Annotated in this window: 100 protein-coding genes, 1 tRNA gene and 2 pseudogenes (2 of these 103 running past the window's edge); 31 read left to right on the plus strand and 72 right to left on the minus strand. The window is 61.8% G+C overall.

Annotated elements, in window-relative coordinates; translation table 11 throughout:
* Positions 1–272: the 3' portion of a 4a-hydroxytetrahydrobiopterin dehydratase gene (locus ERD78_RS13385; RefSeq protein WP_129969825.1), read on the plus strand. Its footprint begins 16 nt before the window's first position; 272 of the gene's 288 nt are visible here — the last part of the coding sequence; its start codon lies beyond the left edge, outside the window; its stop codon occupies positions 270–272.
* Between the two features lie 287 nt (positions 273–559).
* On the opposite strand, the gene ERD78_RS13395 is transcribed toward ERD78_RS13385, so the two are convergent.
* On the minus strand, positions 560–1,531 hold the full coding sequence (locus ERD78_RS13395) for an AEC family transporter (protein ID WP_129969827.1): 972 nt from the start codon (positions 1,529–1,531) through the stop codon (positions 560–562).
* 143 nt (positions 1,532–1,674) lie between these two features.
* On the opposite strand from ERD78_RS13395, the gene ERD78_RS13400 reads away from it, so the two are divergent.
* Both ERD78_RS13400 and ERD78_RS13405 read left to right on the plus strand, forming a co-directional pair.
* On the plus strand, positions 1,675–3,174 hold the full coding sequence (locus ERD78_RS13400; RefSeq protein WP_129969828.1) for an AMP nucleosidase: 1,500 nt from the start codon (positions 1,675–1,677) through the stop codon (positions 3,172–3,174).
* An 84-nt stretch (positions 3,175–3,258) separates the two neighbouring features.
* Positions 3,259–3,759: a nucleoside 2-deoxyribosyltransferase gene (locus ERD78_RS13405; protein ID WP_129969829.1), complete on the plus strand. Its 501-nt coding sequence runs from the start codon at positions 3,259–3,261 to the stop codon at positions 3,757–3,759.
* Here the strand turns inward: ERD78_RS13405 and ERD78_RS13410 are convergent.
* The 4 genes from ERD78_RS13410 to ilvB all read right to left on the minus strand — a co-directional run bounded on the left by ERD78_RS13410 (position 3,756) and on the right by ilvB (position 8,455).
* The gene (locus ERD78_RS13410; RefSeq protein WP_129969830.1) at positions 3,756–5,033 is read right to left on the minus strand and encodes a TRAP transporter large permease; all 1,278 of its coding nucleotides are present in this window, start codon (positions 5,031–5,033) and stop codon (positions 3,756–3,758) included. The genes ERD78_RS13405 and ERD78_RS13410 overlap by 4 nt on opposite strands.
* A gap of 79 nt (positions 5,034–5,112) precedes the next feature.
* Positions 5,113–5,607 (minus strand): TRAP transporter small permease, encoded by a 495-nt coding sequence (locus tag ERD78_RS13415; protein WP_245152471.1) that lies wholly within the window; start codon positions 5,605–5,607, stop codon positions 5,113–5,115.
* Positions 5,608–5,638: 31 nt separating this feature from the next.
* Positions 5,639–6,619: a TRAP transporter substrate-binding protein gene (locus tag ERD78_RS13420; RefSeq protein WP_129969832.1), complete on the minus strand. Its 981-nt coding sequence runs from the start codon at positions 6,617–6,619 to the stop codon at positions 5,639–5,641.
* 84 nt (positions 6,620–6,703) lie between these two features.
* A complete protein-coding gene (gene ilvB / locus ERD78_RS13425; RefSeq protein WP_129969833.1) occupies positions 6,704–8,455 on the minus strand; it encodes a biosynthetic-type acetolactate synthase large subunit in 1,752 nt (583 codons plus the stop codon).
* An 81-nt stretch (positions 8,456–8,536) separates the two neighbouring features.
* Between ilvB and ERD78_RS20040 the strand changes: the two are divergent.
* Positions 8,537–9,001, plus strand: a pseudogene (locus tag ERD78_RS20040) (SET domain-containing protein); the annotation flags it as partial.
* A gap of 317 nt (positions 9,002–9,318) precedes the next feature.
* Here ERD78_RS20040 and ERD78_RS13435 read toward each other — a convergent pair.
* From ERD78_RS13435 to ERD78_RS13460, 6 genes are all read right to left on the minus strand, one after another.
* Positions 9,319–10,113, minus strand: a complete 795-nt coding sequence (locus ERD78_RS13435) for an SDR family NAD(P)-dependent oxidoreductase (RefSeq protein WP_129969835.1) — start codon at positions 10,111–10,113, stop codon at positions 9,319–9,321.
* A 58-nt stretch (positions 10,114–10,171) separates the two neighbouring features.
* Positions 10,172–10,570 carry a PPC domain-containing DNA-binding protein gene (locus tag ERD78_RS13440; RefSeq protein WP_129969836.1) on the minus strand — a complete coding sequence of 133 codons (399 nt, stop codon included), beginning with the start codon at positions 10,568–10,570 and terminating at the stop codon, positions 10,172–10,174.
* Between the two features lie 2 nt (positions 10,571–10,572).
* Positions 10,573–11,106 carry a PPC domain-containing DNA-binding protein gene (locus ERD78_RS13445; RefSeq protein WP_129969837.1) on the minus strand — a complete coding sequence of 178 codons (534 nt, stop codon included), beginning with the start codon at positions 11,104–11,106 and terminating at the stop codon, positions 10,573–10,575.
* Between the two features lie 126 nt (positions 11,107–11,232).
* Positions 11,233–12,861 carry an acyl-CoA synthetase gene (locus ERD78_RS13450; protein WP_129969838.1) on the minus strand — a complete coding sequence of 543 codons (1,629 nt, stop codon included), beginning with the start codon at positions 12,859–12,861 and terminating at the stop codon, positions 11,233–11,235.
* A complete protein-coding gene (locus ERD78_RS13455; protein ID WP_129969839.1) occupies positions 12,858–14,027 on the minus strand; it encodes an acetyl-CoA acetyltransferase in 1,170 nt (389 codons plus the stop codon). Before ERD78_RS13455 ends, ERD78_RS13450 begins: the two co-directional genes overlap by 4 nt.
* 43 nt (positions 14,028–14,070) lie before the next feature.
* Positions 14,071–14,931 carry an IclR family transcriptional regulator gene (locus ERD78_RS13460; RefSeq protein WP_245152472.1) on the minus strand — a complete coding sequence of 287 codons (861 nt, stop codon included), beginning with the start codon at positions 14,929–14,931 and terminating at the stop codon, positions 14,071–14,073.
* A gap of 200 nt (positions 14,932–15,131) precedes the next feature.
* Here ERD78_RS13460 and ERD78_RS13465 point away from each other — a divergent pair, with 200 nt between their 5' ends.
* From ERD78_RS13465 to ERD78_RS13475, 3 genes are read left to right on the plus strand one after another with little or no spacing between them, the layout of a single operon-like run.
* Complete coding sequence (locus tag ERD78_RS13465) at positions 15,132–16,151, plus strand: TRAP transporter substrate-binding protein (RefSeq protein WP_129969840.1); 1,020 nt, start codon at positions 15,132–15,134, stop codon at positions 16,149–16,151.
* A gap of 9 nt (positions 16,152–16,160) precedes the next feature.
* Positions 16,161–18,050, plus strand: a complete 1,890-nt coding sequence (locus ERD78_RS13470; protein WP_129969841.1) for a TRAP transporter large permease — start codon at positions 16,161–16,163, stop codon at positions 18,048–18,050.
* 3 nt (positions 18,051–18,053) lie between these two features.
* The gene (locus ERD78_RS13475) at positions 18,054–18,851 is read left to right on the plus strand and encodes an SDR family NAD(P)-dependent oxidoreductase (RefSeq protein ID WP_129969842.1); all 798 of its coding nucleotides are present in this window, start codon (positions 18,054–18,056) and stop codon (positions 18,849–18,851) included.
* 53 nt (positions 18,852–18,904) lie between these two features.
* Here the strand turns inward: ERD78_RS13475 and ERD78_RS13480 are convergent, their stop codons facing one another.
* Positions 18,905–21,592 (minus strand): DNA topoisomerase III, encoded by a 2,688-nt coding sequence (locus tag ERD78_RS13480; RefSeq protein WP_129969843.1) that lies wholly within the window; start codon positions 21,590–21,592, stop codon positions 18,905–18,907.
* 65 nt (positions 21,593–21,657) lie between these two features.
* On the opposite strand from ERD78_RS13480, the gene ERD78_RS13485 reads away from it, so the two are divergent.
* Complete coding sequence (locus tag ERD78_RS13485) at positions 21,658–24,318, plus strand: GDYXXLXY domain-containing protein (protein WP_129969844.1); 2,661 nt, start codon at positions 21,658–21,660, stop codon at positions 24,316–24,318.
* Positions 24,319–24,338: 20 nt separating this feature from the next.
* Here ERD78_RS13485 and ERD78_RS13490 read toward each other — a convergent pair whose 3' ends face one another.
* The 5 genes from ERD78_RS13490 to ERD78_RS13510 all read right to left on the minus strand — a co-directional run bounded on the left by ERD78_RS13490 (position 24,339) and on the right by ERD78_RS13510 (position 28,734).
* Positions 24,339–25,328 carry a 2-hydroxyacid dehydrogenase gene (locus tag ERD78_RS13490; protein WP_129969845.1) on the minus strand — a complete coding sequence of 330 codons (990 nt, stop codon included), beginning with the start codon at positions 25,326–25,328 and terminating at the stop codon, positions 24,339–24,341.
* A 213-nt stretch (positions 25,329–25,541) separates the two neighbouring features.
* Positions 25,542–26,447 (minus strand): 5-dehydro-4-deoxyglucarate dehydratase, encoded by a 906-nt coding sequence (kdgD, locus tag ERD78_RS13495; RefSeq protein ID WP_129969846.1) that lies wholly within the window; start codon positions 26,445–26,447, stop codon positions 25,542–25,544.
* A gap of 108 nt (positions 26,448–26,555) precedes the next feature.
* The gene (locus ERD78_RS13500; RefSeq protein WP_129969847.1) at positions 26,556–27,293 is read right to left on the minus strand and encodes a FadR/GntR family transcriptional regulator; all 738 of its coding nucleotides are present in this window, start codon (positions 27,291–27,293) and stop codon (positions 26,556–26,558) included.
* 85 nt (positions 27,294–27,378) lie between these two features.
* Positions 27,379–28,254: a tRNA glutamyl-Q(34) synthetase GluQRS gene (gene gluQRS / locus ERD78_RS13505; protein ID WP_129969848.1), complete on the minus strand. Its 876-nt coding sequence runs from the start codon at positions 28,252–28,254 to the stop codon at positions 27,379–27,381.
* A gap of 18 nt (positions 28,255–28,272) precedes the next feature.
* Positions 28,273–28,734, minus strand: coding sequence for a Smg family protein (locus ERD78_RS13510; RefSeq protein WP_129969849.1), 462 nt, complete (start codon positions 28,732–28,734; stop codon positions 28,273–28,275).
* A 182-nt stretch (positions 28,735–28,916) separates the two neighbouring features.
* On the opposite strand from ERD78_RS13510, the gene ERD78_RS13515 reads away from it, so the two are divergent.
* Positions 28,917–30,080 (plus strand): DSD1 family PLP-dependent enzyme, encoded by a 1,164-nt coding sequence (locus tag ERD78_RS13515; RefSeq protein WP_245152473.1) that lies wholly within the window; start codon positions 28,917–28,919, stop codon positions 30,078–30,080.
* Between the two features lie 13 nt (positions 30,081–30,093).
* On the opposite strand, the gene ERD78_RS13520 is transcribed toward ERD78_RS13515, so the two are convergent.
* The 6 genes from ERD78_RS13520 to ERD78_RS13545 all read right to left on the minus strand — a co-directional run bounded on the left by ERD78_RS13520 (position 30,094) and on the right by ERD78_RS13545 (position 38,587).
* Positions 30,094–32,115 (minus strand): acetyl/propionyl/methylcrotonyl-CoA carboxylase subunit alpha, encoded by a 2,022-nt coding sequence (locus ERD78_RS13520; protein ID WP_129969850.1) that lies wholly within the window; start codon positions 32,113–32,115, stop codon positions 30,094–30,096.
* A gap of 16 nt (positions 32,116–32,131) precedes the next feature.
* Positions 32,132–33,739, minus strand: a complete 1,608-nt coding sequence (locus tag ERD78_RS13525; protein WP_129969851.1) for a carboxyl transferase domain-containing protein — start codon at positions 33,737–33,739, stop codon at positions 32,132–32,134.
* 60 nt (positions 33,740–33,799) lie between these two features.
* Positions 33,800–34,981 (minus strand): acetyl-CoA C-acyltransferase, encoded by a 1,182-nt coding sequence (locus ERD78_RS13530; RefSeq protein WP_129969852.1) that lies wholly within the window; start codon positions 34,979–34,981, stop codon positions 33,800–33,802.
* A gap of 18 nt (positions 34,982–34,999) precedes the next feature.
* Complete coding sequence (aceK, locus tag ERD78_RS13535) at positions 35,000–36,856, minus strand: bifunctional isocitrate dehydrogenase kinase/phosphatase (protein ID WP_129969853.1); 1,857 nt, start codon at positions 36,854–36,856, stop codon at positions 35,000–35,002.
* 16 nt (positions 36,857–36,872) lie between these two features.
* Positions 36,873–38,051, minus strand: a complete 1,179-nt coding sequence (locus ERD78_RS13540) for an isovaleryl-CoA dehydrogenase (RefSeq protein ID WP_129969854.1) — start codon at positions 38,049–38,051, stop codon at positions 36,873–36,875.
* Between the two features lie 146 nt (positions 38,052–38,197).
* Complete coding sequence (locus tag ERD78_RS13545) at positions 38,198–38,587, minus strand: MerR family transcriptional regulator (RefSeq protein WP_129969855.1); 390 nt, start codon at positions 38,585–38,587, stop codon at positions 38,198–38,200.
* 160 nt (positions 38,588–38,747) lie between these two features.
* On the opposite strand from ERD78_RS13545, the gene ERD78_RS13550 reads away from it, so the two are divergent.
* Positions 38,748–39,812, plus strand: coding sequence for an MBL fold metallo-hydrolase (locus ERD78_RS13550; RefSeq protein ID WP_129969856.1), 1,065 nt, complete (start codon positions 38,748–38,750; stop codon positions 39,810–39,812).
* 166 nt (positions 39,813–39,978) lie between these two features.
* On the opposite strand, the gene ERD78_RS13555 is transcribed toward ERD78_RS13550, so the two are convergent.
* From ERD78_RS13555 to ERD78_RS13570, 4 genes are all read right to left on the minus strand, one after another.
* The gene (locus ERD78_RS13555) at positions 39,979–41,139 is read right to left on the minus strand and encodes an ABC transporter substrate-binding protein (RefSeq protein WP_209020001.1); all 1,161 of its coding nucleotides are present in this window, start codon (positions 41,137–41,139) and stop codon (positions 39,979–39,981) included.
* 118 nt (positions 41,140–41,257) lie between these two features.
* Positions 41,258–42,307, minus strand: coding sequence for an ABC transporter ATP-binding protein (locus ERD78_RS13560; protein ID WP_129970130.1), 1,050 nt, complete (start codon positions 42,305–42,307; stop codon positions 41,258–41,260).
* Between the two features lie 65 nt (positions 42,308–42,372).
* Complete coding sequence (locus tag ERD78_RS13565; protein ID WP_209020003.1) at positions 42,373–43,941, minus strand: ABC transporter permease; 1,569 nt, start codon at positions 43,939–43,941, stop codon at positions 42,373–42,375.
* A 270-nt stretch (positions 43,942–44,211) separates the two neighbouring features.
* Entirely contained in the window at positions 44,212–44,838 is a 627-nt protein-coding gene (locus ERD78_RS13570; protein ID WP_129969857.1) for a LysE family translocator, read from the minus strand.
* A 143-nt stretch (positions 44,839–44,981) separates the two neighbouring features.
* On the opposite strand from ERD78_RS13570, the gene metC reads away from it, so the two are divergent.
* Positions 44,982–46,166, plus strand: a complete 1,185-nt coding sequence (metC, locus tag ERD78_RS13575; RefSeq protein WP_129969858.1) for a cystathionine beta-lyase — start codon at positions 44,982–44,984, stop codon at positions 46,164–46,166.
* Positions 46,167–46,252: 86 nt separating this feature from the next.
* Here the strand turns inward: metC and ERD78_RS13580 are convergent, their stop codons facing one another.
* The 4 genes from ERD78_RS13580 to ERD78_RS13595 form a co-directional block, all read right to left on the minus strand.
* Complete coding sequence (locus ERD78_RS13580) at positions 46,253–46,879, minus strand: thiol:disulfide interchange protein DsbA/DsbL (RefSeq protein WP_129969859.1); 627 nt, start codon at positions 46,877–46,879, stop codon at positions 46,253–46,255.
* Between the two features lie 66 nt (positions 46,880–46,945).
* Positions 46,946–47,623, minus strand: a complete 678-nt coding sequence (locus tag ERD78_RS13585; protein WP_129969860.1) for an SPOR domain-containing protein — start codon at positions 47,621–47,623, stop codon at positions 46,946–46,948.
* Positions 47,624–47,632: 9 nt separating this feature from the next.
* Entirely contained in the window at positions 47,633–49,318 is a 1,686-nt protein-coding gene (argS, locus tag ERD78_RS13590) for an arginine--tRNA ligase (protein WP_129969861.1), read from the minus strand.
* Between the two features lie 123 nt (positions 49,319–49,441).
* The gene (locus ERD78_RS13595; protein WP_129969862.1) at positions 49,442–52,279 is read right to left on the minus strand and encodes a phospholipase effector Tle1 domain-containing protein; all 2,838 of its coding nucleotides are present in this window, start codon (positions 52,277–52,279) and stop codon (positions 49,442–49,444) included.
* Between the two features lie 68 nt (positions 52,280–52,347).
* On the opposite strand from ERD78_RS13595, the gene ERD78_RS13600 reads away from it, so the two are divergent.
* Both ERD78_RS13600 and ERD78_RS13605 read left to right on the plus strand, forming a co-directional pair.
* Entirely contained in the window at positions 52,348–52,701 is a 354-nt protein-coding gene (locus ERD78_RS13600) for a DUF1840 domain-containing protein (protein ID WP_129969863.1), read from the plus strand.
* A 12-nt stretch (positions 52,702–52,713) separates the two neighbouring features.
* Entirely contained in the window at positions 52,714–53,031 is a 318-nt protein-coding gene (locus tag ERD78_RS13605) for a hypothetical protein (RefSeq protein ID WP_129969864.1), read from the plus strand.
* A gap of 6 nt (positions 53,032–53,037) precedes the next feature.
* On the opposite strand, the gene ERD78_RS13610 is transcribed toward ERD78_RS13605, so the two are convergent.
* The 8 genes from ERD78_RS13610 to ERD78_RS13645 all read right to left on the minus strand — a co-directional run bounded on the left by ERD78_RS13610 (position 53,038) and on the right by ERD78_RS13645 (position 61,670).
* Positions 53,038–53,838, minus strand: coding sequence for a carbohydrate ABC transporter permease (locus ERD78_RS13610; protein WP_129969865.1), 801 nt, complete (start codon positions 53,836–53,838; stop codon positions 53,038–53,040).
* Positions 53,835–54,713, minus strand: a complete 879-nt coding sequence (locus ERD78_RS13615) for a carbohydrate ABC transporter permease (protein ID WP_129969866.1) — start codon at positions 54,711–54,713, stop codon at positions 53,835–53,837. Before ERD78_RS13615 ends, ERD78_RS13610 begins: the two co-directional genes overlap by 4 nt.
* 4 nt (positions 54,714–54,717) lie before the next feature.
* Positions 54,718–56,010, minus strand: coding sequence for an ABC transporter substrate-binding protein (locus ERD78_RS13620; RefSeq protein ID WP_129969867.1), 1,293 nt, complete (start codon positions 56,008–56,010; stop codon positions 54,718–54,720).
* Positions 56,011–56,020: 10 nt separating this feature from the next.
* Positions 56,021–57,091 carry an ABC transporter ATP-binding protein gene (locus ERD78_RS13625; RefSeq protein WP_129969868.1) on the minus strand — a complete coding sequence of 357 codons (1,071 nt, stop codon included), beginning with the start codon at positions 57,089–57,091 and terminating at the stop codon, positions 56,021–56,023.
* Positions 57,092–57,093: 2 nt separating this feature from the next.
* Positions 57,094–57,885 (minus strand): phosphodiesterase, encoded by a 792-nt coding sequence (locus tag ERD78_RS13630; protein ID WP_129969869.1) that lies wholly within the window; start codon positions 57,883–57,885, stop codon positions 57,094–57,096.
* A gap of 6 nt (positions 57,886–57,891) precedes the next feature.
* Complete coding sequence (locus ERD78_RS13635) at positions 57,892–58,929, minus strand: LacI family DNA-binding transcriptional regulator (RefSeq protein WP_129969870.1); 1,038 nt, start codon at positions 58,927–58,929, stop codon at positions 57,892–57,894.
* A gap of 136 nt (positions 58,930–59,065) precedes the next feature.
* Positions 59,066–60,757, minus strand: coding sequence for a 2-isopropylmalate synthase (gene leuA, locus ERD78_RS13640; RefSeq protein WP_129969871.1), 1,692 nt, complete (start codon positions 60,755–60,757; stop codon positions 59,066–59,068).
* Between the two features lie 346 nt (positions 60,758–61,103).
* A complete protein-coding gene (locus ERD78_RS13645; RefSeq protein ID WP_129969872.1) occupies positions 61,104–61,670 on the minus strand; it encodes a hypothetical protein in 567 nt (188 codons plus the stop codon).
* A gap of 16 nt (positions 61,671–61,686) precedes the next feature.
* Here ERD78_RS13645 and rpoN point away from each other — a divergent pair, with 16 nt between their 5' ends.
* The 3 genes from rpoN (at position 61,687) to bfr (ending at position 64,238) form a co-directional block, all read left to right on the plus strand.
* Positions 61,687–63,105: an RNA polymerase factor sigma-54 gene (gene rpoN / locus ERD78_RS13650; protein ID WP_129969873.1), complete on the plus strand. Its 1,419-nt coding sequence runs from the start codon at positions 61,687–61,689 to the stop codon at positions 63,103–63,105.
* A gap of 36 nt (positions 63,106–63,141) precedes the next feature.
* On the plus strand, positions 63,142–63,414 hold the full coding sequence (locus ERD78_RS13655) for a (2Fe-2S)-binding protein (protein WP_129969874.1): 273 nt from the start codon (positions 63,142–63,144) through the stop codon (positions 63,412–63,414).
* 353 nt (positions 63,415–63,767) lie between these two features.
* Positions 63,768–64,238 carry a bacterioferritin gene (gene bfr, locus ERD78_RS13660; protein WP_129969875.1) on the plus strand — a complete coding sequence of 157 codons (471 nt, stop codon included), beginning with the start codon at positions 63,768–63,770 and terminating at the stop codon, positions 64,236–64,238.
* Positions 64,239–64,332: 94 nt separating this feature from the next.
* On the opposite strand, the gene ERD78_RS13665 is transcribed toward bfr, so the two are convergent.
* From ERD78_RS13665 to ERD78_RS13680, 4 genes and pseudogenes are all read right to left on the minus strand, one after another.
* The gene (locus ERD78_RS13665) at positions 64,333–64,971 is read right to left on the minus strand and encodes a hypothetical protein (protein WP_129969876.1); all 639 of its coding nucleotides are present in this window, start codon (positions 64,969–64,971) and stop codon (positions 64,333–64,335) included.
* Between the two features lie 71 nt (positions 64,972–65,042).
* A complete protein-coding gene (locus tag ERD78_RS13670) occupies positions 65,043–66,650 on the minus strand; it encodes a peptide chain release factor 3 (RefSeq protein ID WP_129969877.1) in 1,608 nt (535 codons plus the stop codon).
* A 57-nt stretch (positions 66,651–66,707) separates the two neighbouring features.
* Positions 66,708–67,349, minus strand: a complete 642-nt coding sequence (locus ERD78_RS13675; RefSeq protein ID WP_129969878.1) for a LysE family transporter — start codon at positions 67,347–67,349, stop codon at positions 66,708–66,710.
* Between the two features lie 471 nt (positions 67,350–67,820).
* Positions 67,821–68,984, minus strand: a pseudogene (locus ERD78_RS13680) (DEAD/DEAH box helicase); the annotation flags it as partial.
* A gap of 94 nt (positions 68,985–69,078) precedes the next feature.
* On the opposite strand from ERD78_RS13680, the gene ERD78_RS13685 reads away from it, so the two are divergent.
* The 3 genes from ERD78_RS13685 to ERD78_RS13695 are packed head-to-tail and all read left to right on the plus strand — an operon-like array spanning position 69,079 to position 71,126.
* Positions 69,079–69,690, plus strand: coding sequence for a LemA family protein (locus tag ERD78_RS13685; protein WP_129969880.1), 612 nt, complete (start codon positions 69,079–69,081; stop codon positions 69,688–69,690).
* A gap of 26 nt (positions 69,691–69,716) precedes the next feature.
* A complete protein-coding gene (locus tag ERD78_RS13690; protein WP_371734603.1) occupies positions 69,717–70,625 on the plus strand; it encodes a TPM domain-containing protein in 909 nt (302 codons plus the stop codon).
* Positions 70,626–71,126, plus strand: a complete 501-nt coding sequence (locus ERD78_RS13695) for a TPM domain-containing protein (RefSeq protein WP_129969882.1) — start codon at positions 70,626–70,628, stop codon at positions 71,124–71,126.
* Positions 71,127–71,151: 25 nt separating this feature from the next.
* On the opposite strand, the gene ERD78_RS13700 is transcribed toward ERD78_RS13695, so the two are convergent.
* The 9 genes from ERD78_RS13700 to argE form a co-directional block, all read right to left on the minus strand.
* Positions 71,152–72,651 carry a DUF3482 domain-containing protein gene (locus tag ERD78_RS13700; RefSeq protein ID WP_129969883.1) on the minus strand — a complete coding sequence of 500 codons (1,500 nt, stop codon included), beginning with the start codon at positions 72,649–72,651 and terminating at the stop codon, positions 71,152–71,154.
* Positions 72,648–74,207: a DUF2868 domain-containing protein gene (locus ERD78_RS13705; protein WP_245152474.1), complete on the minus strand. Its 1,560-nt coding sequence runs from the start codon at positions 74,205–74,207 to the stop codon at positions 72,648–72,650. The genes ERD78_RS13700 and ERD78_RS13705 overlap by 4 nt, the downstream gene beginning before the upstream one ends.
* Before the next feature lie 31 nt (positions 74,208–74,238).
* Complete coding sequence (locus ERD78_RS13710) at positions 74,239–74,607, minus strand: YkvA family protein (protein WP_129969885.1); 369 nt, start codon at positions 74,605–74,607, stop codon at positions 74,239–74,241.
* Between the two features lie 126 nt (positions 74,608–74,733).
* A complete protein-coding gene (locus tag ERD78_RS13715) occupies positions 74,734–74,985 on the minus strand; it encodes a GlsB/YeaQ/YmgE family stress response membrane protein (protein WP_129969886.1) in 252 nt (83 codons plus the stop codon).
* 239 nt (positions 74,986–75,224) lie between these two features.
* The gene (locus tag ERD78_RS13720; protein WP_129969887.1) at positions 75,225–76,976 is read right to left on the minus strand and encodes a dipeptide ABC transporter ATP-binding protein; all 1,752 of its coding nucleotides are present in this window, start codon (positions 76,974–76,976) and stop codon (positions 75,225–75,227) included.
* A gap of 13 nt (positions 76,977–76,989) precedes the next feature.
* Complete coding sequence (locus ERD78_RS13725; protein ID WP_129969888.1) at positions 76,990–77,907, minus strand: ABC transporter permease; 918 nt, start codon at positions 77,905–77,907, stop codon at positions 76,990–76,992.
* Positions 77,908–77,916: 9 nt separating this feature from the next.
* Positions 77,917–78,888, minus strand: coding sequence for an ABC transporter permease (locus ERD78_RS13730; RefSeq protein WP_129969889.1), 972 nt, complete (start codon positions 78,886–78,888; stop codon positions 77,917–77,919).
* Positions 78,889–78,892: 4 nt separating this feature from the next.
* Positions 78,893–80,506, minus strand: a complete 1,614-nt coding sequence (locus tag ERD78_RS13735) for an ABC transporter substrate-binding protein (protein ID WP_129969890.1) — start codon at positions 80,504–80,506, stop codon at positions 78,893–78,895.
* Positions 80,507–80,586: 80 nt separating this feature from the next.
* Positions 80,587–81,735: an acetylornithine deacetylase gene (gene argE / locus ERD78_RS13740; protein WP_129969891.1), complete on the minus strand. Its 1,149-nt coding sequence runs from the start codon at positions 81,733–81,735 to the stop codon at positions 80,587–80,589.
* A gap of 200 nt (positions 81,736–81,935) precedes the next feature.
* Here argE and thpR point away from each other — a divergent pair, with 200 nt between their 5' ends.
* The 3 genes from thpR (at position 81,936) to ERD78_RS13755 (ending at position 83,437) form a co-directional block, all read left to right on the plus strand.
* A complete protein-coding gene (gene thpR, locus ERD78_RS13745; protein WP_129969892.1) occupies positions 81,936–82,469 on the plus strand; it encodes an RNA 2',3'-cyclic phosphodiesterase in 534 nt (177 codons plus the stop codon).
* A 119-nt stretch (positions 82,470–82,588) separates the two neighbouring features.
* Positions 82,589–83,107, plus strand: a complete 519-nt coding sequence (locus ERD78_RS13750) for a GFA family protein (protein ID WP_129969893.1) — start codon at positions 82,589–82,591, stop codon at positions 83,105–83,107.
* Between the two features lie 24 nt (positions 83,108–83,131).
* The gene (locus tag ERD78_RS13755; protein WP_245152476.1) at positions 83,132–83,437 is read left to right on the plus strand and encodes a MatE family transporter; all 306 of its coding nucleotides are present in this window, start codon (positions 83,132–83,134) and stop codon (positions 83,435–83,437) included.
* 49 nt (positions 83,438–83,486) lie between these two features.
* Here ERD78_RS13755 and ERD78_RS13760 read toward each other — a convergent pair whose 3' ends face one another.
* Together ERD78_RS13760 and ERD78_RS13765 are read right to left on the minus strand one after the other, a co-directional pair.
* Entirely contained in the window at positions 83,487–84,461 is a 975-nt protein-coding gene (locus ERD78_RS13760) for a Bug family tripartite tricarboxylate transporter substrate binding protein (RefSeq protein WP_129969894.1), read from the minus strand.
* A 58-nt stretch (positions 84,462–84,519) separates the two neighbouring features.
* A complete protein-coding gene (locus tag ERD78_RS13765) occupies positions 84,520–86,103 on the minus strand; it encodes a sulfatase family protein (protein WP_129969895.1) in 1,584 nt (527 codons plus the stop codon).
* A gap of 115 nt (positions 86,104–86,218) precedes the next feature.
* On the opposite strand from ERD78_RS13765, the gene ERD78_RS13770 reads away from it, so the two are divergent.
* Entirely contained in the window at positions 86,219–87,136 is a 918-nt protein-coding gene (locus tag ERD78_RS13770; protein WP_129969896.1) for a LysR family transcriptional regulator, read from the plus strand.
* A gap of 46 nt (positions 87,137–87,182) precedes the next feature.
* Here the strand turns inward: ERD78_RS13770 and ERD78_RS13775 are convergent, their stop codons facing one another.
* Together ERD78_RS13775 and ERD78_RS13780 are read right to left on the minus strand one after the other, a co-directional pair.
* Entirely contained in the window at positions 87,183–89,699 is a 2,517-nt protein-coding gene (locus ERD78_RS13775; protein ID WP_129969897.1) for a membrane-bound PQQ-dependent dehydrogenase, glucose/quinate/shikimate family, read from the minus strand.
* A gap of 29 nt (positions 89,700–89,728) precedes the next feature.
* The gene (locus ERD78_RS13780; protein WP_129970133.1) at positions 89,729–91,852 is read right to left on the minus strand and encodes a TonB-dependent receptor family protein; all 2,124 of its coding nucleotides are present in this window, start codon (positions 91,850–91,852) and stop codon (positions 89,729–89,731) included.
* Between the two features lie 209 nt (positions 91,853–92,061).
* On the opposite strand from ERD78_RS13780, the gene ERD78_RS13785 reads away from it, so the two are divergent.
* Positions 92,062–93,240, plus strand: a complete 1,179-nt coding sequence (locus ERD78_RS13785; RefSeq protein ID WP_129969898.1) for an MFS transporter — start codon at positions 92,062–92,064, stop codon at positions 93,238–93,240.
* 5 nt (positions 93,241–93,245) lie between these two features.
* Here the strand turns inward: ERD78_RS13785 and ERD78_RS13790 are convergent, their stop codons facing one another.
* Positions 93,246–94,151: a LysR family transcriptional regulator gene (locus tag ERD78_RS13790; protein WP_129969899.1), complete on the minus strand. Its 906-nt coding sequence runs from the start codon at positions 94,149–94,151 to the stop codon at positions 93,246–93,248.
* 103 nt (positions 94,152–94,254) lie between these two features.
* Between ERD78_RS13790 and ERD78_RS13795 the strand changes: the two genes are divergently transcribed.
* The 6 genes from ERD78_RS13795 to ERD78_RS13820 are packed head-to-tail and all read left to right on the plus strand — an operon-like array spanning position 94,255 to position 100,370.
* The gene (locus ERD78_RS13795; RefSeq protein ID WP_129969900.1) at positions 94,255–95,409 is read left to right on the plus strand and encodes an iron-containing alcohol dehydrogenase family protein; all 1,155 of its coding nucleotides are present in this window, start codon (positions 94,255–94,257) and stop codon (positions 95,407–95,409) included.
* A 48-nt stretch (positions 95,410–95,457) separates the two neighbouring features.
* The gene (locus tag ERD78_RS13800; protein WP_129969901.1) at positions 95,458–96,339 is read left to right on the plus strand and encodes a TauD/TfdA dioxygenase family protein; all 882 of its coding nucleotides are present in this window, start codon (positions 95,458–95,460) and stop codon (positions 96,337–96,339) included.
* Between the two features lie 39 nt (positions 96,340–96,378).
* Positions 96,379–97,365, plus strand: coding sequence for a Bug family tripartite tricarboxylate transporter substrate binding protein (locus ERD78_RS13805; protein WP_129969902.1), 987 nt, complete (start codon positions 96,379–96,381; stop codon positions 97,363–97,365).
* Positions 97,366–97,377: 12 nt separating this feature from the next.
* Positions 97,378–98,565, plus strand: coding sequence for an alpha-hydroxy acid oxidase (locus ERD78_RS13810; protein WP_129969903.1), 1,188 nt, complete (start codon positions 97,378–97,380; stop codon positions 98,563–98,565).
* A complete protein-coding gene (locus ERD78_RS13815; protein ID WP_129969904.1) occupies positions 98,565–99,332 on the plus strand; it encodes a fumarylacetoacetate hydrolase family protein in 768 nt (255 codons plus the stop codon). Before ERD78_RS13810 ends, ERD78_RS13815 begins: the two co-directional genes overlap by 1 nt.
* 57 nt (positions 99,333–99,389) lie before the next feature.
* On the plus strand, positions 99,390–100,370 hold the full coding sequence (locus ERD78_RS13820) for an NADPH:quinone reductase (protein WP_129969905.1): 981 nt from the start codon (positions 99,390–99,392) through the stop codon (positions 100,368–100,370).
* 12 nt (positions 100,371–100,382) lie between these two features.
* Here the strand turns inward: ERD78_RS13820 and hutG are convergent, their stop codons facing one another.
* From hutG to ERD78_RS13885, 13 genes are all read right to left on the minus strand, one after another.
* On the minus strand, positions 100,383–101,204 hold the full coding sequence (gene hutG, locus ERD78_RS13825; RefSeq protein WP_129969906.1) for an N-formylglutamate deformylase: 822 nt from the start codon (positions 101,202–101,204) through the stop codon (positions 100,383–100,385).
* Between the two features lie 113 nt (positions 101,205–101,317).
* Complete coding sequence (locus ERD78_RS13830; RefSeq protein WP_167668937.1) at positions 101,318–102,958, minus strand: gamma-glutamyltransferase family protein; 1,641 nt, start codon at positions 102,956–102,958, stop codon at positions 101,318–101,320.
* A 139-nt stretch (positions 102,959–103,097) separates the two neighbouring features.
* Complete coding sequence (locus ERD78_RS13835; protein WP_167668938.1) at positions 103,098–104,147, minus strand: ABC transporter substrate-binding protein; 1,050 nt, start codon at positions 104,145–104,147, stop codon at positions 103,098–103,100.
* Positions 104,148–104,207: 60 nt separating this feature from the next.
* Complete coding sequence (locus ERD78_RS13840) at positions 104,208–105,218, minus strand: CobW family GTP-binding protein (protein WP_129969909.1); 1,011 nt, start codon at positions 105,216–105,218, stop codon at positions 104,208–104,210.
* Entirely contained in the window at positions 105,208–106,824 is a 1,617-nt protein-coding gene (locus tag ERD78_RS13845) for an amidohydrolase family protein (RefSeq protein ID WP_129969910.1), read from the minus strand. The genes ERD78_RS13840 and ERD78_RS13845 overlap by 11 nt, the downstream gene beginning before the upstream one ends.
* Positions 106,825–106,888: 64 nt before the next feature.
* Positions 106,889–108,136: a metal-dependent hydrolase family protein gene (locus ERD78_RS13850; RefSeq protein ID WP_129969911.1), complete on the minus strand. Its 1,248-nt coding sequence runs from the start codon at positions 108,134–108,136 to the stop codon at positions 106,889–106,891.
* A gap of 28 nt (positions 108,137–108,164) precedes the next feature.
* On the minus strand, positions 108,165–109,037 hold the full coding sequence (locus ERD78_RS13855; RefSeq protein WP_245152478.1) for an ABC transporter permease: 873 nt from the start codon (positions 109,035–109,037) through the stop codon (positions 108,165–108,167).
* The gene (locus ERD78_RS13860) at positions 109,034–110,095 is read right to left on the minus strand and encodes an ABC transporter ATP-binding protein (RefSeq protein ID WP_129969912.1); all 1,062 of its coding nucleotides are present in this window, start codon (positions 110,093–110,095) and stop codon (positions 109,034–109,036) included. Before ERD78_RS13860 ends, ERD78_RS13855 begins: the two co-directional genes overlap by 4 nt.
* A 2-nt stretch (positions 110,096–110,097) precedes the next feature.
* Complete coding sequence (locus ERD78_RS13865) at positions 110,098–110,970, minus strand: ABC transporter permease (RefSeq protein ID WP_129969913.1); 873 nt, start codon at positions 110,968–110,970, stop codon at positions 110,098–110,100.
* 177 nt (positions 110,971–111,147) lie between these two features.
* The gene (locus ERD78_RS13870; protein WP_129969914.1) at positions 111,148–111,567 is read right to left on the minus strand and encodes a type II toxin-antitoxin system VapC family toxin; all 420 of its coding nucleotides are present in this window, start codon (positions 111,565–111,567) and stop codon (positions 111,148–111,150) included.
* Positions 111,564–111,812, minus strand: coding sequence for an AbrB/MazE/SpoVT family DNA-binding domain-containing protein (locus tag ERD78_RS13875; protein ID WP_129969915.1), 249 nt, complete (start codon positions 111,810–111,812; stop codon positions 111,564–111,566). Before ERD78_RS13875 ends, ERD78_RS13870 begins: the two co-directional genes overlap by 4 nt.
* 193 nt (positions 111,813–112,005) lie before the next feature.
* A tRNA-Thr gene (locus tag ERD78_RS13880) sits at positions 112,006–112,081 on the minus strand.
* Between the two features lie 79 nt (positions 112,082–112,160).
* On the minus strand, positions 112,161–112,805 hold the full coding sequence (locus ERD78_RS13885; protein WP_129969916.1) for a flavin reductase family protein: 645 nt from the start codon (positions 112,803–112,805) through the stop codon (positions 112,161–112,163).
* A gap of 184 nt (positions 112,806–112,989) precedes the next feature.
* On the opposite strand from ERD78_RS13885, the gene ERD78_RS13890 reads away from it, so the two are divergent.
* Positions 112,990–113,757 (plus strand): HpcH/HpaI aldolase family protein, encoded by a 768-nt coding sequence (locus ERD78_RS13890; RefSeq protein ID WP_129969917.1) that lies wholly within the window; start codon positions 112,990–112,992, stop codon positions 113,755–113,757.
* Positions 113,758–113,826: 69 nt separating this feature from the next.
* Here the strand turns inward: ERD78_RS13890 and ERD78_RS13895 are convergent, their stop codons facing one another.
* Both ERD78_RS13895 and ERD78_RS13900 read right to left on the minus strand, forming a co-directional pair.
* Positions 113,827–114,975, minus strand: a complete 1,149-nt coding sequence (locus tag ERD78_RS13895) for an amino acid ABC transporter permease (RefSeq protein WP_129969918.1) — start codon at positions 114,973–114,975, stop codon at positions 113,827–113,829.
* On the minus strand, positions 114,972–115,343 hold the 3' portion of the coding sequence (locus ERD78_RS13900; protein ID WP_129969919.1) for an amino acid ABC transporter permease. 786 nt of this gene lie beyond the right edge of the window; 372 of the gene's 1,158 nt are visible here — the last part of the coding sequence; its start codon lies beyond the right edge, outside the window; the stop codon is at positions 114,972–114,974. Before ERD78_RS13900 ends, ERD78_RS13895 begins: the two co-directional genes overlap by 4 nt.

Raw genomic sequence — 115,343 nt, forward strand, 5'->3', positions numbered from 1 at the left:
AACTCGTGGGCGCGCCTTCCGCCTTGCTCCTGCTCGAGGGCTGGTCTGCTGTGGAAGGGCGCGATGCGATCCACAAGGTCTTCACGTTCAAGACGTTCAATGACGCTTTCGGCTTCATGACGCAGGTAGCAATGCAGGCTGAGAAGCTCGATCATCATCCCGAGTGGTTCAATGTCTACAACCGGGTGGAGGTCACGTTGTCTACACATGATGCCAAGGGCGTTACCGAGCGGGACGTGTCTTTGGCGCTGTTCATGGATCAGATTGCGTAGTGGGCGTGAGAAATGCATGGCTTTTGCTCCGATTTGCCGGAATATGTGTGTGCCGACCGGGATGTAAAGCCAGGCGAGATGGTTCGGGTGCGCGTGACGGACTCGGATGAGTATGACCTGCCAGGCGCCCAAGTGTACGACACGGTAACGAAACTTTACAAGACAGTCCAGGCACTGCCAGCGGTACTGCAGGGTGCGCGGGCCAGACGTCGTTTCCGCAAATGTCGCGGCGCCTTGGCCAGCCTGCGGGTCCGGACAAATGGTCGCGGGCCGGCAGGCATGGCATCTCAGGCAGGCGCGGGGGCCAACCAGGCCACGAGAATAGAGACGCTGAGCAATGACAGCACGGTGGAGATCAGGATGGCCTGCGAGGCCACGGCAGGTTCGCGGTCATAGAGTTGCGCAAGCATGAAGGGGCCGGTGCCGACCGGCAGGGCGGCAAGCAGCACGGCGGACGCAGCCCATAGGGGCGGCATGCTGAATATCCAGTAGGCCAATATGTAGGCGGCCAGGGGATGCAGCAGCAGCTTCAGGCCGACTATGGACCATACTGTGGCGCGACGTTCGGTGGCGCGGCGCTGGGAAAGAAATAGCCCTATGGTGACAAGTGCGCAGGGGCTGGCGGCGGCGCCAAGCAGGCCGGTGAGCTGTTCGATGGCATAAGGCAGCGGCCACCGCATCGCGGACACGGCCAGCCCCAGCAGAGGGGCTGCCACAAGCGGGTTTCGCAAGAGGGAGACAACCACTTTGCTCACAGTGCGGCACAGTGCTGGACGGCTTGCGCTGCCGTCGTGCTCGGCGGCTTTGGCCTGCAGATCGAATTCAATCAGGACGATGGAAAAGGCGAACAGCCCGCAGGCTGTCAGCAATGTATTCAGTATGACCGGCGGCAGGCCGGCCTCGCCGAATACCATGAGACACAGAGGTATGCCCATGAAACCGGCATTGGAATAGGAGGCGGCAAGGGCTTCGATGCTGGCATCGCCAAGCCGGCGGGGCCTGCGGCGGCCCAACAGCCAGGCGGCCAGAAAGCATAGGGCAATCGCAAGCATCGTGGCGGCAATGTAGCCCCACTGGCTGACGGCCTCCCAGCCGACCTTGGCCATGGATTCGAACAGGAGGGCGGGCAGCGCCATCCAGACCACAAATTTGTTGAGGCTGTCGACGGCGCCGGGGCCCAACAGGCGCTTGCGGCCAGCGGCATAGCCAAGAAGAATCAGCGCGAACAGAGGAAGAACGGCATTGACGATTATGGTCAAAAGACATCCAGCGAAGAGAAACAAGGATGTATTAGAACAAATACAGGCAGCATCCGGTTACCGTGCCCCGTGCCGGCCCGTGCGCGTCGCGCCATAACATGTCATAGTTGCTTTCTACACTCGGATATTTCCAGGTTGCTGTCATGTACGATTCCGACGACTCTCTTTCCTCCACGCTGTTGCCGGCGGTCATTCCTTTCGCAAGCTACACCGATGCGCGACAAGCGGTGCGGCGCCTGGTCGAAATCTATGATCGCAATACAGCCTTTATTCGCGACGGATTTGCCAACTACCTGTCGCAGGGCCCTTCCGGGCGCCGCGTGCGCGCGTACTACCCGGCGCTGCGCATACGCGTGAGCACCTACCAGGAAGTGGACAGCCGACTGTCTTACGGCCATGTTGTCGAGCCCGGCATGTACGTCACCACGGTGACTCAACCTTCGCTGTATTACGACTATCTGCTTGAACAGATCAGCTTGCTGCTGCGCAACCATGGCGTGCCTGTTGAGGTAGGCGAATCAGACATGCCGATTCCTGTTCACTTTTCCTTTGTGGACGGCAAGTATGTCGAAGGGGTGTACTCGGATTCGCTGCTGGGCGAAGCCATGCGCGATCATTTCGATGTGCCGGACCTGGCCGTCACAGATGATGCCATCGTCAACGGAACCTGGATCGGTAAACACGGCGAGGCGCAGCCTTTGGCGCCCTTCACCGCGCCACGCATCGACTACTCCCTGCACAGGCTGCAGCACTATACCGCCACGGCGCCCGAGCATTTCCAGAATTTTGTGCTTTTTACCAATTATCAGTTCTATGTCGATGAGTTCTGCAACTGGGCGCGCGATACGCTCGCGCGCGGCGAAGGCGGCTATACCGCATTGGTCGAACCCGGCAACCGCATCACCGTGCCGGGGCCGAGCCAGCAGCCTTCGGGCATGCCGCTGAGCCGCATTCCCCAGATGCCGTCCTATCATCTTGTGCGTGAGGGGCATGGCGGCATTACCCTTATCAACATTGGCATAGGCCCAGCCAATGCCAAGACCATCACCGACCATGTTGCCGTGCTCCGACCCTCCGCTTGGCTGATGCTGGGCCATTGTGCCGGCCTGCGCACTACGCAGCGACTGGGTGACTATGTGCTTGCCCATGGCTACGTCAGGCAGGACCATGTGCTGGACGATGATCTGCCCATTTGGGTTCCGGTGCCCCCGCTGGCGGAGATCCAGGTGGCGCTGGAACAGGCTGTGGCCGATGTCTCGGGCTTGTCGGGCTGGGAGCTCAAGCGCATCATGCGCACCGGCACGGTGGCATCGACCGACAATCGAAACTGGGAACTGCGCGATAACGCCGAGCCCGTTCGCCAGCTGTCGCAGTCGCGCGCAATTGCCATGGACATGGAGTCGGCGGCCATTGCTGCCAATGGTTTTCGCTTTCGTGTGCCTTATGGAACGCTGCTGTGCGTATCCGACAAGCCGCTGCATGGCGAACTGAAGCTTCCAGGCATGGCCAGCGACTTCTATCGCAAGCAAGTGGGTCAACATCTGCAGATCGGCATCCGGGCACTGGAGTTGTTGCGCGACATGCCGCGTGAGCGGCTGCACTCGCGCAAGCTGCGCAGTTTCATCGAGACGGCATTCAAGTAGCACACGCAAAAATAGCGCACCGCATATGCTGGAAAATCGATTTCATTCATGGCTGCCCCGGGCAGCCATTTGGAGCGCAATGCCATGAAGAAAATCTATCTGGCCGGTTACGACGTATTTCGGCCCGACGCCATCCAATGGGGTGAAACGCTGAAGGATCTGTGTGAGAAATATGGATTCGAGGGCTTGTATCCGCTGGACAACCATGCGCCCAGGCATCTGGCGGGCCAGGAACTGGCGCGTTGGATATGCCGGGAAAACCTAGGCATGCTGCGTAGCGCCGACATCATCATGGCCAATCTGAATCCGTTTCGTGGCGCCGAACCGGACTCGGGCACCGTATTCGAGGTGGGATATGCCGTGGCGCTGGGAAAGTCTGCCTGGGTGTATACGGAACAAGGCGACCCGCTGGTGAAGCAGGTGGCTGTGACGCGCGTGCCCGGGGGCGGGCCGCATGCCGATGAGCAAGGCTACAACGTGGAGGATTTCGGGCTCAATCTGAACCTGATGATCGCCTGCTCGGCAACCGTGGTGGTGGGCTCGGTGGAGGACTGTCTGGCCAGGATGGCGGGGCATGCGGCCTAGCCATATACCAGTTGCTTGAAGAACAGCGTTATTTCGGGCACGTAGGTAATCAGCATCAGGCAAGCCACCACAACGCCCACAAAGGGCAGCAGGGGCCGGATCAGCCGTTCAATAGGCAGGTCGGCCACGGCACATGCGGCGAAGAGATTGACGCCGAAAGGCGGGGTGACCATGCCCAGCGCCAGATTCACAACCATGATCACGCCGAAATGGGCAGGGTCCACGCCGAACTGCATGGCTACCGGCAGCAGCAGCGGCGCCAGCACGACGATGGACGCCGATGTTTCGATGAACATGCCAATGATGAAAAGTGCAGCATTGATACCCAGCAGGAAAGCGTACTTGTCATGGAAGACGGTGCCCAGCCATTCGCCCAGTGCTGTCGGCACGCCTGCGCGGTTCAGCAGAAAGCCGAAAACCCCCGCATTGGCAATGACGAACATGATGACCGCTGTTGAAATAATCGAGCGGTGCAGTACGGCCGACAGCGACTTGATAGTGAGCCTGCGGTAAATGGCGAAACCCACCACAAGCGCGTAGACCACGGCCACGGCCGAGGCTTCCGTGGGCGTGAAGACGCCGCCGTAGATGCCACCGAGAATGATGAGCGGCATGAGCAGCGCCAACCATGCGCGCTTGAAGGCTGGCCAGAGGGCAAGGCGCCCTTCGCCGTCACGCTTGCCATATCCGTGACGGCGCGCATACAGCCATACATACAGCATGAGCGCGCCGCTGATGACGATACCTGGACCGATGCCCGCGATGAAAAGCTCGCCGACGGATGTGTCGGTTGACACGGCGAACAGAATCATGGGAATGGAGGGCGGAATGATGACCCCCAGTTCGGCGGCGGAAGCCTGCAGCGAGGCAGCGAATGGCTTGGGATATCCGTGCTTGACCATTGCAGGGATCAGGATGGCGCCCACCGCGAACGTGGTGGCGACGCTGGAACCCGCGACGGCCGCGAAAATCATGCACGTGAGCACACAGCTGCAGGCCAGGCCGCCCTGCATGCCGCCGACCACGCTTTTCGCAAAGTCGACCATGCGCTCCGAAATGCCGCCTGCTTCCATCAGATTGCCTGCGAGGATAAAGAAGGGCACCGCGACAAGCGGGTACTTGTCGAGCGAAGCGAATATTTGTTGCGCAATGACTAGCAGCGTCAGGTGGCCGTCGTAGAGCACGCCGGTGATGCTGGCCAATCCAATGGACACGGCGACGGGAATGGACAGCCCGAAAAACACCAACATCGAGATGACCATCAGTTGCGACATGCAATCACCGTATTGAGAATGTAAGACGCCGCCCGGGTGCGGCTGTTGCGGCGGATGTGGATGGGCCGGTGCATGATGCTCAGATCACGGTGTCGTCGACGACGGTATCGCGCGGCCCTTCCGCCCAATGTGCGAGCACAGCCAAGATGGCCAGCCCCATGCCGATGGGGATGGCGAGATAGATCCATGAAATGGAAATTCCGAGGCTGGGCGTGGTCTGGAAGCGCACCCGCCAAGTCATCATGATGCTGATCCAGGTCATGAAACCAAGAAATCCGACGCAAACCGCCATGATGAAATGTTCCAGCCAGCGCTTGTTGCGCCCTTTCATCAGGCCGTGGAGTACTTCGACGCTAAGCATGGCGCCATGACGAAAGGCGATGATGACACCCAGCATGACGGTCCAGATCAGCGAGGCCCGCGTCCAGGCCTCGCTCCAGTCTGCGGGAGACTCCAGGACAAAGCGCGTGATGACCTGATAGAAGCCCGCCGCCACCGAAGAAAGCAGCAGCAGCTGGGCCAGGACCGAGACGAAGCGGAACAGGGTACGGTCCAGACAGCGGAACAAGGTCACGGCGATGTCCTGAAGTGGGGGCGCGCGGCCCTTATTGCGTATTGCGGATGGATTCGACCAGTTCCTTGCCGAACTGCTTGTAGTACTGCGGGTATACGGGTTCCACCGCCTTGACGAAAGCAGCATGATCCACCTTGTTGACCTGCATGCCTTCCTTCTTGACTTCCTCGATGCCGCTTTGCTCTATGTCATCCACGTACTTGCGCATGGCGACAGCAGCCTCGTGCCCCGCCTTCTTGAACAGGGCCTTGTCGCCGTCCGACATGCCGCCGTAGGCGCTGGGCGACATCAACACAAGCGCGGGGCCGTACACATGCGCCGTGAGCGACAGATATTTCTGCAACTGGGGTAGTTTGGCCGAGACGATAACAGACAGGGGATTCTCCTGGCCGTCTATGGTGCCCTGCTGCAAGGCTGTAGCCACCTCGGGCCAGGCCATGGGTGTGGCCAGCACGCCCAACTGGCGGAAGGCGGCAATATGAATGGGGTTTTCGGTCGTGCGGATCTTCAGCCCCTTGGCGTCTTCGGGCGTAACCACCGGCCGCACATTGTTGGTGAGATGGCGGAAGCCTTGCTCGCCCCAGGCCAGTGCAATCAGGCCACGCTTAGGAAATGCCTCAAGCATCTTCTGGCCTATGGGGCCGTCCAGTACTTTGCGTGCATGGGCCAGGTCGCGGAACAGGAAGGGAATGTCGAACACGCCGGTTTCGGGTACGAAGTTCAGCGTGGCGCCGGTGGATACGATGGCGACGTCTATGGTGCCGAGTTGCAATCCCTCAATGACTTCGCGTTCGCCACCCAGGGCGCTGTTGGGGAATTGCTCGATGGTGTATTCGCCCTTGCTGCCGTTCTGCACGGTCTCGGCAAAAGCCTTGGCGCCTGCGCCGTAATGTGAGCTGGTGGACAGCGCATACGCCATCTTGAGTTTGGTGGCGCCCAGCGCGGGACCCGCAGCGAGCATGCCGGCGGCGGATAGTGCCAGCAACCATTTGGTTAATTTGTTATTACGCATTCTTCCCCAATTCCTGTGCATGAAAAATCAACGTTGTGTTTTACCCGAATCCGCATATGGCGCAAATTGGGGTTTTCCTAACGGCTAGTCTTCGACATACCATGTGTCTTCCGACAGCATGACCTGCTGATGCCCGTAGCCCGCGGGCATCATGGGAAAACAGTTCTCCAGCGCCTGGACGGCCACATCCAGGAAGTAAGGGCCATCATGCGCGAGACATTGCCCCAGCGCCTCGTCGAGGTCGGCGGGATTCTCGATGCGCGCCGCGCCCCAGCCGAAGGCCCGCGCCAGCGCGACGAAATCGGGAATGGAGGCATTGTAGCTGTGGCTGTACCGGCCATCGTGAATCAGTTCCTGCCACTGGCGCACCATGCCCATGTGCCCGTTGTTGCAGAGGATCACCTTGATGGGCGTGCGATGTTGCATGGCTGTTGCCAGCTCCTGGATGTTCATGAGTATGGAGGCGTCGCCGCTGATGCACACCACTGTCTTGTCTGGATGCGCAATCTGCGCGCCGATGGCGGCCGGCATGCCGTAGCCCATGGTTCCCGCTCCACCGGAAGTCAGCCAGCGGTTGGGGCGGTTGAACTTGATGTATTGCGCCGCCCACATCTGGTGCTGGCCAACGTCGGTGGCGACGATGGCGTCGGTGCCCTGCAGCGCGTTGTCGATTCGCTGCATGAGTATCTGCGGCAGGATATGCTCTGCCGAGGGCGCCACGCGCAGGCACTGCCTGGCGCGCCACACGCCAATCCGGGCCCACCATTCATCCAGCGATTCAGCCGCGCGGCCCGGCAGGCCCAGTTCCTTGCCCAGCGCGCGCAGCAGCGGATAGCAGTCACCGACCATGGCCACGTCTGCACGCACGACTTTGTTGATGGACGCCGGATCGATGTCGAGATGGATCTTGCTGGCGTGTGGGCAGAAGTCCGACAACCGGCCTGTGATGCGATCGTCGAAGCGCGCTCCCACGCAGACGATGAGATCGGCGTGGTGCATGGCAAGGTTGGCCTCCAGCGTGCCGTGCATGCCGAGCATGCCCAGAAACAGAGGATCGTCGGCCGGAAAGGCGCCCAGCCCCATGAGCGTCAGCGTGCAGGGTGCGCCCAGGTCCTGCACCATTGACGTGAACGCATGGCAGGCGTCGATGCCCGAGTTGACCAGCCCGCCGCCGCCGTAGAAGACCGGCCTGCGCGCGTTGGCAATCAGGCTCGCCGCCCTTTTTATGGCGGCCTCGGTCGTCGGATTCTGGGTTTCCACGCCTATGGGCGCGTCATCCGCTATGGCCGCGCCCGGCGCGAAGTCCGGCACAAGACCTATCTGGATGTCCTTGGGAAAGTCCAGCAGCACGGGTCCGGGGCGCCCTGCGGTGGTGAGGTGATATGCCTTGGCAGCCAGTCCCGCCACATCCTCGGTGCGGCGTATCTGCGCGTTCCATTTGGTGACGGGACGCGAGATGCCAATGGCGTCGCACTCCTGGAATGCGTCGGTGCCGATAGCGCCAGTCGCAACCTGACCGCTGATGCACAGCACGGGAATGGAATCGCAAAGCGCGTCCAGCAGGCCCGATGTGGTGTTGGCCATGCCTGGGCCTGACGTCACAATGACCACGCCGGGCTTGCCGGTGGACCGCGCATAGCCTTCTGCCGCGTGGACGGCGCCCTGTTCGTGACGCACCAGAACATGCCGGATGCGCGGCTCGCTGTACAGCGCATCGTACAGCGGCAGAACGGCGCCCCCCGGATAGCCGAAAATGGTGTCCACTCCCTGGGCGATCAGGGTTTCGAGCAGGGCTTGTGCCCCGTTGCGGGTGAGCGTGTCGGTTACGGTATTCACTGGTCGTGCTTCAATTTATATAAGATAGCAGTTTACTGAAAGTGTATTCCTTATTTTTATTGGCGGCCTTCGGCACAACTCATGACGCGCAACTCCCTTCCCTGGCATATAGTCAAGAAATCCACGCTTCACGGTACCGGCGTATTCGCGGCGCGGAATATTCCCGCAGGCACACGCATTATCGAATACGGCGGCAAGCGCATCACCAGCGAGCAGGCCGATGCCATGCACCCGGTTAATCCGGATGATCCCTTCCATACGTTTTTTTTCTCGCTCAGCAGCGGGGAAATCATTGATGGTGGAGACCATGGCACCGATGCGCGCTGGATCAACCATTCCTGCAGCCCCAACTGCGAGGCCCAGGAAAACCGTAGCGGTAAGAAGGTCTATATCCACGCCCTGGAGGATATCCCCGCCGGCACTGAGCTCTTCTACGATTACGGGCTGGTCATGGAGGGCCGCATTACGCGCAAGCTGAAGGAACAGTACCGCTGCCTGTGCGGCACGGCCGCCTGTCGCGGCACAATGCTTGCCTTGCCCGAGAAGGCGGCAGCCGGCAAGCGTGTAAAACGCGCCAAGGACAAGGAACAGAAAGGCGCCAAGCGTGGCGAGGACAAAGTGGGCCGCAAGGGCAAGGCGAGTGGCAAGACCGAGGCGGGCGCTGGAACCAAGGCAGACGGCAAAAAAACCAAGGCGAACGGTGACAAGAAGGGCAAGCGCGGCGATCCGAAGCGGGGTTCCGGCGGCCAGCCGCCAGCCGAGCGGCGAGCCGAGGGAAAGCGCGAGAGAAACGGTGCCCGGAAGCGCCTGGGCACGCCGGACGTTTCGTGAGTGGCCTGAGCTCGCCCCGCTTACCGCGGGCATCATGCCGTCCCTGCCTGCTGCTGCCACGGGCCGGGCAGCCCCATTGCCGTGAAACCGCCGTCCACGGCAATGATCTGGCCGGTGACATAGCTTGATCGCGATTCGTCCATCAGCCAGCCGACGGTGCCGCGCAACTCGTCGGGCCGGCCATAGCGCCGCAGCGCCACGCGGGATTCCCAGGTGCTGCGCACCTCGGGCGTATGTACGACTTGCGTCAGCGGCGTTTCGATCGGACCGGGCGCGATGGCGTTTACGCGTATGCCGTGCTGGGCCAGTTCCACCGCCATGACCTGGGTCATGGTGACGACGCCTCCCTTGGAGGCGCCATACGCCACGCGGCCCTGGTTGCCACGCATGCCGGATACCGATGCAATGAAGATGATGGAGCCCGCCTGACGCGCCCGCATATGACGCGCGGCGGCACGCGCCACGACGAAGGAGCCGATGACGTTCACTTCCAGTATCTGGCGGAAGATATCGACCTCCGTATCCAGGCACGGAATATCCCGGGCAATGCCTGCGGAATTCACGACGCCCACAATGGGTCCGAATGCAGCTTCGCAGTCCTGCACGATCTCGCTTATGGCCGTTTCGTCGGTCACATCCGCCTGGGCGAACCGCAGCATGGATGTGTCCGCCGCGAGCATCTCACGGCGCGCGGCATCAATGCGGTCGGGCTGTACATCTATTCCCAGTACGCGCCAACCCTCGTCCAGCAAGCCTTGGGCGAGCGCCTGGCCTATGCCCGACGCGCCGCCTGTCACGATGACTACGCCTTTGTCCTGTGCTGTCATGTCCGTTCTCCTCCGATCCTGGCGGCCTTGCCGCCCTGCTCCGCCGTGCGCATGCGGGTTACGGCAAGGCGACTTCGCTATCGACCACCCATTCCTCGATGACCGCCTCGACCGTCATGCAAGCGGGATTGCGCCCACTGGCGAAGCGGCCCGCGTGAAAGCGGCCTTCCATGTCCATGACGATACCGGTCAGGTGCGCAGCGGGGTTGCCTTGGTCGTCACAACTGATTTCGCCGTTCATGTTCATGATCTCGATGGCCGGTCCCTCTATCTCCATGGTGCCGCTTTCGCCGAACTCCAGACAACAATGTGCGAGGCTGCCCACGCTGCTGCGCACGATGGCCCGCTTCAGGCGGTGCTCGATGGCTGTTTTTTCCAGACTTTGCACCAGATCCTCGTTGGGGTGGATGCGAATATAGAATATGCGGCTGGTGTGGCCTTGTTCCATAGTATTCATCTTTATGCCTCGCAGTAACTGGGTTGGAATACGGGCGTCCTGATTTCCGGGTCCACACCTATGACCAGATCCATGTGCCCCAACGCACTGATATAAGCGACGCCGTCCTCGGCCAATATGCAGGCCTCGGTGAGGAGATGGCCGCCGGTCAGCCGACCGGACTGCGTGACTGCCAGGCCGTGGCAGTGGATGGCAAGCGCTCCCTGGCCGTTGGTTCCCACAGTGGCGCCGGCGCCCACCAGCAGGGTGGGCTCGTCGACATCCACGGGTGTCGTATAGTTGGCAACTTGCTCGGCTCCTTGGGTGTGGGTGATAAGGAAATAGCGCAGATGGCTGAATGTGGCGCGCTCGATATTCAGGGACGCGGCGCGCAGTTGCATCGTTTGCATGGCAACGGTCACACCCTCGTACAACGAGGCATGGCGCGGCAGCACAATGCGCCAGGTTTTTTGGTTCCGGCCCGCCAGCACGTCGCGCCGGTTCGGGGCGACGGGGCCTGGATGCTTGAGCAGCGGCACTGCGGATGATGATGTCATCGACATTGACTCCGTGATCGGCCATCGGGGTGGCGATGGCTGGTGCGGAAGGCACGCGCGACACCGTGTATGGCCTTGCGCGGTTTTCCGCCCGTGTCATTGGAAACTTGGGCGCGGGTATGCCCTTTACGCTTGTGTGGTCAGCGATCCCCTTTTCAGTAGTTCCTGGTAGATGATTTTCTTGGTGATCTTTCCGTAGCCGGACTTGGGCAGTTCCGGCCAGATGAAAATCTGGCGCGGATGCTTGTAGCGTGCCACATTTCCGTCCAGCCATGCCTGGAATGCGTCCGGGTTCCATTCGGCGTCATCCCTGAGCACACCGACCATCACCCCGATTTCTCCCCATTTCGGATCCGGCACCCCCAGCACGCAGACTTCCTTGATCAGTCCGCAGGTAAGGATTTTTTCCTCGATCTCGCGCGGATAGATATTGGATCCCCCCGAGATATACATATCGGACTCGCGCCCGGTAATGGTCAGGTAGCCTTGCGCGTCCAGCCTGCCCAGATCGCCCGTCCGGAACCACCCGTTGCGAAAGGCCTTGCGGTTCGCTTCAGGGTTGTTGTAGTAGCCGGCGAACACGGCGGGGCCGCATACGCAGATTTCCCCTTGTTCGCCTGGCGGGAGCGGCTTGCCGTCGGCGTCCTGGATGGATATCTCAATGCCGGTGCGCGCGTGGCCGCAGGTACCCAGGTGCGGCATGGCGCCGTCGTCCTCATGATGCTCGTCGGGCGGCAGCACGGTGATGTTGCCCGTGACTTCGCCCAGGCCGAAGTACTGGACCAGAACGGGCCCCAGTTTGCGCAGGGCCGTCTGCTGGTCGGCCCGGTACATGGGGGCACCGGCGTAGATGATGTATCGCAGCGAGCTGTGGTCGTGTCGATCCACGCTCTCATGCTCCACCATCAGCTTCAATATGGTGGGTACGGTGAAGAAATTGCTGATGCGGTGGCGGGCGATCGCTTCCCAGGCTGCCTCGGGGCTGAATCGTGGCTGGGTGGAGAATATCGTGGCCGCGCCGCGCGCCACCTGCGTCAGGTAGTGAATGCCTGCGCCGTGCGAAAGCGGCGCCACGACCAGGCTGGCATCGCGCCAGGTCGTGCCGGGCATGAGGTCGCACAGGTGGTTGTTGATGACGAAGGCCATTTGCCCGTGCGTGAGGACAGCGGCCTTGGGCTTTCCGGTCGTGCCCGAGGTAAAGAAAAACCAGCAGGGATCGTCATAGTCGACGCGCTGTGCCGAGTGCGATACGCCGCCGCGGGCGATGCGCGCATCGATCAGGACATCGATACCGGGCGCTTGCGGCGTGCCCGGGCCGCCCAGGCTGGCCACCAGTTTCAGGCCGGGCAGCGTCGTGGCCAGGCGGGCGTGGTCGGGAAAATCCACATGGCAGGTGAAGGCGCAGACACCGGCGCTTTGCGCAAGATACTCGGCCTCTTCCGGCGTGATCCGGAAATTGGTGGGCACCCACACGGCGCCAATGCGAAAGCAGGCCAGCATGATCTCGATCTGCTCCCTGCAGTTCGAGGCATGGGTCAGAATGCGATCACCCTTGCCCAGCCCCGCGTCCTGAAGCACCAGGGCCAGGGCCTGGATGCGATGGTCCAGTTGCGCCCAGGTGGTAACTGTATCGTCGACGATAAGTGCGGGGCGGTCAGGCAGGCGAGCGGCAGCCTGGCTGACAAAAGTGGCCAGATTCATCACCCGCCGCGAGACGGGCGTGATGAGATGTGTGGCCGCTGCGGCGTGCGTCATTTCATGCGCTCCAGCACGCTGACATAATTTGCGACGGCAGCGCCACCCATGTTGAAGACGCCGGCCATCGTTGCGCCTGGGATCTGCATGTCGCCAGCCGTATCCGTAAGCTGCATGCAGGCCATGACGTGCATGGATACGCCAGTGGCGCCCACGGGATGGCCCTTGGCCTTCAGCCCTCCGGAGGGATTCACTGGCAGGCGGCCATCTTTCTGCGTGATTCCTTCGCGTACCACTCTATGGCCCTGGCCGGGCTCGGCCAGTCCCATGGCTTCGTATTCGATAAGCTCCGCGATGGTGAAGCAGTCGTGTGTTTCCACCAGGCTGAGATCATCCAGCGTGATGCCTGCCTGGGACAGTGCCTGGCGCCAGGCGCGTGCTGCGCCTTCGAATGCGATGGGATCGCGTCGGCTGAGCGGCAGAATGTCATTGACGTGCTGGCGCGCCTTGAACGCGATGGCGCGGCGCATGTTGGCGGCCGTTTCCTCGTCTGCCAGAACGATGGCTGCCGCGCCGTCCGACACCAGGGAGCAGTCTGTGCGGCGCAGTGGTTCGGCTACATAGGGGTTTTTCTCTGAGACTTCGTCGCAGAATGCCACGCCCAGGTCCTTGCGCAACTGCGCATAGGGGTTGGCGACGCCGTTGCGATGATTCTTGGCGGCAATGACGGCCAGCTCATGGCTGCGATCGCCATAACGAGAGAAATACGCGCTGGCAATCTGGCCGAATACCCCTGCGAAGCCGCCCTTGATGTCCGCCTCCTCCTTTCGGTAGCTGGCGTTGAGGAGAATATCGCCGATCTCCGCATTCGGCCGCGTCGTCATTTTCTCGGCGCCGACCACCAGGGCAATGCGGCCGCGCCCCGATTCAATGAAGTCCATGGCTGTGTAGAGCGCAGCGGACCCCGTGGCGCATGCATTCTCAAGCCGCGTGGCCGGTACATGGGCCAAGTCGGGATCGGCCAGTGCGACCAGTGCGCCTTGAAAATCCTGTTTCTGAAAGCCATTGTTCATGACGCCCACATAGATGCCGTCGACATCCTTGCCTGTGATGCCCGCGTGCGCAAGTGCGGCGCCGGACACCTGCGCCATGAGCGTTTCGGTGTCTGGCTCCATGAGTTTGCCGAAGGGAATGTGGGACCATCCCACGATCATTGCCTTGTTCATTGTCTCGTCCTGTTTGCTGTAAAGGGTGGTTGCGGGTTGGCATTCAGGCGGCGAAGTCCTGGGGTAATCCGCCTCGCCGCAACGTTTTCTCCAGTTCGTCGGTTTCCTTGCGCAGCAGGTGGAAAAGCGCTTGCTCTCGTTCGGCCGACATGCGGCTTTCCACCGTGGCCACGCTGAAGGCGCCGATGACACGCCCATCGGGACCGCGGGCGGCGACGCCTATTCCCCACGAGCCCTTGAGTACCATGCCCGGATTGACGCTATATCCTTTTTCGCGTCCGGCGCGAATCAGGTCGTGGAAGATTGCGCGGCTGTAGTGGGGGTAGTTTCGGGTGATGTCATCCATGTTCTGGTCCAGGCAGGCCTGCGCTTCGTCGTCGTCCAGTGCGGCCAGCATTGCCTGGCTGCCCCCGCCCACCCCCAGGGGATGACGGTCGCCAGCCTGCAGAACATGGGACTTGAGCGGATAGCTGCCTTCCTCGCGCATGAGACACAGCGCATGCCACCCTTGCCGAATAGAAAAAAACGCGGCGTCGCCGGTTTCGGCGGCAAGGCGCCGCACGGGCTCGGCGACCATGTTGTGCAGACCATAGCGATCCGAGGCCACCAGGCCGAGCGCATAGCATTCCGCGCCAAGGAAATAGCGGCGCGTCTGTGTATCCTGCTGGGCCAGGCCTTCGTTGATGAGAGCGGCGATAAGGCGATGCACGGTAGATTTGGTCAGGCCTGTTTGTGCGCAGATGGCGGATAGAGAGCGACCCTCACGACGGCCGCCGGCTATGCATCGCAGAACCTTGAATGCACGGTGTATGGCCTGGGTGCCCGAGATGCGGCCCACTGGCGAGGCCGCGCCGCTTTGTTCCATGTTGTGGACCTTTTTATAGCTGGATTTTGTCTTCCTCATGTGGATTCTACGTATCCACCGCGTATTGTCAACGGATTCGTGCTTACCCTTAATTTTTCTTGTTCCACAAGATAGAATTTGCATATACAATCAAAACCGCTATCCTACGGCGGCCTGCGCTTCCAGGCCCCGCACCGCACAGTGGCAGCATGTCCAACCGCAATCAATAAATAGGCCCGGACAGGGTCAAGGAGACAAACATGAAGCTTTCCCGTCGCTCATTCATGCTCTCGACGGCTGGCGTCGCGGGCGCGGCCCTTATCGGCGCCCCCATGCAGTCGGCATTTGCTGCCAAGAAGTTTCGCTACAAATACGCCAACAACCTGCCGCCGTCACATCCCATGAACAAGCGTGCGGAGGAAATGGCCAAGAACATCGAAGAAGAGACCGGCGGCGCATTCAAGCTGCAGGTGTTCCCGAGCAGCCAATTGGGTTCAGATACCGAGACCCTCAATCAACTGCGTTCGGGCGCGGTGGAGTTCTTTACCTTGTCTGGACTGATACTCTCGACCCTCGTCCCGCCCGCCGCCATCAGCGGCATAGGCTTCGCCTTTCCCGACTACGACACGGTCTGGAAGGCCATGGATGGCGACCTGGGCGCCTATATCCGCCGCGAAATCGAAAAGCATGATCTGGTCGTCATGGAAAAGATCTGGGACAACGGTTTTCGCGAAGTCACGACCAGCACCAAGCCCATCGAATCGCCCGACGATTTCAAGGATTTGAAAATCCGCGTGCCCGTCAGCCCGCTCTGGACCTCAATGTTCGAGGCGCTTAAGTCGGCGCCCACCAGTATCAACTTCAACGAGGTGTATTCCGCGCTCCAAACCAAGGTCGTGGATGCACAGGAAAATCCGCTCGCGATCATCCAAACGGCCAAGCTGTACGAAGTGCAGCAATACTGCTCCCTCACCAATCATATGTGGGATGGCTTCTGGTTCCTGGGCAACAAGGCTGCGTGGGACCGTCTGCCCAAGGAAATCCAGGCGGTGGTCACCAAGCACATCAATGCGGCAGGCATGCACGAACGCGACGATGTGCATGCGCTGAACGACGAGCTGCAGAAAAAGCTGACCAGCGAAGGCATGAAGTTCAATAGCCCCGACACGAAACCCATCCGCACCGTCCTCAAGGACGCAGGCTTCTATGCGGAATGGAAGAAGAAGTTCGGTGATGAGGGCTGGGGCATACTCGAAGGCGCTGTCGGCTCCCTCACCTGAGGAGGGGGCATGGCATCCCACGCAAGCGTACAAACGCCGGGCGCCGCGGGGGCGGCCGGCATGCGGCACGCATGGATAAGGCGCCTGGATTCCTTTCTCGGGCATCTGATTGAAGTGCCTGTGGCCATCCTGGTGATTGCCGAGGTGGCCATTCTGTTCTCCGGCATTTTCGCCCGCTACGTCCTGAATACGCCGTTGGTGTGGTCCGATGAACTGGCTTCGCTGCTGTTTCTGTGGCTGGCCATGCTGGGCGCCGCGGTGGCGTTCCGGCGTGGCGAACATATGCGCATGACGGCCTTCGTCAACCGCGCCAGTCCGGGCGCGCAGGCTTTTCTGCAGGTCTTTGCGATTTCCGTATCGCTGGTCTTCGTGCTGCTCATCCTTGTGCCGAGCTTCGACGCCACCATACAGCAGAAAGTCATCAGCACCCCCGCCATGGGAATCAGCCTGGCCTGGCGCACCGCCGCGCTGCCCACAGGCCTGTGCTTCATGACGGTGTTTGCCTTCCTGCGGCTGATCGAAGTGTCGAACTGGCGTCTGGTGGCCAAGACGCTGCTGCTGATTGTCGCCATCGGCCTGGCGCTATACGCCATGTCGCCGTGGTTCGAGGATCTGGGCAATTACAACCTGCTTATCTTTTTCGTGGGGCTGGTGGCGCTGGGCGTGTTTGCCGGCGTCCCGATTGCCTTCTCCTTCGGCATCGCCACATTCGCCTATCTTTCGTTGGCCACGTATGTGCCGGTCACTGTGTTGGTAGGGCGCATGAACGAGGGCATGTCCCATCTCATCCTGCTGGCGGTGCCGCTGTTCGTGTTCCTCGGGCTGTTGATTGACATGACCAGCATGGCGCACAAGATGGTGTCATTTCTGGCCAGCCTGCTTGGGCACGTGCGGGGCGGCCTGTCCTATGTGCTGGTGGGCGCCATGTATCTGGTGTCAGGCATATCGGGTGCCAAGGCGGCCGACATGGCCGCCATTGCACCTGTGCTGTTTCCCGAGATGAAGCGGCGCGGCACGGACGAAGGCGAGCTGATCGCCCTGCTCTCCGCCACCGGCGCCCAGACCGAGACGGTGCCACCCAGTCTTGTCCTCATCACCATCGGCTCCGTGACCAGCGTTTCCATTACCTCGTTGTTCATAGGCGGCCTGGTACCCAGCGCCGTACTGGGCATCATGCTCTGCATCGTGGTGTGGTACCGCAATCGCAAGGTGGATCTCGGCCATGTCGAGAAGCAGCGGGGCAGTCAGATATTCAAAAGCTTTGTCATCGCCTTTCCCGCCCTGACGCTGCCCTTCGTGATACGCGCCGCTGTGGTCGAAGGCGTAGCCACGGCAACCGAAGTGTCCACCATCGGCATTGTGTACTCCTGCATCATCGGTATTTTCGTCTACCGCTGCTTCGATGTGCGCAAGCTATATCCCATTCTGATCGATACCGCCATACTTTCAGGCGCCATACTGCTGATTATCGGCACGGCCACGGGCATGGCCTGGGCGCTGACGCAGTCGGGGTTCTCCGGCGATCTGGCCGACTACATGGCAACGCTGCCGGGCGGCGCATTTACCTTCTTCTGCGTGTCCATCGTTACCTTTATCGTGCTGGGCAGCGTACTGGAGGGCATCCCGGCCATCGTGCTGCTGGGTCCGCTGCTGTTCCCCATTGCCGAAGAGTTGGGCATCAATGATGTGCATTACGCCATGGTGTCCATACTGGCCATGGGCATAGGCCTGTTTGCGCCGCCGTTCGGCGTCGGTTATTACGCCGCCTGCGCCATCGGGCGTGTGGCGCCCGACAAGGGCATAAAACCCATCATCGGCTACCTGTGCTCCATTTTTGTCGGGCTGCTGCTGGTGGCCGCCATTCCATGGCTGTCCACGGGTTTTCTTGACACCAAGTAAGCCATGGAAAAGGGAAAACTCACCGATCGCGTCGCCCTGGTTCTGGGCGCGGGCTCGGTGGGCGAGGGATGGGGCAACGGTAAGGCCGCCGCCGTGTGTTATGCGCGGCAGGGCGCCTTTGTTGTCGCGGTTGACTTGAATGACGGCGCCGCGGCGGAAACCCGCGACATCATTCTTGCCGAGGGCGGGCGGGCCGAGTCATGTCAGGCTGATGTCACGTGCTCCGACCACATTCGAGACCTGGTGGCGGATCTGGTCGAACGCCATGGCCGGCTGGATATCCTGCATAACAACGTAGGCATGGCGCGCATGGGCAGTGTCACGGAGCTCAGCGAGACGCAATGGGACCAGGCCATGGATGTGAACCTGAAAAGCGCATTCCTGGCCTGCAAGCATGTGTTGCCGGTGATGCAGCAGCAGCGGCGCGGCGTCGTCACGAACATATCGAGCCTGGCTGCCATCCGCTACACGGGCTATCCCTACCCCGTCTACTATGCCGCCAAGGGCGGCCTGAACCAGCTGACGGTTGGCCTGGCGCTGGAATATGCCGCCAGCGGCATCCGCGTCAATGCCATCATGCCCGGGTACATCGATACGCCGCTTATCTACAAGGATATTTCGGGGCAATATGCCAGCAAGGAAGAGATGGTGGCTGCGCGCAATGCCCGTTGTCCCATGGGACGCATGGGCACTGCGTGGGACATAGCCCATGCCGCCGCCTTCTTGGCCTCGGACGATGCGCAGTACATCACGGGCGTCTGTTTGCCGGTGGATGGCGGTGTTCACATGAGCACTGCCTGATCCGCGGCGCCCAGAGCCTCGCTCGCGTTGCGGCGAGGCTGCGGTCGCGGGGCTCAGAATGCGGGCTCGTCGTCTTCCGGCGGCATGGAAGCGGTTTTGGCAGCTTTTTTCACCGCTGTTTTCCGGGCCGTTTTGCTTCCAGAGGTTTTCTTTGCAGCCGCCTTGCTGGCCGACTTCTTCGCCGCCGTCTTGCCGGCGGCTTTCGTTGCGGTTTTGCCGGCGGCCTTGGAGGCCGTTTTCGATGTCGCCTTCGATGTGGTCTTCTTGGCTGCCGTCTTGCCCGCCTTGGCCGGCCTGGGCTCGAACTCGAAGCCAATCTTGCCGTTCTCCTGCTTGACGAGATAGGCTTTGAACTTTCGGTTCGTGCGGCTGGATACAAACCCTTCCAGCAGGTCCGTTCGGCCTTCGGAAAGCAGCTTGGACACCTGCTCAGCGGAAATTTCCTGCTGCAGGATCATCTTGCCGGTGCGGAAGTCGCATGTCTTGTCCGGCCCCACTGATTTCTCGCACACGTAGTTCATGCCGTACTCGAACACCTTGTGCCCGCATTTGGGGCAGGTGCCCACCGGCGTTTGGCCCGAAAAGTCGACGGGTTCGGTGTCCTCGTCGTCCTTCTGGCCAAAGTCGAACTCCAGCTTGTAATCGTCGGTGATGCGAAGCAGAGCCGCGAAAGGCCGCCCCATCTTGCTGATAAATCCAGGCAATGGTCCGAGTTCACGCCGTGACAGCAGCTCTTCCACCTCCTGGATCTCGAAGGTGCGTCCGCCCGGATGCTTGCCGATGGAGAAATCGCATTGTGTGCAGGCATAGCGGCGGTAGTTCTCCTTCACCACGCCGCCGCATTTCGGGCAGGGCGTGCGCAGGGTGGCGTAATCGCCGGGCACGGTGTCGCGCTCGTATTCCTTTGCACGCTTGACGATCACCTGGGTCATCTGGGCGATTTCGCGCATGAAGGCATCACGGTCCAGCTGTCGCTGCTCGATCTGCTTCAGCCGATGTTCCCACTCTCCGGTCAGCTCGGGCGAAGTCAGTTCGCTGACATCCAGGCCTGAAAGCAAGGTCATGAGCTGGCGTGCTTTGGCGCTGGGCACCAGCTCACGCCCTTCGCGCCGCAGGTAGCCTTCGTTAAGCAGGCCTTCGATGATGGCGGCGCGGGTGGCGGGGGTGCCTAGCCCGCGCTCGGACATAGCCTCGCGTAGCGCCTCGTCGTCCACCAGCTTGCCGGCGCCTTCCATGGCCGATAGCAGCGTGGCTTCGGTGAAGCGGGCCGGCGGCTTTGTGACCAGGCCGCGCGCCTCGATATCTTCGGTGCGCACGGCTTCTCCATCAGACACCGGCACAAGGCTCCCGTCTTCCTGCTGGGCTTCGCGGCCGTAGATGGCCATCCAGCCCGGCGACACCAGCACCTTGCCTTCCGTTTTGAAATGGTGACCAGACACCTCGGTGATGCGCGTCGTGACGCGAAACTCGGCTGCCGGGAAGAACACGGCCAGGAATCGTCGCGTCACCAGCTCGTAGATCTTGCCTTCGGCATCGCTCAATTCGCGCGGGATCTGCAGCGTGGGAATGATGGCGAAGTGATCCGAGATCTTCTTGTTGTCGAAGATGCGCCGGTTGGGGCGCACCCATTTCTGCGCGCAGACAGTCTTGGCATGCGGCTGCACGCTGGCCGCCGCGCTGGAGCCTCCCGCGGCCAGGGCTTCCATGGTCTGCTGCACGGTGCCGAGATAGTCTTCGGGCAGGTAGCGGGAGTCGGTACGAGGATAGGTGAGCGCCTTGTGGCGTTCATACAGGGTCTGGGCCAGCGCCAGCGTGGTCTTGGCCGAAAAGCCGAAGCGGGAGTTGGCTTCGCGCTGCAGCGAGGTCAGGTCGAACAGTGCGGGGGAGGACTGCGTCGTAGGCTTGGATTCCTCGGTAACGATGCCTGGCCGTTCGCGGCAGGCCGCCACGATGGTTTGCGCCGCCGCTTCGGACCAGAGGCGGGACTCGCGCTTCTCGGAATCGCGTTCGTCGCGGGCAAACTGGGGATCGAACCAGCGCCCTTCGTAAAGGCCAGCGGCGGCTACGAACGTGGCATGCACTTCCCAGTAATCGCGCGGCACGAACTGGCGGATGCGCTCCTCGCGCTCGTTCACAATGGCCAGCGTGGGGGTCTGGACCCGGCCCACAGGTGTCTTGAAGAAGCCGCCGTCCTTGCTGTTGAAGGCTGTAAAAGCGCGCGTGCCGTTGATGCCCACCAGCCAGTCGGCCTCGGCCCGCGAGCGGGCGGCGGCTTCCAGCGGCTTCATCACTTCGTCGTCGCGCAGATTGGCAAAGGCCTCGCGAATGGCCGCCTGCGTCATGGACCGCAGCCACAGGCGTTTGATGGGTTTTTTAATGCCGGCATATTGCACGATATAGCGGAAAATCAGCTCGCCCTCGCGTCCCGCGTCGCAGGCATTGATGACGGCGCCCACGTCCTTGCGCTTGAGCAGCTTGACCAGCAGTTTCAGCCGTTCGGCCGAGCGCTTGTCCGCCGGCCCGAGCTCGAACTGGGGCGGGATGACCGGCAAATGGGTGAAAGTCCATTTTCCGCGCACCGGATCGTTGGGGGCAACCAGCGTCAGGAGGTGCCCGATGCTGGAAGCAAGTACGAATTCTTCGCTTTCGAAGTAATCGCCCTGGCGGGTAAAACCGCCCAACGCGCGGGAAATATCCAGCGCGACAGACGGTTTCTCGGCAATAATCAGCGTTTTAGTCATGTAATTCCAGTAACTGCATTCCAGCAGCGGATAGCGCAGGAATAATACGGGGGGAGAATCGCACTATGCAAGTCGGAGGCCTTGGAGGCAATTCTCAAAAGCAGCGGGAATGGCCGATATTTCTGCGCAAATCCGCTCTATCCCTGGCCTGCCTGCTCCTGTCCTCCGCCGGAGCATGTTGGGTTGCAGCCAATTGGGAGCGCGCGTCCGCCCTGCAGAAGCTGGCGGGAGCCCAGATCCTGCTGGCCATCGTCATTATGGCCGCCGCCTGGGCAGCATGGCGCCGCAAGACACCACAAGACCACAATTTTTCCCTGGCCGCCAATCTGGCAGGACTGGCAGCCGTGGCTACGGGCGCCCTGTTGGCGCTCGTGGGGCAAATATATCAGACGGGCGCCGACAACTGGCAATTGTTCCTGCTTTGGGCTGCGCTCCTGCTGCCATGGATACTGGTCATGAAAACAGTGTTCATGGCGCTTTTGCTGGCCCTGCTGCTCAACATCAGCCTCGCTCTCTATTTATATTTGGTGGTGGACGGCCTCGGCATGCTATTCAGCCTTTTGGCCGGCGGCGGCAATGCATACGTCATGGCGATGCTTGATGCGTTGCTGCTGCTGGCCTGGGAGCGCTCCGTCCGCCCGCTGGGCGACCGCTGGCGGATAGGCCCACGCATTCTGCTGGCGGCGGCAGCAGGTTGGGCGTTTGCGGCCGTGCTTTCCGTGGGCTTTGATGGCGGGAGTGTGGCGGCCATGGCGCTGCCGGGCTTGTTGCTCATGGGGCTGTGCTACTTCGCTTATACACGGCTGCGGCCGGATCTGGTCGCCGTGGCCCTGACATTGGCCGGTGCTTTTCTGTTGGTGGCCGCACCGCTGGTGCTGGCACTGGACAGCACCAGCGGCCTGCTCGGCATCGTGCTGGTGCTGGCCGTGCTTGCCCTGCTGGGCGTTCGCCATCTCTCCACGCTGGTGCGCGCAGCGCGGCAGCAATCGGCGGTTGGCGAAGCGGGTACGGCCGAGGCTTCGGCCATCCCCATCCCCTCGGCCACTGGCCCGAGGGCAGGTGCGACTCCCTCCGACGCGGCGGCGAACGCACCAGCTCAGCCAGCGCCGATGGATGCCAAGTCCGGGCCCGCGGCTGAGCTTGCAATCGAGTCCGAACCCGAGGCAGCGGCGGAGCCGTGGTTCGTTTCCCTGTTCCGTCTCGTGGCGGTTGGCCTGGTTGCTCTGCTGCTGCTGGCATTTCTTGCCGTGACGCTGGATATCGACGAAGCAACGGTATGGGTGCTTGGCGTGGTGCTGGCCGCCATAGGTACGGGGCTGCATCGTGCGACAAAAATCGGCATCGTCTCTGATTTTGGCACTATTTTTCTTATGGCCGGCATTGTGCTTTTCCCTTTTGGCCTGTTCGAGATGGAACTGGAAGTGCTTGCCGCCGTCGCCGCATTGCTGGCGTTCGGTGCCGCCATCTATCTTTCCGTACCGCTCAAGACGGTGCGGTTTGTGGCGGCATTGGTGCTGTTGGGCACCTGCGTCATCGTGACATGGCCCGGCCTCTCGCGCTGGGATTTCATCGAGGGTGCCTTTAGCGGTTTTGGCGGGGGGCTGTCATCCCGAATCTATCTTTATGTCTGGTGGCTGGCCGCCGCGACCGCGCTGGCTTTGGCGGGTACGCGCACAAAGGCTGGACGCGCTTTCTGGAGTCCGCTTGCCTGGGCATTGCTGCTGCTTGCCCAGTACGCTGCCTGGATGGCGCCGATTCCGCAGATCGCGGGCCTGCGGGAGGCGCCGTGGGCTTTCTGGGTAATGTGGCTGGCTTGCGCGCTGTTGCCGCCATTGGCCTTGTGGGCCTTTCTGACGGAGGGCCCGGGCGGTGGGGGCAGCCTGCCGCGGCGTCTGCGGGTGGGTGCGCCCCTGGCGCTTGCCGTGGCCAGTCTGGGTTGGCTTGGCGCGCCGGGCATATCTTTGTCCGTGCTATGGATTCTGTTCGGATACTTCCTTGGCCGCCGTCTGCTCGTGGCATTCGGGGTCGCGGCGCTACTGGCCTATCTGTATCGTTTTTATTATCTGCTTGATGCCTCGTTGCTTCAGAAATCGGCGATCCTGGCGATGACGGGCGGCTGGCTCCTGCTGTCCTGGGCTGTGCTGCGCCGGCTGGTCGGGCCTAGGGCCCCCGGCCACGGGGCGGGCACGGCGAATCGCAGCCTTGGCGTGCCCGCAGGCCTGCTGGCCGGCCTGCTTGTCGTCCTGGCCGTGGCCAACACCATGATCTACCAGCGCGAGCGCATCCAGATGGAAGGGCAGCGTATCGTTCTGGCCTTGGCGCCCGTGGACCCACGGTCGCTCATGCAGGGTGACTACATGGCGCTGGGCTTCGAGGTGGCCAACGAGGCCAGCGCCCGGATTGCCGCACTGCCCGATGACGATCCGGTGCGCAAGCAGCGGGGAGGCTATCTGCTGCTGCGCCCTGGCGCAGATGGCGTGAGCATGCTTGTGGCGGTGGCGCCCGAGCCGCCCGACAGTAATGGCGGCGATGTGGCGCTGTGCTTCACATTGCGTGACGGCAGGGTGCGGCTGTCGTCCAGTGCCTGGTTTTTCCCGGAGGGCCAGGCTGCGCGCTACGCACAGGCGCGCTACGGTGTATTCCGTGTGGATGACAACGGCGACAGTCTGATTGTGGGCCTGCTGGATGCGCAGCAAAAGCCCCTGGGCCCGCAGTCCGGTCCTTGAGCCGCCGTGCGGTCCCGCCGTCAGCCCTGGCTGGCGGACGGACGCACCTCGTGGGCCAGGGGCCGGCCCTCGCAGTAGGCATCCACATTCGCGGCCATGGCTTGGCCGCGCCGGCGTATGGTGCCATCGGTCCATGCCGACATATGCGGTGTCATCAGGACGTTGTCCAGTTTTTCGAAGGGCAAGCTGGCGGGCCGGCCCGTGTCGCTTGCGTGGGCCGGATACCGGTACCAGGTGTCGATGACCGCGCCGCCTATGGCTTTTCGCAACAGGGCATCATAAAGTGCCTGTTCCTCGATGACGGGGCCGCGCCCCACGTTGATGATCACGGCCTGCGGGCGCATCAGCGAGAACGCGCGGGCGTCCACCATGCCTTGGGTGCGATCTGTGAGCGGCAGGGAAACCACGATGAAATCGCACTTGCGGTAAAAATCGTCCAGATCATCCAGGCCATGCCAGGCATCAACGCAGGCCGAGACGGCGACCTCGCTGCGATTGGCGGCCAGCACTCGCATGCTGAATGGCTTGGCGCGCTCCGCGATGGCCTGGGCTATGTGCCCATAACCCAGCAGTCCGAGCGTGGTCTGGCAGACTTCCCCGTGCAGCGCATCCAGGTCTCCAGACCGGTAGCGCCACACCCCCTGGCGCAACTTTGCGTCCGCATCAGCCAGCGGCACGCGCTTGCTCAGCATGGCTGCCATCACGAACTCGGCCATCGCTTCGCCGTGTCCGTAGCAATTGCAGACGGCAACCGAGCGCGGCAAGGCGGCCAGGTCGATGCGGTCGATGCCTGTGGCGCAGGATTGAAACAGGCCGAGACGGGCTGGCCGAGGCAGGTGCTTGTTGAAGTGATTGCCGACAATGACCTCGGCGTTGGCGAAGGCCGCGATGTCGGCGGGATTCTCCAGCGTGTCGGGTAGCCGGGTGATGGTGGCCGGGTGCTGAAGAGCCTCCCGGAATGTGTCCAGATAATTGGACGCGTTCTGACCGTGAAATACGATGTTGATCATGATTTCCTGCAGTGGGCGCGGCGTCGTGGCGCATGGCGGGAAGGTTTGCCGGAAGTGGCCGTGGAGTCAGGCGCGCTCGGCGCCCAGCCACTTGGGCCGTGGCGCCGCTGACTGCAACTTGCGAGTGTACGCATGCTGCGCCCTGAGGAAAAGGTCTTCCGTGCGGCGCGCCTCGAGAAAGTTCACGTCATGCTTCGTGTACTTGTTCGGTGTTCAGGCGCCGGCCTGTGCAATCAGTGCCGCCAGGCTGTCCTTTTCGGCCGCGGTCAGGTCGGTCAATGGTGGCCGCACAGGTCCGGGCGTTCTGCCTATCAGTTCAACGCCGGCCTTGATGATGGATACCGGATAGCCCTTTTCACGGTCTCGTATCCGGGCAAACGGGAAAAAGAAGTCTTGCAGGATACTGTCCATGACGGCGTTGTCGCCCTCATGCAATGCCCGATAGAAGCGCAGCGCCAGTTCGGGCACGAAATTGAACACGGCCGACGAGTAGGTCGTGAGCCCTATGCCATGGAAGCCTTGCGCAAAAAGCTCGTGCGTGGGCATGCCGCCGATATAGCAGAGCCGGTCGCCGAGCGTGGCGGTCACCTGTCTTACCAGGTCGGTCTTGCCAGTGCCATCCTTGAATCCGATCAGATTCGGACAGGCCTGCGCCAGCCGGGCGACCGTGTCGACGCTTGCCACGGAATTGGCCCGGTTGTACAGGATCACACCCAGGCCCGTGGCATCGCACACGCGCTTCACATGCTGGTAGATGCCTTCCTGCGGCACATCCATCAGATAGTGGGGCAGCAGCAGCAGGCCGTCGGCGCCCGCCGCCTCCGCGCGCCGCGCGATGTCGGTGGCGAGCGCGGTGCCATATCCGCAGCCGGCAATGATGGGAACCTGCCCGGCAACGGCCTTGGCGGCGCGCGTCAGGGCGGCGATCTCTTCAGGCAGCAGCGAGAAGAATTCGCCTGTGCCGCCCGCCGCGAACAAGGCCGCCGCCTCGAAGCCGGACAGCCACCCGACGTGCGCGCTGTAGCTCTCCAGGTTCAGACTGTAATCGTCCTTGAAATGCGTGACCGGAAAAGAAAGCAGTCCGGACGAAATACGCGCCTTGATTTCCTGCGGAGACATCCCAACCTCTCAAAGTAATAATATGATTCGTCAAAAAATCATATTATTACTTTGAGAAGCTGTCAATCAACCCTCATTGCGCGGGGCCGCGGAATGGCGCGGGACGGGCTAGCTCGGCGGGTTTCGCGTTGTGATCGCCCTGTAGCGCTGCATGCCGGTGAGCAGGTGGGCCCGCATGGCGTCGCGAGCGCGATCCGGATCACTGGCAAAAATGGCTTCGGCGATCTGGGTGTGCTCGGCCAGGATGATGTGATCCCGATTAGGCAGCGGATCCACGCCACCCATGACAGTGCGGAACTTCACGCGCGGGATCATCCGCCGTCCGATATGCTCGAGAAAAGTCCTGAACCGGCCATTGTTGGTAGCCGCCGCAATGGCCATATGGAAACGGAAGTCCGCGTCATCGGTGGGCTTGCCCGCGGCGGCCAGTTCGGCGAAGTGATCGAGTTCCGTCTGGATCTCCGCCTCCTGGGCCGGAGAGCTGCGCGCCGCCGCCAGGCCCGCCGCCTCGACCTCAATGCCGATGCGCAATTCCAACTCCTCGATGATGTCGGAGATCTTGTCGGTTGCATGCGTGAACAGCGTGAGGGTCTCGGGAGATGGCCGGGGCGCGAGTACAAACACGCCCGCCCCCTGGCGGGATTCCACCAGCCCGTCGGCGCGCAGCGTGGCGATGGCCTCGCGTATCACGGTGCGGCTGAAGCCGAACTTTTCCACGAGCGCCGGCTCGGCCGGCAGCTTGTCACCAGGGGCGTACATGCCGGCGTCTATGCGGGCGCGCAGCGCGTCGGCAACCTGGGACGACAATGTTTTTTTTCTTGGCAAGGGTTTGGTGGCGGTACTCATGCAATCTCCTGGGGATCCCGGCGCACCAACACATCATATCACTTGCGACGGACCATTCAGACATCGGAGCGTCGCAAGCGGGCTTTCATGGCCGCCGGAGATGAAACCGGTCGGCCCAGCGGGGAAGCGCTGCCATCCAGAAGGCGGGAATATCCGCGACGCGCAAGGCGTCGAAGCCCAGCGCCTGCCAGGCCTTGTTCAGCGTATCGACGGGGCGGGCAAGATCCATGGCGGCGGCATGATTCTGCTTGGACAGCTTGCGCCCATGCTCGTCGTACATCAACGGTATGTGCATAACCCGGGGACAGGGGTAGCCCAGCTGCCGCTGCAGAATGCGCTGCCGCGCCGTGGAGGTCAGAAGGTCGGCGCCACGCACGACGTCGGTAATGCCTTGGTGACCGTCGTCCACGACCACGGCGAGCTGATAGGCCCAATAGCCGTCTGCCCGACGGATAATGAAATCCCCGGTTTCCTCTTGCACATCCTGCTGTTGCGCACCGTGCCAGCGGTCGGTGAACCGCTCTGTGCCTGCGGGCACGCGAAACCGCCATGCCCTGGCCCTGCGCCCGGGAGGCAGGCCGCGGCTGCAGGTACCCGGATAGCGCCCCTCCGACGGCAGCTCCTGGCGCGTGCAGGCGCAGCCATAGGCCAGTCCCTGCGCGCGCAGCCGATCGAATGCCGCCTGGTACAGCGGCAGGCGCTCGGACTGCCAGGTGGGCTCTGCATCCCAGTGCATACCCAGGGTGCGCAATTGCTGCAGAATGATGCGGTCAACACCGGGAATGGAACGGGGCTCGTCGATGTCTTCTATACGCAGCAGCCATTCGCCGCCATGGGCGCGCGCATCAAGGTAGCTGGCCATGGCGGCCAGCAGGGAGCCATTGTGCAGCGGACCGCTGGGGCTTGGGGCAAAGCGGCCGCGATAGCGCGTGCCGACGGGATTCAGTGCTACGGCTGCCATGGCGGCCAGCTTGCTCGCCTAGTGGGACAGGCGGGTGCGGTCGTCAGCCAGCAATTCCTCGAAAACGAGATGGTCGACCTCTACCTCCTGGCTCCATAGCACCATGAGCGCAATGATTTTGATCTTGGCCAGCGAGATGGGCGATTCGCCGGTAGCCTGGGCGCGCTCAATGACAATTTCACGCAATACGGCCGGCAGGACACCAGAGTTTTCCAGAAAGGTGATGAAGCCGATGGCCTGGGTACCCAGCGCCTGGTATTCCTGGTCGGTGAACACGCGCCGGCTGTCGCCCTGTGGCAGTTGGGCCAGCTGCCCGCACTGTTCGGTTGTTTCCGCGAGACCGTGCAGCCAGCCTAGCGCTTCATTGATGTCTTCATGCTCGAAGCCGACCGCTGCAAGCTTGTGGGCCAGTACGTCGGCCTCCGGACATGCCTGCGGTGTATAGTAAGTCTCGAACAGATAAACCAGGATATCGAACATAAATAAGCAGTTCCGGTTGCCGTTTTGAAAAAAGCCTGCTGACAAGAAGGAAAACCGGGTAGTTACGGGAAACTGTACGCTGATTTCCCACGCGCGGCAACTTGGTATTGTTGCTATGAATACACGTTTCACGGCAGTGGCCGGCAACGGTATTGCACAGTTTAATCCACAAGAGGGAATGCATGCAGGAGACAATGAAAGTGGCGCAGGCGACCGATGCCGCCATGCCCGACATGGGCTTGCCTCCCCGGGCGCGCATCGGCGAGCGCTGGGACCAGGTCGATACGCCCAGCCTGATGCTGGATTTGGATGCCTTCGAGGACAATCTGCGCACAATGCAGGCGCTGGCCGAGCGCCATGGCGTTGCCCTGCGCCCCCACGCCAAGGCGCACCGGTGCCCCGAAGTGTCGCTGCGTCAAGTGGCGCTGGGCGCCCAGGGTATCTGCTGCCAGAAGGTGTCCGAGGCTTTTCCTTTTCTCCAGGCGGGCTTGCGGGATATCCATATCAGCAACGAAGTGATCGGGGAGGACAAGCTTGCTTTGCTCGCTACCCTCGCGCGCTCGGCGCAGGTGTCTGTGTGCGTCGATCACCCCGAAGCGGCGCGTGCGCTGTCGGCCGCCCTGCAGCGGCACAATGCGAGCCTGCGAGTGCTGGTCGAAATCGATGTCGGGCAGAAGCGCTGCGGCGTGACTACGCCGCAGGCTGCTGTGGGTTTGGCCAGCCTGGTGCAATCGCTGCCGGGGCTTACGTTTGCTGGCCTGCAGGCCTATCATGGCGGCGCCCAGCACAAGCGCGGCATGGCTCAGCGTCGCGGCGCCTGCGAAAAAGCCTGGAAGCTGACACGGCAATACATTGATGCGCTGGCGGCTGCCGGCATCTCCTGCCCTGTTGTGAGCGGCGGCGGGACGGGTTCGGCGGCCTTCGATATTGCCAGCGGCGTTTTCACTGAAGTCCAGGCGGGAAGCTATGCATTCATGGACGCCGATTACGGCAGCCTGGACTGGGGCGACGATCTTGCCTTCCGCCACAGCCTGTTCATGCTGGCCACGGTCATGAGCCGCGCCGTGCCCGAACGCGCCATCCTGGACATGGGCCTGAAATCCACCACGGCTGAAAGCGGCATGCCGATTCCGCACGGTATTGAGGGCGTGCACTGCGTGGCCGTCAATGACGAGCACAGCATTCTCGCCGTCGAGCCGGGCGCCCGCATCGAATTGGGCGACAAGCTGCGTCTGGTGCCCGGCCATTGCGATCCAACGTTCAATCTGCATGATGAACTGGTCGTCGTGCAGGCCGGACGGGTGCATGCAATCTGGCCCATCAGCGCGCGCGGCCTGAGCCGCTAGCGCTGGCCTGTCGTCAGGGCGTCAGCGCGACCAGTTCGGCGCCATCGACTACCTGGTCGCCTACGGCAAAAAAGATCTCTTCGACCGTGCCGTCGCTGGGCGCGCAGATGGTGTGCTCCATTTTCATGGCTTCCATCACCAGCAATGCATCGCCCGCCTTCACGGTGTCGCCCGCCTTCACCTGGATCGCAATGATCTTGCCGGGCATGGGAGCGGCAAGACTGCCGCCATGATCGTCACCCTCGTCGCTGGCATGGGCGACGGCGTCATGCAGGCGGAGCACGCGCGCGCCATCCGGCGTGAAGACATGCACACTATCTTCTCGGACCAGCACCGGCGCCCGGGCATCCATGCCGTCCAGCCTCGCCCGCACAAGGTATCGGCCCGGGCCGTCGGGCTGGGCGCGCCACGCCAGCGGCAATGGCTGGTCCGCGCCCGTGGACAGAGTCCAGCTTCCGTTCTCGCGGTGCAGCGTCAGCGCATGAGCGGCATCACCATCCAGCAGCGTGAACGTGCACGCCCACGACTTGGTCACCCGCCAGCCATCCACGACGTCCCAGGGGTCGGCGGGGGCGGCGAGGCCAGCAGGATCTGAATCCGGCCGTCCGAGGCGCGCCATCAGGGCAGCGAGCGCCAGCGTGAGCTCGCCGGCGCTCGCATTGCGCCTTGGCGGAAACAAGGCGTCGTGCCTGCGCTCGATGAGGCCGGTGTCCAGATCTGCTTGCGCAAAGGCCTGATCCAGCACCAGACGGCGCAGAAAGGCGACATTGGTCTGCACGCCTGCGGTGCGTAGCTGGCCCAGGGCCTGGGCCAAGCGCGCGCAGGCTTGGTCCCGGTCGCTGCCATGCACAATAAGCTTGGCAATCATGGGGTCGTAATAGGGCGTGATGGTATCTCCGGCGCGCACCCCGCCGTCCACCCGCACATCGCCGTTGACAAACTGTACATGGGGAGGAAAATCGAGCGCAGCCAGTGTGCCTATCGAGGGCAGGAAGCCATTGTCCGGGTTCTCCGCATAAATGCGGGCTTCCATTGCGTGGCCGTCGATACGCAGCGCGTCCTGTGCGGCGGGAAGCGGCTCACCCGCCGCAACGCGCAACTGCCATTCTACGAGGTCCTGGCCGGTAATCATTTCCGTTACCGGATGCTCCACCTGTAGGCGTGTATTCATTTCCATGAAGTAAAAACGGCCGTCGGGCTCCGCAATGAACTCCACGGTGCCCGCACCCACATAGTCCACAGCGCGCGCGGCGGCCACGGCCGCCTCGCCCATGGATCGCCGGCGTTCCACGGTCATGCCGGGAGCCGGCGCTTCCTCGATGACTTTCTGATGCCGGCGCTGTACCGAGCAATCGCGTTCAAACAGGTAGACGCATTGACCTTTGCCATCGGCGAATACCTGGATCTCGATATGGCGTGGACGCGTCAGATAGCGTTCGATCAGCACCTTGTCGTCGCCAAAGCTGCTGGCGGCTTCGCGCTTGCAGGATGCCAGCGCATCGTTGAAACCATCGGCCGATTCAACGATGCGCATGCCCTTGCCGCCACCTCCCGCGCTGGCCTTGATCAGCACCGGATAGCCTATGGCGTCGGCTTGCTTCTTGAGAAAGCCGGCCTCCTGGTTGTCGCCGTGATAGCCGGGCACCAGGGGCACATCGGCCTTCTCCATGATGCGCTTGGCGGCGGACTTGCTGCCCATGGCGGCTATGGCGTCGGCGGGTGGGCCCACAAAGACAATGCCGGCCTGGGCGCAGGCCCGGGCAAAGTCCTCGTTCTCCGAGAGAAAACCGTAGCCCGGATGGATGGCCTGGGCGCCGGTCTGGCGCGCGGCTTCCAGAATGGCGTCAGCGCGCAGATAGCTGCTGCGCGGCTCGGGGCCGCCGATATGCACGGCGCTGTCGCATGCCGCGACATGCCGCGCATCGGCGTCGGCGTCAGAATATACGGCGACCGTGCGGATGCCCATGCGCCGGGCGGTCGCGGCAATGCGGCAGGCGATCTCGCCGCGGTTGGCAATCAATAATGTTGTGAACATGTTGGTTCCCCGCGGGTTACATGCGGAACACGCCAAAGCGCGTGTCTTCGATGGGTGCGTTCAGGGCGGCTGAAAGGCCCAGGGCCAGCACGCGCCGCGTGTCGTCGGGCATGATGATGCCATCGTCCCAGAGCCGCGCCGTGGCATAGTAGGGGTGCCCCTCGCGCTCGTACTGTTCGCGTATGGGCGCCTTGAAGGCCTCCTCCTCCTGCGCGCTCCATTGGCCGCCGCGGCTTTCTATTCCGTCGCGCTTGACCGTGGCCAGCACGCTGGCCGCCTGCTCGCCGCCCATGACCGAAATGCGGGCATTGGGCCACAGGAAAAGCATGCGCGGCCCGAAGGCGCGGCCGCACATGCCGTAGTTGCCGGCCCCGAACGAGCCGCCGATGATGACTGTGAACTTGGGCACCGCGGCTGTGGACACGGCCGTGACCATCTTGGCGCCATGGCGCGCAATGCCCTCGTTCTCGTATTTGCGGCCCACCATGAAGCCGGTGATGTTCTGAAGAAAAATCAAGGGTATCTTGCGCTGACAGCACAGCTCGATGAAATGCGTGCCCTTCTGGGCCGCTTCGGAAAACAGGATGCCGTTGTTCGCGACGACGCCGACCGGCATACCGTGTATGTGCGCGAAGCCCGTTACCAGCGTGGTGCCGAAGCGCGACTTGAACTCATCGAACACCGATCCGTCCACGATGCGGGCGATGACTTCGCGCACATCATAGGGCTTGCGTGTGTCGGCCGGAATAACGCCGTTCAGTTCGGCGGGATCGTAACGCGGCGCAGTCACCGGTGCGAGACGCAGGCCTATTTGCTTGCGTAGATTGAGCTGCGCGACGGCCTGGCGCGCAAGCAGCAGCGCATGCAGGTCGTTGTTCGCCAGGTGGTCGGCCACGCCCGACAGCCTTGTGTGGACATCACCGCCGCCCAGGTCCTCGGCGCTGACGACTTCGCCGGTGGCCGCCTTGACCAGTGGCGGGCCACCCAGGAAGATTGTTCCCTGGTTGCGGACAATGATGGATACGTCGCTCATGGCGGGCACATAGGCGCCTCCCGCTGTGCACGAGCCCATGACGACGGCGATCTGCGCTATGCCCATGGCCGACATGGTGGCCTGGTTGTAGAAAATGCGTCCGAAGTGTTCGCGGTCGGGAAAGACTTCGTCCTGATTGGGCAGATTGGCCCCGCCCGAGTCAACCAGATAAATGCACGGCAACCGGTTCTCGCGTGCAATCTCCTGTGCGCGAAGATGCTTCTTGACGGTCAGCGGGTAATACGTGCCGCCCTTTACCGTGGCATCGTTGCACACAATCATGCATTCCACGCCTTCGACGCGACCGATACCGGTGATCAGCCCCGCGCCGGGCGCGGCATTGTCATAGACATCATGCGCGGCCAACGGGGACAGTTCCAGAAATGCGGTGCCTGGGTCGAGTAGGCGTTCAACGCGTTCGCGCGGCAGCAGCTTGCCACGGGCCACGTGCTTGGCTCGGGCTGCTTCACTGCCGCCAAGCGCGGTTCGGCGCAGGTTTTCGCGCAGGTCATCCGCCTGGGCCTGCATGGCGCGCGCATTGTCGAGATAGGACTGCGAACGCGGATTGATACGGGATTCGATAACCGGCATTGCCGCTCCTGGAAAATGAAAACGGACGGGGCACCGCGCCGCACGGGCGCCCCGGGTTGCCTACAGCATTTCGATAGCGAGTGCCACGGCCTCTCCGCCGCCGATGCATAGTGAGGCAATGCCCCGCTTGCCGCCGGTCTTGCGCAGGCCGCCCACCAGCGTGGCGAGCAGGCGTGCGCCCGATGCGCCTATGGGATGGCCGAGCGCTGTGGCGCCGCCATGGATGTTGACCTTCTCATGGGGCAGATCCAGCTCCTTCATGGCGGCCATGGTGACTACGGCAAAGGCTTCGTTGATTTCATACAGATCGACGTCATTGGCCGACCAGCCGATGCGGTCGAACAGCTTCTGCATGGCGGCGACCGGCGCGGTGGTGAACCAGCCGGGCTCCTGCGCGTGCTGGCTGTGCCCCACGATGCGGGCAAGCGGCGTGGCGCCCAGCTTTTGCGCCGTGGAGGCGCGCATCAGCACCATGGCCGCCGCGCCGTCGGAAATCGACGACGAGTTTGCGGCCGTGACGGTGCCGTCCTTCTTGAAGGCGGGCTTGAGCGTGGGCACCTTGTCAGGCATGGCCCGCATCGGCGCCTCGTCCTGATCGACGATCGTGTCGCCTTTGCGGCCCCGCACCGTTACGGGAGCGATTTCCCACTTGAAGCTGCCATCCTCGGTGGCTGCGCGTGCGCGGCGCAGCGATTCGAGCGAGAAGGCATCCTGATCCTCGCGAGTGAAGCTGTACTTTGCCGCGCAATCCTCGGCGAATACGCCCATGGCCGTGCCGCGTTGATAGGCGTCCTCGAGACCATCCAGCGCCATGTGATCGTAGATCTTGTCGTGGCCGTAGCGATAGCCCTGACGTCCGCGCAACAGCAGGTAGGGCGCGTTGCTCATGCTTTCCTGTCCCCCGGCCACCACGACATCGACGCTCCCGGCCGTAATAATGTCGTGGCCGAACATGGCGGCTTTCAGCCCGGAGCCGCAGACCTTGTGAATGGTGGAGCACGCCACCTTCAGGGGTAGGCCCGCGCCAAGTGCAGCCTGGCGAGCTGGCGCCTGTCCCTGGCCTGCCTGCAGCACATTGCCCATGATGACTTCGTCGACAATGTCGCCCGGAATGCCGGCCCTTTCCATGGCGGCCTTGATCGCCACAGAACCGAGCTCGTGAGCGGCCAGGCTGGACAGACTGCCCATCATGCCGCCCATGGGCGTGCGGGCAATGGAAACGAGAACAATGGGATCGGACATGTTGATCTCCTGATAGTGTCAGATAAGGCCCGCGGACGAGGTTCGCGGGTGTGGAGGCACGGCCGGCAGGCGCCGGCTGTCCTCATACGGAAAGATATCCTCGATGCGGCCCTGTGCGGCGCGTTCGCGACAGGCCTGCCACCACCCTGCATCCAGAAGCGCTGCGTGATGCCTCATGAAGGCGTGGCGGACCCGAGGGTCGCTCAGCAGGAAATGCTCGAACTCCTCCGGAAATACGTCGTTGGGACCCACGGCGTACCAGGGCTCGGCGGCCATTTCCGCTTCGGGGTTGGGCGCTGGCGGTATGCGGCGAAACCTCATCTCTGTCATGCGCTGGATTTCATCATAATCGTAGAACACGACGCGGCCCAGCCGCGTCAGCCCGAAATTCTTGAAAAGCATGTCGCCGGGGAAAATATTGGCCGCCGCCAGATCCCGGATGGCATCGCCGTAGCGCTTGACCGCTTGCTCCAGCATGGCGTCGGAGGCGCGCGCCAGGTACAAATTGAGCGGCGTCATGCGCCGCTCGATGTATACATGGCGCAGCACCACGCTGTCTTCATCTTCCTCGAGCAGCGACGGCACCTGCTCGCGCAGCGCATCGAGCAGCGCCGGTGAGAATCGGCGGCGCGGCAGCGCCACTTGCGAGTATTCCCAGGTGTCGGCCATGCGTCCGACGCGGTCATGCATTTTCACCAGCAGGTATTTGCGGCGTACCGTCTCGTGATCCATGCCGTCCTTGGCGATGCGGTCCCGGATCAGCTTGAAGACATAAGGGTAGGATGGCAGCGTGAACACGGTCATCACCAGGCCTGCGATGCCGGGCGCCAAGTCAAAGGCGTCGCGCGAATGCGCGAGATGGTGCAGAAAGTCGCGGTAGAACAGCGTCTTGCCCTGCTTCTGCAGGCCGATGGTCGTATACAGCTCGGCCTTGGGTTTGCGCGGCAGCAGCGTATTCAGGAAGTGCACATAGGCGGCTGGCGTTTCCATATCGACCAGGAAATAGGCCCGTGTGAAGCTGAACAGCGTGCTCAGATCGTCGGATGAGTGCAGCAGCGCGTCTACGCGCACGTGGCCCGAGGGCGTTTGCAGCAGGGCGATGGCAAATGGATGGACAGTGCCTTGATTGACCAGGCGTCCGACCGCATAGGCACCTTTGTTGCGGAAGAACAATGAATTGAGCACATGTATCTGGCAGTCGGGCGCAATGCGGGGCCCCGCACCGCGCGGAAGGTCGGCGCGCAGCTGACGCAACGCCATGCGCGCCAGCGCGCGGGTGTCGGCCGGTAGATCCGCAAATGGCGCGGCCAGGCCGAAGTCCGCAAGCAGCTTCAGCAGCGATTCTTCCAGGCCTTCTTGCGCAGGATAGTACACGCGGTATGAGGGCAGTTTGCTGTCCAGATATTCGGTCGCCACTGCGGGCCGCACAAACAGAAAGTCGTTGTGGAAATAATCGCGATGCAGTATCCGGCAGGAGACGGAATTGAAGAAGGTTTCCGCGCATTCCGGTTGCCGGTGATCGGCCAACAGGGCGATGAAGCATGCCTTGACCTGCTGCCAATACGTCACCTGCTGAGGCGTCAAACGCTCGCCCGCATCCGACGGCCTTGCGTCGCTGTCTTTGAGCGCGGCGGCCAGCAGCGACGTACATTCGCGCACGCGCGTGTCGTAGTATGCGATGCGTTCGCGGGCCAGCTGTTGTATGCCGCGCCAGTCGGCGGATTCAAACAGGGATTTGGCGCGCTGCGCGCCATAGCGGAACAGCGCGTAGTGGCGATTGAAGCCGTCCAGCATGGCGCGCGCAACCGCTTCGGGCGCCATGGCTGGCCGTTCGGCCGGCTCGATATGCTGATGATCGGTGAGCTGTCGGCTCATGGCGGCAAAGGCGTGGTCAGGCCGTTTCGTTGAACAGCTCGCGGCCGATCAGCATGCGGCGGATCTCGCTGGTGCCCGCTCCGATCTCGTAGAGCTTGGCATCGCGCCACAGCCGGCCTGTGGGAAACTCATTGATATAGCCATTGCCTCCCAGAATCTGTACGCCTTCGCCCGCCATCCATGTGGCCTTCTCGGCGCAATATAGAATGACGGCGGCGCAGTCCTTGCGCACCTGGCGTACGTGGTCCACGCCCAGCCTGTCCAGATTCTTGCCTACTGTGTAGCAGAAGGCGCGGCTGGCCTGCAGCGTGGTGTACAGATCGGCCACCTTGCCCTGGATCAGCTGGAATTCGCCTATGGATTGGCCGAATTGCTTGCGGTCGTGAATATAGGGAATGACCGCGTCCATAACAGCCTGCATAATGCCCAGCGGCCCCGCCGCCAACACGGCCCGTTCATAGTCCAGCCCGCTCATCAGCACCCGAACGCCGCCATTGAGTTCCCCCAGGATATTTTCCTCGGGCACCTCGCAATCCTGGAACACCAACTCACCGGTATGACTGCCTCGCATGCCCAGCTTGTCGAGTTTTTGCGCAACCGAAAAGCCCTTGAAGCCCTTTTCCACGAGAAAGGCCGTGATGCCCCGCTGTTTCGCGGCAGGGTCGGTCTTGGCGTAAACCACCAGCGTGTCGGCATCGGGGCCGTTTGTGATCCACATCTTGCTGCCGTTCAGTACGTAGCGGTCGCCTTTTTTGTCCGCGCGCAGCTTCATGCTTACCACGTCTGAACCCGCCCCGGGCTCGCTCATTGCCAGCGCGCCCACGTGCTCGCCTGATATGAGCTTGGGCAGGTACTTTTGCTTCTGCGCCTCGGTGCCATTGCGGTTAATCTGGTTGACGCAAAGATTGGAATGGGCGCCATAGGACAGGCCTATGGATGCACTGGCGCGGGAAATCTCTTCCATGGCCACCATATGGGCCAGATAGCCGAGTCCGGCGCCACCGTAGGCCTCTGCGGCCGTCATCCCCAGTACGCCCAGGTCGCCCAGCTTGCGCCAGAGTTCCATGGGAAATTGATCGCTGCGATCGACTTCTGCCGCGAGCGGGGCGATCTCGGCCTGGGCGAATTCGCGCACGGCATCGCGCAGCATGTCCAGGTCGGACCCCAGGTCGAAATCAAGGCCCGGAAGATTCATATGTCTCTCCATTGCATAATTGTTGCGATCTGTCTGCACGCCCGATAAAACCATCCGGGAAGTGCCGCCAGCTTCGAATGCCCGCGCTGTCCAGGCATAGACTGGATGTTGGCGGATATTTTATATTACGTTTACGTAAACGTAAATTACGCATGATTGTTTTTTTTCGCCAGCAGATCCTGGCAAATGCGTCGCTGTTCGGCGATTTCAGTCAGGGTCAGGTCGATATCCTCGCGTTGGCGCAAAAGTGTGGCGTGATGCTGGTCAAGCAGGGACAGATAGTGCTGCAGCTGCGCGGCAGTGTCCCGCGGGCCTTCGTACATATTGATCAGGTCCACAATCTCGCTCAGTTGCAGACCCAGCCGCTTGCCTCGCAGCGCAAGCTTGAGCCGCGTGCGGTCGCGGGCGCCGTAGACCCGGTTTCGGCCGCAGCGCGCAGGGCTCACGATACCCTGGTCTTCGTAGAACCGGATCGTACGTGGCGTAATGGAGAACTCCTGCGCCAGATCGGAAATGCTCCATGTGGGCTCGGACATGACATGAACTTGCAGTTAACGTTAACGTCACATAATGCCATAATACGCTTGTCGGGTATCCCCTGTCGTGCATGCGGTCGGGTTTTGCCCTTGCCCGGGGCGCGCATTGCGCATCAGCCCCGAAGCCGGCCGCCGGCCACAGTACTTGGAGTATCACGGGATGAACCCTAACGAAAGCAAGCTCAGTTACCCCTGGGGCGATCAACAGCCCTTGCCGGGCGCAGTACTCAATGTGGCCGATGGCGTGCGTTGGGTGCGTATGCCGCTTCCCTTTGCGCTTGACCATATCAATGTGTGGCTGCTGCGCGACCAGATCGATGGCCGCGAGGGCTGGACGCTTGTTGATTGCGGTGTTGCCCGCGATGAAGTCAAGGACCTCTGGAAACAGATCTTCGACACTGCGCTCGATGGCCTGCCGGTGCTGCGAGTCGTGGTCACGCATATGCATCCCGACCACATCGGGCTGGCCGACTGGATATGCAAGCGCTGGGACGCGCCCATGTGGATTACCATGACCGACTATGCAATAGCCTGTCTGTGGTCGCGGACCCAGAGCACAAGCAAGGGCGGGCCGCAGGGCGCCGGCGCGCTGGCTCATTTCATGCGCCATGGGCTTGCCGATCCGGATGCGCAGGCCAGCATCAGCAAGCGCGACAACTATTATGCAAGCCTGGTGCCCTCCGTCCCGGAGACATTCCGGCGCATCATGCATGGCGACCGCATCACCATTGGCGGCCGCATCTGGCAGGTCATCGTGGGCTATGGCCACGCGCCCGAGCATGCCTCGTTGTACTGCGATACGCTTGGCGTGCTTATTTCCGGCGACATGGTGCTGCCGCGCATTTCCACTAACGTCAGTGTCTTCAACTTTGAGCCCGAAGCCAACCCGCTTCCGCTCTATCTGAACTCATTGCGCGCCTATGACGGGCTGCCCGAAGACACGCTGGTACTCCCCTCGCACGGCCGGCCCTTTCGCGGCATGCACGAGCGCATCGCCCAGCAGCATGCCCACCACGCAGAGCGCCTGGACGAGGTCATGCGGGCTTGCGGCCAGCCGCAAAGCGCCGCCGATATCGTGCCCATCATGTTCCACCGCAAGCTCGACCACCATCAGCTGACGTTCGCGATGGGCGAGGCATTGGCCCATCTGCACGCCTTATGGCACGAGGGCAAGCTCACGCGCGCCATGGGCGATGATGGCGTCTATCGGTTTCAGTGTGCATAAGATTGCCCCGGGCAATGGATGGCACCAGTGATGCATGATGCAACGCTTCCGCGAGGCTGCGACACTGTGGCGGGCGACCGGAGGCCAGTCACAATGCGCAGCGTAAAGACATCTCGGCGGCGAAGACAGCGGCCATCGCTGCGACCGACGCGGGCCTGAGCAAAAATCAGCGGCTGCTGACTGTCCAGAGGTCGCGCCAATATTGCAGCTTCTTAAAGTCGTCTGGTGTCGTGTCGGAGTTGTTTACAAACATGTGATCCATCAGCTTTGCGACACCGGAGGCTTCGCTGTCCGGCATTTTTGCGTTGCGGTTCGTCGAGATTTTGCCGTCTTCCATTTGCGGCACCATCCCCTCGGCGGACATCATGTAGTGAACGAAAAGCTTCGCGGCATTGGGGCTTTTAGTTGCCGCCGCGATGACTGCGACGCGCGGCGTCAATTGGCCGATCCAGGGCGACATTTGCTTGCAGACGGCCAGTGGAAAGTGATCGTTCTTGGCATGCGTGAATATTGCTGCGCTCACAAAACCAATAACCGGATGCTCGGATGTGCTGGCGCCCACGATGGGGCCGACATCAGTGTCGCTCTTCTGTACTTTTACGTTGTTTGCTGCGAATCGCTTGACCCACTCGGCCGTCGCGGTCTCCTCTTTTGTTTCCAGCGGCTTGCCGAAATACGCCTGATAGGCGTCCTTCATCTCATCGTCTTTATTGTCCGCGATCTGATTGAACCAGAACATGGTTTCATTGCGCAGCAGCGGATCAGGGATGCTGATCTTTCCTTTCCATTTTTTATCTGTGAGCGCCCACATATTGTCCACCGGGCATGTGTCGCCATACACATCGGGGTTATAGACCCATACCCAGGCGTTAAGGCTTGTAATGGCGGGACGCTGGTATGCTGGCCTCGTTTCAGTCTTCAGGTCGGGTGGCATCCAGCTAACCGCTATGCCTTGCGGCAGAAATTGCGCTGTCACGTCAGGCAGATTGCTCATATTGAAAACGTCGTGGCGCACGTTTCTCGCCTGGGCCTCCCGAACAAGAACCTCCTCTTGGTTGGAGGCCGACATCTTTTCCCCTGTGGCCTTGATCCCATATTTCTCCGAGAACTTCTTGGCCATTACCTTGATTTTGCCGGTTGCATCCACGACGGTGATGGGCGCTTCTTGCTTGGCCGCTTCGATCAGCTTGTCCAGGCTATAGTCCGAGTCCGGAATGCCAAGACCTGTACTGCCGCTGGATGCGGCGGATCCGGCCGTGTCCGATGCGGCGTGTGCAGATTGCCCGTATCCGGCGATCATTAGTGTTGCAGCAAGAACCGGCGCCATGAAAATGGTGTTCCTGCTGAAAGTTCGTTGCAAATGTCTCACAGCCATCTCCTTTGCAGATGCGGTGCAGCCATCGTTGCCGATGACGGCAGGTCAATATTACTTTCGTCGGGATTATTTAGGAAACAGCATCATTGTCCAGCAATCTGTTTCCCTCCTCATTGAAAAGATGCAGATCTCCCGGATCAGTCCGAAAAATCACATTTTCGCCCAACTGGACAGGTGGCGGCATATTGGTCGTCGCAAATAGTTTTTGCGTTGCGACGGTCAATTCGATGATCCAATTGCCGCCGGTCGGCATGATCCCCGTCACGTCTGCGCGCCCCCAATAGGCCGTATCAGTGCCGCCGCCGGTGGATGGTCCGATCTGAATGCTCTCGGGTCGAATACCGGCCGACCCAACGCTTGCACCAGGACGACGGTTTTCAATGTATTTTCGCAACGACGTTGAAAGTTCCGAGCGCTCGGCCGAGCTCAATTCAACGAAGTTCATGGGCGGGCTGCCCACAAATCCAGCCACAAATCTGTTGCGTGGGCGATTGTAGATATTATCTGGACTGTCCAGTTGCTGGAGGGTCCCTTGATTCATGACGGCTATCACGCTCGCCAGTGTCATGGCTTCCCATTGATCATGCGTTACGAACATGATGGTAGCCCTGGACTCAAGATGGATTCTCTTGAGTTCGGCGCGCATTTCAAGACGCAGCTTGGCGTCGAGGTTGGACAAGGGCTCGTCCATGAGAATGACATCCGGCCGCACCACCAGCATTCGCGCCAAGGCGACGCGTTGCTGCTGCCCACCCGACAGATCGGATGGATATCGATTGCGATACGCTGCAATACCCAGTTTCTCCATAATTTCATCACATGCGGCGGCTCGCGTCCTACGATCGACGTTACGAAGCGCGAGGCCGAATTCGACATTGTCTTGCACGGTCAGATGCGGCCACAGGGCATAGCTTTGAAACACAAACCCCATATTGCGATTTTCAGGTGGAACAAAGATGCCTTTCTCGACAGAGTCGTATACCTGGCCTCCAACGAGAATCTCTCCGGATGTTGGGTGTTCCAGGCCCGCGACCATGCGCAAAGTCGTGGTCTTCCCGCAACCCGAAGGACCAAGTATGCACAGGAACTCCCCCTCGCCGATTTCGAGGTCAAGACCCATGACTGCCGGCGCGACCCCTCTGCTGTAGCGCTTCTCGATTGCGTGAAGCGAGATTCTTGGCACGATTAACCCCCTAGTCCTGACGCAAGACTTGTCTTGGTCGCTTTCTGTAAAAAGAGTGTTCCAAAGAATGCAATGGCCGACAGCATGAGTACGACTGCGTTGGCGGCCTGGCTATAGCCAAAATCCACGAGCCGTATGGCATACGTTGTCAGCAGATCGGTTCCAGGCGTTGCCAGCATGATGACCAGGCTCAAGCCCTTCAGGCCAGATATGAATGGCAGGAGAATGCCTGCGGCAAGCGGGCCTTTTTGAATGGGAAGGATCACCTTGATCAGGCGTTTCCACCACCCTGCTCCTGCAACCTGCGCAGCCTCTTCCGGGTCCTTTCCCAATTGCATCATCGCCGATATGCCTGCGCGGGATGCGAATGGCATCTGGTCCGCCATAATGGCCAGAATCAGAATTGCGGCAGTGCCATAAAGAGCGGGAATAGGCCCGTGCGGTACAGCGAAGATTGACAGGCATGCGGCCGCAAATGCGATTCCTGGCACTAGATACGGAAGGAAAGTGATATATCGCAGATAAGACCCCAAAGACTTAAAGGGCGTGCGAACGACAACGTAGCCGACCAAAACGCCAAGTACTCCAGCGCATATCGCCGCAATACCGACCATCCACAGCGAGTTCCAGGCTGCGTGCCAGAAGTCGGGGGTGACGAGGATGCCGGTGCGCAGCGCCGTCGTGGACAAATTGTGGCCCGTCCAGTAATCCCAGGTGAAGTTGCCGAAGGCAAACTTGCCAGGTATTCGCATGACAGTGGTCAGAAAGAGCACCATGAGCGGGATGGCGACGCTGACCGCAAACATGATTCCGGCAAGCGCCGTCATGGGCAGCCGCCACGGTCCAAGCCTTTGCGTCCGGCTCATGGCGCCTTTGGCGCCTATCGTTATGAAACGGCGCGCCTCGCGAACCAATCGCGCATCGATAAGGACGGAGATGGTGCCGATGATGATGATTACACCCGCAAGCACTGCCGCTTCGCCTCCCTGCCGTGCCGTTACGCTGCGAAACAAAGAAGTTGCGAGAACGTCATACTTGACCGGCGCGCCCAGTATATAGGCCACGCCAAAATCGCCCAGGCATTTGGCGAATATCAATGTGATCGCCGACAGCAGGGACGGTCGCATCAGCGGAATGATGATGCGGCGTGCGATGGTGTAAGCGCGGGCGCCCAGCATGCGTGCTGAGTCCTCCAGTTGGGAATCAAAAGAGCGAAGCGCATTGCCAAAAAGCAGGATGACGAATGGCGTGTAATGCAGAGCCAGCACTATGGTAATGGGAAGCTGTCCGTAGGCGAGCCAGTCGGGCGGCTCAAAGCCAAGGGATTCGAGCCAACCAGGCTGGCCGCCGACAGTGCGGTTGAGAAAAATCGAACTCCATGCCAGTGCAATGGTCCACGAAGGCAGCATATATGGCACGATGAGCGCGGTAGCGAACCATTTGCGGCCCAGCAGGTCTGTTCTGCTGATCAGCCAGGCCATGACGCCGCCGGCGACCAAGGCAATGGCCATTGCGCCAAGTGCGACATACATCGTGTGTACGAGCGGCAGCCACAGGATATCTGGCGCCACAATAGATTTGAAAACCCGGTCGATATTATGGAATGTGAATGAGCCCGCGCTGTGGCCTAGCCGCAATGAATCGGCGTATTGAACCTGAAACGCATCTCCAAGGAGGGAGACGACGGGCGCGACGATAAGGTAGGAGAATAGGATCGCGGCCAAAATGCCAATGAAGGCCGTTGGCTCACGAAGCGCTATGTTTAAGCGATACTTTGAAAGTTTCAAGAACCTGTGCTCCATGGTTGGCAGCACCGTGTGGTGCGCTTTCACTCCTGCTTGCTAGCGGTGCGATAAAACCAGTTTGAGCGCAAGCCCCAGAAACACCACGCCGGCCACGCGATGCAGTGTCTTTCGCAGTGTGTGCGAGCGCTGCAGACGGTCGCCTAGTGTGCCGGAGAACCAGGCCAGCAGCCCGAATACCAGCAGCGTGGCGAGAATCATCAGGCCGCCCAACGCCAGGGTCTGCATGGCCACGGACCCGCGCCCTGGCGAGGTGAACTGGGGCAGGAAGGCCAGGAAGAACAGCGATACCTTGGGGTTGGTCAAGTTCATGATGATGCCGCGCCGATACAGCCTGCCCGAATTCTGTTGGGCGGGCGCCGCGCCGTCCGCCGCGTCGCCCTGAGAGCGCAATGCACCCCAGGCTAGCCAGGTGAGGTAGGCAGCCCCGGCAATCTTCAACGCGGTGAAGGCCGTTTCGGATGCGGCGAACAGGGCGGCCAGGCCGACTGCCACGGCCACGGTGTGGCCTATAAGGCCGGTGCATAGGCCCAGAACCACCAGCAGGCCGGATCGGCGCCCCCACATGGCCGACTGCATGAGGACGAACAGGTTGTCGGGGCCGGGCGCCAGCGCCAGCAGGATGGCGACGCCGAAGAAGGAGAGAGCGACTTCAGGTGTAAGCATGATGGCGTCGTGTGCGCTACAGTATCAGGGTTCCACGGTCGGGTGCGGCGCCAAGATGGCGCGACGCCGGGCCGCCCGCCGCCCAGTGCGGCAGGGATTCATTCTAAACCTTCTTTTTCACCAGTCTTCCAGCCACGTCCACCATGTCCGACTCGCGCGCTCACCTCGATACCCTGCTTCAACACACCGGCACTGCCGCATTCGATCCGGAGACCGGCGCGGCGCCGGTTTCCCTGCCGTCCATGCGTACAAGCACAGTGCGCTTCCAGAACCTGGAGGCGCTTGAGCGGGCTGCGGCGGCCAAGGCGCGGGGCGAACGCAGTGTGACCTATGGGCGAGTCGGCATGGACACCCATGCCGCGCTTGAACACGTGTTTTGCGCACTGGAAGGCGGTGAACGGGCATTTCTGGCGTCATCGGGCCTGGGTGCGGTCACCCTGGCCATGCTGGGCGTGCTCAGCGCGGGCGATCATGTTCTGGCTGCGGATTGCGTTTACGGACCTGTGCGCAATTTTGCCGATACGGTGCTTACACGCATGAATATCGAGGTCAGCAGCGTGCCTGCCACCGTGGAGGCGCTGGAGCGGGCGTTGCGGCCCACGACCCGCATGCTTTACCTGGAATCGCCAGGCTCGCTGCTGTTCCAGATGCTGGACCTGCCGGCGTTGAGCGAGTTCGCGAGACATCACGGGCTGATCGTCGTAGCAGACAACACCTGGGGTTCGGGCTATATCTATCGCCCGCTTGATCTGGGCGCCGACATCTCGGTGGTGGCGGGCACCAAGTACGTGGGCGGCCATTCGGACCTCATGCTGGGTGCTGTCGTTGCCAAGAATGAGGCACTCATTGCAAAACTGAACAGGACCCACTACGCCATGGGCTTCTCCATCAGTGCCGACGACGCATGGCTGGCGCTGCGCGGCGTGCGGACGCTGCCGCTGCGCATGCGGCAAAGCGCGGAAAATGCCCTGCGGGTATGTCAGTTTCTCGACGCGCGTCCTGAGGTGGCGCGTATCTATCATCCCGCATGGCCGCAGGACCCCGGCCATGCCCTGTGGCAGCGCGACTGCACGGGCTCGAACGGGATGCTGGCAGTGGCGCTGAAGCTGGAAGACGCGCGCGCACGGCGCTTCGTCAATGCGCTGACCCTCTTTGGCATCGGCTTTTCATGGGGAGGGTTCGAGAGCCTGGTACAGCTGGTGGACCAGGCTGCCATCGCGAGCCACTCGTATTGGAGCGGCCCCGAAACCGTGGTGCGCCTGCATATAGGCCTGGAATCGCCGGACGACCTGATCGCCGACCTCGGGCGGGCGCTGGACGCAGCCTAGCCAGGCTGCCGACCGGGAGCGGTGCCGGATCCGGCCGCAGGGTCGCGGCGCGCGCCGCCGGACGCAAGAAGGCCCGGAAAAACGGCTTACTGGCCAGTGGCCTTGGCCACCAGCTTTTCCACTTCCTCAATCGTGCCCTCGTAGGAGCCGGTCATGCTGGGCGAGGTGACATACTTGCCCGCCACGGCGAAGCTGGGTGTGCCTTCGATTTTGTAGGCTTCAGCTAGTTCGTTGGCGCGCTGCAGTTTGGTATTGATGCCAAAGGAATTGAAGACGTCCTCGAAGGCCTTGCGATCCACGCCCTGCTTGACAATCCAGTCGGTGATGGCGTCGGCTGTATAGATGCGGTCGTGATCCTTGTGTATGGCATCGAAGACCTTGCTGTGCAGGTCCATGCGGTCCAGTGCCTGCAGCGAATAGTAAAGCCTTTGGAGATCGGCCATGCTGGCATTGAAGGCTACCGGCACGCCGCGAAACACGACGTTGTCGGGCAGCGAGGGCAGCATCTTCTCCACCATGGGCTCCATGTGTGCACAGTGGGGGCAGGAATACGCGAAAAACTCCAGGACTTCTATCTTGCCCGCTGTATCAGAAGGCTGGGCAACGTCAAGTGTGACATAGGGATCAGCCGCTTGGGCGGCGGATGTGAGCAGTGTGCCCGACGCGAATACGACGGCAGCCAGGCTGCGCAGGAGGAAGCGTTTCATGGACATGGCTATTCTGGAAACCCTTGTTATATAAAAAATAATGACGTTAAGACTGCACAATGGCCCGCAAGTTCAGGGCCGCACCACCGTAGTCTCGATTTTCTGCTCACCCAGCGTGGCGCGGGAGTGATTCATCTCGTCTATGCCCTTGAAGGGACCGACCCGGACACGGTTGATCGTGCCGCCATTGATCTCGGCCTTCTGTATTTTTGCAGGCAGGCCCAGCATGACAATACGCGCCATGAGCGCTTCGGCGTCCTTGCTGGAGCGAAAGGCGCCCGCTTGAAGATAATAAGTGGTCTGCGTGCCGGGGGGCGGCTCGGTGCCGGGCGGCGGCTTGGGTGCGGACGGTGGGGCTTTATCTGCCTTGGTGTCGGATTTCGTCAGGCTGGCGATGAGTTCGCCAATATTGTCGGGCCCCGATGGCACGGGCCGCTGCGTCGGCGCCGCGGGCGCTTCGCCCGCGGCGGGAGGTGCGATGGTCGTGTCGACAGGGCCCTGCGCGATGGTGCCGGCCGGGCTGTCATTGCCATAAAGTCCGAGATTTGGATCGGGCGCATCGCGCACGTCGGGAAGCAGCGTTTTGGCGGGATCGCGGCTGGCTTTGTCGGAGAACGGCATGGGCACCTGGGTGACAAACAGGGCGACCGCCACGGCGGCCACCAGCCCGAGAATAAGACCAATGAGGACGCCGAACAGCGTGCCATTCCCCGTACGTGATCCTGTTGATTTGCGACGTTTCTGTGCCATAAGCAGGTGTTACATCCTTTCGGGCGCCGAGACCCCCAGCAGGGCGAGGCCATTTGCGATGACCTGGGCGGTTGCTTGCGCCAGTCGCAGCCGCGCCAACTTGAGCGCCATGTCGTCCACCAGCACGCGCTCGGCGTTGTACCAGGCGTGGAAATCGGCGGCGCAATCACGCAGCCAGAAAGCCAGATGATGCGGCGCGAGCTCCCGCGCAGCCTGAGCTATGGTCTGCGGATACTCTGCCAGGCGCTGCATCAGGGCGAGCTCAGTGGGAGCCAGCAGAGGCGCTGCCGATGCCGTCGGAATGCGATCCACAAGCTCGGGCGACTGCGCGAGCATGGAGCAGATGCGCGCATGGGCATACTGAATATAGTACACCGGGTTTTCGTCGCTTCGTGACAGCGCCAGATCGATATCGAACACGAATTCGGAATCGGCGCGCCGTTGCGCAAGAAAGTAGCGAACCGCATCGCGGCCCACCCAGTCGATGAGGTCGCGTAGTGTGACATAGCTGCCTGCGCGTTTGGATATCTTGACCTCCGCGCCGTCGCGTACAACCTTGACCATCTTGTGCAGCAGATAGGCCGGAAAATCCTTGGGTATGCCCAGCCCCAGCCCTTGCAGGCCTGCGCGCACCCGAGCGACGGTGCCGTGGTGGTCGCTGCCCTGAATATTGATGGCGCGGTGAAAGCTGCGCTCCCATTTGTCCACGTGGTAGGCAACATCGGGCACGAAATAGGTGTAGCCGCCTTCGGACTTGCGCATGACGCGGTCCTTGTCGTCGCCAGTGCCCAGTTCGGTGGTGCGTAGCCATAGGGCGCCACCGCTTTCATAGGTGTGCCCCGCCTCGATCAGTGCCTGTACGGTCTTTTCAACGCGGCCGCTGGTGTATAGCGAGCTTTCCAGGAAATAGTTGTCGAACTTCAGTCCGAAGGCCTGGAGATCGAGATCCTGTTCGCGGCGCAGATACGCCACGGCAAATCGGCGTATGTCTTCGAGGCTGTCAATGTCGCCCGTGGCGGTGATGGGGGCGACATCGGCAGCTTGGACCGTCTTGCCCGCCCGGAAATCATTGGCAATGTCGACGATGTAGTCGCCCTTGTAGCCATCGGGAGGGAAATCGGGCGAGTCGGGTGCGATGCCTCGGGCACGGGCTTGCACGCTGACGGCCAGGTTGTTGATCTGGTTGCCTGCGTCGTTGTAGTAGAACTCGCGCGTGACCGCGTACCCTTGCGCGGCAAACAGGCGGCACAAGGCGTCGCCCAGCGCGGCTTGCCGCGCGTGGCCCACATGCAGGGGACCCGTGGGATTGGCCGAGACAAACTCGACCAGCACTTTTTCATTGCCTGGCGGCAGGATGCCGTAACGCCCGCCTTGTTCGGCGATGGCCGTGAGAACGTGCTGGCGCGCGCCGGCGGTGAGGCGGAAATTGATGAAGCCGGGGCCCGCGACTTCACAGCTTGCAAGCAGGTCGCGTGCGTCGGGGTTGGCCAGCAGAGTATCGACGATCTGCTGCGCAAGTTCGCGAGGGTTGCGCCGGGCTGGCTTGGCCAGTTGCATGGCCACGTTGGTGGCGATATCGCCGTGGGCGGCGACCTTGGGCCGCTCGAGCAGCACGGACGTGTTGTTGTCGGGCAGGATGGCGGCTACAGCGGCCTGAATGAGCGTGATGAGTTGGTGTTGTTGCTCTGGGAGCATAGGGAAAGATCGGTATTCGTCAGAAGGAGCGGCCGGCGCGGGCGCGGCCTAGGACCGGCGCGCCCTGTAAAGGCAGGCACCAAAGGGGTCAATGATAGCGTGAATTGCCGTATTTTGCGTGCGTCAGGGCTCGCCCGTGCCGTGCAGGCCGGGGGGCGGGTTCCAGCCGAGCGTCTGCCTGAGCCAGACGGCATAGGCTGCCATGTCCACATGGGCCGCCTCCGTGCCGTTGCGGTTCGAAGGGCCTGGCCCGCCCGTGTGCCAGGTGATGAAAGGCTCGACCTGTGCGCGTGCGCGTGCGCCAAAGATGGGATGCAGATCCTGGGCGCGGTAGGCGGTGCGGCCCGGCGCTGCCTCGACCGCGCGGTCACCGCTGCGCTGGCCGTGAATGGCGGCGTGGCGCACCCGCCTGTCGGCGGCTTCCAGCTCGAAGATGGCCGCCACCTGCGCCGCCTGATCAGCCATCCAGTTCAAGGGTACTTTGGACAGATCATCCCGGCGCGGCGGCGCGCCGTCCGCGCCGATGCCGGCCATGCCTCCGATATCGCTGTGCGCGCCGACGAAAGGCTGCTCATTCACGTTGGCTCCCGTGGCGGGCAACACGGGAAAGAGCCGCCGCCGCTCGTGGAGAGCCACCGCGTGGGCCACTCGCCGCCAATGCGGAGCGATAGTGAAATCGAAGAGATTGTTCGCGGACCCCGTCAGTCCGAATTGCGTCACCGTGTCGAACAACCCCATGAAGCGCAGGTCCATGCAGGCTTCGAATTGTGTGCGGCGGTGGGCATCATAATAGGTGAAGATGCCGTCCCGCATATGGCGGCTGATTAGATTGCCGAAATGGCGTGCCAGCGCCGCGCCGCGGGAGTAGCCGATGATGTCGATGGCTACGTGTTCGACGCTGCCGCCGGCCACGCGCAGGGCATCCAGCAGCCGTTGCCATTGCCTGCCAATTGCACGGTCAGACAGCGCGCCAGTGATGGCCGGCTCCGAGATGATGCCGGGCGGGCCGCTGCCCGCCTCGTAGTGGGCGGGTCCGCCGCGATAGGCTTGCAGCATCTTGGCCACATTGCTTTGCTGGGCAAGGTCGTGGCGCGTACCGTCGAAGGCAAATAGCAGCAGCCCCAGCGGGTCGGCATAGCGGCGCGGCTGCTGCGCCGCATAGCCCAGCGCCTGGGCGCCTGGCACGGGGCCCAACGGATCGGGCTCCAGATAGTGACCCGCTGCGGGGTCATAGGTACGCAGCAGGTTGTCATGCCAGCCGGTGACCGGATCGTGGACCTGGCCTGGCAGGCGCAGATCCAGCGACAGGTCGCCCGCAATTACTGTGGCCTTGCCGAGTGGATCGTAGCGCGCCAGCCAGCGCACGGATCCATGCTCATCGGTCATCAGTCGCGGTGCGCCGATCAGGTCGGCGTGTATCCAGTACAGCCGGCCATGGCCCGATGCGCTGTAGTCGATCATGCCGACAGGCACCACGCCGGCGCGGATATAGCGCCGGCTTATGCGGGGGTACGTGGCGGCTCCGCCGTCGCGTTCGGCGACCAGCTGGTTGTCCAGATAAAAATAGCGCCTGTCCAGGCCGTGCCCAGCGGCGTTTGCCATTGAGGCAGGGCCGCCGCCGGCGGGCTGCCGGGCCCCATCCGGATCGGCGTCGGTGAATGAGGCAGTGACGGTAGCCTGCAGGCCGATGCGGTGACCGAAGGCATTGTGCGTATACCGTGCTATCAAGCCCGCCTGTTCGGCCTGCTCCAGCCTCTGTGCGGGCCCGTAGCGCAGTTTCCAGCCGTCCGCGCGCAAGGGCAGCCCAGCGTCGTCGCGCTGCAGTGCGGGGTGGTACGTGCCGCCCGCCGTACGGCGGGCGGCAAGCGCGCCATCAAGATGCCAGGCAAACCATTGCACCTGCGCTGCGTGTGCTGGTTCGGACATGCGCCAGGCGGCCACCATTCTGTGGAGGCCGTCGTAGGCATACTGCCACGCGTCGCTATGGCGGGTGCCCGGCAGCGCATGATGTTCATGCCTGATGCGCCCGAGGCTGTCGTAGGACAATCGCTGTATCCATATTGCCGGCGCCACCGGCCTGGTGGCGTGCCCGTACTGGACAGCGCCGCGCGTGCCAATGGACGGAGCTTCCCCGTGGCTGGGCCGGCGCAGTGTCAAGAGGGCAGCCCGACCCAGCCCGTCCTGGCGGGTCTCGAGCACCAGCCCGTTCCCGTAGCGATAGCCCCGGCGGCTGGCGTGGCTGTCGATCACGGTATGCAGGGCGCCTGCGGCGGTGCGCCAGAAAATGGCAGCCAGCCGTCCGCTGGTGTGCCATCGGTAAATAAGCACGCCGCCTTCGGGCAAATGGTGCGCGCTCAGTCTGCCTAGGGCGTCGTATTTGAAAGACTCGGCATAAACGGCCTCATCCGGGCGTTGTATGGTGCGCGTGGCGAGGCGGCCGGCCGCATCATGCGTACGTGTTTCGATTTCCCTGGGGTGAGCCACGCGTGTCCAGCGCGCGCCGCGCCACTCGATATCCACGGATACGGTCTGGCCTTTCGCGGGGCCTGTTGCCGTGACTTGTACCGGGCGCCCCTGGGCGTCGAATGTGATGCGGGATGCGGTGCCATTGGCCAGTATGCGCGCCCGCAAGACGCCGGCCTGGTCGAACTGCAGTTGTTCGACACCGGTCAGGCTTGATTCCCAGGCCCGTGCGCGTCCCGCGTGGTCCATGTGCCAGGCCAGGCCCGGCCATCCCGGCCAGCCGGGCGCCACGCGCAGCATGCCCTGTTCTGCTTCGCTAACCCGTGGGGCCTGCGCCGCATGCGGGCTGGTCGATGCGGGCGTTGCGGCCGTGGCGTGGCCATACTGCGGACTGGTGGCGAAGGCGGCTTCCGACAGTGCAAGGGCGACCGAAAGCAGGACCGGAAAGTGAAAAAATCGGGACATCGAAGAGGCGAAGCGGGTTGGGAAAAGTCCCATAGTCTCCTGCTTGGCAGCTTTCCGAAGATGGGTTAGTGTAGAGATGTGTCCATTGAAGGAAACCACATATGCTAGTTGTCTTTCATTCCAAGGCGGCAGCCGAAGTGCTCATGTTCGCGCAGCATGCATTGCCCATCCTCAAGGCGGCGGGCAAGCCCTATACCGATACGCTGCCGGAGCGCGGCGTCATTACCCGCGACCATCTGGCCGAAGCCATTGCAGGCATCGAGCACGCCATCGCCCTGGATACTGATGCGGACGACGACTACACGGGGCCCAACTCCGAAGACGACGATGCGGGCACGCATCCGATAGCCGAGCCGGTCAGTTTTCGTCGGCGCGCCTTTCCCCTGCTCGCCATGCTGCGCCTGTCGCTGGAGCATGATGCCGATGTCATGTGGGAACCGGCCCCCAACTGGTAGAGGCCGGCGCGCATGCACAGCACGGTCACGATTGTGTTCGGCCGCCAGCGGACGCTTGAGCTGCAGGTCGATGCGCAGCCCGATCCCGCAGCCGCAGAGGCTGCGCGCGATTGGTTCGACAATACATGGGCAGCCCTGGGGTGCGAGCCGTTGCGGCCCAGCGGCAAGGTCCTCCTGCTGGACAAGGTAATGGGCGTGGCCGATACCCTTGGCTACGGCACGCTCTCGCAGGACGGCGCCAAGGCGGCTGAGTTCGCTCGCCAGGCCGTGCAGGCGCTGGGCAAGTCCCGCATCACGGTCGATCTGCCGGGCCTTACCGTAGGCTTCTGAATGCCCTCAACGTATTCCGGCACGCATGAAAGACTGCACGAACTGACGCTGGAAAAGCAGGAAGGCGATCAGTAGCGGCGCCGCGCTCAACAGGGTGGCTGCGGTGATGATGGACCAATCTATCCCCTGGTCGGTCGAGGCAAACACCTGCAGTCCCACTGTCAATGGCCGCGACTCCACCGAGTTCGTAATGATCAAAGGCCACAGGAAGTTGTTCCAGTGATAACTGACGGACACCAGGCCGTAGGCGACATATATGGGCCGCGCTAGCGGCACATATACTTTGGTCAGCACTTGCCAGCGGCTCGCTCCCTCCACACGCGCCGCTTCCTCCAGCTCGCGAGGCACCGTTTTGAATGTCTGGCGCAGCAGGAAGATGCCGAAGGCCGACGCAAAGTAGGGCAGGCCCACCGCGAAGATGGTGTCGCGCACGCCCAGCCAGCTCATCAGGCGGTAGTTCTCCACAATCAGGACGTCGGGCATGATCATCAATTGCAGCAGTACCAGCATAAAGACCAGGTCGCGGCCCCGGAACGTGAAGCGGGCAAACGCATATGCAGCCAGCGTGCACAGGATGAACTGCGCGGCCAGTACCATGGTGACCAGTAGGAAGGTATTCAGAAAATAGCGTCCGAACGGGGCGGCCTGCCATGCCGCCACGAAGTTGTGCAGGGTAAGCGGCGCTGTCAGATCGAAGCGAGTGGCATAGGCGCCCGGATGGAAGGCGGCCCATACTGCGTAGGCCAAGGGCAGAAACCACAGCAGGCCCAGCAGCCATGCGCCGAGGGTGTCCAGTTTATGCGTCATTGGTAGTGTGTCCGCCGGTCGAGCCAGCGAAACTTGATGAAAGCGGTGACGGACAGGATCACCAACAGCACCACGGATAGCGTGGCGGCATACGAGGTATCCCAGTAGCTGAAGCCCACCTGATAGATGTAGTACAGCAGCAGCGTGCTGGCATTGTCAGGGCCGCCTTCCGTCATGACAACGACGTGGTCCACGACCCGGAAGGCATTGATCAGCGCGTTGATCAGCACGAACAGCGTGGTGGGCATCAGCAGCGGCAGCAGTACGCGCCAGAAATACTGCCACCGCGTTGCGCCTTCGAGCGTCGCGGCCTCCTTGAGCGAGGGCGGTATCTGCTGCAGGGCTGCCAGATAAAAAATCATGAAAAATCCGGCTTCCTTCCAGATGGCCACCAGCATCAGGGCGGGCAGCACGGTGGAACGGGTGCCGAGCCAGTTGGTGTTGGCAAAGCCGAACAGATGGGCGATTTGATCCAGCAGCCCATACTGGGGCGTATAGAAGAACAGCCAGATATTGGCTACCGCGACCATGGGCAGCACCGTGGGCGTGAAGTAGGCCAGCCGCAGAAACGCGCGGCCGGCCAGCTTGCGGTCCACCCAGAGCGCCATGGCCAGCGCTATGCCCACCGACACCGGGATGGTGATCAGCGCATAGAGCAGATTGTTCCAGAGCGCCTGCCAGAATACGGGGTCGTAGTACATGGCGGCGTAGTTTTCGCCGCCCACGAACACGGCCGGGCGATTGGCCTTGGGCGTGCTGAAAAAGCTGTGCCAGAGCGTGGTCAGAGCCGGATAATGCGTGAAGGCGGCCAGGAGCACGAGAGCTGGCAGCAGAAGCAGCCAGCCATACACGGCGTTCAGGGAGGATTGCTTCATATGCCTATTTGTAGCCGCGCAGCAGCCGGTCGGCACCGCTTTGCGCGGCTTTCATGGCTTCCGCTGGTGTTTTGGCATTGGTCAGCACCGCCTGAATGTTGTCATCCAGCAGCTTGGTCACACGCTGATTGTCGTGCGTGGAGAATTCGGCCACGCTCACGGCCAGCTGGTCGCGCGCCACGACGGCCTGCGGCACCTCCTTCACATACGCCTTCATTTTGTCGGTTTCCCAGGCGGCGGGAGACGTGGCCACATAGCCGGTGGCAATGCTCCATGCCGCGGCGTTCTCGGGACTGGTCATCCATTTCACGAAGGTGTAGGCCGCCTCCTGCTGAGCCGGGGTGGCGGACTTGAACAAATAGAAGTTGCCGCCGCCAGTCGGGCTGCCGCCGCGCTTGGCCTTGGGCATGGGCGCTACGCCGAAGTCGAACTTGGCATTCTTGCGCACATTGGTGAGGTTCCCCGTGGTCGTCCACATGATGGCTGTCTTGCCCACCAGGAAGTCCTTTGGCGTCGTGCCCCATCCTATGGTACCGGTCGGCATGATCTTATGCTTGTAGGCCAGATCGTGCCAGAACTGCAGGGCCTCGATTACCGCCGGCTTGTCCAGATAGACCTCGTTGCCGTCCTGGTTCATGAGCATCGCATCATTGGGCGTTGTCAGCGCCTGGAACAGCCAGTAGGCAAAGCTGCTGGAGGGTATCTCCAGGCCCCATTGGGTGACATTGCCGGAAGCATCCCGCTTGGTCAGCTTGCCTGCCATCTGAACCAACTCGTCCCAGGTTCCGGGCGCCTTGTCGGGATCAAGGCCAGCTTCCTTGAACAGGTCCTTGTTGTAGTACATGACGATGGTGGAGCGCTGGAAGGGAATGCCCCAGGTCTTGCCGCCCGTCTGGCTATTGGCCATGAAGGCCTTGTAGAAACCGTCGAGCCACTTGCGATCGTCATCCGTCTTCGTCAATGGGTCGAATGGCATGATCGCGCCTTCGTCGATCAGGGTGAACATGTCGGTGGATAGCAGCACGGCCAACTGTGGCGCATGGCCTCCCTTATAGGCTGTAAGCGCCTTGGCCACGGAATCCTGATACGTGCCGGCATAGATGGACTTGATCTTGATATCGGGATGGCTTTGCTCGAATTCATCGACCATGCCGTCGACAATCTTGGTGATGGGGCCGCCCACGGCGACCGGATAGTAGAACTCCAGCTCGACAGGCGCTGCTTGTGACCACCCGGGGAGGGTGCAGAGTGCGCTGGCGATACCGAAGGCGATGGCTTTCAGAAAAGTGCGTCGCATGATGGTCATCCTATGAAGTGGTGGCGGGCGAAGGATTGAAAACCTTGCCCGAGGCGTCGAAAAAGTGTTGCTGCGAAGGGCTCCAGCGCAGCCGTAGCGGGTCGCCCGGGCGGGCATGCACATGGCCGGCGCTGCGTACCGCAACCCCGCTGCTGCTGCCCACACGGCATATGACAATGGAATCCGCGCCAAAGTACTCGATCGTCTCGACGACGGCAGGCACGCCCTCCTGCGCGATGGCGATATGTTCTGGCCGTATGCCCAACTTGCGCGCTTCCGGATGCGGCGCATCTTGGAACGCTTGCGCGTTCGCGCCGGCGCGCATGGCCGTGACTGTGGTTTCGTCCAGGCTGAGCAGATTCATGGGTGGCGTGCCGATGAACCGGGCGGCAAAGACAGTTCTGGGACTGCCGTATAACCGGTCGGGCGTGTCATGCTGCTCGATGGCGCCGCCATTGAGTAGCACCACCTGATCCGCCATGCTCATGGCTTCGGTCTGATCATGGGTGACATACACCATCGTGATGCCCAGTTGGCGTTGCAGGGCGCGAATTTCGCGGCGCATCTCATGGCGCAACTGCGCGTCGAGATTGGACAGCGGCTCGTCCATCAGGCACACGGGCGCTTGGGAAATCACCGCGCGTCCGAGCGCGACGCGTTGCTGCTGCCCGCCGGATAGCTGGGCCGGCCTGCGGTCCAGCAGGGGCGCCAGTCCCAGCAGTTGCGCCACCTTATCCAGCCTTGGTTTGTGCTGGCTGGCAGGCTCCTTGCGCACCTTCAGACCGAAGAGAATATTTTCCCTTACCGATAGATGCGGAAACAGCGCATACGACTGGAACACCATGGAAATATGCCGCTTCGCCGGTGGCAGGTCGGTGACATCGCGCCCGCCGATGAGGATACGGCCCGAGGTCGGGGTATCCAGGCCGGCGATCATGCGCAGCGTGGTCGATTTTCCGCAGCCAGACGGGCCCAGCAGCACCGTAAACGTGCCGGCCCGCACGTTGAAGCTGATGTGATTTACGGCGGGCGGTGCGCTGCCGTACTGCTTGACGATGTTTTCCAGAATAATGTCAGACATGGCTAGAACGGGAAAGGGCCCGGAAAATCTCCCACGACACAATGATGGGTGACCAGGCCTTGCGGGCCGGCCCAATGCAGCTGGTAGCCGGGCGGCTCGAAATTGAAGGAAAGCGTATGGTCGGGCCGCAGGTCCAGCGCGATCTGATGCGCCGTCCCCGGACAGGTGGAGGCCACGGTTCCGCCGACGCGGCAGAACATCGTGCGATGCAGATGACCGCAAAGTATCCGTTCGATATTGCGGTATTGCGCAACAATTTCCGTGAAGGCTTCGCGTCCTTCGAGCAGGCCCAATTCGTCCATGCGCCGTATGCCGGTGGAGAACGGCGGATGGTGCATCATGATGAGTGTCGGGCGTTCCGGAGAATGCGCCAGCGTGTCGGCGAGCCAGGCCAGGCGCGCCGCGCACAGGCGGCCTTCGCCGCGCCCACGTATTGTCGTGTCCAGCGCCACGATGCGCAAAGGCCATTCATCGACCACATATTGAAGAAACGGCATGTCGGATTGCAGGTATGCGTGATCCTGAAAGACCGCGCGCATCGCCGCGGGGTCGTCATGGTTGCCCGCCAGCAGCAGCACAGGCAGATCGAGCGCCGCCAGCAGGGACCTGAGCCGCACATACTCGTCAGCCTGGCCATGGTCCGTCAGGTCTCCCGTGACCAGTACCAGATCGGGGCGAGGATCCAACGCGTTCAGGTCCTGTATGCAGCGCGCGAGATGGCTGGCCGCCTGGATCTCTCGGGTGTGCCGGCCGGTGTCGTGTACATGCAGATCGGTAATCTGGGCGATGAGCATGGCGTATCAGCTCCTTTTGGCGGCTGCACTGCCGCCGTCGATCAATCGATAGGGCACTTGGCCGCTGCGCGACACACCGTTGTCTATTTGTACAAGTAGCAGGGAGCAGGCTGTACGGCCTATTTCGTAGCCTTGCGCCTCGACGCTGGCCAGGCTAGGCGACATGTACGCGCCGTAGCGTATGCCGTCGAATCCCGCCACCGACATGTCGGCCGGCACGCAAAGGCCTAGCGCCTTGAGCTCGCCGATCACTGCCGTGGCCAGCATGTCGTTTGAGCAGAACAGTGCGCTGGGCCGGTTGGATGCGGCCATAAGGCGTCGCAGGGCGGCCCGGTCCGGCTGAGTGTGGCTGGGGGTGACAAGATGAGAGACCGGCGGCAATCCCAGTGCCCTGCCTTGCTGGCGGGCGCCAGCAAGGCGCGAGCGGGCGCGGTCCGATAATGCCAGGGGACCACTGAGAAAGGCTATCTGGCGATGCCCGAGCCGCGCCAGATGCGTCACCATATCGGCGGCGGCACGCCGGTTGTCCACGGCCGCACAGGGGTGGCTGGAGGATTCGTTGTAGGCCAGCACGTAAGGCATGCCGCGTTTCTTGAGCGTCTTGAGTATGGGACTGTTGTTCGGATTGGCTACCGTGAGAATCAACCCTTCCAGTCTATGGTCGATGAGCCTGTGAACGGCGGCGGCTTCCAGGCCAGGGTCATAATGGGTGACGGTGGTCATGATGCTGTAGCCGGATTCGGCTGCGCGGGCCTCCGCGCCTTCAAAGCAATCGGCAAACACGGGGTTAGACAGCGTAGGCAACACCAGGCCCAGCGTGCGTGTATTGCCCGACCGCAGGCTGCTGCCCAGGCGGTTGGGCCGGAATCCATGTTCCGCGACGATGGCCAGGACACGCTCGCGCGTTTCTTCGCGCACCAGCGCTGGCCGGTTGAACACGCGCGAGACGGTGGCTGGCGACACGCCGGCGGCCTGGGCAATCTCCAGTATGGATACCTGCGATTTCTGGCTGCGCGCACGGTTCAAATTTGCTCCGTTGGTCATCGGGTAATGAAATCGTTTTCATATTAAACAACATCCATGACAGCTTGATGACAGTGTTAACCCCAATGCAGGCAGCAAAAAGGGGAGCCGCAGCTCCCCTTTTCCTGCTGGCGCGAACCCGCAGTTAACGATGCGATCAGGCCGCAAGCGCCTCGGCACCCAGCAGGGCGGCATGGCGGTTGACGGCACTCAGGATTGCCAGGAAAGACGCGGTGACGATGTCGCCGTGTACCCCGACGCCATAGCCCGAGGGCGAATCGCCCACGCGCAGTTCCACATAGCTGGCCGCTCGGGTGTCGGCGCCCGTGCCTATGGCATGCTCGGTGTAGTCCATGATGCGCACATCGGCGTCCAGCGCATTGACGAAGGCTGAAATGGCGCCATCGCCGCGACCCTCGAGATGGCGCACCTCGCCATTTTCTTCGAGTTCCACTTCAATGACGAATTGCTGGCCTGCGCCGGCTTTGGGGTCGCCGGTGATGCGATGGCGCACCAGTTTCCAGGGTTTTTCGATATCCAGGTATTCCTTCGCAAAGATATCGTAGACTTGGGACGAGGTGACTTCGCTGCCTGTTTCGTCGGTGACGCGCTGGATGGCGCGGCTGAATTCTATCTGCAGGCGACGCGGCAGAACGAGTCCGTGTTCCTGTTCGAGAAGATAGGATACGCCCCCCTTGCCGGACTGGCTATTGACGCGGATGACCGCATCGTAGCTGCGGCCAAGATCGGCCGGATCGATGGGCAGGTAGGGCACTTCCCAGATTGCGTCAGGCTGCTGCTGTGCAAAGCCCTTCTTGATCGCGTCCTGATGGGAGCCCGAGAATGCGGTGAAGACCAGATCACCCGCATAAGGATGGCGCGGATGCACAGGCAATTGATTGCAGTACTCGACGCAGCGGCGCACTTCGTCGATATCCGAGAAATCCAGGCCCGGATGTATGCCCTGGGTGTACAGATTGAGCGCCAGCGTCACAATATCCACATTGCCGGTGCGCTCGCCATTGCCGAACAGGCATCCTTCGATGCGGTCCGCGCCGGCCATGACGCCCAGTTCGGCGGCGGCCACGGCCGTGCCCCGGTCGTTATGGGGGTGAAGACTCAGGACAATGCTGTGGCGTTCGTTCAGGTTGCGGTGCATGAACTCGATCTGGTCCGCGTACATATTGGGCGTGGTGGCCTCGATTGTTGCGGGCAGGTTGTAGATGATCTTCCTGTCGGGCGTGGGCTTCCAGATTTCGGTGACGGCATTGCATACATCCAGTGCGAACTCGGGCTCGGTGGTGCTGAACACCTCGGGCGAATACTCGTAACGCCATTCGGTCTCGGGGTGCTTGGCCATCTCGGCCATGACCGTGCGCGTGCCTGACAGGGCGATCTCCTTGATCTCCTCCTTGCTCATGCCAAACACGATCTTGCGAAACGCGGGCGCGCAGGCGTTATACAGGTGGATAATGGCCCGCTTTGCGCCGGCTGCCGATTCCACCGTGCGTTGGATAAGATCCTCGCGCGACTGGGTGAGGGCAATAATGGTGACATCGTCCGGTATGCGTTTCTCGTCCACAAGCTTGCGCACAAAATCGAAGTCTGTTTGGGAGGCGGAGGGAAACCCGACCTCGATTTCCTTGAAGCCGATCTTGATCAATTGCTCGAAGAAGCGCAGCTTGCGCTCGACGCTCATCGGTTCGATCAACGATTGATTGCCATCGCGCAGATCGGTGCTCATCCAGATTGGGGGATGCGTAATGCGCTTGCTGGGCCAGGTACGCTCCGAGAAATCACGATTGAACGGGGCGAACGGAACGTACTTGTCTGAAGGATTGGAGATCATGAATACACCTGTGCTGAAAATTCGGGTCGTGCCGCATCGTCAGTGGCGCGGTACATGGCGCATACCAAAAAATGGGTGGAATATGACGATGAGGAGAAATGTGGCGGGAAACGGCTGCCGAACTGCCACGCGACGCTAGGCCCGGCAACCGGTCGGTAGCAGCAGGGATAGTGCGAGGAGGGAAAGCGAGGAGGAGGACATGACGCGGACACGCACGACCATCGCGGCGAGGCCGCGGGTACAGGTGCTGGAAACGGGGTGTCCGGTGTTCATAGCCGTTAGTCCACCATATTTTTGGGCTGTTGGCAAGCCCAGCGGCCGGTGGAACGCGGCAGCCGGTACGGAATCAGGGTGCCTGCCGCTGGGCCGGCGGCTCGGGCTCGGCCGTTTTCAGAAGCGCGGCATGATGGCGGGCCAGCTCGATCTTGCCTGCGCGTCCGCTGCGCATTTCATTGGCGGCGCGTTGCAGATCGCCCACAGTGACCGGGTCACGGTGGTCGTGCCAGGCCCACCGCAGCACTTCGAGCGCCGGCTCGGACAGGCGGCTGACCAGCATGGCGATGGTCGGCTCGTCCACGAGCTTGGCCCGTACGCTCTGGCGGGTGCCCTGTACGAAACTATACAGAAAATAGGCAATAATAAGCGTGCACAAGGCGACTATGGCCCACCAGAAAAAGGGATTGTATTCCTGGATGAGCGCGACAGCCTGTACGCCCAGGGCGTGCAGTCCGCTGTAATCTATGCCCTGCCCGAACGCTATGACGCGATTGAGCAGGTCGTACCAGATCAGGGCGACGACCGCGATCACGACCACGCAGACGATTTTCTGGGTGGCGGTCAGCTTCAGGAGCGTGTTTCGCAGCAGGGCGTGATCTTCGCTGCTGGGCTGTTGTTGCAGTGTGGTTTGTTTCATACCCGGTATTTTATCTATGCAATCGCGTCAGTCTCTAGAGCTTCGTCAGCATCAGCAACTTGCGCTGACGCCCCAGCTGCAGCAATCGATAAGATTTCTGCAGCTGCCCATGCATGAGCTCGAACTGGAAGTGGCGCAGGCCTTGCTTGACAATCCGTTGCTCGAACGTGAGGAAGAGTATGACACCGTTGCCGCCGAGACGGTAGACGCACAGGGTCCAGGGCCGGAAGACCACTGGACCGTGTTGGGTTTATCCAACCGTGCGAGCGGCGCCGACGACGAGTCTGTGCGGCCCGAAGCGGCGCTCGCCGAGACGCTGCAGGACCATCTTCGGCGCCAACTGCGTCTGACCCGGGCCGGGCCGCGCGATAGTGCGCTTGTGTCCGTGCTGATCGACGAACTGGACGGCAACGGCTATCTGCCCACGCCGCTGGAGGAAATCGAGGCCTGCCTGCCGCCCGAGCTGCAGGTGGACCGCGACGAGCTGCAGGCCGCTTTGCGCCTGTTGCAGTCTTTTGACCCGCCCGGAGTGGGGGCCACTTCGCTGGGCGATTGCCTGGGCTTGCAACTGGCACAGCGCGCGCAATCGCCGGAGCATGGGCTGGCGCCGCATGTACGGGCCTGTGCCCAGGAAATCATCGCCCATCATCTGGCGCTGCTCGCAACCGGCAACCTGACCCGTCTCAGGACCGCCATAGGCTGCGATGCCGACACCCTGCACGCTGCTCATGCCCTGCTGCTCAGCCTGGAGCCCAGGCCCGCCCGCAATTGGTCCATGGACACCGCCGATTACGTCAATCCCGAAGTAGTGGTGCGCAAGGTCGGGCGACACTGGCGCGCCAGCATCAACCCGCTGGTCCTGCCTCGGGTGCGCGTCAATCCCGTGTATGAGAATCTGCTGGATAAAGCGCCAGGCTCCGAGGCCATGCAAGCGCAGCTGCAGCAGGCGCATGGCCTGATAAAAAGCGTGCATCAGCGCTTTGTCACCATCGCACGGGTCGCACAGGCCATTGTGGACAGGCAGGCGGCTTTTTTCGAGCAAGGCGTCGGCGCACTGAAGCCGCTTGTCCTGCGCGATATAGCCCTGGAGCTGGCGCTGCATGAATCCACGATTTCCCGGGCGACCCGCCAGAAGTATGCCCAGACGCCGTGGGGCGTGTTCGAACTCAAGTATTTTTTTGGCAGCGCCGTGGCAACAGAAGATGGGGAAAGCACGTCCGCCGCCGCCGTAAAGGCGCTTATCCTCAAGCTTGTCCAGGATGAGCCGGCGCGTAAGCCGCTCTCGGATAATCAGATTGCCAAGCACCTTTCCCAACAGGGCGTGGTCATTGCACGCCGCACCGTTGCCAAGTATCGCGAGGCCGCGGGCATTGAACCCGCCATTCTGCGCAAGGCACGCGCCGCCGTGCAGGGACATGACGTTACAAAAGCCTGATTGCCTTTTTTTGCAATCGGCTTGATAATTATTCTCATGTTCATTTGTATCTGTAACGCCATTACCGAGCGCCAGGTCCAGGCGGCGGTGGCAGAGGGCGCGTCATCGTTGGCCGATCTTCAGGGGCAACTCGGGGTTGCTTCTTGCTGCGGCTGTTGTGCAGAAACCGCGTCAGAGTACCTGCCCGGCGGACGCTACGATCCGAATGCGGTCGTGCTGGCTGAGTCCACCCCCACCCGTGTCGGCGATGCGGCAAACGATCCCCTCCAGGTGGAAGTCATGGTCGAGGTCGCCATTCGGCGCGCCTGAGCCCACTTCCCGCAGTTCCTGCCGTGACCGTCATATTTTGTTTCATATGACGGCGGTCGCGCCAGCTTCGATTTCCCGCCACTTTTTTTCCTCGTTTTTCCTTCTTTTTCATCACATGCCGTGCGCGATTCATCCCGGGAGGCGCATGTTAGCGGGCCTGTGTGTCTCAAAATCATAAAAACCGAGTCATTCTCATTCTCATATTATTCCGCAGTTTTCTTTCTAAGTGCTTGATTTTAAATAATGATTAAGGATGTAAAAGGCCTTCTTACGTGGTAGTCTTATGGCATGGCGCAGCGCGGCAATCGAGCCGTCTGCCGGATACGAAACGAACATGCACAGGAGCCACGGTCATGAAGGGCGATACCAAAGTCATCCAATATCTGAATGCGCAACTCAAGAACGAGTTGACGGCCATCAATCAATACTTCCTGCACGCCCGCATGCTCAATCATTGGGGGCTGAATAAGCTGGGCAAGCATGAATACGATGAGTCCATCGGCGAAATGAAACACGCCGACCGGCTTATCGAACGTATTTTCATGCTGGATGGGCTCCCCAATCTGCAGGACCTGCACAAGCTCATGATAGGCGAGAATGTGCCCGAGATCCTCTCCTGTGACCTGAAGCTGGAATCGGGCGCCCAAACCACGGTGAAAGAGGCCATGGCCTACTGTGAATCGGTGCGGGATTTCGTCTCTCGCGATCTGTTCCAAGACATCCTGAACGACACCGAAGAGCATATCGATTGGCTGGAAACGCAGATCGAGCTGGTCGACAAGGTGGGCTTGCAGAATTATCTGCAATCGCAGATGGACGAATAAAATCTGCAGCCGTGCGGCTGCATTGACGAGCAGGAGTGCGGGTGCCATCCCGCATTCCTGCGGATACGGGCGCCACATGTTGGCGCCCGGCATACTAGAAAGACTTGGCCGGACAGTCGGCCACGCGGCCCCAAGCATTGTTGGGCTCGCAGTACTTCTTGCGCGCGGCCCAGGCGCAACTGGGTCGATCGAAGAACCCCTTGGCACTGCATGCCTGCAGATCCTGCCGCAGGCTTGCCTGCCAGGCCTGGTTGTTTGTGGCGACGGGAGGCGGCGGTGGGGGCGGCGGTGCCATTTCGACCGGCTGTAGCGGTGCATTGGGCGGCACGGTCGTGGCCGCGCCCATAAGGCCGCCGGCATCTCCGATGCCGCGAAGGCCCAGTTCGCCTTGCCCCGCCAGCGCCTCGGCCTCGTCCATACTGATGGTCGTCGTGGCCAAATGAATGGAAGGGTTGGAAATGATTTCGTCTTCAGTCAGGTCGGGAATATGCCAGGCGACCTGTGTCGGCTCCGAGGGCACACCAAGCTGGCCGTTAACCAGGGGTTGGGGGGGCCGGGCCGTGTAGGGCAGGCCATTGGCATCCAGCAGCGGGGTTTCGGCCAGCTCGGGGTGGGATGGCGGTGTGGGCGCCACCGGCCCGTGCGCCACCAGCCACTCGCCAAGCTGCAGGCCACCCCAGGCTGATGCGCCCAGACCAATCAGCAAAACCGCGAAAATCAAACGCCAGGACATCGTTATCCTCTTAACCGGGAATATGCAGTGTATACGACCAGGCGCCTTCAGGATGGGCGCCTGGTGTGCCGCTATGCATTGCCTGCGAACACCTGGCCGCCATGCTCGCGCATCGTATGAAAGACGATGTCGGGGAACAACTCCTGGGCGACACGCAGTTGAGCCGGCGAGCTGGCCAGGAAGGCGGGTGCGTCGACGACATCGTAGGCGATGTTTGCGACATTCGAATCCATGAATTTTCGCAGCACCTTGGGGTCGTCCGCTGTAAACCAACGTGCCATGTTGTAACGCGAGGGCATCAGGCGGGCGTCGACGCCGTATTCCGTCTTGAGCCGATGGGCGACAACCTCAAACTGCAATTGGCCAACCGCGCCGAGCAGCAATGCGCCGCCGGCGACCTCGGGGCGGAACACCTGAATGGCGCCTTCCTCGCCAAGCTGGGTCAGGCCTATGCGCAGTTGTTTGGTACGCAAAGGATCTTTGACTTCGACGGCCTGGAACAGTTCAGGCGCAAAGAAAGGCAGCCCGGTGAACTGCAGCTGCTCCCCTTCGGTGAGCACATCGCCGAGCTGGAGAACGCCGTGGTTGGGAATGCCGATGACGTCGCCGGCATAGGCCTCGTCCAGCAGCTCGCGGCGCTGCGATAGAAAGGAGACGACATTGTTCGGTCGAATTTCCTTGCCGGTGCGCGATACCCTGAGCTTCATGCCGCGCTGGAAGCGGCCGGAGCTGACACGCACGAAAGCCACGCGATCGCGATGGGCTGGGTCCATATTGGCTTGCACCTTGAAGACCACGCCGCTGAACTTCGGCTCGTCGGGCTGCACCGGGCGCTGCAAGGCCTCGCGCGGCCCCGGCTGCGGCGCCAGGTCCACCAGCGCATCCAGAACCTCCTGCACACCGAAATTGTTGATGGCCGAACCAAAGAACACGGGCGTCTGCTTGCCGGCCAGAAAGGCTTTATGATCGAAGGCGGGTGCGGCAGCCTGGATGAGTTCGATTTCGTCGCGGGCCTTCTCGAACATATCGCCGAAGCGCGCGGAGATGGCCGGATTGTCCAGGCCTTCGATCAGTTCGTCATGGTTGTCGCGCCGTTCCTGGCCTGCGCGGAACACCCGCATGCGATTGCGGCGGATGTCGAATACGCCGCCGAACGATCTGCCCATGCCCACCGGCCAGGAGAAAGGCACGGCATCCATGCCCAGATGCCCTTCGATCTCCGAAAGCAGGTCCAGCGGCTCACGGACCTCCCGGTCCAGTTTGTTGATGAAGGTGATGATGGGCGTATTGCGTGCCCGGCAGACTTGCAGCAGGCGTATGGTCTGGGGTTCGACACCATTTCCGGCGTCTATGACCATCAGGGCGGCATCGACGGCGGTGAGCACGCGATAGGTATCTTCGGAAAAATCCTGGTGCCCGGGGGTGTCAAGCAGGTTGATCACACAGTCCCGGTATTCCATCTGCATGACGGACGATGCCACGGAGATGCCGCGCTGTTTTTCGATTTCCATCCAGTCGGAAGAAGCATGTCGGCTGGCCTTGCGCGCCTTGACACTGCCGGCGATCTGGATGGCGCCTGCGAACAGCAGCAACTTTTCCGTGAGCGTGGTCTTGCCGGCGTCGGGATGGGAGATGATGGCAAAGGTGCGGCGTCGTTCGACTTCTTGTTTGATACTCATGAAGGGATTTTAACGTGTGGAGCGGCAGGAAAGCGGCATGCCGCGGTCCTGTGCCGCCTATGACGGATCGTCGACATGGTGGCTGAGTGTGGCCAGCGCGGTGCCGGCCAGGATGAATAGCGCGCCAAAGCCGCGATTGAGCCAACGTATGTGGCGAGGACTGCGCAGCAGTTTCAGCAGACGGGATGCCAGCGAGGTATAGAAGCCCATGGCGACCAGGTCGGTGAACACCAGTGTCGCGGCTATGGTGACGTACTGCAGCGCGAGGGGGCGTCCAGGATCCAGGAACTGCGGCACGACGGCCAGCAGAAAGACCGTGCCCTTGGGATTGGTGATGTTGACGAGGCATCCGCGCACAATGAGTTCGCGGACATGGAAATGGCCGCCTTTTGCCGCCGCGACGGGAACGGGTGCGGCGTCGGTGCGGAACTGGCGCCATCCCAGGTACACGAGATAGCCCACGCCCAGCCATTTGACAACGCCGAAGGCCACTTCGGAGGCCGCGAGCAGCGCGCCCAGGCCAACCGCCACGACAAGAAACTGGATCAGCAGGCCGATCTCGAGCCCACAGGTGGTCCAGTAACCGCGGCGAAAGCCATGCTTCAGGCCCGAGGCCATAGCGGATATGGCGCCCGGGCCCGGTGAGAACGAGATGGCCCAGGAGGCCGCGAAAAAAGCGAGCCAGGTGGCAAACGACATGGCTTACTTGCCCAGCAATGCAGCCCGCTGGACATTTGCCGGCCGCGCGGAGCGGGGCGCGGCGCCGTGTGGCGCTCCGGCGGGCTTGGCCTGGCGGCCATGCGCGTCGCCCTGGCCTGCGCCGCGGCGGTCACGTTGCCCCTGTGGCGCCGAGCGTCCGCCTGCATTGCGCTGGCCCGCATTGGCGGGGGCGCCGGAGCGCGCGGCATTGCGGCCGGCGCCCTCTCCCTGCCGACCGGATGCGGCGCGCCGGCCCGAATGTGCGCCGTCATCGCGCCGTGGGCGTTCCTGGCGGCCGCGTGGCTGGGCATCGCGCGGATGTGCCGGTTCGGCACGGACCATGTCTGGCGACCAGCCTTCGATGGTGGTGCGGTCGATGGGGCGCTTGATGAGTTTCTCGATGGCCGTCAGCAGCTTGATCTCGGAGCGATCGACCAGCGACATGGCCGAGCCCGGCGTACCCGCGCGACCCGTGCGCCCGATACGGTGCACATAGTCTTCGGGCACATTGGGAAGCTCGAAATTGACAACATTGGGCAACTGGTCGATGTCGATGCCGCGCGCGGCAATATCGGTAGCCACCAGGACGGCGACCTTGCCTTCCTTGAAACCAGCCAGCGCGCGAGTGCGGGCAGCCTGGCTCTTGTTGCCATGGATGGCGGCTGCGGACAGACCGTCCTTGACCAGCTTCTCGGCCAGGCGGTTGGCGCCATGCTTGGTGCGGGTGAACACCAGCACCTGATGCCATCCGCTCTCGCGGATGATGTGGCTGAGCAGATCGCGCTTGTGGGACTGTTCGGTCATGACCACGCTTTGCGACACAAGCTCGGATGCCGTATTGCGCCGCGCCACCGATATCTCGGCCGGGTCGTTCAGCACACTGCGCGACAGCGTGCGGATCTCGTCGGAGAATGTGGCCGAGAAGAGCAGGTTTTGCCGCGTCTTGGGCAGCAGCGCCAGCACGCGCCGAATGTCGCGGATAAAGCCCATGTCCAGCATACGGTCGGCTTCGTCCAGCACAAGAATTTCGACCGCGGACAGATCTACGGTTTTTTGCTGGGCATGGTCAAGCAGGCGGCCGGGCGTGGCCACGAGGATATCCAGCGGCTTGCGCAGCGCGTTGATCTGGGGGTTGATATTGACGCCGCCGAACATGACCATGGAGCGGATGCTGGTGTGCGTTCCGTATGTGCGGACGGATTCCTCGACCTGGGCTGCCAGTTCGCGGGTGGGCGTGAGTATCAGTACCCGCGGCTGGCCCGGCTTGCGGGATTTGGCGGGGCTGTTTAGCAGGCGATGCAGAATGGGCAGCGTAAAGCCGGCCGTCTTGCCTGTTCCGGTCTGCGCCGCGGCGAGCAGATCGCCGCCCTGCATGACTTGGGGAATGGCCTGAGCCTGTATGGGTGTGGGGTGCGTATAGCCGGTGTCGGCGACAGCACGCAAAAGGGGTTCTGCCAGGCCGAGCGAGGCAAAGTGGGTTTGGGTATTCAAGAATGACTCCAGCGACAGCCTATCGCTCGAGTCGAGAGATACCAATCCAGGCAGACGATGCAAGTGGTTGATGGCGAAAAAGCCAAGAGCGTGGCCGGACGGCCTGCTGCGGTGCATCGATTGGCAGGATGCACAGTCACCCATTGTAGCCGACGCGCCGGGATAGGGAAACCTTGGCCATTGATTTTGCGCTGCGTCACTGTTGTAATTCGGGGATCATCACTCCGGGATTGCTTTCATGAAACGACTGTTCCTTCTGCTCATGGCGCCAGTACTGTCCGTGCTGCTTGCGGGCTGCGGCTACAACGAAATCCAGCGTCTTGACGAGCAAGTGAAGGCATCCTGGTCGCAGGTGCTTAATCAGTATGAGCGCCGCGCCGATCTTGTGCCCAAGCTAGTCAATTCCGTCAATGCCTACATGGTGAACGAGCGCGCCGTGCTCACGCAGGTGACCGAGGCCCGGGCCAAGGTGGGCAGCGTCCAGGTCAAAGTCGAGGACCTCGACAATCCCGAACTCATGCAACGTTTCACCCAGGCCCAGGGCGAATTGTCATCGGCGCTGTCGCGGTTGATCGCTGTGTCGGAGAACTACCCCCAGCTTAAAAGCGATGGCTTGTTCCGCGATCTCATGACGCAGCTCGAAGGCACGGAGAACCGCATCGCCACCGAGCGCGGCCGATATGTGCAGGCCGTGCGCGACTACAACCTGGTGGTGAGGCAATTCCCCACGCTGATCACAGCCAAGATCTTTGGCTATCACACCATGGAAAACTATGGCATGGATCGGCAGGCCGACATCACGCGTGATCCCGAAGTCAAATTCACGCTGCCCGAACCGGAGAAGCAATGACAGCGTGCTGCGCGCCATTCGCCACGATGCTTGGCCGTACCTGCCGTGGCCTGGCCGTCCTGCTGCGGGTATGCCTGCTCGGCGCCCTGCTGTCCGCCACTTCCGCGGTTTGGGCGCAGCAGGTACCCGTGCCCGAGCTGAAAAGCTGGGTCACCGACCAGACCGGCACGCTCGATGCCGCGACGCGATCCCGGCTTGAACAGCAGCTTGGCGCGCTCGAGCAGGACAAAGGCGCCCAGATTGCGGTGCTCATGGTGTCCACCACGGGCGAAGACACCATAGAAAGCTATGCGCGCCGGGTATTCGATCAGTGGCGCATCGGGCGCGAGAAGGTGGATGACGGCATTCTGTTCGTTGTTGCCAAGAACGACCATCATATGCGTATCGAAGTCGGCTACGGCCTGGAAGGCGCCGTGCCGGACCTGCTGGCCGGTCGCATTATCCGCGAACAGGTCGCTCCCCGCTTCAAAGAGGGCGACTTCAGCGGCGGCGTGACGGCCGGCGTGGACAGCCTGGTCAAGCTGGTCAAGGGCGAGACGCTGCCCGAACCCGCGAGCCGGCCAGCCGCGTCGTCCGATGGCGGCCCGCTGGGGATGCTGCTGCCCCTGGCTTTCATCAGCATGGTCATGCCGCCCATGTTTGCGGCCATTGCCATCGGCCTTTTCGTCTATGGCCTGTTTACCAGCGTGCCTTTGTCCTTTGGCGCGGCTGTCGTCGCCTTCATGTTGGGCCATATTGGCCGCGGCATGGGCGCGCGCACGCGTCGGCGTGGCTCCCGGGCGGCGCGTCGCGGCGCCGTCATAGGGGGTATCGGGGGAGGCTTTGGCGGCGGTTTCGGTGGTGGTTTTGGCGGCGGGGGCGGTGGTTTCGGCGGTGGCTTCGGCGGCGGAGGTGGCGGCAGCAGCGGGGGCGGCGGCGCCTCAGGGAGCTGGTAAATGCGTGCCATCACGAAATTCAAGATAGTCACGGGCTGGGCCAGCCTGGAAGGGCAATGGCTGCGGCGTCGGCATTTCAATGAAGCCATGCTGGCGCGCGTGGCGAAACGCATTCGCGAGGCGGAAACCGGTCATGCGGGCGAACTCATGCTCGCCATAGAGGCCAGCAGCCCGGTTCACGAGCCCGACAGCGCCTTGCGCGCGCTGGAGGTGTTCGGTCGGCTGCGTGTCTGGGATACGCCGGGCAATACGGGTGTACTGCTTTATCTGGCTTTAGACAGGCGGGTCATTCATATTATTGCGGATCGCGGCGTTCAGGGTGCGGACGCGCAGTGGGCCCCGATCTGCGGCCGCCTTCAAGACCGCCTGCGCATCCGCGATTACGAAGCTGGCATTCTGTCCGCCATCGATGAAATCGAAGCCGTTCTGGGTCAGGCATGCCCTCTGGATGGCGAGACGGCCAATCCCAACGATCTTCCCGACCGTCCCGTCCTGCTCTGATTTCACTGCGTAGGGGGCTTTGCCTTTACGCGTCTTGTGCGGCTGCGCCACTTGCGGGATGGCTGAGACGGGCGGTCAAGGCCTGCACGACCTGCTTGCGGCGTGATGAGTTTTCATAGTTTCCCGACAGCGTGGACCATTGCGGCTGGCTTCGCGCTTCCTGCAATTCGTCGGGCAGGCGGCCGGACTGCCAGCCCGGCGAGAGATCCCGCGTACTGGGGGCGGGCTGGCCAGCCTGCGGGGCAGGCGCGGTGGGCGTGTTTTCATCGGCCGCGGCCTCGAGTTCAATGGGTGCCTGGGCGGCATGGCCGCGCCGTTCCAGCGCGCGCAGCAGGGCCAGTTGCCGCAATGCCAGCAGGCGCAGCACGGCGTCGTCTACAGTGATCTCCCGATAACCCTGCAGTCTGCCCATGACCCGCTTGCCGATTTTATCGGCGCCCTGCCACAGTCCACCGACGGCTGCGCCGAGGAGTGTTGCCGCGCCGAGACTGAGCCCCGCTGTGAAGACATCCAGCGTGGCGCCGGCCATGGCGCCGGCCGCAAGCCCCTTGCCCACATGGACACCGAAATCCTTCAGCGCCTGCGGATGAAAAAGGTCCATGCCCCATCGCTCGCCTTCCAGCGGCAGGGCATGGGCCGGGAAATCGCGTTGCGAAAAGTTGTAGCGCTTGAGCAGCGAGCGCACGCAGGCTGTCTCCCGGTCCCGTACCTGCCTGCGCAGGTTCTGGGCGGCGGCTTCCACGCTTTCCTGGTCGGGCTCGCAGGCAATGCGCCATGCGGCGGCGTCCACCAGCAGTTCGGCAATCAGCCGCAGCCCGTCTTTGTGACGCTGACTTTTCTGTTGCGCCACCTCGTCCCTGATTTCCCGGAGCAGCGCCGCATGGCCATCCAGAAGCAGCGCGAGCTTGTCATAAAGCTGCGCTTCGCCGTCCAGCGCGGGCGCGACTGTATCGAATTCAGCTATGGCATGCAGGCCCAGGCGTGCCAAGGCCTCGCGCCACTGCGACAGCCTTTGCTGCGGACTGTGCGTGAAATTGAGTACAGGCAGCAAAGGATGGCCGCAACTGGCCAGGATGGTGAGTTCATCCTTGTGCTTGCCAAGTATGGGGTCGCGGGCGTCGACCACATACAGGCCCGCGTCGCTGTCGAGCAATTTGCGCAGCACCCGAGCCTCCTGTTCGAAACGGCGGTGCGCCTCGGGGCTGTCCAGAAAGCGGCGTATGCGTTCGGGGCCATCCAGGCGCGATGCGGCGGGTGCGATCTGCTCCAGATAATCGAGCAGGGCGATGCTGTCTTCGATGCCCGGCGTGTCATACAGCGTTACGGCCGGGCGGCCATCGACCAGCAGGCTGGCGCCTTCAACATGGCGGGTGGTGCCTGGGCTGTCCTGCACTTGCCCAAAGCCAGGATCCCGCGCAAGTGTGCGCAGCAAAGAGGTCTTGCCGGTATTCGTATGTCCGACCACTGCGAGCTTCAATGCCTGGTTGTCGACGGCCGGCGCAGCGGCGCTCTGTGCATCGCTCATGACGATGCTCCCGTTCCCGGCGTTGTGCGGGCCCGTGTCGCGGTGCGCTCCGGCGCGGAAATGTCTGGGAAGGCGGGCGTGGCGTTTTCCGCTGCCGTGCCCGATGTGTCGTCCGGCGGGCTCACCGTACCCGCCAGCCATGCCACTGCGGCATCCGCATGGGCGTGGATGCGCTCAGGCTCGAAGCCGGCGGCGACCAGGCGCTCGCGCCATGCACCAGCGCGCGATGCCTCGCCGGCATGAGACGCCATGGGCGTTGGTGCCGGTTCGCCCCGGCTTGCACTTGCGCCGCCGGACGCACGCTCGCAAAGCAGGATGCCGCTTGTCCCGGAAAGCCCTGCGATCTCCGCGATCAATGCAATGGTCCCGCGATCGGGTGTCTGCCCCGCATCGCAACCCAGCAGCACCCTCGCCGGTGCGGCATCCTGCAGGCTATCGAGCAGGCGTTTGCGTTGGGCGCCGCTGTCTATCATGCCCATATCGATGACGCTTGCCGGCAGCGCGGACGGCGGCCAGGGCGTGTCGGGCGGCAGCTCCAGCCCGATCAGCAGGGCCTGGCCGGGCGGGATGCCCGACACCTGGGGGGCGGTAATGCGGGTCTGGTAGCCATCCGTGGGGGCACTGTCCACACCGGTGGGCAGGCTGGCCGGCATCAGGCGGTCGCGCAGTTCGGCATGGCCCGGCAAGGTGGGGTCGAGTGTGATCGCCCCCATTCGCATGCGCACCATCCACAGGCTTATGGTCAGGGCTGCCAGGCGCGGCAGCAGGCCGTAGACCACCAGACAGCCTATCAGCCATCCAGACCACAGCGCCTGAGCGGAGGCTGGAAGCGTCTGCAGGCCGTCGCTGGCGCGAATGATGGCCTCAGTGGGTGTTGGGAAACCCAGGCGCGCCGGCAGCCATCCCAGCATGCGGGTGAGGTCTACAAAGGTGTCGGGCGTAAGCAGCGTTGTTTCCCAGTTGAAGCCGTAGCGCCGCGCAGACAGCAGCGCGAGCATGACCAGCACCGCGGCTCCCAGCGCCAGTATCCACAGTGCATGGCTGATGCCGCCCATCGCCCAGCGCAGGCTGCGTTCTCTGTCCAGGAGTTCGATCAGCGCTCGCGGTGCTAAGGCGGCATCGGGTCCGCGCGCCAGGCGCCGCGTCAGCCACAGCCAGCATTCCCCCAGCCATGCCCCCGCGCCGCTGCCGGCAGACACGCCGAAGCTAAGCAGCCAGAACAGAAACGTAAGCAGATTGAGGCCGAGCAGCGTGGCCAATGCCATCACGATATTCACCGACCGGTTGCCATCGCCCAGTGCGCCCAGTGCGGCAGCGCCTCCCGCAATCACCGCCGCAACGGCCATGATGAACAGGGACAGGCGCGCCATGGCCGTCCAGCGGTCGAGCACGGTGTCCAATTTTTCGCGCCCGCCCAGCAACTGCGCCCGATATAGCAGCCGGTCGGCAAATGTTCCGCCGGCGGCGCGTGCGCGGCGCGTTTCGCTGCCGTCCTCCAATGGCCCCCACAGTGATTCGCGCAGGCGTATCGTCTCGGCAAGCCAGTGGCTGCGCATTCGGGAAACCGCGACAGTCGGGGAATTCCGCTCAGGCATCCGCAGGCTCGCCCGCCTTGCGCGGCCCAAACCATTTATCCAGCTTCTCGTGCGCCTGGGCCTTGACCTCGGGCGTGATGTAGAACGCCACGGTGACCAGTGCGGCGGCCATGACGCTCAGGTCATCGGTGTACCCGACAATGGGTGCCAGATCGGGCAAGGCATCCAGGGGCAGGATGAAGTAGCCCAAGGCGCCGTACATGACGCGCCGGGCCCACTTGGGGGTTCTCGGGCTCTGCGCGGCGTAGTAGAGGTAAAGTGCCTTTTCCAATGTGGCACGGCCTATGCCGGCCGCGCGCGGACCCAGTTTTCGCCAAAATCGGCTGGGGGTGAAAGTTTGTGCGTTGGCGTGTTGCCTCATGGCGTCCTCCGGGAGGGCTGCGTGCATGCGCCTATTGTATCGGCAGCAGCCTGCGCCTTGGTTGAGGGTCAAAAGAAAACGGCCGGCAAGCCGGCCGTCTTATCCAGGCGGATCGACCGCCCGTGTTCAGGCCCTTTTCTTGACAATAAGCCCGTAGATAAACAGGACAATGATGGCTCCGATGATGGATCCTATCCATCCCGCGCCTTCGCCCGGCTGGTAAAGATTCAGCGCCTGTCCGAGATAGCCCGCGACGACGGAGCCGATGATACCCAGAATGATGGTCATGATGATGCCCATTTTCTGGTCGCCCGGCATGATGGCTCGCGCGATCAGACCCACGATGAAACCCACGATGATCATGCTGATGATACCCATAGCCTTGTTTCCTTTTGAATATCAGATGAAAGCATGCATATTGACGACCTGCATGGACGATCCCTGCCTTTCTACAATATGCGTGCCGACCATGGCGGCTCCATCCATCAGATCCGCCTCCCTGCAGGGCCATCATAGGATCGCTACCGTTTCGATAGCGTGACCCAGTGATGGAATTCGTGTCAAGACGTTGCGAAAATGCCGCGCGCGCAGGCTTGTGCGCGCACTTTCCGATGCGATCAGGCTGGCTCGGCCTGCGCCGGCTCCAATTCCAGGCCTTCCCGGGACAGATAATCCAGCGTGGGCATCAATGACAGCAGATGTCGCGTGTAGTCGTGCTCTGGTGTCGAGAACAGTGTCTCGGTGGGCGCCACTTCCAGCAGTTGCCCGTGTCGCATTACGCCGACACGATCACACATCTGGCGTATGACGGGCAGGTCATGGCTGATAAACAGCATGGTCAGCCCGAGACTCTCCTGCAACTCCTTGAGTAGATTCAGAATCTGTGCCTGAATGGACACATCCAGCGCCGAGGTGGGTTCGTCGCAGATAAGAAACCGCGGCCGGGTGGCCAGCGCGCGCGCGATACAGATGCGTTGGCGCTGGCCACCCGAGAATTCGTGGGGAAAACGCAACAAAGCGCGCTCACCCAGTCCGACATAATCCAGCAGCCCGCCGACGATACGCCGCACATCGGCCTCGCGTCGTGCGAGCCGATGAAAGCGGATGGGCTCGGCGACAATGTCCAGAATGCGCATGCGCGGGTTCAGGGATGAAAAGGGATCCTGGAAAACCATCTGAATCTGCCGGCGGAAGACATTCATCGCCTTGTGATCCTTCAGGTCCGTGACATTCACATTGTCGAAGACGACCGAACCGTGCGTGGCCTGATACAGACCGGCGATCAACCGGGCAATGGTGGACTTGCCCGACCCCGATTCGCCCACCAGGCCGAAGACCTCGCCTTCCTGGATGTCGAAGCTGACGTCCTTGACGGCGTCCAGCGTGATGCGACGGCGCTTGAACATGGAGTTGCGCAGTATGAAACGCATTCCGAGCTGATCCACGCTGATTAGCGGACGCCCGGTGGGTTGGCCGAAATCGCGCCGCTCTTTCAGCCAGCCGGAGGCGATGTCGATATTGTCGTTGGCGGCCGGCGCCTGCACATCCTCTATGTAGGTCACCATGGGAAAGCGGCGCAGCTTGATATCCGAGCGCGGTACGGCGGAGATCAGACTCTTGGTATACAGGTGCTGCGGCTCGCTGAGTATCTGCCGTGTCGGCCCCTGCTCCACGAGACGGCCGCGGTAAAGCACGGCAACACGGTCGGTAATCTCCGCAATTACGCCCATATCGTGCGTGATGAGTATCATGCCAACCTGCTTTTCCTTGCACAGCACGCGCAGCAGGTCCAGTATCTGTGCCTGGATGGACACGTCCAGCGCTGTTGTGGGCTCGTCGGCAATGATGACCTCGGGTTCGCAGCATAGGGCCAGGGCGATGACCACGCGCTGGCGCATGCCGCCCGAGAACTGATGCGGGTATTGTTGCAGGCGGTGTTCGGGCTGTTCTATGCCTACGCTTTCGAGCAGACTCAAGGCGCGCTGATGGGCCTGCTGGGTCGTCAACTGCAGATGCACCTGCATGGTTTCGACCAGTTGCTGCTCGATGGTCTGCAGCGGGTCGAGCGAGGTGAGCGGATCCTGGAAAATCATGCCGATGCGGCGTCCGCGCACCTTGCGGAAAGCGGGAGGCGGCAATTGGTCTATCCGTTCGCCATCCAGCAGCACCTGGCCCCCGGTCATTTTGCCTGGCGGCTCGAGCAGGCCGATGACGGCATTGCCTATGGTGGATTTGCCGGCGCCCGATTCGCCCACCACCCCAAGGATTTCGCCTTTCTGCAGCGCCAGCGACACGTCGTTGATGGCGACGAGACGGCCGCGTCGGCTGGCAAATTCAATTTTTAGGTTTTCGATGTCGAGCAAGGCCATGGCACCGTTTCCTTTAGCGCAGCTTGGGATTGAGCGCGTCGCGCAACCAGTCGCCCAGAAGGTTGACCGACAGCGCCAGCAAAACCAGCGCAATGCCCGGGAAGATGGAAATCCACCATTCGCCCGAGAACAAGTAGCTGTTGCCGATGCGTATCAGCGTGCCCAGCGACGGTGATGTGGGGGGTATGCCGACCCCCAGAAAGGACAGCGTGGCCTCGGTAATAATGGCGATGGCAAGGTGTATGGTGGCAATGACAAGCACAGGTCCCATGACATTGGGCAGGATGTGCCTGCGCAATATGGTGAAGGGGCGCATGCCGATGAGGCGCGCCGCCTGAACATATTCCTTGTTGCGTTCGACCATGGTGGCGCCGCGCACAGTGCGGGCGTATTGCACCCAACCCGAAATGCCGATGGCAAAGACAAGCACGTACAGTGCAAGACTGTCGTGCAGATCGCGCGGCAGCAGCCCGCGCGCGATGCCGTCGATCAGCAGCGCGATGAGAATCGCGGGAAATGAGAGCTGCACATCGGCGATGCGCATGATGATGCTGTCGGTGCGCCCGCCCGCATAGCCGCTGATCAATCCGAGCGATACGCCGATGACCAGGGAGAACAGAACCGATGCAAAACCGACCAGCAGCGAGATGCGCGAACCGTACATGATGGTGGACAGCAGATCGCGGCCCTGGTCGTCGGTACCCAGCAGAAAACGGGGGTCGCCGTCGGGACTCCAGGCGGGGGGCATGTTTGCATCGAGCAGGTCGATGGTGGCCAGGTTGAACGGGTCGTGCGGTGCGATCCAGGGGGCCAGCACGGCGCCCAGGATGATGATCAGCGCGACAATCGCCGAAATAATGGCCGTAGGTGAATGACTGAAGCTATAAAAAATGTCACTTCGGTATGCGCGGGTCAGAACGTTCTGGGACATATCGGAATGCTAGTTTCGTTGCACGCGCAGGCGCGGGTCGACGGCGAAGTAGAGCAGATCGACGATCAGGTTGATGATGACAAAGAAGAATGCGATCAGCAGCAGGTAAGCCGCCATGACTGGAATATCGACGACGCCGATGGACTGTATGAATAGCAGCCCCATGCCGGGCCATTGGAAGACTGTCTCGGTGATGATGGAAAACGCGATGATGGCGCCCAGTTGCAGACCGGTAATGGTAATGACCGGCACCAGCGTGTTCTTGAGCGCATGTCGGAAATTGATCATGCGTTCGGGCAGGCCACGCGCGCGGGCGAACTTGATGAAATCGGTTTGCATGACCTCGAGCATTTCGGCGCGCACCAGCCGCATGATCAGCGTCATCTGAAAGAGCGCGAGCGTGAAGGCGGGCATGATGATGGAGGCCCATCCGCTGCGGGTCAGCAGCCCGGTCGTCCACCAGCCCAGGTCAACGACCTCTCCTCTTCCGAAACTGGGCAGCCATCGTAATATGACCCCGAAAAACAGGATCATGAGAATGCCGATGAGGAAAGTGGGCAGCGAAATCCCAATGAGCGAGAGCGTCATGAAGCCGCGAGAGAGCAGGCCCTTGCGCTTGAGCGCCGTATAGATGCCCATGGGGATGCCCAGAAACAGCGCAATGACGGCTGATACGAAAGACAGCTCCAGTGTAGCGGGGAGCCGGCTTTCGATGAGCTCGCTCACAGGGCGCCGCTGCCGGTATGAAACACCGAAATCACCCTGCGCAGCCTTGCCGATGAAACGCGCATACTGGACCAGGAAGGGGTCGTTCAGGCCCAGCCGCTCACGCAGCGCAGCGCGCTGCTCGAGCGAGGTTTCCTGGCCGACCATGTTGCTGATCGGATCCCCGACATAGCGGAACATGCCGAAGGCGATCAGCCCCACGGCCAGCATGACGAACACCGACTGGACGATGCGCTGGGCGATGAACGCGAACATAGGCTTACTTCATGACGACGTTGCGGATGTCCAGAACGTCATCGGCGCGCTGCGCGACTTCCACGCCCTTGCGCACGCCCCATGACATGGGTTGCTGGTGCAGCGGCAGATAGCCATAGTCGTTGCGTAGCATGGTGTAGGCCTTCTTGATCATCTCGTTGCGCTTGGCCTGATCGGTTTCCACCTCGATCTTGGCGGCCAGGGCATCGATTTCCTTGTTGCAGTAGCCGCCAAGGTTGAACTGGCCGGCGCCTTTCTTGTCGCGGCATGCCACAAGGTTTTCCAGCGGGTTGGCCGCATCGGTGGAGCTGGGCGTCCAGCCCAGCAAATACATGCTGGTCTTGTTGCCGGCCTGCAGTAGCACCTTGCCGAAATACTTGGACTTGGTCTGGGCAAGCAGGTCGATCTTGATTCCGATGCGAGCCAGCATGCTCGCTACGGCCTGGCATACCTTTTCGTCATTGACATAGCGGTCGTTGGGGCAGTCGAGCTGGACGCTGAAACCATCGGGATAGCCTGCGTCAGCCAGCAGCTTTTTGGCTTTTTCAACATCAGGCTTGTACGGCTGACCAAAGGATTCGTCGTAGCCGTTGATCTTGTCGGCGATGAGCGTACCCAGCGGCTTGGCCGCGCCGCGCATGATCTTTTTGTTGATGACATTGGTGTCGACGGCCAGCACGACGGCTTCGCGCACGCGCTTGTCTTTGAACGGATTCTTGCCCTTCACGCTGGAGAACAGCAGTTCGTCGCGTTCCTGGTCCATGCCGATGAATATGGCGCGTGCTTCAGGTTCGTTCAGCACACGCACACCGTCCTCCTTGTCCAGCCGGTCCCAGTCCTGCACCGGTACCGGCTGCACCAAATCCATTTCGCCGGATATCAGCGCCGCAACGCGGGTGGATTCCTGCGTGATGGGCTGGAAGATCACCTTGTCCACATTGGTGGGGATGTTCTTGTTCCAGTAGCCGTCGTAGCGCTCGAAGACGGTCTTGACGTCGGGTTGGCGATCGGCGACCGTGAACGGGCCGGTGCCGTTCTCGTGCATGTTGGCGTAGTTGTTCTCGCCGCCTTTCACGTTGCTGGCCTCGGTCGTGTGATGCTTGTCGGCCCAGTCCTTGCTCATGATGTACAGGAAAGTCCAGTCGCGGGGCAGGATGGGGTTGGGCTGGGGCGTGATGACCTCGACGGTGTGGTCGTCAACGGCCTTTACCTCGGACGCCTTGGCGCCATAGCCCTTCATATCTGACCCTTCCGTGAGGCTGCGCTTCCATGAGAACACGACGTCCTTGGCTGTGAAGGGCGTACCATCATGGAAGGTGACGCCTTTGCGCAGGTGGAATATCCACTTGGTGGGCTCGGGGTTTTCCCAGCTTTCGGCAAGCATGGGGACGAGCTTCAGATTCTTGTCGTAGCCGGCCAGGGTTTCATACACCCAGCCCTGCATGCCAAGCGTGAAGGTTTCGTTCAGAGACATGGGATCCAGGGAGTTCATGTCGCCCTGGTAGGCATAATGGAATACTTTTTCCTGGGCATGGGCCTGGGAAAACGGCGCGGCGCCCATGGCAAGCGCAAGCGTCGCGGCAAGCGCCGTTGTTCTGATCAGATGCTTCAGTTTCATCAAGAGTCTCCTGCCTTTTGGTGGGGGTAGTGCGCAGGGCCACTGGCCCGGCCCGAGGTCGGGGCGGCGGCGCGCGCCATTCAGCTTGCCAGTTGGTCGGCGAGTTGTTCGAAGAAACGCTCACAGGCGCTGACCTGCGAGACGTCGATATATTCGTTGGGCTGATGCGCCTGATCGATGGAGCCTGGGCCGCAGAGTACGACCTCGAAGCCGCGCTCTTGGAATTGGCCCGCTTCCGCCGCATAGGGAACGACATCGGTATGCGCATGGCCGCAAAGCCCGAACACAAGCTGTTGCGCCGCACCGCCCTGATCCTGCAGCGGCGGCGCGTCGGCGAGAATCTCTGTATGTATGCTGGCGGCTGGTGATACCGACTGCATTGCCGGCAGCAGACTGTCGGCATAGGCCTGGAACCGCTCGAGGTAGCGGCGCCAGTCGTCGCCCGGCAGGGTGCGGATATCCCAGACGAAGCTGCATGTGCGCGAAATGATATTGAGAGCCGTGCCGCCGTTGACGACACCTGTATGAAGGGTGGTGTATGGCGGTACAAAGCGGCATTCGGGATCGGCCTGCTCGCGATTCTCCGCCATCATGTCGTCGATGAAGGTGATGAGGCGCGCCGCGGTGGTGACTGCGCTCACGCCGCGCTGCACCTGGCTGGAGTGTGCTTCGTGTCCGGTGACGGTGGTGCGCAGCGCCGCGATGCCCTTGTGGGCCACGATGGGGCGCATGCTGGTGGGCTCGCCCACGATGACCGCATGCGGACGGGGAATATCGGTAACCAGGCGATCGATCATGGACGGCGCGCCAAAGCAGCCTATCTCTTCGTCGTAGCTTAGTGCCAGATGGATGGGGCGCTTGATACCTCGCTGCAGGAAATGGGGCACCATGGCCAGGGCGACGGCCGAGAAGGATTTCATGTCGCAGGTGCCTCGTCCATAGAGGCGGCCGTCTTTCTGGGTGATGGTGAACGGATCGGTATCCCAGGGCTGCCCATCGACGGGCACGACGTCGGTATGCCCGGACAGCACCACGCCGCCTTCCTCGCTGGGGCCTATGGTGGCGAAAAGATTGGCCTTGCCGCCGTCGTCGCTGGATACCAGATGACTGTGTATGCCGTGGCTGGCAAGATAATCGCTCACGTAATGGATGAGCTCAAGATTGGAGTTGCGTGAAACCGTGTCGAACCCGACGAGCCTGGTGATCATTTCGAGGGATTGGGGCGTCACAGCAAAGTGTCTCCTATGTGAATGCAAGGTATGCCGATGCGCGTGTGGGCGCCATCGGCGTGCCGCACTGCCTGGTGGGCGGCGGCCCGTGACCTCCGAGAGCCGTCACCGGCTCTCGGAAGCGTCACAGTTTAGTGGGCTTGCCTGCGCTTGGGTAGGGTGGGTAATCCCCATGATGGATTCGGTATAAGCTTACAGATATGCACGCGCGACGTCTATTTTTTGCCCTCTGGCCCGCACAGGACGATGCCGCCCGGATAATGGCTTGGGCGCGCGATGCGCACGCCCTGTTGGGGGGGCGCATCATGCGCCAAGATACTTTGCACCTGACCCTGGCTTTCCTGGGCGGTACAGGGGAGCGGGACGTCCAGCGGCTGATCCAGGCTGTGCCCGGCTGGACGGCGCGGATCGAACCCATCACACTGCGGCGCTTCGGGCGTTTTCATGGGCCGCGCGTTGTTTGGGCGGGGCCGGACGAAAATAGTCGTATTGTCTGGCTGGATGCATTGCATCAGGCAGTGTGGTCGCGACTCGAGTCCATGGGCTGGCAACCACCCTCCGAGGCATTCCGGCCTCATGTGTCGCTGCTGCGCCGCGCCGGATCCGGCGACATGGCTATGCTGGGGTGCCGCCCGCCCATTACCTGGACGCCCGAGGCGTGTGTGCTGGCCGCATCCCAGCCCGACCTGGGCGGATCCCGCTACCAGGTGCTGGCCCGCATGCGGCTGGCATAGCCCGTCGGGTTTTTGTGCGGGCCGCGACGCGTCGTGTGCTCGGCGGGCATTGCGTTTGCTGCGCATTGCGATATCTGCCGGCTGGCGGCGTGCCTTCTCACAACAAGGAGGTCTTCATCATGCAATTGGAAGGTTCATGTCATTGCGGGGCGGTGCAGTTTTCCCTTGAAAGCGCCAATCCCTATCCCTATCAACGCTGTTATTGCTCGATTTGCCGCAAGACGCAGGGTGGTGGCGGCTACGCCATCAATCTTTCCGGCGATGCGCGCACCCTTAAGCTCAAGGGCGGGGATCATGTGGCGGTATACCACGCCGTCGTCCGCGATGGGCAGGGCGCGCGGGAGGGCGTCAGCTCGGCGGAGCGCCATTTCTGCAGCCATTGCGGCAGTGCGCTGTGGCTGTTCAGCCCCGAATGGCCAGATTTGATACATCCCTTTGCCAGCGCCATTGATACCAACCTGCCGGTTCCTCCGGAGCGTACGCATCTGTTTCTGGACAGCAAGGCTTCATGGGTTGAAATCGAGGCCAAACAGGGCGACAAACTGTTCAAAGGCTATCCGGAGGAATCCATCGCCCGATGGCATGAGCGTCTGGGCCTGGAGACGCCAGGCGCCAGCGTTTCCCCGGATAAGGCTTGAACATGCGGACTCAGGAGAACACACATGATTACGGACAAAGACATTGAACGGGCTCGGCAGAATCAGGAGCCAGGTCAGGAAGCCAATTTGCGCAAGGATGGGCTCAAAGAACCCGCGCTGGGTCCTGGCGACTCCTCCGACTCCGGCAGCGACATGCCCGCTTTCAGGCCGGACACCGATAGCGACCGCAACAACACCGGCGAACGCGCGGAAGTTGAAAACCGGGGTGACGATCCCTTGAATGAGGACGTTGAAGCGGATCGCATCGTATCAGGCGATAAGGCCGGCCTTGCTCATACGCCGCCGGATCCGGCGCGCAATGGCGGCTGACCGCTGGCGGTACCCAATAATGAGGCGGGGGCCAGCGGATGGGGCGGGGCTATTCGATGCGGATGCCGGCCTTTTCGACTACCGCCTTCCATTTTGTGCCTTCCTTCGCAAGATACGCCCGCGTTTCGTCCGGGCTGGTGTGCGTGGGAAGCAAGTCCAGGGACTTCAGGCGCTCGCGCAATTCGGGCGAGGCAAAGGCATCGGCCACCAGCTTGCTCCATAGTGCCTGGATGTCGCTCGGCGTGCCTTTCGGCGCCATCAGAACAAAGCCGAATCCCACATTGAAGTGATCCAGTCCGGGCAGGCCGGAGCCGGCAATCGTGGGTATGCCCGGCAGCAGCGGATCCGGTTCGCTGCCCGACACGGCTAGTGGAATCAGGCGGCCTGCATCCACATACTGCGCCACGCCGCCGATGACCAGGAAGCCGGCATCCACTCTTGCGCCGAGCAGGTCGCTCGTGGCCGGTGCGTTACCCTTGTAGGGTACGTGCGTCAGGGGAAGGTCGAGCGCCTGCGCGAACTCGGTCATGGTGAGGTGGCCGGGCGAGCCGATCCCAGCCGAAGCGTAGGTGAGGTCCTTCTTGCGTGCCAGTTCAATGAAGTCGGCCAGCGTCGTGACCCCCAGATCCTTGCGCGTGACCAGGGCCTGATTGAACGTGCCAGCCATAGTGATCGGCGCCATGACCTTGTTTACATCGAAGTCCGACTGCGCGTAGACATAAGGGTTGACAGTCGCGATGGTGTCCACGCTCAGGAGCAGCGTATAGCCGTCAGCTTGCGCGCGGGCCACATTGCGGGCCCCGATGGTGCCGGCGGCGCCCGACTTGTTCTCGACCACGACGGGCTGCTTCAGCGTCTTGCCCGCATACTCCGCAATGGAGCGCGCCAGCAGGTCCAACGGACCACCCGCGGGATAGTTCACCACCATGGTGATAGCATGTTCCGGGTAGGCGGCCCGGGCGCTCATGCCCAGCAATAGCAGCGACACGCCTATGCAGGCGGATAGATATGTTGAAATACGCATGGACTTATCTCCTCGTTATGATTTGCTTGATGTTCGGCTGCCTGGTGCCGGTGGATACTCAGGCCAGCGCAGTTGGGTTGGGGCTGGTATCGGTATGTGCGAGCATCGTCCGCGCGAGATCCTGGAGCATCCGCGCCTTCTGGCTTTCATGAGCCGTGCTGTGCCACAGATTGTGCAGCTCCATCGGATCGGACTCCAGGTCGTAGAGTTCTCCCCATTCGATGCCGTCGTAAAGGCTGAGGCGGTGGCGACCATCGAATAGCGTGCGCATGCGCACGCGGCTGTCAAAACCAAACATGACACGCTGCCCTTCTTCCTCGATCAGCACATGTTGCCGCACGCCACGCTGCCTGCCCGCCATGACGTCCAGCAGGTTGTGTCCCTGAATGCCGTTATAGGGAACAAGGCCGGCGCGCGCCAGTATGGTGGGTGCCACGTCCACCGTGCTGGCCAATGCATCTTCGTTATGGCGGGATTGCGGGCAGCCTGGATCCATCCAGATGAAAGGCGTGCGTACAAGGCTCTGATAGTGAATCGGCCCCTTCCACAGCAGCTGATGATCACCCAGGTAGTCACCGTGATCGCTCATGAATATGATGACGGTGTTGTCGTCCAGCCCATGGCGTTTCAATGTGGCCATGACGTCGCCGACGACGGCATCGATATGGGAGATAGACCCATAGTTGAGCGCTATGGCTTCGCGCGCCTCACGCTCGGTGCAGGCAAACAGCGCGGGCGTGTGCTTCACAGCCTGGTTGCGGTCGCGCTGGGCATGCAGCCAGGCTACATGCGGCGGTGAAGCGTGCATCCCGCTCTCATGAAACGACGCGGGCAAGTCCACCTCGTCCGGATCGTACATGTCCCAATATCGCCCATGTGGCGTAAAAGGATGGTGGGGATCCGGAAACGAGCACTGGATAAAGAACGGGCGTTCCTCCCGCGCATACTCCGCCAGCAAGGCACAGGTCTGGCTGCCGATATAACCGTTGGTGGATAGCGCTTCGGGAACGCGCGTTCGCCATGCCTGGTGCACCTTGCTCAAGGCAAAGTCGGGTGTCGGAATGGCATGCGCCTCCCCCGCCTGCTCCGCCACGTCGGGGTGTTCTCGCTCCAGCCAGCGCCAGTAGTGGCCCCACACCCGGTCGCCATGGTCCACAGCCAGATCCACGCGGGAAAAGCCGTAGAAGGGCGTTTCCAAGTCATGTGTGGGATCGTTGCGCCAAAGCGGCCCCCACTCCTGATCATAATTGCCGGGCTGATAGCGCCACGCCTCTCCTTCGGTTATTGCCTCCTCGGGACGCGGCCATTGAGGCGGTTTTCCCGTCATGTTCTGAAGATGCGACTTGCCCACGAGCGCAGTCCGATAACCCGCCTCGCGCATGACATCGACAAAGGTGCGGCTTTCGATGGCCAGCGGTATGCCATTGAGCCGCGCCCCATGCACCGAGGGCATGCGCCCCGTCATCAGCGATGCGCGGTTTGGCATGCAGATTGGCGTGGCGACATAAAAACAGTCGGCCTTCCAGCCTCTTGCCGCGATGGCGTCGATATGCGGTGTGCGCAATATGCGGTTTCCGTAGGCGCCCAGGTGGCTGGCCTTTTGCTGGTCTGTAATGAACAGGATGAAATTCGGTTTTTTCATGACTGACCGTCGTTATGTGGGTGGTGCTTGCTGTGATTATGCGGTGAATCGGTATAAGCTAAAATTGAAATAGTTTCAGATATCCATAACTATCTTTCATGGCAGGCTGATCATCATGGACTGGAGCAGCCGAATACGTCTGCGTAGCCTGCAAATGCTGGTTCGCTTGTGCGACGTCCGCAATATGAGCCAGGTGGCCCAGGAGTATCACCTTACCCAGCCCGCGTTGTCCAAGTGGCTGAAAGAGCTCGAGGACAGCATGGGCGCTGAGCTGTTCGCGCGGCATGCCAGAGGCGTCACGCCCACTCCCGTGGCCGAGGAACTGGCACGTCAGGCGCGCGCCATCGTCGGACGCATAGACAGGGCCAGACTGACCGTCCAGCAAATGAAGCAGGCCCAGGCAGGGCAGGTCGCCGTCGGTGTGTCGCCCATGGTTGCCATTGTGTTGTTGCCCGAGATCGTGCGCGCATTTCATGCCGATCATCCCGGTGTGTTTATCCGTATCGACGAGGAAACCCTGGATCTCCTGACGTCCAAGCTGCACACCGGCGGACTGGATGTCATCATTGGACGGGTCGAAGAAGGTGGCGTGCCGCCGGGCGTGTGCTACAGAAAGCTGGATGATGTGCCGCTATGCCTGGCCGTGGCACCCAGTCATCCTCTTGCCGGCCGGCGCGAAGTCAGTTGGGACGAGGCGTTGGAATATCCCTGGATTGCCCCGGCCGCGGCCAGCCCGATTCGTCGCCGACTGCGCCTGGCTTTCGAGGCGCTCGGCCTGAAGGTGCCGCCGGTCATGGTGGAGTCCGCTTCAGTGTTCACCAGCGCGCGTATTGTCCAGGGTACCGATTTTGTCGTGCCGATGTCGGCCCGCCTGGCGGCCAGCCTGGGGCTGTCCCATACGCTCAATGTGCCCTGGTTTCAATTGGGCATGCATGGCTCCATCGGCGTCATGTGGCGCCCCGAAGACCAGGATGTTCCCTTGATCCAGTCCTTCGTGGCGTGTGTTTGCAGGCAGTCTGCCAGTTTGCGCTGAAGGGCTGCCGTGCGGCCAGCGCCGGCAGCGTGTTTTCAGATCCGCGTCATTTCTGTGGCAATGCAAAGGCAATGACATAGTCTCCCCGGTCGGGAGACTGTCTTGCGCCGCCGGCTGTCACGACCACGAACTGGCGCCCGCTTTCGGGCGATACGTATGTCATGGGTGTGGATTGCGCACCCACGGGCAGGCGTCCCTTCCAGAGTACCTCGCCTGTTTCCGCATCCAGCGCGCGCAAGTAATAATCTTGCGTGCCTGCGAAGAAGACCAGGCCCGATGCCGTGCTGATGGGGCCGCCCATGGTGGGCATGCCGATGGGCACAGGTACGCCAACCTTGACGCCGCCCGCCGCCACCGTGTCCTGCAGGGTGCTGATGGGACGCTCCCAGACGACTTGGCGTTTTTGCAGGTCAATGGCCGCCATTGTGCCCCATGGCGGAGCGTGGCATGGCACGCCCAGCGGCGACATGAAGGTGTTCTTGGTGACGCCATAGGGCGTGCCGGCCTGTACATGCAGGCCATCGTGGCTTGCCGCGGCATTCGGCGCATCGGCTTCTTCACGCGATATATAGCGTAGCCATTGGGGCATGCGGATGTCGTTGACAAACAGATAGCCTCTTTGCTCGTCGATTGAAGCGCTGCCCCAATTGAAACCGCCATAGTTGCCCGGGTACTGCAGTGTTTTCCGGGTGCTGGGCGGTGTGAACTCGCCTTCATAATGCATCTTGCGGAACTCGATGCGACACCACAACTGATCGAACCATGTTGCACCCCACATACTTGCCTCGGTCAGCGGTTCCCGTCCTATGGCAGGCATGCCCGTCGAATAAGGCTGGGTGGGCGATATCCGGTCTCCTTCCTGGACATCCTGCGGCACGGGCTTTTCCTCGACGGTCGCCAGCGGTTTGCCATTGCGCCGGTCAAGCAGGAAAATCTGGCCGCGCTTGGTAAGCTGGATCAATGCCGGGATGGTGCCGCCGTTGCCGTCCGGCAGATCATACAGCGCGGGCTGCGAGGTCACGTCATAATCCCACAAGTCATGGTGCGTGGTCTGGAAAGACCAGCGAACGCGGCCGGTAGCTATATCCAGGGCAACAACAGACGAAGAATACTTGTCGTCCAGCGCAGTGCGATGGCCGCCCCAATAGTCGGGCGTGCTGTTGCCGGTAGGCAGATAGACCAGGCCCAGCTTGTCATCGAAGGCGGGGGTGGACCACACATTGGGCGTCCCGCGCGTATACGTTTCGCCGGGCGGCGGCAGCTTGGTGATGGCCGGGTTGCCCAGGTCCCACGCCCATACCAGCTCGCCCGTGTCCGCGTTGAAGGCGCGCACAACGCCCGAGGGCTCGCCTACCGACTTGCCGTCGTAGACCCATCCGCCCACCAGTACCATGTTGCGCATCACGGTGGGGGCCGAGGTCGGCATATAGAAATTTCGCGGTATCTCGCCCATGCCCGCTGTCAGATCGACGGTGCCGCGATTGCCGAAACCCGCGCAGGGTTCGCCCGTCTTGGCGTCCAGCGCAATCAGCCGCGCGTCGAGTGTGGTCAGGAAAATGCGTTGTGCGCAACTGCCGCCCGCTGCATCCACGGCGTGTGCGACATCCGCATCAGTGGCGGCCTTTGCGCCGTTGACCACTGGGCGGGTGGCCGCGGCGCCGGTTTCCCTGGGCGGCGCATCGCTGTCGGCGGCCACGTCAGCTGTTCGCGCGGCCAGGGCGGCCGCTCCGGGGCCGGTTGCGTAGGCCGCCGCGTCGTAGTAGCCCACGCCTCGGCAACGGTTCCATATGCCGGTGTCCGGTGTGTCGGGGTCGTACTTCCAGCGTTGCTTGCCCGTGTCGGCGTCGAGCGCGATAACCTTGTTGTAGGGTGTGCAGACATATACGCTGTCGCCCACCTGTATGGGCGTGCCCTGATCCTCCGCGCCCTTTCCCGCGATATCGCCCGTGCGGAATGTCCAGGCAACTTCCAGTTCATCGACATTGTCCTTGTTGATTTGCGCAAAGGGTGCAAAACGCGTGCCGGCGGGTGTACGGCCATAATACTGCCACGTCGATGCCTTGGCCTCCCCAGGCGTTGGCGCGCTGACAGCCTGTGTGGTGTTTTGCGCCTTGCCGGCCTTGATCGCCCTATGAGGCTGCAGCATGCCGTACCCGCCCAGGCCCAATGCGGCCAGCGTCAGGACCGCCAGCGACCAGCAGGCCGCCCGCCCCCGTCCGCCGCGCAGGCGCGGCATCAGCAGGAAGCAGAAGAAAGCCAGCACCAGCACCGGCGCGAGCCGCGGTACCAGCGGCCAGAATGCGAATCCGACCTCCCAGATCGCCCAGGCGATGGTGCAGATGAAAATGAGCAGGTACAGCCACGCGCCCAGCGCCATGCTTGCCGCCAACAGCACACCGGACAGCACCAGCGCGACACCGGTGATCAGGTAGTACCAGGAGCCGTCCAGCGACACCAATTGCATGCCGCCCACGGCGAGCACCAGGCCGATGATGGTCAGGACAATGCCAAATACCACGGCTGTCCTGCTTCGAGACGCGGGAGGGGTATGATTTTCACGCATGGCGCTTCTGCCTGAAGTGAGTGAGAAAGTCAGAACGCATGGGCCAGGCTGATGCCCGCTGTCCAGTTGCGGCCCGGCGCAGGCTCGTAATAGCGGCCCCAGGATGCATTGACGACAGTGGCCCCTGCGTAGTGGCGATCAAATACATTGTCGAGGCGCGCGAATGCATCCAGCGTCCAGTCCTGAAGCTTCCAACGGTAGCCTGCGTGAACGGATGCTGTAAAGTAGGCCGGTGCATATTCGTCGTTACTGTCGTTAACATAAAGCCGGCTCAGATAGCGCCCCTCCACGCCGGCGCGCCAGCCTTTCTCCTGGGCCCAGTCCAGGGCCGCATATACGGCATGTTCTGCAATGCCCGGGATGCGGTTGCCATCGGGGACAAGCACCGCGCTGCCGCGCGTGTCCACTGTGCGAAAGCTGTCTTTGTAGCGCGCATCCAGCCACGTATAGGCCAGATAGGTGCTCAGGTTGTCGGCCACCTCGCCCGACCAGGCAAGTTCGAAACCATTGCGGCGCGTATGGCCTGCATTCTGGAAAGTCGTGCGTCCGCCGTCGGAACGAGCGGTTACGATTTCGTTGCGCGTGCGGGTCTGGAACAGAGCCGCAGTGAGCATTCCCCCGGCCACCCTGGCCTTGGCACCCACCTCCAGGCTGGTGTTTTCCGACGGCATCAGGGCCAGGTTCAGGCCAGGCCTTCCGTCGGGACGGTAGGACAGCTCACTGAAGGTGGGTGTCTCAAAGCCGCGCCCCGCCGTCGCATAGAGCATGAGATCGGTCGACGCCTGATAGCGCAGCGCGGCGGAGGGCAGCAGCTTGCGGTAGCGTACGGTGCCGCTGTCGTCGGGATTGCCTGCCGCGATGTAGTCGTCGTCCGAGTCGAAGTGCACGGTGCTGTACCGCAGGCCCGCGTCCACGCTCCATCTGTCGGTAAATTGCCATGAGGCTTGCGCATAGGGATCCACGTTCCAGATATCGTTTGTCTCCTTGCGGCGCAAATTGCCCTGCACGCCTGTGGCAAGGCCTGCCGTGCCCGCCACGAAGTTCTCGTAGCCGCGCCGGTCTTCCGTCATGGTGTCGTATGCGACTCCGCCAACAATCGTCAGGGGCCGGCCAGCCAGGCGCAGGCGGGAAGTCCAGCGGGCATCCAGGCCGCCGTAGCGACGCTGCAGGTCCACCACTCCGCCGGCGCTGCCAGGCGCCAACTGTGCGCTCACCGGTACGCCCAAAAATTGCACGGTCCGCCGTTGCCCATAGTAGGCCATGAGACGCAGTGTGTTGTGCGCGTCAACCTCGCGTTCATAGTGCAAGCCGCCCTGTGTCTGGCGTACCGTCTTGCGCGTGTTATAGGCAAGCGCGCCCGGAGAGGCCTGCCGGGGGTCGTTCATGAATTCATCGTAGGTCAGCCCTTGCGGATCGTCCGCCTTGACGTCCACACTGTTCAGCACCAGCGTCAGGCTGCTGTCTTCGTCGGGCGTCCAGCCCAGCTTTGCGTTGGCAAGGTTCTTGCGGGCGCTGCTGTGATCGCGATAGCCCTGCGTCACGTAGCGGTTGGCACTGACCAGATAGTCAAGCCCTGTGCCGGCACGTGCACCGCTGGCCTTGGCGCCGTAGCGGAACTGGCTGTCGCTGCCGGCGGCGAAGCTGCTCTCCAGCGTGGGCGGGTCCTTGCCGTGCTCGGTGAACACTTGCACAACCCCGCCCGAGGCATTGCCGTACAAGGCGGAGAACGGCCCGCGCAATATCTCCATGCTGTCAATGGAAGCGATATCGATATTCGATGTCTGGCCTTGCCCATCCGGCATGGTGGCCGGAATACCGTCCACATATAGCCGGACACCCCGCACGCCATAGGTGGAGCGCGCGCCGAACCCTCGTATGGACAGTTGGAGGTCTTGCGCATAGTTTTGCCTGTTCTGTATCAGCAGGCCGGGCACGCGCACCAGACTTTCAGAGAGATTCACCTGCATCTGATCGCGGCGCATGAGGGTGCCATCCACCAGATCGATGGACGCTGGCGTTGAGAAGGCGGGCCGCTCCAGCTGCGCGCCTTGGATGGTGATCGCCGGCAGCGCTTGTATGGCGTCCTTCGAGGCTTGGGCTTGCGCGCACAGAGGCCAGATGGCGGCAAGCACCGCCAGACGGGCAAGCAGCATAAGCTGCCTGATGTCCTTGATGCGGCGTATGGCCTGCGGTGGAGTCGTCATGTGAAATGGAAAGCGAAACGGACAGACAGTCCAGGGATGATACCGCGTGAGCGGCGGCTCGCCCTGCCCTGGCAATCCGCATGCCCGCGCCGCGGCCGCTGTCCGGCATCCAGTAGAATAGAAAGGCTCACTCCTCTTTCACCACCCCGCACTCCCTCATGGGCGAAGCCAGCTTCAGTCTCAAGAAAATAGCCATTCCAGCCTACGGCCCATCTGTGCTTTTCGGTTTGGGCAATGGCGCCATCCTGCCTGTCATTGCGCTGAGCGCCCGTGATCTCGGCGCTTCGCCGGCGCTGGCCGGCCTTATCGTTGCCCTGATCGGCCTGGGGTCGCTGGCCACGAATATTCCCGCCGCGCTGGTCACGGCCCGCTTTGGCGAGCGCAAGGCACTGACGGGGGCTTCGACGGTCATGGTGGCGGCATTGCTGCTATGCATCTTTGCGCGCAGTGAAGCCTTGCTGGCGGTCAGCACACTGCTCATCGGCACAGCGACTTCGGTGTTTTACCTGGCCCGCCAAACCTATCTGATCGAGGCGGTTCCGTTTGCCATGCGTGCGCGAGCCCTGTCCACACTGGGCGGCACACATCGCATCGGCATGTTCTTCGGCCCTTTCGCGGGGGCGGCGCTCATGCATTTTCTGGGCCTTGCCGGCGCCTATTGGGTGGGCATCGCCGCCCTGACGGGAGCGGGCCTGCTGTCCTGGTCCATACCTGACCTGCACGCAGGCCCCAAGGATGAAACACAGGTCAATGCGGCCAAGCCGCGCATGGCTGCCATAGCGCGCACGCATGCTTCGGTTTTTCTGACGTTGGGCGTGGGTATTCTGCTCATCAGCGCCATGCGTGCCGGCCGCCAGGTTGTCATTCCCCTATGGGCGGATCACATTGGTCTGAGCCCCGCCGCGACATCCATCATTTTCGGCCTGACATCCGCCGTCGACATGCTGGTGTTCTATCCAGCGGGGAAAATCATGGACCAGTATGGCCGCCTGTGGGTCGCGCTGCCCTGCGCACTGATCATGGGTCTGGCGCTGCTCAGCATACCATTGACGGGCGTATTGATTACGTTTTTGACCGTTTCCATGCTCATGGGGCTTGGCAATGGTTTTGGGTCCGGCATCAATATGACATTGGGCGCGGATGCGTCGCCGTCCCATGGGCGCACCGAGTTCCTGGGGCTCTGGCGGCTCATCAGCGATGTGGGCACCAGTGCTGGCCCTGTCATTCTGTCTGGCATCACCGCGCTTGTTTCACTCGGCGCGGGCATTGCGCTTATCGGCTCTTTCGGTTTTGTGGCCGCGGCCATATTCTGGCGCAGCCTGCCGCATGGACGGTAGCCTTTTCATTGGGCCCAGGTGGTATGGCTGAACCATGTCCTGAGGTGGTCTACGAACAGGCGCACTTTATACGGCAGATGTCTTCGTGTCTGGACGATGGCATAGATGTCCAGGCCCTCTGGCCTGTAATCCGGCAGCACGGGCACGAGCCGGCCGGCGTCCAGATCCTGATCCACCATGTAGCGCGGATGCATGGCGATGCCGTGGCCCAGTCTGGCCAGATGCTGGATGGATTCGCCCAAGTTTGAGTTGAACGTGCCCGATACGCTTACCGCGTGGGTCTGGTTGCTCGCGTCGGTGAAGGTCCAGGTGCCGGTTGGCGCCTTCAGGCTATGAACCAGGCAATTGTGATGTTCCAGGTCGCGGGGCGCGTCTGGGCTGCCATGCTCCGCGAGATAGGTGCGGCTGGCCACCAGCATCTGCGGCACAACGGTAATTTTATACGCAATCTGGTTGGTATCCCGCAGCCTGGGTGCGATCCGCACCGAGAGATCCAGATTTTCGGCGATGAGATCGCTGCGGCCATCATCGATGAGCAGCGACACCCGTATTCTCGGATAGTGCTGTAGAAATGCCTGGATGGCCGGCGCAAGATGCACCGCGCCAAATGAAGGCGGTGTGCCCACACGTATGCGTCCGCTCGGATACTCGACAGGGCTGCGCACCTGTTCCTTCAACTGGCGCAGCGTTGCGGACAGCGTGTCGGCATTCTCCAGCAGCGCGCGTCCGCTTTCTGTCAGGCTCACCCGCTTGGTATTGCGGTTGAGCAGCTGCGCTTCGAAGTGATCCTCCAGCCAGGCGATCTTCTTGGTGATGGAAGACTTGCTGCTGCCCAGGCTTTCCGCCGCCTTCGAGAAGCTGAGGCTGCGCGCAACCTCGACGAACACCTCCACGCAATCAACAAGATTCATAAGTGTTTCCAAAAAGGAAAAAATAAATTCCTGGTTATGTGGTGTTTTTCACAGGGAAAAATTCCTACACTGGAAATACCAACTTTAAACGTAAAGGGCAGCCGTGATCAAGGATTTCGACTATCACCTGTTCGGCACGCATGTTCGCTTCGGAGACGGTGTCGCGGCGCGCATAGACGACGAGCTTTCGGCGCTGGAACTGGCGCGGCCCGTTGTGCTTTCACAGTCACGCATGGCGGCGACAACATCCTTTCAGATGGTGATGGCCGCGTTGGGCAAGCGGGCGGTGCTGCAGGAAACAGGCATTCCCGCCCATTCAAGCGTGATGCTGGTCGAGGATATTGCAAGGCGGGCACGGGATTTTCGCCCAGATTGCATTGTGGCCGTTGGCGGAGGCAGCGTTGCTGATTCGGCCAAGGCACTGGCCATGCTGCTATCCGAGGGTGGTTCGCTGAGCCAGCACACCACGGCTTTCACCCCGCCGGCGCACGTGGAGATTCCGCGTCGGAATCATCCCAAGCTGCCCATTATCGCCATACCGACAACCGCATCAGGGGCGGAAACCACGTCTTCGTTTGGCGTGCGTGATGAGCATGGCGAGAAGCTGATGTTCTGGAACCGGCATGTATCGGCCACCAGCCTGCTGATCGATCCGCTGCTCAGTCGGGACATTCCCATGGGACTGATGCGCGAGACCGCCATGAACGGCATCGCCCATTGTCTTGAAGGCTTGTACTCGACGGGACGCTCCATCGTGTCGGACGGCCTGGCGCTGCAGGCGCTTGCGCTGTTTGCGCAGGCACTGGACGGCGACGGCCAGGATGAAGCAACCCAGCGGCGCGCGCTGCTGGCCGCTGGCCATCTGGCGGGCATGGTGCTGGCAATGGCGAGAAGCTGCCTGCACCATGCCATCTGCCATGTCATCGGCGCCCACACCGGTGCCGGGCATGGCGCGGTCAATACCGTGATGCTGCCTCACACCATCCGCTTCAACGCGGAAACATCGTCGGCGCAGCTGGCTCCGGCACTGGAAACGGTGAACAGGCATGTATCTGGGCCGCACGACACCTTGTGGCACTGGGTGAGTGCCGTGCGTACGCGCCATGATCTGCCGGCCAGCCTGCGGGCGTTTGGCTTGGACGAGCAGGACCTTCCGCATGTCGCTCGGGCGGTCATGAAGGAGCGCGGCCTTGCCTTTAACCCGAGGCGCGTCGACAACCCTGAAGCCATAGAGCGCATTTTGCAGGCTGCGTTATAGCTTCATGCGGCGGCAGACGAACAGAGTAGAGAATCAAGGAGTATTCTGATGAAAATCATTCCCGGCGATGGCGCGTTGGGTGCGCGGATAGAAGGCAAGAACCTTTCCGAGCCGCTGACACAAGACGAGTACAGGGAGATCGAGCAGGCGCTTGGCGAGCATGGGGTGCTGTGCTTTCCGGGCCAGGATTTGACCGCTTCGGCGCTCAAACGCTACAGCGAAAACTTTGGCACGCTGGAGGTGAATGTCGCCAATATGTACTATGAACCCGGCATGCCTGAGGTCATGATTCTGTCGAACCTTAAGGAGAATGGCAAGCCCATCGGCTTGAGCGATGCGGGGCAGGACTGGCATACCGACATGTCCTACAGCAAGATGATTGCGTTCAGCAATGTACTGTATGGCATCCGGATTCCACGCCGCAACGGCGAGCCGCTGGGCAACACCGAATTCTGCAATACGCATGCCGCATACGAGGGGCTACCGGAAGACCTGAAGCAGGAACTGGACGGCATGACCATCACGCATGATTTCAACAAATTCTGGGAGACCATGCGCAAGGAGAAAGGCAACAGGCCGCCGCTGACCGAGGAGCAGCGGCGCAAGAAGCCGCCGGTTTCCCACCCTGTGTTTCTCACGCATCCCATCACCGGGCGCAAGGTGCTGTACGCCAATCCCGGTTATTCGATGCGTATCAACGAGCTGCCCGAAGTGCGCAGCGATGAAGTCCTGGCGTTCCTGTTCAGACATCAGACCCAGGAGAAGTACCGCTACCGGCACAAATGGACCGAAGGCGATGTGCTCATGTGGGACAACATCGGCACCATCCACAATGCCGTGGCGGATTATCGCCCCGATGAGCCGCGCCTGATCAAGCGCTGCCAGGTGATGGCGGACAAGTACTTTCCCGATCTCGCCCGAGGCGTTTGAATCGATCCATCGAGCTATATCCACAAAGGAGGAATCACCATGAGAAGAAAAATGATCGCGGCGCTGAGCGCTGCTGCAACGCTGTTCTGTGCCGCGCCGGCCGTGTTTGCGGCCGACTATCCCACGCATGCCATCAAGATGCTGGTTGGCTATTCGGCGGGAGGCCCGACGGACACGATCGCACGCGTGGTGGCCGAACGCATGTCCCGGGAACTGGGCCAGTCGGTGGTCGTGGAGAACAAGCCTGGCGCAGCCGCCGCCATTGCGACCAACGACGTCATGAAAGCCGCACCTGACGGCTATACCGTCCTGGTGACTTCATTGAGCCTCAATGTAAACCCGCTGCTCTATCCGGACCGCTACGACTATGATCCGGTCAAGGCGTTCGAGCCGATTTGCAACTTTACCAACAATCCACTCGTGGTCGTCACCGCCTACGACTCACCCTACAAGGATATGAAGAGCCTGCTGGCCGATGCCAAGGCGCATCCGGGCAAGCTGACTTTCGGTTCGTCCGGCTTTGGCGGTTCAGCGCATCTGGCCGCCGAGATGCTTTCAGCCATGGCGGGACTGGATATGGTGCATGTCCCGTTCAAGGGCAACGCACCAGCCTTGAAGGAAACCATCGCCGGTCGCATTTCCTTCATGTTCTATCCCAGCACCGGTATTGCCCAGTACGTGAAGAGCAAGCAGTTGCGTGTTCTCGCGGTTGGCACCAACGAGCCGCGCCCGGATTTTCCCGGTGTCCCGACCCTGGCGAGTCTGGGCTATGACGGCTTCGAGGAAGGTGCGCCATGGATAGGCATGCTGGCGCCTGCGGGAACGCCCAAGGCCATCGTCGATAAGCTGAACAAGGCTGCGGTGACTGCCCTGCATACGCCTGAGGTAAGCCAAAGAATCACGGATCTGGGCTCCGTCGTGATCGCCGATTCTCCGGAGGAGTTCAAGGCATTCCTGATCAAGGACAAGCAGCGCTGGAGCGATGTGATCAAGAAAGGGAATGTCGCAGCGAAGAAACCCAAGTAATCAGGCTGGCCCATGTTTGATTCTTTGGATGAGAGCTACGCCGTGGACCGCCTGCGTGTTATGGCGCGCAGGCGGCTGCCGCGTGCGGTCTATGATTTTTACGAAGGGGGCGCTGAGGATGAACTGACGCTGCGTGCCAATACCAGCGCTTTTCAGGAAACACGCCTTCTGCCGCGTGTGTTGCGCAATGTCGCGCAGGTGTCGTGCGCCACCGCGTTGTTTGGCGGCGACATGCGCCTACCCATCGGCATCGCGCCCATGGGTGCGGTGGGATTCGGGCGGCGCGGCGCCGATGTCGATCTTGCGAGGGCGGCGGCACATCATGGCATCCCCTACGTCTTGTCCACCTCGGCGACCGCCTCGATCGAGGAAATCGCCGATAGGGCGCCAGGCCGGCTCTGGTTCCAAGCCTACATCCTGCAGGACAAGGCTCGTCTGCACGACCTCATACGGCGCGCGGAGGCCGCCGGCTACGAAGGCCTGGTAATCACCGTGGATCTGCCGGTGGGCGGCAAGCGCGAGCGGGACCTGCGCAACGGCTTGGGTTTCCCGATGCGGATCACGCCACGCAACTTCCTGCAGTTCGCGCTGCGGCCGCGCTGGTCTCTGGATATGCTCGTGAATGGACCGCCGGCTTTGCCGAATCTGAAAGGCCTGAACCGCATGGTGGCTGACCGAAGGTCCATGCAGTCGACGGCGGGCCGCAACTATGATCCCGCCTTTGATCTGCAGGCCCTGGCCAAGTTGCGCGACACTTGGCGCGGCAAACTGATAGTGAAAGGCGTGGTCAATCCTCGCGACGTGGATGGTATTTTGTCGCTGGGCGCCGATGCGCTGGTTGTATCCAACCATGGCGGCCGCCAGCTCGATACCTGCACGGCAACACTGGATGCGTTGCCTGGCATCGTCCAGGCCGTTGCCGGCCGGGTGCCAGTGATGCTCGATGGCGGCATACGCCGTGGCAGCGACATATTCAAGGCGCTGGCGCTGGGGGCCGCAGGCGTTTTGATCGGCAGGGCCGCGCTGTTCGGCGCCCTGGCCGGCGGTTACGCCGGCGCGGACAAGGTGTTGGACATTCTTCATAATGAACTGCAGCGCACCATGCAATTGTGCGGTGCGCGCTCGATCGCAGAGATCGGGGATGACATGTTGGCATCGCCGCCATTGTGTGCGGCGGCGCCGCGAACCGGGAGCGAATAGTGAAGTGGATACGATATTCGGTGGATGGCGATGGCGATGCATGCTACGGCATTCTGGAGGACGATCGCATCGTGCCGGTGCGAGGCGACCCTTTTGGTGGCTATGAGCGAACAGCGCAGCGCCTGGCCCTGGCCGATGTGCGCATCGAGATTCCGGTGATTCCACCAACCTTTTATTGCGTGGGTCTGAATTACGTCAAGCATATTGCCACCGAAGGGCTGAAGATCCCCGACAAACCGGATGTGGGCTATCGCGCCAATAACGCACTGCTGGCACACGGACGCGATGTCATCATGCCGGCGGATGCCACGCGCGTGCACTACGAGGGCGAGCTGGTGGTGGTCATAGGCAGACAGGCGCGCAATATACGCGAGGAAGATGCGGCACAGTGCATTCTTGGCTACACCATAGGCAACGACGTCAGCGAACGAAATTGGCAGGCTTCAGACCGCACCTTCTGGCGCGCCAAGAATGCCGATACGTTCAAACCCATGGGCCCATGGATAGAAACCGAGGCCGATATCTCTTCCATGGAGACCATCGTGCGCTTGAATGGTGAGATCACCACGCAGTTTGCCACGCACGACATGTTGTTTGGCGTGGCGCGTTTTATCAGCACAATGAGTCGCTATCTCACGTTGTATCCCGGCGATGTGCTCTGGATGGGAACGGACGGACACTCACCCGACCTGCGCGATGGAGATCTCGTCGAGATATCATTGACGGGTTTGGGCACCCTGAGCAACAGGTTTGTACGGGCGCGGTGATCCGTTGCATTCAAGGCAACGCAGCGATATTTTCCATACAGCGAGGAGGCATACATTATGCGGGCGGCCTGGTATTCCAAGAATGGTCCTGCAAGCGAAGTACTGCAAGTCGGCGAACTGCCCGATATTGCACCCGCTGAGGGAGAGGTGCGCGTGCGGCTGGCCGTTTCGGGCGTCAATCCGTCCGACGTCAAGTCCCGAGGGGGCAGCCGGCCAGTCACGGTGCCGCATCTGGTGCCGCACAGCGACGGCGCCGGCGTGGTGGAAAGCGTAGGCCCGGGCGTGGATCCGGCGCGGGTGGGTGAGCGCGTATGGATATGGAATGGCCAGTGGCGGCGCGCCCTGGGCACGGCGGCGGAGTACATCACGCTCCCAGCCGGCCAAGCCATGCCGTTGCCGCAGGGCATTTCCTTCGAAGCGGGCGCCTGCCTGGGCATACCCGCGCTCACTGGCTTGCATGCCGTGCAGATGCTTGGTGCGCTCCAGGGCAAGACCGTGCTGGTAATAGGCGCGTCCTCATCCGTGGGTTTCTATGCCGCGCAGATTGCGCATCTGCGCGGCGCGCGCGTCATCGGCACGGTTGGTTCGGCTGAAAAGGCCGGGCAGGTAAAAAAAGCGGGAATCGCCGACCTCATCGACTACAAGCGCGAGCCCGTCGCCGAACGTATCGCGGAGCTGACGGGCGGTCGTGGCGTCGATGCCATTATCGACATGGATCTCTCCACTACGACGGCGCTGGTCACGGACGGCGCGCTGGCGCCGCATGGCAGTGTCATATGCTATGGATCCAACCAGCGCACTGGCGTGGCGATAGACTACTGGGTCTGGCTGCTGCGTTCGCTGAGCCTGCGTTTTTTTCTTGTCTACGACCTGCTTCCGGATGAACGGCAGGCTGATCTGAATGCGCTGCAGGCCTTGCTGCGCGAAGATCGCCTGCTGCACCACATCGGGCCCGCCTTTGCGCTGAAGGATATTGCGCAGGCGCACGAGGCCGTCGAGTCGGGCAAGACCATGGGTAAAGTGCTTGTCACGCTGTAATGTGCCAAGGCGTCAGCGCGCGTACTGAGCCCCGATTTCGCTCAGGGCATAGTCGATGGCCTTGCGCACCACATGCGCCGCCTGTGTTGCCTGCTCGGTTCGATAGGCATAGGGGCGCGACTCGCTCATATAGGTCAGCTGGGCCATCTCGAGCTGGATGGCATGGATGCCGTGCCCCGGGTCGCCATACCGCCGCGTGATGTAGCCGCCCTTGAACCGGCCGTTGGCCACGGCGCTGAACTGGCCGCGGGCATTGATGTCGGCGCTGATCTTCTCGATGACGCCGGGCAGGGCGCTGGCTCCGTCGGCCGTGCCGAAATTGAAATCCGGCAGCCTGCCTTCGAACAGGCGCGGCACCTGTGATCGGATGGAGTGGGCTTCCCATAGCAGCACATATCCGTGCTGTGCGCGTATGCGCTCGATTTCCTGGGCGAGTGCCTGGTGGTATGGCTCCCAGTACAGGCTGCGGCGGCGCGCTTTTTCCTGTTCGTCGGGCATGCAGCCTTCCCGGTACAGCGGCGCTTCGTCAAACGTGTCTGTGGGCAGCAGGCCCGTGGTATTGCGGCCCGGATAGAGGTTGATATCATCAGGCGGGCGGTTCAGATCTATGACATAGCGCGAATGAATGGGCGTCAGGATGGAGGCGCCCATGCCCGCGGCAAAGCTGTACAGCCTGTCAAGATGCCAGTCCGTATCGTCGGCATGGCGGGCCACCTCCGTCATGGTGGCGGCAATGTCGTCGGGAATGCGTGTGCCCAGGTGCGGAATGGATATCAGCAGCGGGGCGCTGCCACAGGCAAGAGAGAATATGGATGCGTCTTGTGATTCAGTCATGAGGTGTTCTGTTGCGAAAATATCAAGGCACGCATCGGATCTTCACGAGGCCGCTGCCTCATCCTCGGTGCCCACGCTTCAGGATAACGCATCCGGCCGCTTACTGCCCGCGGCTACGGCACACCTTCCGCATAGCCGTCCCGCTGCGGGTCCGCGCCGCCGCGCAGTTCGCCGTCGAACATCGTGATGCCATGCACAGCGGCAAAGGCATAGCTGAGGTAGCTGCGGCGAACTTCATACTGCATTGACGCCAGTGAGCGCTGTACGTGCGGGGGTATGCGGTTGGAGATATCGATGGCATCGCTGGTTGCAACCGCTCTTGGCGCACTGATTGCCGTTTGTATATCCATACCCCAGTCGAGCACATTCAGCAGTACCTGGGCAACTGCCGGGCCTATCCAGGAGGCGCCGGGCGCGCCCAGCGTCATGACCGGCGCGTTGTGGTCAAACACAATCGTAGGCGCCATGGACGAATAGCGGCGCTTGCCGGGCTCGATGGAGTTCGGGTTGCCCGGAATGGGATCGAATGTACTCATGGCGCCGTTCAGCATGAAGCCCGCGTCCTTGACGATAAACCCCGAAGGGTTGCCCAGCGTATGTGTCAGGGATACCACCATGCCCTTGGCATCGACAGCCGACACATGCGTCGTGTGCTTGGACTCATGCGCCGCATGGCGCGCAATATGGGTTTTGACGCCGGCCCGTATCTGATCCGCGCACGAGGCAATGTAGGCATCTGAAAGCAGCCTGTCCACCGGGTTGTCGCTGAAGCGCGGGTCGCCGATGAATGCCTCTTTGTCACGCAGGGCGATCTTCATCGCCTCGGTCAGGACACGCAGGTACTCCGGTGAATTGTGACCCATGCCAGCCAGGTCAAACTGCGCGGCGATGCGCAATACCTGGCCTACGAACAGGCCGCCCCCGGGAGGTCCGGGCAGGTTGACCTGCCAGTTGCCATGCGAAACCGACAGTGGCTGCACCTGGGGGGCTGAAATCGATGCCAGGTCTTCCTTCGTCAGCATGCCGCCTTGGTTGCGCAAGTCGTCAACAATATGATCAGCCAGCGCGCCGCCATAGAATGATGCGATGCCTTCACGTGCCACGCTTTCGAGCGTGGCCGCCAGATCCGGGTTGTGTATGACTGCGCCAGGCTTCTTGTACCCGCCGTCGGGTTCAAGATAGATGCGCCGCCCGTCGGCGGTCAGGCTCAGCTTTTCCCCGTAGTTCATGCGGCCATACTTTCGCTCGTCCTGGGTCAGTACCGTATAGACATGCGGGCGCATCAGCCAGCCATCGCGGGCATACGAGATCGCTGCGGAAAATAGATCCGGCCACGCCATGGATCCATGCCGATCATGGGCCGATGACAATGCCTTCAGAATGGCGGGCGCCGTCACGGAAAGTGCGCCGGCTTCGTTGACATGGCCCTCGACGCGAAAACCGAAGCCGTCCGTCGTGTCTCCCTGGGCAATGTCCCGCCACATGTCGGGGCGGCTTTCCAGGGGACAGCCGCCAAAACCTTCGTAGACCGTGCTGTCGCCGGTGGCTGGATCGTAGAGATGCAGAATGCCGAATCCCCCGATGCCGCACATCAGCGGGTCGACGACGCCTTGTGTGATGGCGCACGCGATCACTGCGTCCAGTGCATTCCCGCCCGCGCGCAGCACATCTGCGCCGGCGGAAACAGCTTCGGGCTGCGGCGCGGTGATCATGGCGCGCGCGGGAGGGAGGCGGTATGCGGGTTTCTGAGCCACGTGTTCTCCGTGCATGAATGAATACGGATCAGGCGGCGGACTGCGTATCCGCCGCATCGGCGAGAAAGGCGTCAAGACTGGCGGCGCCAGCCGCACGCCCGTACTCGCAAGGAAAGTCAGACAATATGCCCATTCTCCGTCAAAGCGCGGCCTTGAACTCCTTGTTCCAGAAGTTGAGGCTGTCGGCGCGATGGCTGGCCAACGCTTTCAGGTCGTAGGGATGGATGCGGGCCAATTCATCCTCGGTAAAGCCCACGCGCTCCTGCAGGTCGGGAGGCAGACTGGCATTCTTGACCGTGGGCGCATAACCCATCGCACGCGCGAATTGCACCTGGCCCTCCGGCTCCAGCAGCGCATCCATGTACTTCCAGGCATTGTCCTTGTGGCGGCTGTTCTTGGGTACCGCGCCCTCGAACGTGACGGGTATGGCGCCTTCCTTGGGAATGACGAACCCCAGGGGCAGGCCGGCATCGCGCCACTGCAGCGCACGCGCCTTCCACATGCATGCCACCCAGATCTCCCCCGACTTGAAGGCGGCGGCCACCGCCTCGTTGGATGGGAACACCTTGGGCTGATTCTTCACAAGCTTCTTCAGAAAGGCCATGCCAGGCTTGAAACTATCGCCCTTTCCGCCTTCGGCCAGACCGAGGAACAATGTGGTCGAATTGAAAAGAATATCGGAAAAGCCCACCCGGCCCTTGTACTTGGGGTCGAGCAGATCTTCGCACGATTGCGGTGGCGCGGGCAATTTCTCCTTGTTGTATACCAATACCATCGCACTGAAGATATGCGGAATGGAATAAGGCGTCTTGAACGATTCGATGACATTGGCCAGATTCGGCACATCCTTTTCGGACACAGGCGCAAGCGCGCCGGTCGTGCTGGCATCGTACATGTCCAGATCGCTCAGGAAAGCGATATCCATGGAGCCCCGGCGGCTGTTGCGCTCCGCCTTCAGTTTGGTATTGCGCGCGGTGGCATTGCCGGTATCGTAAATGACCTTGACGCCGTCCTTGGTCATGGCGGGTTCTATGAATTTCTGCAGAAGGTTCTGATAATCGCCACCCCAGGTGCCTACGATGAGTTCGCCGTCGGCGGCATGGGCAAAACCCGGTATGAGCGGCAGGGCGGGGGCAAGCGCCAGGCCGCCGGCTTTTTTGAGAAAGCTGCGTCGATTCGATTTATGCATTTCCATGGTTTCCTCGTCCTTGTAGTGGTGCTGCGATGAATGGCCGCGGGCGGTGCGCCGTCACTGCATGAGTGCCGGTCCGCGGCCGGTTGCCGAAAGATGCATGGGCGGATCGGCCAGCATGCCGTTGAGCGCCTCCGCATCGAGGTCGCGGGTAATCAATACGCAACCTGATGGCGCGTCGGCATGCATCCGCATCCGTCGTGGCGCGCTGAAGGTCGTGCCGACGCTTTGCAGGAGGATGGGATCGGGGCAGTCCGCGATGCGGATCAACGCTTTCAGCCGCAACAGCCGTTCTCCGCAAAAGGCGGCCACATCGTCCAGCCATTCTGCTATTTCGGGCCAGGTCAGGTCGCTGCGCGCGGGACTGCCCATCATGACTTCGATGCGGGGGTGCCTGTCATGGCGGCTGGGATGCTCGATGAGTGCGCGCAGAGCCTGGTCCACGAGATTCTGTGCAGGCAAAGGGGAAAAGGCCTGCGCCACGGCTGTGTTGCGGTCGGGCTCTGCAACGATCTGCGCCAAAGGATTTACGCTTGCCGCAATGCTGCGATGCCGCCGCACCTCGTCGGCGCAGGCCTTGTCCATCTTGGTGAAGACGATGCGCTGCGCCGCGGCCAGTTGTGCCGCCGCTTCTTCGAATGTCTCGACATTCAGCGCGCCAATTTCGCAGTCATAGGTGCCGACCGTACTGACGCGCAGTCCGCGGTTGCGCAACGCTGGATCTGCCAACGACGCAATGATGGGGCCTGGCCGCGATACACCGCTGGTTTCCAGGATGATGCGCCGCAGGGGCGCGCGCACGCCATCTCCTCCGCGCCCGTCGAGCAAGGCCACGACAGTATCCACCAGGGTGCTGCGCAGACTGCAGCACACGCAACCATTGGCCAGCATCATGGTGGGCAGGCCGTTGCTGCCTTCTTCGATGATGGCGCCATCAAGCCCTATTTCTCCCACTTCGTTAACGATGACCCCGGTGCCGGCGGCCTCCGCGCGAGACAGGTAGTCAACGAGCAGCGTGGTCTTTCCACTGCCCAGAAAGCCGCCAAGAAGGATGAGGTCAACGGACATTAGGCGGCCTCTCGGGATCACCTTCCCAGCTCTGGTCCACCAACGTGCGTACGTCGGCCAGCAGCTCATCCACATCTAATACCATGCCAGCCTTGATGGTCCAGCGCAGGGCGCGGTGCCACTCCACCTTGCCTGTGTCGTCATTCAGCCGCATCGCACCCGTTCCGTAGAGCAGCTTGAAGTCATCCAGCGGGTTCTCGTCCAGCACGAGCAGGTCGGCGCGCTTTCCCGCCTCGACCGAACCGGTCTCGTCACCCACGCCCAGCAGTTCGGCGCCCTGTGACGTGGCTGCCCGCATGACCTCCAGAGGGTGGAATCCCGCTTCCTGCAGCAGTTCAAGCTCGCGTATCAGGCCGAAGCCGAAGATCTGGAAGATGAAGCCGGAGTCGCTGCCCGTACAGACGCGGCCTCCCCGGTTCTTGTAGTCGTTGACGAACTGCATCCAGAGCCTGTAGTTCTGCTTCCATTCCACTTCGTTCCGGGTGCTCCACCGATACCAGTAGGCGCCATGTCCGCCTCGCTGCGGCTGGAAGTACTTCCAGATGGCGCGCCAAGTGTATGCATCGTGCCAGTCGGCGCGGCGCGCGCGCATCAGGTCGCGGTTCGCATCGTAGATATTGAAGGTAGGAACGAACGTGTGGCCCAGCTCCAGGAATTGATCCAGCACATCGTTCCATTTCGAGGTTCCGGGTTGGGCGGCCTGCAGGAACATCTGTCCTGCGAGTGAGAAGCGGAAATATTCGTCGAAGTAGTTGTAGTCGGTGGGATAGTCCTGAACAATCTGATCCTCGAACAGCGCTTCGGGCAGGCCATAGTAATGCTCGGTGCTCGTCAACCCCCAGCTGGCGGATTTCAGGGCATTGACCCGTGTTACCGCCATTTGCGCGTGGTGGCACCCCGATCTCAGCCCCAGTTTTGCCGCTTCATCCAAGGCCGCCTTCATGATGGACGGTGGCGCGCCAAAGAACTTGATGCCGTCCGCGCCGCGCTCCTTCAGCTTGCGAACCCACTCGCGCGCCTGATCGGGCGTATAGATGGTCTTCACCCGTTCGTTGACAGCGGGAAAATAGGCATGCGCAACGATATGCGGCGCGGCGATTTCCTGTCTGGCCGAGGCATCGCGCTGTTGAAGCGTGAACTGCAGGCCATTGAGTCCGCCCATTTCCCGCACCGTCGTCACGCCGTGAGCCAGCCAAAGCTTATAGATATAGTCGGCTGGTGGCGGATCGCCGCACATGGAATGGTAGGGCGTGCCGATATGGGCATGCGAATCCACCAATCCCGGCAGTACAAACTTGCCATGACAGTCGATTTCATGGTCGCCGGGCGCAGGGCGGTGCTTTGGGTTGATGGTGGCCAGCGAGGCGCCCACGCCTATGGTGGCCACGATGCGATCCTGCTCCACCACAATGTCCGCCGGCCCCCAAGGCGGCGCGCCTGTGCCGTCGATTATGGTGGCGCCGCGCAGCACAAGCCGCTTGTATGGACCTGTGCCACGGTCGCGACTGGTTGCCGGTGCGGGCGGAGACCAGCCCTTGGATGCATTCAGATCGCCGATTTCCTCGCCAGGCAGAGAATTGATGTAAGGATTGTCGGATAAGGCCATGACATGCTCCAGACGGTTGAGTTAAGGGCGGCTTTTCCTGTGCTTCTTCTCGCGACGGCGGCGCTCAGGCCTGCAGGCCGTCGTGGTGCAGTTCCCCGTCCTTCATGACCAACTGAATGTGGTCACCCTGGCCGAGCAGGCAGTTGATGTTCTTGTAGGGATTGCCATCAACCACGAGCAGGTCGGCCAGCGCGCCTTGCCGCAGACATCCCAGTTGGCCTTGCATGCCGAGAATCTCCGCACCAATCACCGTTGCGCTCTGAATGACCTCGAACGGCGAAAGCACTTCGGCGCGGATACGGAACTCATTGCTTTGCAAGCGGTGAGACGGGCCCAGCAGATCGGTGCCGAAACCCATCTTCACACCCGCCCGTTTGAAGATATCAAGCGATGCAAGCCCGGCGGTGCGTACGGTTTCTATCTTGGCCACGCTGTCGGCGGGCAGGCCGTACTGCGCACCTTCAGAGGCCAGGGCGTCGTAAGTGACCAGCGTTGGCACGGCATAGGCGCCCTGCCGCGCCATGATGCCGGCTACACGTTCATCGATGAGATTGCCATGCTCGATGGTGCGCACGCCTGCCAGCACAGCGCGTTCTATGGATTCAGGCGTATAGGAATGGGCCATCACATAGCTGTGGCGCGCTTGCGCCTCCGCGACAATGGCGCGCAACTCGTCTTCGGAGTAGCCGAGTGCCGCAATCGGATCGGTGGGTGAGGCCACCCCGCCCGACGCCATGATCTTGATCTGGTCCGCGCCCATCTGGAACTCTTCCCGTACGGCGCGGCGCAGGTCATCGACGCCATCCACGACACGGCCTATATCGCCGGCGCGAAAACAGCAACCGCAGAAGCTCATGGGGCGAAGGTGATCGGAGCGCGGCCGCGGGTCGCCATGGCCGCCGGTCTGGCTGAGGGCCCGTCCCGCGATGAACAGGCGCGGACCCTTGATGGTGCCTTCCTGGACCGCGCATTTGAGCCCCCAGCCCGCGCCGCCGGCATCGCGCAGGGTGGTGAACCCGCGGCGCAGCATACCGGCCATGATGGGCACGGCGCGCATCATGACCAGCGCGTCCGGCAGCACGCCCTGGGTGCTCAGATTGAGCTGGGTGGCCATCACGTGTCCATGCAGGTCGATGAGCCCGGGCATGATGGTCTTGCCGGCAACATCGATCATGCGCGCCGATGAGGCCTTGATGGGGTGATCCGACACTTCCTTGATGCGGCCATCCTCAACAAGAATGTCGTACCCCTCGAGCAGCTCGGGTTGTTCGGGGTCCAGCAACGCACCGTTCTTCAACAATACAGCATCCATCACGTCTCCTTGGGGCCAGCGCCGTTTTTCACGCAACCATCGTTTTCACATAGCGACGATGAATAATCCAATTGGAAAGCAAGGCCATGGCGAGCGTGGCCACGACCAGTATCAAGGCCAGGGTGGCACCAAATGGCCAGTTGTACGCTTTCGCTATCTGGTCGTAAAGCGCGGGCGCCATCATGGTGATGCCGGTGCCGCCGAGCAGCACCGGCGTGGCGTAGGCATTCATGCACAGGATGAACACCAGCAGCGTTCCGGCCGCAACGCCTGGCGTGGCGATTGGCAGCACGATGCGCCAGAAAGTGGTGAAAAAGCCCGCCCCCAGGTTCTGGGCGGCTTCCTCGACCGAGAAGTCTATGCCCTCAAGCACACTTTGCAGCGTCAGTATCATGTAGGGCATGACCACGCCCGTTGTCCCGACAATGACGGCCATCGGCGTGTACATGAGCTGCAGCGGCTGGTCGATGATCCCCAGCCATTTCAGTGTGTAGTTGATGAACCCCGCATTGCCAAGCACCACCATCCAGCCTGCGGCGCGAACCACACTGCCCACCATGAGCGGAAACACAAGCAGAATGATGAACAGGCTCTTGTAGCGGCTTTGCGACTTCGCCAGAAAATAAGCTACGGGAAAGCCCAGCACCAAAGAAAGAACGGTGCACACGACGGCCACATACACTGTGCTCAGGAATACTTCCCGATAGTACGGATCGTGGATGAAGCTTCGGTAATTTTCGAGCGTGAATCCCTCCACCATCACCGATGCTTCGAAGTGATTGAAGCTGTAGCGAAACAGCATCAATATGGGCACCATCATGACGCACAGCACGATCAGCGAAGCGGGAAACGCGAGGCTGGCGCCGAGACGGCTATTGCGGTCCGAGGCCTGCGAGTTCACGCTGCTTCCCCCTGGAAGGCCATGCAGTCGTCAGGCCTGAAGCATGCATGCACACGCCGCCCTGTGGCCAGCGACGGCTGCGCGGACGCTGCACTGTTGGGCATCTGGCAGGATACGGTTTCTCCTGTATCCAGGCGAATCCGGATGTCGATGACGGCGCCGAGGTAGACGATATTGCTGATCTCGCCGGGCAAGGCATTGGCCGTTGCCGGATCGCTGGACAGCGCGATGCGCTCGGGCCGCACGCCCACCTGCGTGGTGGAGGGACGTGCGGTGTCGACGGTCAAGGCGTGTCCTTTATCGGTCACGAAGCGGCCGTCGTCAACCGTCTTGCCCTGGAAGAAATTCATCTTCCCGAGAAAGTCGGCAACGAAGAGGTTGGCGGGATTTTCATAGAGCGCTTCCGGCGTGCCAACTTGTTGCACCTTGCCGTCATACATGATGGCCATGCGGTCGGATATGGCCAGTGCCTCCTCCTGGTCGTGGGTCACAAAAATGGTTGTCAGGCCCAACTCGCGCTGCAGGGTGCGTATTTCCTCGCGCACCTCGGTGCGCAGCTTGGCATCGAGATTGGACAGCGGCTCGTCAAGAAGAAAGACCTTGGGTTGTATGGCCAGGGCGCGCGCAATGGCGACCCGTTGCTGCTGCCCGCCCGACAGTTGACGCGGGTAGCGGTCCTTGAAGGATTCCATGCGCACCATGGCAAGCGCATCGCCAATTCGCTTGTCCCGCTCGCTTGCGGGCACCTTGTGCATTTCCAGGCCAAACGAGACATTCTGGCCGACCGTCATATGCGGAAAGAGCGCGTAGCGCTGGAAGACCATGCCGGTATTGCGCTTGTGCACCGGGAGGTCGGTGACATCATCGTCGCCGATGACAATCGAGCCTGCCGAGGGGGATATAAAGCCCGCAATCATGCGCAGTGTGGTCGTCTTGCCGCAACCGCTCGGGCCGAGGAATGCGACCAGCTCGCCATCCTCGATATCGAGGGAAAAATCCGACACGGCGACGGATGAGCCGAATTGTTTCTTGAGCCTGTCGAGAGACACTTTCGCCATTCTTAGACCACCTGACTGAGTTTTACGAAACGGTCTGTTATCAGCATGAGCACGCCAAGCAGAAAAATCTGTATGGAGGACACGGCCGCAATCGTTGGATCCAGCGTGAATTCCAGATACTGCAGGATGGCGATCGGAAGCGTGGTTCGCCCCGGCCCAACGAGAGACAGCGACAGTTCGAGGTTTTCGAATGAAACAATGAAACTGAACAGCGACGCGGCGACAATGGCCGGCCGCAGCATGGGAAGCGTGATGCGAAGAAAGGCGCGCGTACCGCTGGCCCCCAGATTGCGGGCCGCCTCTTCTATGGAAGGGTCCAGTCCCTCCATGCTTGCCGACACCAAACGCACCGTCCAGGGAATGGTGAGGCAGACATGGGCAATCGCCAGGCCGCCGAATGTGCCCACCACATCCATATCAAGGAAGTTTTCAACCTGCAGGTAGGCAAGATAAATGGCAACACCCGCCACAATGCCCGGAATGAGCAGTGGAGAGAGAAGCAGGGTATTGACTGATTTATGTCCGCGAAAGGCGTAGCGCCGTATGCCCAGCGCCGCCAGCACGCCCAGCACAACCCCGATGAGCGCGGCCACGATGGCCACCTGCATGCTTGTAATGAAGCCGCTGAGAAAGGCGGAATCGGTGGCGGCCTTGTGATACCAGCCCAGGGTGTAGCCGGAGGGAGGAAAATAGAGAATGGCGCCTTTGAAGAAACTGAGCCACACCACAAAAATAAGCGGGCACAGCATGAAGAGATACATCAGCACGACGAATGCGCGATGGCACCACCGCAGCCATGGCAAACGAAAGCGACGCCGGGCCTGCGCGCCGCCACCGTGTTTTGATAACGGTAAGGCGGGACTATTCAAAGGCATTCCTTTTTCGTCTGCGACAGTTTGCCGGCCCCATTTATCTTGGAGCGTAGCAACCGGGATAGTCGATAAGGTGATACCTAATACTAAATAGGTTGTACTTTTGGTCGCAATAGGGGTTTGTGCTATTGATCGGCGGGGCGGCCGCTCATTATCCCGACATGAGCGCGCTGGTAAAAATCATGGTCCATGCTGCGCCATGGGAATGATTGCCGCACCCGGCAGCCGTGCTGCATTTTGATCGAACGTGGCCAGGGTGCGTGCATGTTGTACTGCATTGGCAATATGCACGCAATCAGCAAAATCGGCCCCGGGTTGATTGCGCCATAGCCTGAGGGCCTCTTCCAGTACGGCAGGCTCTTGTGCAAGGAATTCGTGTGTCTCCAGGATCGCGTTGAAGGCCCGCTGGATCTCCGCCGGCAAAAGCTTGTAGCGGCTGCGCAGCACCCATTCCGTCTCGAGTAGCACACCTGTCGAAATCAGAACCGGTGCGCCGTCTTCCACAGCAGCTTGTACGATCTTCACCGCTGCGGCACACTGGGTCTCGTCGTCGCGAGTCAGCAATCGGATGAGTACGTTTGTATCTATGGCGATGCTCATGGAGCGGCGTCATCGGTTGGCAGGTCGACCGTCATGTCCTTGAGCGGCACAGGTGCTCTGCCAGGCTTATGCAGCAGCCCGGCCAAGTCTGTCACATGCCGCAGTTTGGGCCGCACAACCAGGGTCCCATCGCTGAGCAGGGAGAAGGTGATCTTGTCGCCGGGCTTCAGGCCCATGCGCTGCCGTATTTCCTTCGGCACGGTCACTTGTCCCTTTGATGTCAGGGTAGTGGCATCGGTCATCATGGCCCTCCAACGCGTAGGTATTACGATATTAAATATCGTAATACATTGGCGCCTTAGGATCAATCTGGCAAAGTCCTGAACTTTCCCTCATGAGGCGCTTTGCCTTCAACTTTTTCCTGGCTGGGTCGTGGGAGAAAATGCCCCAAAAAGCAAAACGCCACCCAGATAGGGTGGCGTAATTGCTTGATTCTGTTGGTGCCGGTTAACGGATTCGAACTGTTGACCTTCGCATTACAAGTGCGCTGCTCTACCAACTGAGCTAAACCGGCGAAAACGATAATTCTACAAGAAATTCCGGCTTCGGGTGGGATCGCAAGGCAATGACACTCGACTGCTGCGTCAGCTCGCTCAGGATTGGTTTCCGTGGGATGGCACCCCGCCCGATACAGGCAGCGCATTGTGAGGCGTCATAGTGATGATCTTGCCCAATGCGGCGTAATTCGGGCCGCCAAGGCGGCAAACCGGATCAAGTTCGGCGGCATCTATCTTGTTATCGCTGCCAAGGCCTTTGCGAACATGCAGCATGACGATCTCTCCGACAAAGAACTCTGCGCCGAGATCTCCGAATGGAATGACTTGGCGGAGCCGGCACTCCATGCTGATGGGCGCGGCGTTCAGGCGCGGGGCCGCGACCTCAAGGCCAGGCTGCGTATCCAGGCCAAGCAGATCGATCTCGCTGACATCGGCAGGGTGCTCTGCTGCACTGAAATGCATGGGCTTTAGCAGAGAGGTGTCGGCTACATTGACCACGAACTCCTGCTGCGACAGGATGTTGACGGCCGTATCTTTTCGTTCATGGTGCCTATTGCGGCCGATGTTCACGCCGAGAAGAGGCGGTTTTGTTGAGACGACGGTGTAGCAGCTAAAGGGCGCGAGGTTGGGTACGCCGGAAGCCGAGATGGTGCTGATCCAGGCAACTGGCCGAGGCACGACCGTGCCCATAAGCAGCTTGTAGGTGTCCGCTGCGGACAGCGTGTGAGGCGATATCTGCATGAGGCAATCCTGGGAATCCGGACATACCGGCAATAGTTGTACACACGAACACTATACTGAAATCAGGCATTGGCGCGATACGCGGACGCCAACGGTGCTACCATCGTTGATAAATACTTTACACGTCTGAAAGAGTGCCGCGATGCATGGATTATCAATGGACTGACGAGGAGAGTCCGACAGCATGAGCAACGTACCCACCAACAAATTCAAGCGCGCACTGGCGCAAGGCAAGCAGCAGCTAGGCTTGTGGACATCTCTGGCCAATCCATACACCACCGAGATCGTGGCCCGAGCGGGCTTCGACTGGCTGCTCCTGGATACGGAACATGCCCCCAACGACCTGCGTTCCGTGCTGGCACAACTGCAGGCCGTTGCCGCCTTTCCCGTTACCGCGGTGGTGCGCCCCACCTGGAATGATCCCTTGCAGCAGAAGCGTTATCTCGATATTGGGGCGCAGTCGCTGCTCATCCCCTATGTACAGAACGCCGAGGAGGCCGCGCGGGCGGTGGCGGGTACTCGCTATCCGCCGCTGGGTATCCGGGGCGTGGGCGGTACGACGCGCGCCAGCGCTTTCGGCGCCAATCGTGAATACATGCGTCAATGCGAAGACGAGCTCTGTCTGCTGGTTCAGGTCGAGACGCAGACGGGCCTCGACAATCTCGACGAAATTCTGAAGGTTGACGGCCTGGACGGCGTATTCATCGGGCCGGCGGACCTCTCCACCAGCATGGGGCATCCCGGAGAATTGGGGCATCCCGAGGTGCAGTCGGCCATTCAAGATGCCATCAAGCGCATACGCGCGGCCGGCAAGGCGCCGGGCATTCTTACTGTCGACGAGGCCCAGGCGCGCCGCTACATGGAATGGGGTACGCTGTTCACAGCGATAGGCATGGATATCGCGTTGCTGGCGCGTGGCGCGGAGCAGCTGGCTGCCCGCTACCGCGGCTGACCGGAGCAGCTTTCCCTGCATCACGAACGGCCCGTGCGCTCGTTCCGGGATGGCGGGCCGTATTCTCTTTCAGGCGCTTGCGGCGCGGCCTTTCTGTTCGACCACGCGGGCACTCCACGATAGCACCATGGCGATCAGCAAGTAGACGGCAAACATGAAGACGTACACCTCGTAGAGTTGGTCCGAGTGCTGCGGGTTGGACAGCACGACTTGGCCAGCCCGCACGAATTCGGTCAGCCCGATGATGAACAGCAACGGCACGTTGTTGAATATGTCCAGAACGTTACCGACGAGGCCGGGTAACACCGTGCGTATTGCCTGCGGCAGGATCACATGGCGCAGGGTCTGAGCAGTCGTCATGCCCAGCGACCACGACGCGCCCCATTGCCCCGCCGGTATCCCTTGCAGCCCGCCGCGCACGTATTCGGCCACATAGGCTGCGTAGAACAGCACGAAGCCCGCTGTGCCGCGTACCACATCGTTGATGCGGATATCGGCGGGCAGCACGAGCGGCACCACCATCCAGGCCCAGAATAGAATGGAGATCAGCGGCAGCGATCGCACCAGCTCGATGTAGCCGCTGCAGACCATGCGCACGCCCGGCAACCGGCTGGTACGGCCCAATGCCAGCAATACTCCCAGCGGAAAGCTGCCCAGGGCGGCCACCACCGTAACGAGAGTGCCCAGGAGCAGGCCGCCCACGGCCCGGCCGGTGCCTGGAATCAATATCTGCCACATCACGATCGTGCCCGCCACCCAGGCGAGCACCAACCATCGCGCTGTCACCAGCCGGGCTCCTGCCCAGCCCAGCAGCAGCGCGGCAAACAACAGGAGGGGCAGCGCAAGCGGCGTATCCAGGGCCAGCCGAAGCATGGACTCCGCGGAGAGCAGGACAAGCGCCGCGCCGAGCGCCCAGTGCCATCCTCGGCCATCAAAGAGCCGGGCAAGGCTGAGTCCCACCAGTGCAAGAAACAGGTAGCTGGCGGCCCATGCCCGCCAGATCTGCGCGCGATCCAGACCGCCGGCCATCAGGAAGCGCAGGCTTTCACCGATGACGCGCCAATCGGCCTGCGTAAACGCCCAGCGCCCGAAGGACCATGCCAGCCAGATGACGATGGCCAGCGTGCACAGCGATAGTGCGCCATCCAGCCAAGTTGGGAACAGGCGCTGTGCAAGCCGTGCGCTCAGGCCGTCCCGCGGCGCGGCATGGACATTCATCGCTGCCCCCGCGCCAGCAGCCGCCGGTTATACATATTCATGAAGAGACTGATGAGCCAATTGATGAGCAGGTAGGCCACCATGACGAACAGAATGCCTTCCATGCTGCGACCGGTCTGGTTCGCAACAGTGCCGTAGATATTGAAAAGGTCTGGAAAGCCGATGGCGATGGCCAGCGAGGTATTCTTCGCCAGATTCAGGTACTGGTTGACCAGCGGCGGGATCAGCATTCGAAAGGCCTGGGGAAGGATGACATAGCGCATGGCCTGGCCGCGCTTCAGGCCCAGGGCATGGGCCGCCATCCATTGCCTGCCCGACACGGCCTCGATGCTGCCGCGCACGACTTCGGCGATGAAGGCGGCGGTGTA

This window comes from Allopusillimonas soli (assembly GCF_004153445.1).
Classification (GTDB): domain Bacteria; phylum Pseudomonadota; class Gammaproteobacteria; order Burkholderiales; family Burkholderiaceae_B; genus Allopusillimonas; species Allopusillimonas soli.

Coding starts and splice junctions, on each gene's coding strand:
- ERD78_RS13400 (WP_129969828.1), top strand. CDS start 1,675: ATGTACGATTCCGACGACTCTCTTTCCTCCACGCTGTTGCCGGCGGTC.
- ERD78_RS13405 (WP_129969829.1), top strand. CDS start 3,259: ATGAAGAAAATCTATCTGGCCGGTTACGACGTATTTCGGCCCGACGCC.
- ERD78_RS13410 (WP_129969830.1), bottom strand. CDS start 5,033: ATGTCGCAACTGATGGTCATCTCGATGTTGGTGTTTTTCGGGCTGTCC.
- ERD78_RS13420 (WP_129969832.1), bottom strand. CDS start 6,619: ATGCGTAATAACAAATTAACCAAATGGTTGCTGGCACTATCCGCCGCC.
- ERD78_RS13435 (WP_129969835.1), bottom strand. CDS start 10,113: ATGACAGCACAGGACAAAGGCGTAGTCATCGTGACAGGCGGCGCGTCG.
- ERD78_RS13440 (WP_129969836.1), bottom strand. CDS start 10,570: ATGAATACTATGGAACAAGGCCACACCAGCCGCATATTCTATATTCGC.
- ERD78_RS13445 (WP_129969837.1), bottom strand. CDS start 11,106: ATGACATCATCATCCGCAGTGCCGCTGCTCAAGCATCCAGGCCCCGTC.
- ERD78_RS13450 (WP_129969838.1), bottom strand. CDS start 12,861: ATGACGCACGCCGCAGCGGCCACACATCTCATCACGCCCGTCTCGCGG.
- ERD78_RS13455 (WP_129969839.1), bottom strand. CDS start 14,027: ATGAACAAGGCAATGATCGTGGGATGGTCCCACATTCCCTTCGGCAAA.
- ERD78_RS13460 (WP_245152472.1), bottom strand. CDS start 14,931: ATGAGGAAGACAAAATCCAGCTATAAAAAGGTCCACAACATGGAACAA.
- ERD78_RS13465 (WP_129969840.1), top strand. CDS start 15,132: ATGAAGCTTTCCCGTCGCTCATTCATGCTCTCGACGGCTGGCGTCGCG.
- ERD78_RS13470 (WP_129969841.1), top strand. CDS start 16,161: ATGGCATCCCACGCAAGCGTACAAACGCCGGGCGCCGCGGGGGCGGCC.
- ERD78_RS13475 (WP_129969842.1), top strand. CDS start 18,054: ATGGAAAAGGGAAAACTCACCGATCGCGTCGCCCTGGTTCTGGGCGCG.
- ERD78_RS13480 (WP_129969843.1), bottom strand. CDS start 21,592: ATGACTAAAACGCTGATTATTGCCGAGAAACCGTCTGTCGCGCTGGAT.
- ERD78_RS13485 (WP_129969844.1), top strand. CDS start 21,658: ATGCAAGTCGGAGGCCTTGGAGGCAATTCTCAAAAGCAGCGGGAATGG.
- ERD78_RS13490 (WP_129969845.1), bottom strand. CDS start 25,328: ATGATCAACATCGTATTTCACGGTCAGAACGCGTCCAATTATCTGGAC.
- kdgD (WP_129969846.1), bottom strand. CDS start 26,447: ATGTCTCCGCAGGAAATCAAGGCGCGTATTTCGTCCGGACTGCTTTCT.
- ERD78_RS13500 (WP_129969847.1), bottom strand. CDS start 27,293: ATGAGTACCGCCACCAAACCCTTGCCAAGAAAAAAAACATTGTCGTCC.
- gluQRS (WP_129969848.1), bottom strand. CDS start 28,254: ATGGCAGCCGTAGCACTGAATCCCGTCGGCACGCGCTATCGCGGCCGC.
- ERD78_RS13510 (WP_129969849.1), bottom strand. CDS start 28,734: ATGTTCGATATCCTGGTTTATCTGTTCGAGACTTACTATACACCGCAG.
- ERD78_RS13515 (WP_245152473.1), top strand. CDS start 28,917: ATGCAGGAGACAATGAAAGTGGCGCAGGCGACCGATGCCGCCATGCCC.
- ERD78_RS13520 (WP_129969850.1), bottom strand. CDS start 32,115: ATGTTCACAACATTATTGATTGCCAACCGCGGCGAGATCGCCTGCCGC.
- ERD78_RS13525 (WP_129969851.1), bottom strand. CDS start 33,739: ATGCCGGTTATCGAATCCCGTATCAATCCGCGTTCGCAGTCCTATCTC.
- ERD78_RS13530 (WP_129969852.1), bottom strand. CDS start 34,981: ATGTCCGATCCCATTGTTCTCGTTTCCATTGCCCGCACGCCCATGGGC.
- aceK (WP_129969853.1), bottom strand. CDS start 36,856: ATGAGCCGACAGCTCACCGATCATCAGCATATCGAGCCGGCCGAACGG.
- ERD78_RS13540 (WP_129969854.1), bottom strand. CDS start 38,051: ATGAATCTTCCGGGCCTTGATTTCGACCTGGGGTCCGACCTGGACATG.
- ERD78_RS13545 (WP_129969855.1), bottom strand. CDS start 38,587: ATGTCCGAGCCCACATGGAGCATTTCCGATCTGGCGCAGGAGTTCTCC.
- ERD78_RS13550 (WP_129969856.1), top strand. CDS start 38,748: ATGAACCCTAACGAAAGCAAGCTCAGTTACCCCTGGGGCGATCAACAG.
- ERD78_RS13555 (WP_209020001.1), bottom strand. CDS start 41,139: ATGGCGCCGGTTCTTGCTGCAACACTAATGATCGCCGGATACGGGCAA.
- ERD78_RS13560 (WP_129970130.1), bottom strand. CDS start 42,307: ATGGGTCTTGACCTCGAAATCGGCGAGGGGGAGTTCCTGTGCATACTT.
- ERD78_RS13570 (WP_129969857.1), bottom strand. CDS start 44,838: ATGCTTACACCTGAAGTCGCTCTCTCCTTCTTCGGCGTCGCCATCCTG.
- metC (WP_129969858.1), top strand. CDS start 44,982: ATGTCCGACTCGCGCGCTCACCTCGATACCCTGCTTCAACACACCGGC.
- ERD78_RS13580 (WP_129969859.1), bottom strand. CDS start 46,879: ATGTCCATGAAACGCTTCCTCCTGCGCAGCCTGGCTGCCGTCGTATTC.
- ERD78_RS13585 (WP_129969860.1), bottom strand. CDS start 47,623: ATGGCACAGAAACGTCGCAAATCAACAGGATCACGTACGGGGAATGGC.
- argS (WP_129969861.1), bottom strand. CDS start 49,318: ATGCTCCCAGAGCAACAACACCAACTCATCACGCTCATTCAGGCCGCT.
- ERD78_RS13595 (WP_129969862.1), bottom strand. CDS start 52,279: ATGGGACTTTTCCCAACCCGCTTCGCCTCTTCGATGTCCCGATTTTTT.
- ERD78_RS13600 (WP_129969863.1), top strand. CDS start 52,348: ATGCTAGTTGTCTTTCATTCCAAGGCGGCAGCCGAAGTGCTCATGTTC.
- ERD78_RS13605 (WP_129969864.1), top strand. CDS start 52,714: ATGCACAGCACGGTCACGATTGTGTTCGGCCGCCAGCGGACGCTTGAG.
- ERD78_RS13610 (WP_129969865.1), bottom strand. CDS start 53,838: ATGACGCATAAACTGGACACCCTCGGCGCATGGCTGCTGGGCCTGCTG.
- ERD78_RS13615 (WP_129969866.1), bottom strand. CDS start 54,713: ATGAAGCAATCCTCCCTGAACGCCGTGTATGGCTGGCTGCTTCTGCTG.
- ERD78_RS13620 (WP_129969867.1), bottom strand. CDS start 56,010: ATGCGACGCACTTTTCTGAAAGCCATCGCCTTCGGTATCGCCAGCGCA.
- ERD78_RS13625 (WP_129969868.1), bottom strand. CDS start 57,091: ATGTCTGACATTATTCTGGAAAACATCGTCAAGCAGTACGGCAGCGCA.
- ERD78_RS13630 (WP_129969869.1), bottom strand. CDS start 57,885: ATGCTCATCGCCCAGATTACCGATCTGCATGTACACGACACCGGCCGG.
- ERD78_RS13635 (WP_129969870.1), bottom strand. CDS start 58,929: ATGACCAACGGAGCAAATTTGAACCGTGCGCGCAGCCAGAAATCGCAG.
- leuA (WP_129969871.1), bottom strand. CDS start 60,757: ATGATCTCCAATCCTTCAGACAAGTACGTTCCGTTCGCCCCGTTCAAT.
- ERD78_RS13645 (WP_129969872.1), bottom strand. CDS start 61,670: ATGAAACAAACCACACTGCAACAACAGCCCAGCAGCGAAGATCACGCC.
- rpoN (WP_129969873.1), top strand. CDS start 61,687: ATGCAATCGCGTCAGTCTCTAGAGCTTCGTCAGCATCAGCAACTTGCG.
- ERD78_RS13655 (WP_129969874.1), top strand. CDS start 63,142: ATGTTCATTTGTATCTGTAACGCCATTACCGAGCGCCAGGTCCAGGCG.
- bfr (WP_129969875.1), top strand. CDS start 63,768: ATGAAGGGCGATACCAAAGTCATCCAATATCTGAATGCGCAACTCAAG.
- ERD78_RS13665 (WP_129969876.1), bottom strand. CDS start 64,971: ATGTCCTGGCGTTTGATTTTCGCGGTTTTGCTGATTGGTCTGGGCGCA.
- ERD78_RS13670 (WP_129969877.1), bottom strand. CDS start 66,650: ATGAGTATCAAACAAGAAGTCGAACGACGCCGCACCTTTGCCATCATC.
- ERD78_RS13675 (WP_129969878.1), bottom strand. CDS start 67,349: ATGTCGTTTGCCACCTGGCTCGCTTTTTTCGCGGCCTCCTGGGCCATC.
- ERD78_RS13685 (WP_129969880.1), top strand. CDS start 69,079: ATGAAACGACTGTTCCTTCTGCTCATGGCGCCAGTACTGTCCGTGCTG.
- ERD78_RS13690 (WP_371734603.1), top strand. CDS start 69,717: ATGCTTGGCCGTACCTGCCGTGGCCTGGCCGTCCTGCTGCGGGTATGC.
- ERD78_RS13695 (WP_129969882.1), top strand. CDS start 70,626: ATGCGTGCCATCACGAAATTCAAGATAGTCACGGGCTGGGCCAGCCTG.
- ERD78_RS13700 (WP_129969883.1), bottom strand. CDS start 72,651: ATGAGCGATGCACAGAGCGCCGCTGCGCCGGCCGTCGACAACCAGGCA.
- ERD78_RS13705 (WP_245152474.1), bottom strand. CDS start 74,207: ATGCGCAGCCACTGGCTTGCCGAGACGATACGCCTGCGCGAATCACTG.
- ERD78_RS13710 (WP_129969885.1), bottom strand. CDS start 74,607: ATGAGGCAACACGCCAACGCACAAACTTTCACCCCCAGCCGATTTTGG.
- ERD78_RS13715 (WP_129969886.1), bottom strand. CDS start 74,985: ATGGGTATCATCAGCATGATCATCGTGGGTTTCATCGTGGGTCTGATC.
- ERD78_RS13720 (WP_129969887.1), bottom strand. CDS start 76,976: ATGGCCTTGCTCGACATCGAAAACCTAAAAATTGAATTTGCCAGCCGA.
- ERD78_RS13725 (WP_129969888.1), bottom strand. CDS start 77,907: ATGTCCCAGAACGTTCTGACCCGCGCATACCGAAGTGACATTTTTTAT.
- ERD78_RS13730 (WP_129969889.1), bottom strand. CDS start 78,888: ATGTTCGCGTTCATCGCCCAGCGCATCGTCCAGTCGGTGTTCGTCATG.
- ERD78_RS13735 (WP_129969890.1), bottom strand. CDS start 80,506: ATGAAACTGAAGCATCTGATCAGAACAACGGCGCTTGCCGCGACGCTT.
- thpR (WP_129969892.1), top strand. CDS start 81,936: ATGCACGCGCGACGTCTATTTTTTGCCCTCTGGCCCGCACAGGACGAT.
- ERD78_RS13750 (WP_129969893.1), top strand. CDS start 82,589: ATGCAATTGGAAGGTTCATGTCATTGCGGGGCGGTGCAGTTTTCCCTT.
- ERD78_RS13755 (WP_245152476.1), top strand. CDS start 83,132: ATGATTACGGACAAAGACATTGAACGGGCTCGGCAGAATCAGGAGCCA.
- ERD78_RS13760 (WP_129969894.1), bottom strand. CDS start 84,461: ATGCGTATTTCAACATATCTATCCGCCTGCATAGGCGTGTCGCTGCTA.
- ERD78_RS13765 (WP_129969895.1), bottom strand. CDS start 86,103: ATGAAAAAACCGAATTTCATCCTGTTCATTACAGACCAGCAAAAGGCC.
- ERD78_RS13770 (WP_129969896.1), top strand. CDS start 86,219: ATGGACTGGAGCAGCCGAATACGTCTGCGTAGCCTGCAAATGCTGGTT.
- ERD78_RS13775 (WP_129969897.1), bottom strand. CDS start 89,699: ATGCGTGAAAATCATACCCCTCCCGCGTCTCGAAGCAGGACAGCCGTG.
- ERD78_RS13780 (WP_129970133.1), bottom strand. CDS start 91,852: ATGCTGCTTGCCCGTCTGGCGGTGCTTGCCGCCATCTGGCCTCTGTGC.
- ERD78_RS13785 (WP_129969898.1), top strand. CDS start 92,062: ATGGGCGAAGCCAGCTTCAGTCTCAAGAAAATAGCCATTCCAGCCTAC.
- ERD78_RS13790 (WP_129969899.1), bottom strand. CDS start 94,151: ATGAATCTTGTTGATTGCGTGGAGGTGTTCGTCGAGGTTGCGCGCAGC.
- ERD78_RS13800 (WP_129969901.1), top strand. CDS start 95,458: ATGAAAATCATTCCCGGCGATGGCGCGTTGGGTGCGCGGATAGAAGGC.
- ERD78_RS13805 (WP_129969902.1), top strand. CDS start 96,379: ATGAGAAGAAAAATGATCGCGGCGCTGAGCGCTGCTGCAACGCTGTTC.
- ERD78_RS13810 (WP_129969903.1), top strand. CDS start 97,378: ATGTTTGATTCTTTGGATGAGAGCTACGCCGTGGACCGCCTGCGTGTT.
- ERD78_RS13820 (WP_129969905.1), top strand. CDS start 99,390: ATGCGGGCGGCCTGGTATTCCAAGAATGGTCCTGCAAGCGAAGTACTG.
- hutG (WP_129969906.1), bottom strand. CDS start 101,204: ATGACTGAATCACAAGACGCATCCATATTCTCTCTTGCCTGTGGCAGC.
- ERD78_RS13835 (WP_167668938.1), bottom strand. CDS start 104,147: ATGCATAAATCGAATCGACGCAGCTTTCTCAAAAAAGCCGGCGGCCTG.
- ERD78_RS13840 (WP_129969909.1), bottom strand. CDS start 105,218: ATGTCCGTTGACCTCATCCTTCTTGGCGGCTTTCTGGGCAGTGGAAAG.
- ERD78_RS13845 (WP_129969910.1), bottom strand. CDS start 106,824: ATGGCCTTATCCGACAATCCTTACATCAATTCTCTGCCTGGCGAGGAA.
- ERD78_RS13850 (WP_129969911.1), bottom strand. CDS start 108,136: ATGGATGCTGTATTGTTGAAGAACGGTGCGTTGCTGGACCCCGAACAA.
- ERD78_RS13860 (WP_129969912.1), bottom strand. CDS start 110,095: ATGGCGAAAGTGTCTCTCGACAGGCTCAAGAAACAATTCGGCTCATCC.
- ERD78_RS13865 (WP_129969913.1), bottom strand. CDS start 110,970: ATGCCTTTGAATAGTCCCGCCTTACCGTTATCAAAACACGGTGGCGGC.
- ERD78_RS13870 (WP_129969914.1), bottom strand. CDS start 111,567: ATGAGCATCGCCATAGATACAAACGTACTCATCCGATTGCTGACTCGC.
- ERD78_RS13875 (WP_129969915.1), bottom strand. CDS start 111,812: ATGATGACCGATGCCACTACCCTGACATCAAAGGGACAAGTGACCGTG.
- ERD78_RS13885 (WP_129969916.1), bottom strand. CDS start 112,805: ATGCAGATATCGCCTCACACGCTGTCCGCAGCGGACACCTACAAGCTG.
- ERD78_RS13890 (WP_129969917.1), top strand. CDS start 112,990: ATGAGCAACGTACCCACCAACAAATTCAAGCGCGCACTGGCGCAAGGC.
- ERD78_RS13895 (WP_129969918.1), bottom strand. CDS start 114,975: ATGAATGTCCATGCCGCGCCGCGGGACGGCCTGAGCGCACGGCTTGCA.